Annotated in this window: 107 protein-coding genes, 1 pseudogene and 1 riboswitch (2 of these 109 running past the window's edge); of the genes and pseudogenes, 52 read left to right on the top strand and 56 right to left on the bottom strand. The window is 70.6% G+C overall.

Features of this window, described 5'->3' with window-relative positions; all coding sequences use genetic code 11:
• A protein-coding gene (locus OG709_RS07775; protein ID WP_329165368.1) for a WGR domain-containing protein crosses the window boundary here: on the bottom strand, positions 1-1,104 show its 5' portion. The gene continues 345 nt to the left of window position 1, outside the view; only the first 1,104 of its 1,449 coding nucleotides appear in the window; its start codon is at positions 1,102-1,104; its stop codon lies off the left edge, out of view.
• Positions 1,105-1,243: 139 nt separating this feature from the next.
• Here OG709_RS07775 and OG709_RS07770 point away from each other — a divergent pair, with 139 nt between their 5' ends.
• Both OG709_RS07770 and OG709_RS07765 read left to right on the top strand, forming a co-directional pair.
• Positions 1,244-2,026: a class I SAM-dependent methyltransferase gene (locus OG709_RS07770; protein WP_266643672.1), complete on the top strand. Its 783-nt coding sequence runs from the start codon at positions 1,244-1,246 to the stop codon at positions 2,024-2,026.
• Positions 2,013-2,375, top strand: a complete 363-nt coding sequence (locus OG709_RS07765; RefSeq protein ID WP_250303819.1) for a cupin domain-containing protein — start codon at positions 2,013-2,015, stop codon at positions 2,373-2,375. The genes OG709_RS07770 and OG709_RS07765 overlap by 14 nt, the downstream gene beginning before the upstream one ends.
• On the opposite strand, the gene OG709_RS07760 is transcribed toward OG709_RS07765, so the two are convergent.
• Both OG709_RS07760 and OG709_RS07755 read right to left on the bottom strand, forming a co-directional pair.
• Positions 2,365-3,672, bottom strand: a complete 1,308-nt coding sequence (locus OG709_RS07760) for an MFS transporter (protein WP_250303820.1) — start codon at positions 3,670-3,672, stop codon at positions 2,365-2,367. The two genes, OG709_RS07765 and OG709_RS07760, sit on opposite strands and share 11 nt — an antisense overlap.
• A 159-nt stretch (positions 3,673-3,831) precedes the next feature.
• Positions 3,832-4,377, bottom strand: coding sequence for a methylated-DNA--[protein]-cysteine S-methyltransferase (locus OG709_RS07755; RefSeq protein ID WP_266643675.1), 546 nt, complete (start codon positions 4,375-4,377; stop codon positions 3,832-3,834).
• An 84-nt stretch (positions 4,378-4,461) separates the two neighbouring features.
• Here OG709_RS07755 and uvrB point away from each other — a divergent pair, with 84 nt between their 5' ends.
• The 4 genes from uvrB to OG709_RS07735 all read left to right on the top strand — a co-directional run bounded on the left by uvrB (position 4,462) and on the right by OG709_RS07735 (position 10,613).
• On the top strand, positions 4,462-6,585 hold the full coding sequence (uvrB, locus tag OG709_RS07750; RefSeq protein ID WP_250303822.1) for an excinuclease ABC subunit UvrB: 2,124 nt from the start codon (positions 4,462-4,464) through the stop codon (positions 6,583-6,585).
• Positions 6,586-6,729: 144 nt separating this feature from the next.
• Positions 6,730-7,296: a TerD family protein gene (locus OG709_RS07745; RefSeq protein ID WP_250303881.1), complete on the top strand. Its 567-nt coding sequence runs from the start codon at positions 6,730-6,732 to the stop codon at positions 7,294-7,296.
• Positions 7,297-7,576: 280 nt separating this feature from the next.
• The gene (locus OG709_RS07740) at positions 7,577-9,397 is read left to right on the top strand and encodes a TerD family protein (protein ID WP_266645104.1); all 1,821 of its coding nucleotides are present in this window, start codon (positions 7,577-7,579) and stop codon (positions 9,395-9,397) included.
• Positions 9,398-9,623: 226 nt separating this feature from the next.
• Complete coding sequence (locus OG709_RS07735) at positions 9,624-10,613, top strand: TerC/Alx family metal homeostasis membrane protein (RefSeq protein WP_250303823.1); 990 nt, start codon at positions 9,624-9,626, stop codon at positions 10,611-10,613.
• A gap of 115 nt (positions 10,614-10,728) precedes the next feature.
• Here the strand turns inward: OG709_RS07735 and OG709_RS07730 are convergent, their stop codons facing one another.
• The gene (locus OG709_RS07730) at positions 10,729-11,385 is read right to left on the bottom strand and encodes an MBL fold metallo-hydrolase (RefSeq protein WP_326695095.1); all 657 of its coding nucleotides are present in this window, start codon (positions 11,383-11,385) and stop codon (positions 10,729-10,731) included.
• A gap of 10 nt (positions 11,386-11,395) precedes the next feature.
• Positions 11,396-12,016: a maleylpyruvate isomerase family mycothiol-dependent enzyme gene (locus OG709_RS07725; RefSeq protein ID WP_266643678.1), complete on the bottom strand. Its 621-nt coding sequence runs from the start codon at positions 12,014-12,016 to the stop codon at positions 11,396-11,398.
• A 188-nt stretch (positions 12,017-12,204) separates the two neighbouring features.
• On the opposite strand from OG709_RS07725, the gene uvrA reads away from it, so the two are divergent.
• Both uvrA and OG709_RS07715 read left to right on the top strand, forming a co-directional pair.
• Complete coding sequence (gene uvrA, locus OG709_RS07720) at positions 12,205-15,219, top strand: excinuclease ABC subunit UvrA (protein ID WP_250303826.1); 3,015 nt, start codon at positions 12,205-12,207, stop codon at positions 15,217-15,219.
• Entirely contained in the window at positions 15,216-16,058 is an 843-nt protein-coding gene (locus OG709_RS07715; RefSeq protein WP_250303827.1) for an alpha/beta fold hydrolase, read from the top strand. The genes uvrA and OG709_RS07715 overlap by 4 nt, the downstream gene beginning before the upstream one ends.
• 128 nt (positions 16,059-16,186) lie before the next feature.
• On the opposite strand, the gene OG709_RS07710 is transcribed toward OG709_RS07715, so the two are convergent.
• Positions 16,187-17,104: a carbohydrate kinase family protein gene (locus OG709_RS07710; RefSeq protein ID WP_250303828.1), complete on the bottom strand. Its 918-nt coding sequence runs from the start codon at positions 17,102-17,104 to the stop codon at positions 16,187-16,189.
• Positions 17,105-17,216: 112 nt separating this feature from the next.
• On the opposite strand from OG709_RS07710, the gene OG709_RS07705 reads away from it, so the two are divergent.
• From OG709_RS07705 to pgi, 12 genes are all read left to right on the top strand, one after another.
• On the top strand, positions 17,217-17,639 hold the full coding sequence (locus tag OG709_RS07705) for a Rieske (2Fe-2S) protein (RefSeq protein ID WP_250303829.1): 423 nt from the start codon (positions 17,217-17,219) through the stop codon (positions 17,637-17,639).
• Positions 17,640-17,692: 53 nt separating this feature from the next.
• Complete coding sequence (gene uvrC / locus OG709_RS07700; RefSeq protein ID WP_266643681.1) at positions 17,693-19,672, top strand: excinuclease ABC subunit UvrC; 1,980 nt, start codon at positions 17,693-17,695, stop codon at positions 19,670-19,672.
• A complete protein-coding gene (gene rapZ, locus OG709_RS07695; protein WP_250303831.1) occupies positions 19,665-20,603 on the top strand; it encodes an RNase adapter RapZ in 939 nt (312 codons plus the stop codon). Before uvrC ends, rapZ begins: the two co-directional genes overlap by 8 nt.
• On the top strand, positions 20,600-21,628 hold the full coding sequence (locus OG709_RS07690) for a gluconeogenesis factor YvcK family protein (RefSeq protein WP_250303832.1): 1,029 nt from the start codon (positions 20,600-20,602) through the stop codon (positions 21,626-21,628). The genes rapZ and OG709_RS07690 overlap by 4 nt, the downstream gene beginning before the upstream one ends.
• The gene (gene whiA / locus OG709_RS07685; protein WP_250303833.1) at positions 21,619-22,608 is read left to right on the top strand and encodes a DNA-binding protein WhiA; all 990 of its coding nucleotides are present in this window, start codon (positions 21,619-21,621) and stop codon (positions 22,606-22,608) included. The genes OG709_RS07690 and whiA overlap by 10 nt, the downstream gene beginning before the upstream one ends.
• A gap of 257 nt (positions 22,609-22,865) precedes the next feature.
• Positions 22,866-23,870, top strand: coding sequence for a type I glyceraldehyde-3-phosphate dehydrogenase (gene gap / locus OG709_RS07680; RefSeq protein ID WP_250303834.1), 1,005 nt, complete (start codon positions 22,866-22,868; stop codon positions 23,868-23,870).
• 107 nt (positions 23,871-23,977) lie between these two features.
• The gene (locus tag OG709_RS07675; protein ID WP_329165355.1) at positions 23,978-25,189 is read left to right on the top strand and encodes a phosphoglycerate kinase; all 1,212 of its coding nucleotides are present in this window, start codon (positions 23,978-23,980) and stop codon (positions 25,187-25,189) included.
• A gap of 7 nt (positions 25,190-25,196) precedes the next feature.
• The gene (gene tpiA, locus OG709_RS07670; protein ID WP_250303836.1) at positions 25,197-25,982 is read left to right on the top strand and encodes a triose-phosphate isomerase; all 786 of its coding nucleotides are present in this window, start codon (positions 25,197-25,199) and stop codon (positions 25,980-25,982) included.
• Positions 25,983-26,093: 111 nt separating this feature from the next.
• Complete coding sequence (gene secG, locus OG709_RS07665; protein WP_250303883.1) at positions 26,094-26,324, top strand: preprotein translocase subunit SecG; 231 nt, start codon at positions 26,094-26,096, stop codon at positions 26,322-26,324.
• A 119-nt stretch (positions 26,325-26,443) separates the two neighbouring features.
• Positions 26,444-26,779 (top strand): RNA polymerase-binding protein RbpA, encoded by a 336-nt coding sequence (locus OG709_RS07660; protein ID WP_266643683.1) that lies wholly within the window; start codon positions 26,444-26,446, stop codon positions 26,777-26,779.
• A gap of 142 nt (positions 26,780-26,921) precedes the next feature.
• Entirely contained in the window at positions 26,922-28,130 is a 1,209-nt protein-coding gene (locus OG709_RS07655) for an MFS transporter (RefSeq protein ID WP_329165351.1), read from the top strand.
• A 57-nt stretch (positions 28,131-28,187) separates the two neighbouring features.
• Complete coding sequence (gene pgi / locus OG709_RS07650; RefSeq protein WP_329169070.1) at positions 28,188-29,864, top strand: glucose-6-phosphate isomerase; 1,677 nt, start codon at positions 28,188-28,190, stop codon at positions 29,862-29,864.
• Positions 29,865-29,933: 69 nt separating this feature from the next.
• On the opposite strand, the gene pgl is transcribed toward pgi, so the two are convergent.
• The 5 genes from pgl to tkt are packed head-to-tail and all read right to left on the bottom strand — an operon-like array spanning position 29,934 to position 36,510.
• Complete coding sequence (pgl, locus tag OG709_RS07645; RefSeq protein ID WP_326695101.1) at positions 29,934-30,716, bottom strand: 6-phosphogluconolactonase; 783 nt, start codon at positions 30,714-30,716, stop codon at positions 29,934-29,936.
• Positions 30,713-31,744, bottom strand: coding sequence for a glucose-6-phosphate dehydrogenase assembly protein OpcA (gene opcA, locus OG709_RS07640; protein WP_250303839.1), 1,032 nt, complete (start codon positions 31,742-31,744; stop codon positions 30,713-30,715). The genes pgl and opcA overlap by 4 nt, the downstream gene beginning before the upstream one ends.
• Positions 31,741-33,264, bottom strand: a complete 1,524-nt coding sequence (zwf, locus tag OG709_RS07635; protein WP_250303840.1) for a glucose-6-phosphate dehydrogenase — start codon at positions 33,262-33,264, stop codon at positions 31,741-31,743. Before zwf ends, opcA begins: the two co-directional genes overlap by 4 nt.
• 4 nt (positions 33,265-33,268) lie before the next feature.
• On the bottom strand, positions 33,269-34,387 hold the full coding sequence (gene tal, locus OG709_RS07630; RefSeq protein ID WP_250303841.1) for a transaldolase: 1,119 nt from the start codon (positions 34,385-34,387) through the stop codon (positions 33,269-33,271).
• Positions 34,388-34,422: 35 nt separating this feature from the next.
• Positions 34,423-36,510: a transketolase gene (tkt, locus tag OG709_RS07625; protein ID WP_250303842.1), complete on the bottom strand. Its 2,088-nt coding sequence runs from the start codon at positions 36,508-36,510 to the stop codon at positions 34,423-34,425.
• Between the two features lie 329 nt (positions 36,511-36,839).
• On the opposite strand from tkt, the gene OG709_RS07620 reads away from it, so the two are divergent.
• The 3 genes from OG709_RS07620 (at position 36,840) to OG709_RS07610 (ending at position 39,415) form a co-directional block, all read left to right on the top strand.
• A complete protein-coding gene (locus tag OG709_RS07620; RefSeq protein ID WP_250303843.1) occupies positions 36,840-37,787 on the top strand; it encodes a heme o synthase in 948 nt (315 codons plus the stop codon).
• A gap of 87 nt (positions 37,788-37,874) precedes the next feature.
• Entirely contained in the window at positions 37,875-38,228 is a 354-nt protein-coding gene (locus OG709_RS07615; protein WP_266643689.1) for a hypothetical protein, read from the top strand.
• A gap of 80 nt (positions 38,229-38,308) precedes the next feature.
• A complete protein-coding gene (locus OG709_RS07610; RefSeq protein ID WP_250303845.1) occupies positions 38,309-39,415 on the top strand; it encodes an amidohydrolase family protein in 1,107 nt (368 codons plus the stop codon).
• Here OG709_RS07610 and OG709_RS07605 read toward each other — a convergent pair.
• The 3 genes from OG709_RS07605 to OG709_RS07595 all read right to left on the bottom strand — a co-directional run bounded on the left by OG709_RS07605 (position 39,412) and on the right by OG709_RS07595 (position 42,266).
• Entirely contained in the window at positions 39,412-40,413 is a 1,002-nt protein-coding gene (locus OG709_RS07605) for a COX15/CtaA family protein (protein WP_329165346.1), read from the bottom strand. The genes OG709_RS07610 and OG709_RS07605 overlap by 4 nt on opposite strands.
• Positions 40,414-40,512: 99 nt before the next feature.
• Positions 40,513-41,343, bottom strand: coding sequence for an ABC transporter permease (locus tag OG709_RS07600; protein ID WP_250303847.1), 831 nt, complete (start codon positions 41,341-41,343; stop codon positions 40,513-40,515).
• A complete protein-coding gene (locus OG709_RS07595; RefSeq protein ID WP_250303848.1) occupies positions 41,340-42,266 on the bottom strand; it encodes an ABC transporter ATP-binding protein in 927 nt (308 codons plus the stop codon). Before OG709_RS07595 ends, OG709_RS07600 begins: the two co-directional genes overlap by 4 nt.
• 150 nt (positions 42,267-42,416) lie before the next feature.
• On the opposite strand from OG709_RS07595, the gene OG709_RS07590 reads away from it, so the two are divergent.
• The 9 genes from OG709_RS07590 (at position 42,417) to OG709_RS07550 (ending at position 50,568) form a co-directional block, all read left to right on the top strand.
• Complete coding sequence (locus OG709_RS07590) at positions 42,417-43,142, top strand: helix-turn-helix transcriptional regulator (RefSeq protein WP_250303849.1); 726 nt, start codon at positions 42,417-42,419, stop codon at positions 43,140-43,142.
• Positions 43,139-44,560, top strand: coding sequence for a Fe-S cluster assembly protein SufB (gene sufB / locus OG709_RS07585; protein WP_329165342.1), 1,422 nt, complete (start codon positions 43,139-43,141; stop codon positions 44,558-44,560). The genes OG709_RS07590 and sufB overlap by 4 nt, the downstream gene beginning before the upstream one ends.
• A 67-nt stretch (positions 44,561-44,627) precedes the next feature.
• Complete coding sequence (sufD, locus tag OG709_RS07580) at positions 44,628-45,845, top strand: Fe-S cluster assembly protein SufD (protein ID WP_250303851.1); 1,218 nt, start codon at positions 44,628-44,630, stop codon at positions 45,843-45,845.
• Positions 45,845-46,162, top strand: a complete 318-nt coding sequence (locus OG709_RS07575; RefSeq protein WP_266643697.1) for a bifunctional 3-phenylpropionate/cinnamic acid dioxygenase ferredoxin subunit — start codon at positions 45,845-45,847, stop codon at positions 46,160-46,162. Before sufD ends, OG709_RS07575 begins: the two co-directional genes overlap by 1 nt.
• A 7-nt stretch (positions 46,163-46,169) precedes the next feature.
• The gene (sufC, locus tag OG709_RS07570; RefSeq protein ID WP_250303853.1) at positions 46,170-46,934 is read left to right on the top strand and encodes a Fe-S cluster assembly ATPase SufC; all 765 of its coding nucleotides are present in this window, start codon (positions 46,170-46,172) and stop codon (positions 46,932-46,934) included.
• Positions 46,931-48,187 (top strand): cysteine desulfurase, encoded by a 1,257-nt coding sequence (locus OG709_RS07565; RefSeq protein ID WP_250303854.1) that lies wholly within the window; start codon positions 46,931-46,933, stop codon positions 48,185-48,187. The genes sufC and OG709_RS07565 overlap by 4 nt, the downstream gene beginning before the upstream one ends.
• A 42-nt stretch (positions 48,188-48,229) precedes the next feature.
• A complete protein-coding gene (gene sufU, locus OG709_RS07560; RefSeq protein ID WP_250303855.1) occupies positions 48,230-48,685 on the top strand; it encodes a Fe-S cluster assembly sulfur transfer protein SufU in 456 nt (151 codons plus the stop codon).
• Complete coding sequence (locus OG709_RS07555; protein WP_250303856.1) at positions 48,682-49,020, top strand: metal-sulfur cluster assembly factor; 339 nt, start codon at positions 48,682-48,684, stop codon at positions 49,018-49,020. The genes sufU and OG709_RS07555 overlap by 4 nt, the downstream gene beginning before the upstream one ends.
• A gap of 147 nt (positions 49,021-49,167) precedes the next feature.
• On the top strand, positions 49,168-50,568 hold the full coding sequence (locus tag OG709_RS07550; protein WP_250303857.1) for a DUF3616 domain-containing protein: 1,401 nt from the start codon (positions 49,168-49,170) through the stop codon (positions 50,566-50,568).
• Here the strand turns inward: OG709_RS07550 and OG709_RS07545 are convergent.
• A complete protein-coding gene (locus tag OG709_RS07545) occupies positions 50,552-51,649 on the bottom strand; it encodes a DUF7847 domain-containing protein (RefSeq protein ID WP_329165337.1) in 1,098 nt (365 codons plus the stop codon). The two genes, OG709_RS07550 and OG709_RS07545, sit on opposite strands and share 17 nt — an antisense overlap.
• Before the next feature lie 88 nt (positions 51,650-51,737).
• Between OG709_RS07545 and OG709_RS07540 the strand changes: the two genes are divergently transcribed.
• Positions 51,738-52,058 carry a DMT family transporter gene (locus tag OG709_RS07540; RefSeq protein ID WP_266643699.1) on the top strand — a complete coding sequence of 107 codons (321 nt, stop codon included), beginning with the start codon at positions 51,738-51,740 and terminating at the stop codon, positions 52,056-52,058.
• On the top strand, positions 52,058-52,603 hold the full coding sequence (locus tag OG709_RS07535; RefSeq protein WP_326695102.1) for a TetR/AcrR family transcriptional regulator: 546 nt from the start codon (positions 52,058-52,060) through the stop codon (positions 52,601-52,603). The genes OG709_RS07540 and OG709_RS07535 overlap by 1 nt, the downstream gene beginning before the upstream one ends.
• On the opposite strand, the gene OG709_RS07530 is transcribed toward OG709_RS07535, so the two are convergent.
• On the bottom strand, positions 52,593-53,465 hold the full coding sequence (locus OG709_RS07530; protein ID WP_250303861.1) for a winged helix-turn-helix transcriptional regulator: 873 nt from the start codon (positions 53,463-53,465) through the stop codon (positions 52,593-52,595). The genes OG709_RS07535 and OG709_RS07530 overlap by 11 nt on opposite strands.
• Before the next feature lie 146 nt (positions 53,466-53,611).
• Here OG709_RS07530 and dapD point away from each other — a divergent pair, with 146 nt between their 5' ends.
• Complete coding sequence (gene dapD / locus OG709_RS07525; protein ID WP_266643700.1) at positions 53,612-54,610, top strand: 2,3,4,5-tetrahydropyridine-2,6-dicarboxylate N-succinyltransferase; 999 nt, start codon at positions 53,612-53,614, stop codon at positions 54,608-54,610.
• Between the two features lie 6 nt (positions 54,611-54,616).
• Here dapD and OG709_RS07520 read toward each other — a convergent pair whose 3' ends face one another.
• The 3 genes and pseudogenes from OG709_RS07520 to OG709_RS07510 form a co-directional block, all read right to left on the bottom strand.
• A complete protein-coding gene (locus tag OG709_RS07520; RefSeq protein WP_326695646.1) occupies positions 54,617-55,456 on the bottom strand; it encodes a 4-hydroxy-tetrahydrodipicolinate synthase family protein in 840 nt (279 codons plus the stop codon).
• 146 nt (positions 55,457-55,602) lie between these two features.
• Positions 55,603-55,692 (bottom strand): annotated as a pseudogene (locus tag OG709_RS07515) (4-hydroxy-tetrahydrodipicolinate synthase); the annotation flags it as partial.
• Between the two features lie 97 nt (positions 55,693-55,789).
• Positions 55,790-56,221 carry a COG4315 family predicted lipoprotein gene (locus OG709_RS07510; protein ID WP_250303863.1) on the bottom strand — a complete coding sequence of 144 codons (432 nt, stop codon included), beginning with the start codon at positions 56,219-56,221 and terminating at the stop codon, positions 55,790-55,792.
• Here OG709_RS07510 and OG709_RS07505 point away from each other — a divergent pair.
• Complete coding sequence (locus OG709_RS07505; protein WP_250303864.1) at positions 56,214-56,414, top strand: hypothetical protein; 201 nt, start codon at positions 56,214-56,216, stop codon at positions 56,412-56,414. The genes OG709_RS07510 and OG709_RS07505 overlap by 8 nt on opposite strands.
• Positions 56,415-56,552: 138 nt before the next feature.
• On the opposite strand, the gene lepB is transcribed toward OG709_RS07505, so the two are convergent.
• A complete protein-coding gene (lepB, locus tag OG709_RS07500) occupies positions 56,553-57,407 on the bottom strand; it encodes a signal peptidase I (protein WP_329165334.1) in 855 nt (284 codons plus the stop codon).
• Between the two features lie 192 nt (positions 57,408-57,599).
• Positions 57,600-59,444, bottom strand: a complete 1,845-nt coding sequence (locus OG709_RS07495) for an endonuclease/exonuclease/phosphatase family protein (RefSeq protein ID WP_329165332.1) — start codon at positions 59,442-59,444, stop codon at positions 57,600-57,602.
• Positions 59,445-59,689: 245 nt separating this feature from the next.
• Between OG709_RS07495 and OG709_RS07490 the strand changes: the two genes are divergently transcribed.
• Positions 59,690-61,162, top strand: coding sequence for a hypothetical protein (locus tag OG709_RS07490; protein WP_329165330.1), 1,473 nt, complete (start codon positions 59,690-59,692; stop codon positions 61,160-61,162).
• Between the two features lie 372 nt (positions 61,163-61,534).
• A complete protein-coding gene (locus tag OG709_RS07485) occupies positions 61,535-61,765 on the top strand; it encodes a CarD family transcriptional regulator (RefSeq protein ID WP_164267523.1) in 231 nt (76 codons plus the stop codon).
• 16 nt (positions 61,766-61,781) lie between these two features.
• On the opposite strand, the gene OG709_RS07480 is transcribed toward OG709_RS07485, so the two are convergent.
• Positions 61,782-62,060 carry a hypothetical protein gene (locus OG709_RS07480; protein WP_308409502.1) on the bottom strand — a complete coding sequence of 93 codons (279 nt, stop codon included), beginning with the start codon at positions 62,058-62,060 and terminating at the stop codon, positions 61,782-61,784.
• A 178-nt stretch (positions 62,061-62,238) separates the two neighbouring features.
• Here OG709_RS07480 and OG709_RS07475 point away from each other — a divergent pair, with 178 nt between their 5' ends.
• Both OG709_RS07475 and OG709_RS07470 read left to right on the top strand, forming a co-directional pair.
• Positions 62,239-62,820 (top strand): TetR/AcrR family transcriptional regulator, encoded by a 582-nt coding sequence (locus OG709_RS07475; RefSeq protein WP_329165328.1) that lies wholly within the window; start codon positions 62,239-62,241, stop codon positions 62,818-62,820.
• Positions 62,817-63,029 (top strand): DUF6011 domain-containing protein, encoded by a 213-nt coding sequence (locus OG709_RS07470; protein WP_250303890.1) that lies wholly within the window; start codon positions 62,817-62,819, stop codon positions 63,027-63,029. The genes OG709_RS07475 and OG709_RS07470 overlap by 4 nt, the downstream gene beginning before the upstream one ends.
• A gap of 43 nt (positions 63,030-63,072) precedes the next feature.
• Here the strand turns inward: OG709_RS07470 and OG709_RS07465 are convergent, their stop codons facing one another.
• Together OG709_RS07465 and OG709_RS07460 are read right to left on the bottom strand one after the other, a co-directional pair.
• Positions 63,073-63,228 (bottom strand): hypothetical protein, encoded by a 156-nt coding sequence (locus tag OG709_RS07465; protein WP_250303891.1) that lies wholly within the window; start codon positions 63,226-63,228, stop codon positions 63,073-63,075.
• Positions 63,229-63,415: 187 nt separating this feature from the next.
• Entirely contained in the window at positions 63,416-64,045 is a 630-nt protein-coding gene (locus OG709_RS07460) for a winged helix-turn-helix transcriptional regulator (RefSeq protein ID WP_329165325.1), read from the bottom strand.
• Positions 64,046-64,133: 88 nt separating this feature from the next.
• On the opposite strand from OG709_RS07460, the gene OG709_RS07455 reads away from it, so the two are divergent.
• On the top strand, positions 64,134-65,345 hold the full coding sequence (locus OG709_RS07455) for a pyridoxal phosphate-dependent aminotransferase (protein ID WP_250303893.1): 1,212 nt from the start codon (positions 64,134-64,136) through the stop codon (positions 65,343-65,345).
• 67 nt (positions 65,346-65,412) lie between these two features.
• Here OG709_RS07455 and OG709_RS07450 read toward each other — a convergent pair whose 3' ends face one another.
• The 7 genes from OG709_RS07450 to OG709_RS07420 all read right to left on the bottom strand — a co-directional run bounded on the left by OG709_RS07450 (position 65,413) and on the right by OG709_RS07420 (position 72,696).
• Positions 65,413-66,645 (bottom strand): TerD family protein, encoded by a 1,233-nt coding sequence (locus tag OG709_RS07450; RefSeq protein ID WP_329165321.1) that lies wholly within the window; start codon positions 66,643-66,645, stop codon positions 65,413-65,415.
• Positions 66,646-66,701: 56 nt separating this feature from the next.
• Positions 66,702-67,700, bottom strand: a complete 999-nt coding sequence (locus OG709_RS07445; protein WP_250303895.1) for a zinc-dependent alcohol dehydrogenase family protein — start codon at positions 67,698-67,700, stop codon at positions 66,702-66,704.
• Positions 67,697-68,554, bottom strand: coding sequence for a carbohydrate ABC transporter permease (locus tag OG709_RS07440; protein WP_250303896.1), 858 nt, complete (start codon positions 68,552-68,554; stop codon positions 67,697-67,699). Before OG709_RS07440 ends, OG709_RS07445 begins: the two co-directional genes overlap by 4 nt.
• Positions 68,551-69,486: a carbohydrate ABC transporter permease gene (locus tag OG709_RS07435; protein WP_250303897.1), complete on the bottom strand. Its 936-nt coding sequence runs from the start codon at positions 69,484-69,486 to the stop codon at positions 68,551-68,553. The genes OG709_RS07440 and OG709_RS07435 overlap by 4 nt, the downstream gene beginning before the upstream one ends.
• Entirely contained in the window at positions 69,483-70,865 is a 1,383-nt protein-coding gene (locus tag OG709_RS07430) for an ABC transporter substrate-binding protein (RefSeq protein WP_329165320.1), read from the bottom strand. Before OG709_RS07430 ends, OG709_RS07435 begins: the two co-directional genes overlap by 4 nt.
• Positions 70,866-70,887: 22 nt before the next feature.
• Positions 70,888-71,649 (bottom strand): DeoR/GlpR family DNA-binding transcription regulator, encoded by a 762-nt coding sequence (locus OG709_RS07425; protein ID WP_250303899.1) that lies wholly within the window; start codon positions 71,647-71,649, stop codon positions 70,888-70,890.
• 222 nt (positions 71,650-71,871) lie between these two features.
• The gene (locus tag OG709_RS07420; protein ID WP_250303900.1) at positions 71,872-72,696 is read right to left on the bottom strand and encodes an NAD-dependent epimerase/dehydratase family protein; all 825 of its coding nucleotides are present in this window, start codon (positions 72,694-72,696) and stop codon (positions 71,872-71,874) included.
• A gap of 253 nt (positions 72,697-72,949) precedes the next feature.
• Here OG709_RS07420 and OG709_RS07415 point away from each other — a divergent pair, with 253 nt between their 5' ends.
• Positions 72,950-73,918: a 5-dehydro-4-deoxyglucarate dehydratase gene (locus OG709_RS07415; RefSeq protein ID WP_250303901.1), complete on the top strand. Its 969-nt coding sequence runs from the start codon at positions 72,950-72,952 to the stop codon at positions 73,916-73,918.
• The gene (locus OG709_RS07410) at positions 73,915-75,078 is read left to right on the top strand and encodes a hypothetical protein (protein WP_266643715.1); all 1,164 of its coding nucleotides are present in this window, start codon (positions 73,915-73,917) and stop codon (positions 75,076-75,078) included. Before OG709_RS07415 ends, OG709_RS07410 begins: the two co-directional genes overlap by 4 nt.
• On the opposite strand, the gene OG709_RS07405 is transcribed toward OG709_RS07410, so the two are convergent.
• Positions 75,050-76,258 (bottom strand): MFS transporter, encoded by a 1,209-nt coding sequence (locus OG709_RS07405; protein ID WP_326695108.1) that lies wholly within the window; start codon positions 76,256-76,258, stop codon positions 75,050-75,052. The two genes, OG709_RS07410 and OG709_RS07405, sit on opposite strands and share 29 nt — an antisense overlap.
• A gap of 209 nt (positions 76,259-76,467) precedes the next feature.
• Positions 76,468-77,274, bottom strand: a complete 807-nt coding sequence (locus tag OG709_RS07400) for a GNAT family N-acetyltransferase (RefSeq protein ID WP_250303904.1) — start codon at positions 77,272-77,274, stop codon at positions 76,468-76,470.
• A 181-nt stretch (positions 77,275-77,455) separates the two neighbouring features.
• On the opposite strand from OG709_RS07400, the gene OG709_RS07395 reads away from it, so the two are divergent.
• A complete protein-coding gene (locus OG709_RS07395) occupies positions 77,456-78,244 on the top strand; it encodes an HAD family acid phosphatase (protein ID WP_266643720.1) in 789 nt (262 codons plus the stop codon).
• Positions 78,245-78,265: 21 nt separating this feature from the next.
• Here OG709_RS07395 and OG709_RS07390 read toward each other — a convergent pair whose 3' ends face one another.
• From OG709_RS07390 to OG709_RS07375, 4 genes are all read right to left on the bottom strand, one after another.
• Positions 78,266-78,706 carry a hypothetical protein gene (locus OG709_RS07390; protein WP_250303906.1) on the bottom strand — a complete coding sequence of 147 codons (441 nt, stop codon included), beginning with the start codon at positions 78,704-78,706 and terminating at the stop codon, positions 78,266-78,268.
• A gap of 202 nt (positions 78,707-78,908) precedes the next feature.
• Positions 78,909-80,360 (bottom strand): peptidoglycan D,D-transpeptidase FtsI family protein, encoded by a 1,452-nt coding sequence (locus OG709_RS07385; RefSeq protein WP_329165316.1) that lies wholly within the window; start codon positions 80,358-80,360, stop codon positions 78,909-78,911.
• A gap of 158 nt (positions 80,361-80,518) precedes the next feature.
• Positions 80,519-80,989: a GNAT family N-acetyltransferase gene (locus OG709_RS07380; RefSeq protein ID WP_329165314.1), complete on the bottom strand. Its 471-nt coding sequence runs from the start codon at positions 80,987-80,989 to the stop codon at positions 80,519-80,521.
• Positions 80,989-81,762, bottom strand: a complete 774-nt coding sequence (locus tag OG709_RS07375) for an IclR family transcriptional regulator (protein WP_250303909.1) — start codon at positions 81,760-81,762, stop codon at positions 80,989-80,991. Before OG709_RS07375 ends, OG709_RS07380 begins: the two co-directional genes overlap by 1 nt.
• 143 nt (positions 81,763-81,905) lie before the next feature.
• On the opposite strand from OG709_RS07375, the gene OG709_RS07370 reads away from it, so the two are divergent.
• From OG709_RS07370 to OG709_RS07350, 5 genes are all read left to right on the top strand, one after another.
• Entirely contained in the window at positions 81,906-83,432 is a 1,527-nt protein-coding gene (locus tag OG709_RS07370; RefSeq protein ID WP_250303910.1) for an aldehyde dehydrogenase (NADP(+)), read from the top strand.
• Entirely contained in the window at positions 83,429-84,028 is a 600-nt protein-coding gene (locus OG709_RS07365) for a DUF1349 domain-containing protein (RefSeq protein WP_329165310.1), read from the top strand. The genes OG709_RS07370 and OG709_RS07365 overlap by 4 nt, the downstream gene beginning before the upstream one ends.
• Positions 84,029-84,081: 53 nt before the next feature.
• Positions 84,082-84,600 carry a GNAT family N-acetyltransferase gene (locus tag OG709_RS07360; RefSeq protein WP_250303912.1) on the top strand — a complete coding sequence of 173 codons (519 nt, stop codon included), beginning with the start codon at positions 84,082-84,084 and terminating at the stop codon, positions 84,598-84,600.
• A gap of 50 nt (positions 84,601-84,650) precedes the next feature.
• On the top strand, positions 84,651-85,373 hold the full coding sequence (locus OG709_RS07355; RefSeq protein WP_266645109.1) for a DsbA family oxidoreductase: 723 nt from the start codon (positions 84,651-84,653) through the stop codon (positions 85,371-85,373).
• A 288-nt stretch (positions 85,374-85,661) separates the two neighbouring features.
• Positions 85,662-86,714: an aminotransferase class V-fold PLP-dependent enzyme gene (locus tag OG709_RS07350; protein ID WP_329165308.1), complete on the top strand. Its 1,053-nt coding sequence runs from the start codon at positions 85,662-85,664 to the stop codon at positions 86,712-86,714.
• 127 nt (positions 86,715-86,841) lie between these two features.
• Here OG709_RS07350 and thpD read toward each other — a convergent pair whose 3' ends face one another.
• The 5 genes from thpD to OG709_RS07325 all read right to left on the bottom strand — a co-directional run bounded on the left by thpD (position 86,842) and on the right by OG709_RS07325 (position 91,519).
• Entirely contained in the window at positions 86,842-87,744 is a 903-nt protein-coding gene (gene thpD, locus OG709_RS07345) for an ectoine hydroxylase (protein WP_250303914.1), read from the bottom strand.
• A gap of 5 nt (positions 87,745-87,749) precedes the next feature.
• On the bottom strand, positions 87,750-88,148 hold the full coding sequence (locus OG709_RS07340; RefSeq protein ID WP_250303915.1) for an ectoine synthase: 399 nt from the start codon (positions 88,146-88,148) through the stop codon (positions 87,750-87,752).
• Between the two features lie 38 nt (positions 88,149-88,186).
• Positions 88,187-89,455, bottom strand: coding sequence for a diaminobutyrate--2-oxoglutarate transaminase (gene ectB, locus OG709_RS07335; protein ID WP_250303916.1), 1,269 nt, complete (start codon positions 89,453-89,455; stop codon positions 88,187-88,189).
• A 29-nt stretch (positions 89,456-89,484) separates the two neighbouring features.
• Positions 89,485-90,015, bottom strand: coding sequence for a diaminobutyrate acetyltransferase (gene ectA / locus OG709_RS07330; RefSeq protein WP_250303917.1), 531 nt, complete (start codon positions 90,013-90,015; stop codon positions 89,485-89,487).
• A 397-nt stretch (positions 90,016-90,412) separates the two neighbouring features.
• Positions 90,413-91,519 (bottom strand): pyridoxal-phosphate-dependent aminotransferase family protein, encoded by a 1,107-nt coding sequence (locus OG709_RS07325; protein ID WP_250303918.1) that lies wholly within the window; start codon positions 91,517-91,519, stop codon positions 90,413-90,415.
• Between the two features lie 143 nt (positions 91,520-91,662).
• Here OG709_RS07325 and OG709_RS07320 point away from each other — a divergent pair, with 143 nt between their 5' ends.
• A complete protein-coding gene (locus OG709_RS07320) occupies positions 91,663-92,748 on the top strand; it encodes an amidohydrolase family protein (RefSeq protein WP_250303919.1) in 1,086 nt (361 codons plus the stop codon).
• Positions 92,749-93,079: 331 nt separating this feature from the next.
• Entirely contained in the window at positions 93,080-94,036 is a 957-nt protein-coding gene (locus OG709_RS07315; RefSeq protein ID WP_374211340.1) for an SCO1860 family LAETG-anchored protein, read from the top strand.
• 90 nt (positions 94,037-94,126) lie between these two features.
• On the opposite strand, the gene cobC is transcribed toward OG709_RS07315, so the two are convergent.
• The 6 genes from cobC to cobM are packed head-to-tail and all read right to left on the bottom strand — an operon-like array spanning position 94,127 to position 100,447.
• Positions 94,127-95,197 (bottom strand): Rv2231c family pyridoxal phosphate-dependent protein CobC, encoded by a 1,071-nt coding sequence (gene cobC / locus OG709_RS07310; protein ID WP_308409503.1) that lies wholly within the window; start codon positions 95,195-95,197, stop codon positions 94,127-94,129.
• A complete protein-coding gene (locus tag OG709_RS07305) occupies positions 95,181-96,083 on the bottom strand; it encodes a sirohydrochlorin chelatase (RefSeq protein WP_250303922.1) in 903 nt (300 codons plus the stop codon). Before OG709_RS07305 ends, cobC begins: the two co-directional genes overlap by 17 nt.
• Positions 96,080-96,652: a precorrin-8X methylmutase gene (locus tag OG709_RS07300; protein WP_250303923.1), complete on the bottom strand. Its 573-nt coding sequence runs from the start codon at positions 96,650-96,652 to the stop codon at positions 96,080-96,082. The genes OG709_RS07305 and OG709_RS07300 overlap by 4 nt, the downstream gene beginning before the upstream one ends.
• On the bottom strand, positions 96,649-98,376 hold the full coding sequence (gene cobJ, locus OG709_RS07295) for a precorrin-3B C(17)-methyltransferase (RefSeq protein WP_329165303.1): 1,728 nt from the start codon (positions 98,374-98,376) through the stop codon (positions 96,649-96,651). Before cobJ ends, OG709_RS07300 begins: the two co-directional genes overlap by 4 nt.
• A complete protein-coding gene (gene cbiE, locus OG709_RS07290) occupies positions 98,373-99,632 on the bottom strand; it encodes a precorrin-6y C5,15-methyltransferase (decarboxylating) subunit CbiE (RefSeq protein ID WP_326695111.1) in 1,260 nt (419 codons plus the stop codon). The genes cobJ and cbiE overlap by 4 nt, the downstream gene beginning before the upstream one ends.
• A complete protein-coding gene (gene cobM, locus OG709_RS07285; RefSeq protein WP_250303926.1) occupies positions 99,629-100,447 on the bottom strand; it encodes a precorrin-4 C(11)-methyltransferase in 819 nt (272 codons plus the stop codon). Before cobM ends, cbiE begins: the two co-directional genes overlap by 4 nt.
• An 82-nt stretch (positions 100,448-100,529) precedes the next feature.
• Between cobM and OG709_RS07280 the strand changes: the two genes are divergently transcribed.
• A complete protein-coding gene (locus OG709_RS07280; RefSeq protein ID WP_250303928.1) occupies positions 100,530-101,252 on the top strand; it encodes a ZIP family metal transporter in 723 nt (240 codons plus the stop codon).
• A 14-nt stretch (positions 101,253-101,266) separates the two neighbouring features.
• Here the strand turns inward: OG709_RS07280 and cobI are convergent, their stop codons facing one another.
• From cobI to OG709_RS07240, 8 genes are all read right to left on the bottom strand, one after another.
• On the bottom strand, positions 101,267-101,992 hold the full coding sequence (cobI, locus tag OG709_RS07275) for a precorrin-2 C(20)-methyltransferase (protein WP_250303930.1): 726 nt from the start codon (positions 101,990-101,992) through the stop codon (positions 101,267-101,269).
• On the bottom strand, positions 101,989-103,356 hold the full coding sequence (locus tag OG709_RS07270; RefSeq protein ID WP_266643735.1) for a cobyrinate a,c-diamide synthase: 1,368 nt from the start codon (positions 103,354-103,356) through the stop codon (positions 101,989-101,991). The genes cobI and OG709_RS07270 overlap by 4 nt, the downstream gene beginning before the upstream one ends.
• Positions 103,350-103,946 (bottom strand): cob(I)yrinic acid a,c-diamide adenosyltransferase, encoded by a 597-nt coding sequence (gene cobO / locus OG709_RS07265; protein ID WP_250303934.1) that lies wholly within the window; start codon positions 103,944-103,946, stop codon positions 103,350-103,352. Before cobO ends, OG709_RS07270 begins: the two co-directional genes overlap by 7 nt.
• The gene (locus tag OG709_RS07260) at positions 103,946-105,988 is read right to left on the bottom strand and encodes a putative cobaltochelatase (protein ID WP_329165297.1); all 2,043 of its coding nucleotides are present in this window, start codon (positions 105,986-105,988) and stop codon (positions 103,946-103,948) included. Before OG709_RS07260 ends, cobO begins: the two co-directional genes overlap by 1 nt.
• A 130-nt stretch (positions 105,989-106,118) precedes the next feature.
• The gene (gene cobN, locus OG709_RS07255) at positions 106,119-109,811 is read right to left on the bottom strand and encodes a cobaltochelatase subunit CobN (RefSeq protein ID WP_329165295.1); all 3,693 of its coding nucleotides are present in this window, start codon (positions 109,809-109,811) and stop codon (positions 106,119-106,121) included.
• On the bottom strand, positions 109,808-111,343 hold the full coding sequence (locus OG709_RS07250) for a cobyric acid synthase (RefSeq protein WP_329165293.1): 1,536 nt from the start codon (positions 111,341-111,343) through the stop codon (positions 109,808-109,810). Before OG709_RS07250 ends, cobN begins: the two co-directional genes overlap by 4 nt.
• Positions 111,340-112,269: a cobalamin biosynthesis protein gene (locus tag OG709_RS07245; protein WP_329165292.1), complete on the bottom strand. Its 930-nt coding sequence runs from the start codon at positions 112,267-112,269 to the stop codon at positions 111,340-111,342. The genes OG709_RS07250 and OG709_RS07245 overlap by 4 nt, the downstream gene beginning before the upstream one ends.
• Positions 112,270-112,385: 116 nt before the next feature.
• Positions 112,386-112,524: riboswitch (cobalamin riboswitch) on the bottom strand.
• A gap of 140 nt (positions 112,525-112,664) precedes the next feature.
• Positions 112,665-112,810, bottom strand: partial view of a hypothetical protein gene (locus tag OG709_RS07240; RefSeq protein ID WP_250303945.1) — the 3' portion only. 85 nt of this gene lie beyond the right edge of the window; 146 of the gene's 231 nt are visible here — the last part of the coding sequence; its start codon lies beyond the right edge, outside the window; it ends in the stop codon at positions 112,665-112,667.

The following is a 112,810-nucleotide window of genomic DNA, read 5'->3' as shown; positions in this document are numbered from 1 at the left end:
CAGCGAGCCGTCCGTGGTGACGATGTACAGCTTCTCGGCGTGGTACTGCATGGAGAGCGCCGAGCCGCCGCCCGTCCCCAGCTTCCACAGCCGGGTGCCGTCCGCGGCGAAGCAGTAGACCGAGGAGGCGAGGTCGCCCGCGAAGACGTACTCGCCGTCGGCGGAGGTCGCGCAGGAGTAGACCGCCGCGTCGCACCGGTACCGCGCCTCGCTCCGGCCGGTCGCCTTGGACAGCCGCTCGACGACCTGCCGGCCCGTTCCCGCGTACACCGCGGTCTCCTCCTGCCAGCCGAAGAGCACGCCGCCGGAGGTGTCCGTGTGCCACAACTCGCCGCTGCCGTCCGCGGCGTACGCCGTCACACCGCGCGTGTGCCCGTGATAGACCGCGCTGTCGTCGGCTCGCACCATCCAGGCGTTGCTGCCGTTGGAGCGGCGGGACCACTGGAACTCGTCCTCGTGGTCGATGACCGTGAGACCGCCACTGCGGTCGGACACGTTCAGCACGCCCTCGTGGATGTCCAGCCAGAAGATGTCCACGTCGTCCGCGATTTCGTACGCGGCGAAGGGCACCTTCGACGACAGGTCGTACACCTTGCCGTCGTCACACCCCGCGTAGATCCAGAAGTCGTCCGCGACCAGGCACTTGACGCCGTCCGGCAGCGAGAAGCGGGCCAGCACCTCGCCGTCGTGGCCCAGCGTGTAGACATCGCCGTGCTGGTTTCCGACCCAGCAGTGGTCCTCGTCGATATGGATCCCGAACGCCGAGGTGCCGGTACGGAACCGCCAGAGCACCGGGGCCGTCGCCCGCGCCGTGGAAGGAGCCGAGGTCACCTGACGGCGGGTCACGGACCGGGGTGCGCGCCCGCCCCGTACCGCCGGTGCGTATCCCTTGCGCACCTTCTCACCCAGCTTCTTCGCCGCGGCGGCCTTCGCCTTCTCGACCGTCGGGAAGGTCGAGACCTGGCGCTGCCCGTCGGCGCCGATGCGCCCGTACCGCACGGCTACCACCGTGCCGGTGACGGTCACTTCGTAGAATTTGTGTGCCCCGCCGCCCTCCTGGGACAGCTCCAGATACGTCGTCTTCCCCACCTGCGCAGCAGCCATGGCACACCCCTCCCCAGGGACCAGCCGGTGCGGCTGATCTTCAGTGATTCCACGCTAGACGCCACCACTGACAATCGGCCGCGTCGGCCGTCGCCGTAGCTGCTCGCCGTCGCAGCAGGGGCCGCGCTAGCGTGCGGGGGTGGACCCCACACAGCTCTTCTACGATCAACTCGCCGCCGATTACGACCTGATCTACGCCGACTGGGACGCCGCCGTGACCCGGCAGGGCGACGCGCTCGACGCGCTGATCTCCGAGGCGCGCGGGCCGGGCCGCCACGACGTACTCGACTGCGCCTGTGGCATCGGCACGCAGGCGCTGGGCCTGGCGGCGCGCGGACACCGGGTCACCGGCAGCGATCTCAGCCCGGTCGCGGCGGCGCGGGCCCAGCGTGAAGCCCGTGCGCGTGGACTCCGGTTCACGGCCGGCGCCGCGGACATGCGCGCGCTGCCGTTCGCGGACCGTTCCTTCGATGTCGTCGTCTGCGCCGACAACTCCCTGCCGCACCTGCTCACTTCCGTCGACGTACGGGCCGCGCTCGACGAGATGCGCAGAGTGCTGCGGCCCGGCGGGCTGCTTCTGCTGTCCACACGTCCGTACGACCAACTGCGCCGCGAGCGGCCCGGTTCCACTCCGCCCCAGGTGAGGGAGCGGCCCGAGGGGCGGACCATCACCTTCCAGCTGTGGCACTGGCACCGGGACGGCGAGCGCTACGACCTGGAGCACTTCCAACTGCTGCCGGAGGAGGGCCCGACCTGGGTGACGCGGACGCGCCGGGCCACTTACTGGGCGCTCACCCAGCGGGAGACCGCCGGTTTCGCGGCGCGGGCGGGGTTCGTGGAGACCAGATGGCATGCTCCTGAGGACACCGGATTTTTCCAGCCGGTCATGGTCGCTAAAGTTTCGCGCTATGACAACAATTGATCAGACTTCCGCTTCTTTTGCCGTGCACATCCCGGATGCCGAACTGGAGCCGGAGCCCCTGGACCCGGCGCAGATCGTCTCCGGGAATCCCGAGGTCACGGGCAAGGTGCTCTGGGAATCGGCGGACGGCACCCAACTGCGCGGGATCTGGCAGATCACCCCCGGTGTGGTGACCGACACCGAGGCCAATGAACTCTTCGTGGTGGTCAGCGGGCGGGCGAGCGTCGCGGTCGAGGGCGGGCAGACCCTGGAGATCGGCCCCGGCGACGCCTGCGTGCTGCGCGAGGGCGACCGTACGACCTGGACCGTCCACGAGACGCTGCGCAAGGCGTACCACATCAGCCTCTGACGGTGGCCGCGGTGGCGCGGCGGCGGACCGTCAGCAGGACGAGCCCGGCCAGCGGCAGCAGCAGGCAGGCGCCGGCGGCATTCAGCCAGCCGTAGCTCGCCCGCGAGACGATCAGCCCCGCCGCCACGCCACCCACCCCCGCCGCTGTGTTCATGGTCAGGTCGGAGAGGCCCTGCACGGCGGCGCGGGCGGGTTGTGGCACGGAATCGGTGAGCAGCGTCGAACCGGACACCAGCCCCGCCGACCAGCCGAGGCCGAGCACGAAGAGTCCGGCGGCCGTCTGTCCGTGACTGCTGCCCGCGGTCCCGGCCAGCAGCGCGGCGAACGCCAGGAGTCCGGCCGCCAGACCGATCACCGCGAGGCGGCCGATGCGGTCCGAGAGCCACCCCATCACCGGGGAGAACGCGTACATCCCCGCGATGTGACCGGAGATGACCAGCCCGATCAGCTGGATGCCGGCGCCGTGGTGGCTGAGCGCGACCGGGGTCATCGACATGATCGACACCATCGTGGTGTGCGACACCGCGACGGTCACCAGCGCCAGTCGCGCCCGCGGCGACGCGGCCACCGCTGCGACGCCGGCCCGCAGCGAACGGCCCTCGGGGGACCGGTCCGAGGCCGGGGCCAGGGCGCGCGCCGTCAGCAGCGGATCGGGCCGCAGCAGTACGGCGACGAGCGCCCCCGACACCAGGAACACCCCGGCCGACCAGGCGAACGGGCCCGCCGCCGCGGGAATGCCCAGGCCCGTCACACTGCGACCGGCGGGGGCGGCGATGTTCGGCCCGAGAACGGCACCGATCGTGGTGGCCCACACGACGGTGGAGATGGCCCGGCCGCGGCGTTCCGGTTCCGCCAGGTCGGCGGCGGCGAAGCGGGCCTGCAGATTGGCGGAGGAGGCGGCACCGAAACCGGCCATGCCCACCAGCAGGAGCGGGAAGTTGGAGAGGACGGCGGCCAGCACGACGACAGCCGCACCGACCGCACCGATCAGATACGCGAGAACCAGCCCGGGGCGGCGTCCGCGGGCGGTCATCAGGGCTGCCAGCGGCACGGAGAGCAGAGCGGTGCCGATCACGGTCGCCGTCGGAGCGAGCCCGGACAGGGCCTCGGTACCACTGACCTGCTTGGCCAGTACGGCGGCGAGCGCGACACCGGTCGCGACGCCGAGCCCGCCGAGTATCTGGCTCGCGATGAGCACGGCATTGACCCGGCGGCGCAGGGCGGGCAGGTCGGCGGGGTGGGCGAGCGGGCCCGGTATACCGGCCGTGCCGTCGGCCTCGTTGTCGACGGCGGTCATCGGGCGCCTCCAGTGGTAGTCACCGCCGCAGTGTGACACCCCTTACGCACAGGCGAAAGGTGCTCTTGGACAGCCCACCACCAGGGGCTTCGAGGCAGGGCTCCCACCAGGGTGCCGGGGCTCCCGCCGGCGGGCCCGCAGAGGTCGGAACCACCGGAATCAGAAGAGGGGTTGTGGGAGCACGCCCTCAAGGGCCAGCAGCCGGCGCTTCGTCTCCAGCCCTCCGCCGAATCCGCCCAGCCCTCCATCACTCTCCACGACACGGTGGCAGGGCACGACGACCGGCAGTGGATTCGACCCCATCGCCACGCCGACCGCCTGCGCCGCCCCCGGTTGGCCCACCCGGTGCGCGAGGTCGCCGTACCCGACGACCGAGCCGTACGGCACTCCGGTCGCCAGCTCACGCAGCACCTGCCGGTTGAACCCGGAGGTCAGCGTCCAGTCCAGCGGCAGGTCGAATTCCTGCAGATCACCCGCGAAATAGGCCGCCAGCTGACGCACGGGTCCGGCCAGCCGTACCGAATCCGGCGCCTCGACCGGTGCGGTCCCGCATCGCGCGGCAAGCTGCTCAAGGGCTCTCTTCCGCACCGCTGCGTCGGCATGGAAGACGACGCTCAGCAGGCCCCTCCCGGTCGCAGCGAGCAGCAGTGGCCCGATGTCGCTGCCGACTGCGGTCCACTCGATGATCTGCCGGTCGCTGTTCACGCCTCCACCGTACGGCGGCCCACCGACAGTGCCGCCGGGCGGCGGTCGGCCGCGGTTGTCAGTGGTGGGTCGTACGGTGGTTGCATGCGGCCCGTTTCCAAGATCGAACGCACGGTGGCGCCTTTCGAGGTCGTCAGTCCCTACCAGCCCAGCGGCGACCAGCCGACGGCCATCGCAGAGCTGGAAAAGCGCATTCGTGCAGGTGAGAAGGATGTTGTCCTGCTCGGCGCGACCGGTACCGGCAAGTCGGCGACCACTGCCTGGATGATCGAGAAGCTCCAGCGCCCCACTCTGGTGATGGCGCCGAACAAGACGCTCGCCGCCCAGCTGGCCAACGAATTCCGTGAGCTGCTCCCCAACAACGCCGTCGAGTACTTCGTCTCGTACTACGACTACTACCAGCCCGAGGCGTACGTCCCGCAGTCCGATACGTACATCGAGAAGGACTCCTCGATCAACGAGGAGGTCGAGCGGCTGCGCCACTCCGCGACGAACTCGCTGCTGACCCGGCGCGATGTGATCGTGGTCGCCTCGGTCTCCTGCATCTACGGCCTCGGTACGCCCCAGGAGTACGTCGACCGGATGGTGTCGCTCAAGGTGGGCGACGAGCTGGACCGCGACGAGCTGCTGCGCCGCTTCGTCGACATCCAGTACACGCGCAACGACGTGGCCTTCACCCGCGGCACCTTCCGTGTGCGCGGCGACACCATCGAGATCTTCCCGGTGTACGAGGAGCTCGCGGTCCGGATCGAGATGTTTGGCGACGAGATCGAGGCGCTCTCCACGCTGCACCCGCTCACCGGCGAGATCATCAGCGAGGACGAATCCCTCTACATCTTCCCGGCCACCCACTACGTGGCGGGCCCGGAACGCATGGAGAAGGCGGTCAACGGCATCGAGAAGGAGCTGGAGGGGCGGCTCGCGGAGCTGGACAGACAGGGCAAGATGCTGGAGTCCCAGCGGCTGCGCATGCGCACCACCTATGACCTGGAGATGCTGCGCCAGATCGGCAGCTGCTCCGGCGTCGAGAACTACTCGATGCACTTCGACGGCCGTGAGCCCGGAACCGCGCCCAACACGCTCATCGACTACTTCCCCGAGGACTTCCTGCTCGTTCTCGACGAATCGCATGTCACCGTTCCGCAGATCGGCGCGATGTACGAGGGCGACGCCTCCCGCAAGCGCACACTCGTCGACCACGGCTTCCGGCTTCCGTCCGCGATGGACAACAGACCGCTGAAGTGGGAGGAATTCCAGCAGCGGATCGGCCAGACCGTCTACCTGTCCGCCACCCCGGGGAAGTACGAACTCTCGCGGGGCGACGGCTTCGTGGAGCAGATCATCCGCCCCACCGGACTCGTCGACCCCGAGGTCGTCGTCAAGCCCACCGAGGGCCAGATCGACGACCTCGTGCACGAGATCCGTATGCGCACGGAGAAGGACGAGCGCGTCTTGGTGACCACGCTCACCAAGAAGATGGCCGAGGACCTCACCGACTACTTCCTCGACCTGGGCATCCAGGTCCGCTATCTGCACAGCGATGTCGACACGCTGCGCCGTATCGAGCTGCTGCGCGAGCTGCGGGCCGGTGAGTACGACGTACTGGTCGGCATCAACCTTCTGCGTGAAGGACTCGACCTCCCCGAGGTGTCGCTGGTCGCCATCCTCGACGCGGACAAGGAGGGCTTCCTGCGGTCGGGGACCTCACTGATCCAGACGATCGGCCGGGCGGCGCGCAACGTCTCCGGGCAGGTCCACATGTACGCGGACCGGATCACTCCGGCGATGGAGAAGGCCATCGAGGAGACCAACCGGCGCAGGGAGAAGCAGGTCGCGTACAACAAGGAGCGCGGTCTCGACCCGCAGCCCCTGCGTAAGAAGATCAACGACATCGTCGCGACGATCGCGCGCGAGGAGGTCGACACCGAGGAACTGCTCGGCACCGGCTACCGCCAGACGAAGGACGGGAAGCAGGCGAAGGCTCCGGTGCCCGCGCTGGGCGGCGGAGCGGGCAAGGGCGCCAAGGGCGCGAGGACGGTTCCCACCGATCGTCCCGCGGCCGAACTCGCGGGGATCATCGAGGAGATGACCGAGCGGATGCGGGCCGCGGCGGCGGATCTGCAGTTCGAGGTGGCCGCCCGGCTCCGTGACGAAGTCGGCGAGCTGAAGAAGGAGTTGCGCCAGATGAAGGAGGGAGGGCTGGCCTGACCTGGTTGTTGCAAGAACGACACAAAAACGCCCCGGCCCTCCTGCGGTGTCGGCGCCACTGCGTAGGGTGCGGGGAAAACGTGGGGAAACAGGAAGAAGGGACAGCGCGTGACGGCCAATTTTGCCAAGGGCCCTGGCGTCAACCTGACCAAGGGGCAGGCCATCAGCCTGCAGAAGAACAACGGGGGCACCCTGACCGCGGTGCGGATGGGACTCGGCTGGCAGGCGGCACCGCGCCGCGGGCTGTTCGGTTCACGCACCCGTGAGATCGACCTCGATGCCTCGGCGGTGCTGTTCGCCGACAAGCAGCCGGTGGACGTCGTGTTCTTCCGTCATCTCGTCAGCGACGACGGCTCGGTGAAGCACACCGGGGACAATCTGGTCGGCGGCGCCGGACAGGGCGGCGACGACGAGGCGATCCTCGTCGATCTCTCGCGGGTCCCGGTGCACATCGACCAGATCGTCTTCACGGTGAACTCCTTCACCGGCCAGACGTTCCAGGAGGTGCAGAACGCCTTCTGCCGCATCGTCGACGAGGCCAACGGTGACGAACTCGCCCGGTACACGCTCGACGGCGGCGGCCAGTTCACCGCCCAGATCATGGCGAAGGTGCACCGCGCGGGCGCGGGCTGGCAGATGACGGCCATCGGCGCCCCCGCCAACGGCCGCACGTTCCAGGACCTGATGCCGACGATCCTGCCGCACCTGTAACCGGGACGTCCATCACGTACTACGAGCAGCTCCCGGGGGCGCGTTGCCGCCGGGAGCTGCCTCGCATCCGCAGGGCAACCGCGTCCGGCGTCCGAGCGGCGGCCGAGCCCTGGCTGAGCAGCTGCGAAGTGACGTCCGTGCGACGACCTGTACAGCGCGATCAGTAGTACAGCGCGACCAGTAGTACAGCGCGACCAGTAGTGCAGCGCGACCAGTAGTGCAGCGCGGCATCAGCAGTGCAGAGCGACCAGAAATGCAGAGCGACGAGGAGACACACGCGATGACGGCCGAGCTGGTGCGGGGGCAGAACCACCCCCTGCCCGGGACCCGACTGGAGATCCGGGTCTCCACCGGAAAGCCGGTCGTGGCCGGTGCCACGCTCGGCGACGAGCAGGGAAAGGTCCGTGGCGCGGAGTGGGTCGCCCACCCCGGGGCGCCGCAGCTGCCCGGCCTCGAAGTCTCCGGACAGGCGGCGAGCGACCATCGGCTCGCCGTCGACCTGGAGGCGCTGCCGGACACCGTGCACCGCGTGAACGTCCTGCTCGCGCTGCCCGACGGCGTCGGGGGCCCTGCCTCGTTCGCCGCCGTCGCCGCACCTTTCGTCGCGGTCACCGGTCCCGACGGCGCGGAGATCGCCACCTACACCGTCACCGGTCTCGACGCCGAGTCAGCGGTTGTTGCCCTGGAGCTCTACCGCAGACACGGTGCCTGGAAGGTCCGTGCCGTCGGCCAGGGATACGCGGGCGGCCTCGCCGAAATGCTCAGCGACCAGGGGCTGTTGCAGGCCCATGAGCTCGCCGGTGTCATCCAGGCCGCGGTCGTGGGCGGTGCGGCCCGCGCGGTGGCGGTGCCGCCGCCCCGGACGGCCGGGGCCGGAACCGGACCCAGCGGCCCCGTCGACTACGTGCATCCGCGCCGTCGGAGCGCCGCACCTCCGCCTCCTCCCGCTTCCCCGCCCGGACAACCGGCCACGCCTGTCGCGGGAGATGCCACCGGCTGGTCCATGGAGGAGCGCCTGTACAACCAGGTCTGGGGCATGTTCGAGGACCTGGCGCGCACCACCGCCGCGTACCGCAGTGCGGTCGGCTTCGCCGAGTCCCGCATGGAGCAGGAGGTCGACCGGGCCCTCTCGGATCCGCGCGGCCGTATCGGCCCCGCCGGGGCCGACGCCCGTCGGCAGGCGCAGGAGAAGCGTGACGGGCTGACAGCCCAGGCGCGTGAGGTGCTCGACCGTGACCTCGCCCAGCTCATCGCGGAATCGCAGGTCGTGGAGCCCGCTCTGCCCCCGGCCTTCGCCCGCTGGGACAACCCCGTCTGGCACGGGTACCGCGTTCCGATGGAGATCCCGATGGCGCTGCGCGTCGGAGATCTGCACCTTCCGGAACGGCCCGAGCTGCGCATCCCGATGCTGGTACGGCTGCCACTGGAGCGCGGTCTGTGGATCGACAGCGCTCGCACCACATCCGACCCGGCCGTGGAGTGGGACGCGGGCCGGCTGCGTACACGTGCCATGGACACCGCGGTGGCGCTGGCCGCGCGGCTGCTGGCGGTCTACCCCGCCGGTGAGTTCGCGGTGCACGTCATCGACCCGGCGGGTTCGGCTGCCGGATCGCTTGCCCCGCTGGTCGGTTCAGGAGTGCTCGACCCGGCGCCGGTGGCGGGTGCGCGGACGGTGGCCGATGTACTGGGGCGGCTCGTCCAGCGGGTGGATCTGGTGCAGATGGCCGTGCGCGGCGGCGCGGCCGACTCTCTTCCGCCGGACCTGGACACCGCGGAACAACTGCTGATCGTCAACGACTTCCCGCACGGATTCGACGACCGTGCGCTCACGCATCTGCGCTATCTCGCCGACGAGGGGCCGTCCGTCGGCGTCCATCTGCTGATGGTCGCCGACCGGGAGGACGCGAGCCGGTACGGTCCGGTGCTCGATCCGCTGTGGCGTTCGCTTCTGCGTATAACGCCCGTGCCCGACGACCACCTTGCCGACCCGTGGGTCGGTCACGCCTGGACGTATGAGCCGTCACTCCCGCCGCCGGGCAGCCGGGTGCTGGATCACGTCCTCGGTCACGTGGCCGAGGCCCGTCGAGGCCTGCCGGACTGACCTGCTGTTTTGAATTGATCTTTACCGATCTCTTTACCTTCTCTTGGTATTGCCTGTACTGTTCTTGGTGCGGAGGGGAGTACTCCCCAAGTGCGACGTACCCGTCAATACGGACCCGTCCGGGACCCGGGGCGTCGACCCGGAAGCCGGTGTTCCGGCTCGGGTGGAAGAGACCTCCGGCAGCGACGACGCTGATCAAGTAGCCGTAGCAATCGCCGGAGGCGTAGTGGACGTTTCTCTGACCCTGTGGGTGCTGACCATTCTTGGTCTGGGCGCCCTGATCGCAGTCGATTTCTTCATCGGGCGCAAGCCCCACGATGTGTCGATCAAGGAAGCCGGTATCTGGACCGTGGTCTGGATCGCCCTGGCCGCGCTCTTCGGTCTGGGCCTGCTGCTCTTCGGGGGCGGCCAGGCGTCGGGTGAGTTCTTCGCGGGCTTCATCACCGAGAAGTCGCTCAGCGTGGACAACCTCTTCGTCTTCATCCTGATCATGGCGAAGTTCGCGGTGCCCTCCCCGCTCCAGCAACGGGTACTGCTGATCGGCGTACTGATAGCCCTCGTCCTGCGTGCGATCTTCATCGCGGCCGGCGCGGCGATCATCGCCAGCTTCTCGTGGATCTTCTTCCTGTTCGGCGCGTTCCTCATCTACACCGCCTGGAAGCTCGTCAAGGAAGCGCGCTCCGACGAGGAGGACGAGGAGTTCGAGGAGAACCGGCTTCTCAAGTCCATCGAGCAGCGCTTCGGCGTCGCTGACCGCTACCACGGCACCAAGCTCTTCATTCAGAAGAACGGCAAGCGGATCATGACCCCGCTCATGGTGGTCATGCTCGCCATCGGCACGACCGATGTGCTGTTCGCGATGGACTCGATCCCCGCGATCTTCGGCCTCACCCAGGACCCGTACATCGTCTTCACGGCCAACGCCTTCGCGCTCATGGGGCTGCGGCAGCTGTACTTCCTGATAGGCGGCCTGCTCAAGAAGCTGGTCCACCTCAGCTACGGGCTGTCGGTGATCCTCGGCTTCATCGGCGTCAAGCTGCTGCTGCACGCGCTGCACGAGTCCGGGGTGCACGTTCCCGAGATCTCCATCCCGGTCTCGCTGGGGGTGATCTGCGGCGTGCTGATCGTCACCACTGTCACCAGCCTTCTCGCCAACAAGAAGCAGGCGGCAGCGGAGGCGGCGGAGGCAGCGAAGAAGGACAGCGTGGACGTCTGACGGCCCAGCGGCCCGCGCTGTCCCCGGCGGGCGGGAAGCAGCGGGCGGAAAGCAGGGGGCGGCGCGGGTTCGCGGCTGGGATCGGGGGATCACCAGCCGCGAGCGCGGCGGGGGATCACCAGCCGCGCTCGCGCCACTCCCCGAGGTGCGGACGCTCGTCACCCAGTGTGGTGTCGTGGCCGTGGCCCGGGTAGACCCAGCTCTCGTCGGGGAGCTCGTCGAAAAGCTTCGTCTCGACATCGTGCAGGAGGCTCGCGAAGGCCGCGGGATCCTCCCAGGTGTTCCCGACCCCGCCGGGGAACAGGCAGTCGCCGGTGAAGACGTGCGGATGGCCGTGCGGGTCGTCGTACACGAGTGCGATGGAACCCGGGGTGTGGCCGATCAGCCGGCGGGCGGTCAGTGCGACCCGCCCCACCCGGATCGTGTCACCGTCCTCCACGAGGACATCGGTGGTGACGGGGATGCCCTCGGCGTCGTACCGCCCCGCATAGGTGCGGGCGCCGGTCGCCGCGACCACGGCTTCCAGGGACTGCCAGTGGTCGCCGTGGCGGTGGGTGGTGACGACGGACGCGATGGAGTCCTCGCCGATCAGCTGCATCAGTGTCGCGGTGTCGTTGGCCGCGTCGATCAGCAGCTGTTCGCCGCTCTCCCGGCAGCGCAGCAGGTACGCGTTGTTGTTCATCGGCCCCACTGCGACCTTGGAGATCATCAGAGCTGTCAGCTCGTGCACGTCCGCGCCGCCGCCGACCTTCACCACTCCGCTGTACGTCATGCTGCCGAGTCTAGAGCGAGGGGAGCACAGGCAGCGTTGCGCCGGGGGCGGTCAGTCCCGCGCCGTCCCTGCGGCCCGAGAGCCAGCCGAGCAGTGCGGTGGCGGGACCGGTGACCTCCGCCACGGCGGGGTCCGAGGAGAAGCGCTGCTGGAGGAAATCGATCTCCCGTGCGGTGAATTCCGCCGACAGGTCCTCCAGCTCGTAGCCGATGCCCAGATCGACGTGGTGCAGCTCGATCTCCACCCGCCGGCGGAAGGGGATCCGGGCGGCCGTGTCGGTGACGCCGTTGCGCAGGGTGACGGTCCGTGACCAGTCGGCGGGGAGCGCCGCCCGTTCCCGGAGTCGGGCCGCGCTGGCGCGTACGTCTTCCAACTGCTCGGAGAGCGGGCGCGGTGCGTCCCGCTCGATGTCGGCATCGCGCACCTCGGCCGTCTCGTACATCGGACGGCCCTCGAAGACATTGCACAGCGCATCGGCGTTGCGGGCGAGATGGGCGAGTACGTGCCCGCGCGACCAGCCGGGAAGCCGTGACGGTTCGTGGACCGCCGCGTTGTCCAGTCCGGCGGCCGAGGCCAGGAGCTGTTCGGTCGCTTCATCCACAGACGCCAGGTCCCGCTCGTGATCGATCATGTGCCTGACGATAGGCCTCTCCACTCCTTCGGGTGAAGCTCTTTACCGATGGCCGTAAATCGAATGCACGTGCTATAGGCTCGTGAGAGACATCCAACAAGCCATCTTCAGACATCGCTGAGGCGCCCCCCATACCCTGGGGAGGGGGCTCCGCCCCTGCTTCTTCTCTCAGAAAGGTGCGGACCGGCGTGGCCGACCGTCTCATCGTTCGTGGCGCTCGCGAGCACAACCTCAAGAACGTCTCGATCGACCTCCCTCGCGACTCCCTGATCGTCTTCACCGGGCTCTCCGGATCGGGTAAGTCCTCTCTCGCGTTCGACACGATCTTCGCCGAGGGGCAGCGGCGCTACGTCGAGTCGCTCTCCTCGTACGCCCGGCAGTTCCTCGGTCAGATGGACAAGCCCGATGTGGACTTCATCGAAGGTCTTTCCCCGGCTGTCTCCATCGACCAGAAGTCGACCTCGCGCAACCCGCGCTCGACGGTCGGCACCATCACAGAGGTCTACGACTACCTGCGTCTCCTCTTCGCGCGCATCGGCAAGCCGCACTGTCCCCAGTGCGGCCGGCCCATTTCGCGGCAGTCCCCGCAGGCCATCGTCGACAAGGTCCTCGCCCTGCCCGAGGGCAGCCGGTTCCAGGTGCTCTCGCCGCTCGTGCGGGAACGCAAGGGAGAGTTCGTCGATCTCTTCTCCGATCTGCAGACCAAGGGGTACAGCCGTGCCCGGGTGGACGGCGAGACGATCCAGCTCTCCGAGCCGCCCAAGCTGAAGAAGCAGGAGAAGCACACCATCGAGGTGGTCATCGACCGCCTCACGGTGAAGGACAGTGCCAAGCGCCGTCTCACGGACTCGGTGGAGACCGCGCTCGGCCTCGCCGGGGGCATGGTCATCCTCGACTTCGTCGATCTGCCCGCCGACGACCCCGAGCGCGAGCGGATGTACTCCGAGCACCTCTACTGCGCGTACGACGACCTGTCCTTCGAAGAGCTGGAGCCGCGCTCCTTCTCGTTCAACTCGCCCTTCGGCGCCTGCCCCGACTGCACCGGCATCGGTACGCGGATGGAGGTCGACCCCGAGCTGATCATCCCCGACGAGGACAAGTCGCTCGACGAGGGCGCGATCTCCCCGTGGTCGCTCGGTCACACCAAGGAGTACTTCGCACGGCTCGTCGGCGCGCTCGCCGAAGAGCTGGGATTCCGTACGGACATCCCCTGGGCGGGACTCCCGCAGCGTGCCAAGAAGGCCCTGCTCCACGGACACAAGACCCAGATCGAGGTCCGCTACCGCAACCGCTACGGGCGCGAGCGCGCCTATACGACCTCCTTCGAGGGGGTCGTGCCGTTCGTCAAGCGACGGCACTCGGAGGCCGAGAGCGACTCCAGCCGGGAGCGCTTCGAGGGCTATATGCGCGAAGTGCCGTGCCCCACCTGTGAAGGCACCCGCCTCAAGCCGATCGTTCTCGCCGTCACGGTGATGGAGAAGTCCATCGCCGAGGTCGCCGCGATGTCGATCAGCGAGTGTGCCGAGTTCCTGGGCCGGATGAAGCTCAACGCCCGCGACAAGAAGATCGCCGAGCGGGTCCTCAAGGAGGTCAACGAACGCCTGAAGTTCCTGGTCGACGTCGGCCTCGACTACCTCTCGCTGAATCGTGCCGCCGGGACCCTCTCGGGCGGCGAGGCGCAGCGCATCAGGCTGGCCACCCAGATCGGCTCCGGCCTGGTCGGCGTGCTGTACGTGCTGGACGAGCCGTCCATCGGTCTGCACCAGCGGGACAACCACCGCCTCATCGAGACGCTGGTCCGGCTGCGGGACATGGGGAACACCCTCATCGTCGTCGAGCACGACGAGGACACCATCAAGGTGGCCGACTGGGTGGTGGACATCGGCCCCGGCGCGGGTGAGCACGGCGGCAAGGTGGTCCACTCCGGATCGCTGAAGGACCTGCTGACCAACAAGGAGTCGCTGACCGGCCAGTACCTGGCGGGCAAGCGGGCCATCCCGATCCCGGACCTGCGCCGGCCGGTGGACCCGGGGCGCCGGCTGACGGTGCACGGCGCCCGGGAGAACAACCTGCAGGACATCGACGTGTCGTTCCCGCTGGGCGTGCTGACCGCGGTCACCGGAGTCTCGGGATCCGGTAAGTCGACACTCGTCAACGACATCCTCTACACGCATCTCGCGCGCGAGCTCAACGGCGCGCGTACGGTCCCGGGCCGGCACACCCGCGTCGACGGCGACGACCTGGTCGACAAGGTCGTGCACGTCGACCAGTCGCCCATCGGACGCACCCCGCGTTCCAACCCGGCGACCTACACCGGGGTCTTCGACCACGTCCGTCGGCTCTTCGCCGAGACGATGGAGGCCAAGGTCCGCGGTTACCTGCCGGGACGCTTCTCCTTCAACGTCAAGGGCGGTCGCTGCGAGAACTGCTCGGGTGACGGCACGATCAAGATCGAGATGAACTTCCTGCCGGATGTGTACGTCCCCTGCGAGGTCTGCCACGGGGCGCGGTACAACCGGGAGACCCTGGAGGTCCACTACAAGGGCAAGTCCATCGCCGAGGTCCTGGACATGCCGATCGAGGAGGGCCTGGACTTCTTCGAGGCGGTCCCGACGATCGCACGCCATCTGCGCACGCTCAACGAGGTCGGCCTCGGGTACGTCAGGCTCGGCCAGTCCGCGCCCACCCTGTCGGGAGGCGAGGCGCAGCGGGTGAAGCTGGCGAGCGAGCTCCAGAAGCGCTCCACCGGACGCACGGTGTACGTGCTGGACGAGCCGACGACCGGGCTCCACTTCGAGGACATCAGCAAGCTCATCCATGTGCTGTCCGGCCTGGTGGACAAGGGCAACTCGGTGATCGTCATCGAGCACAACCTCGATGTCGTCAAGACGGCGGACTGGGTCATCGACATGGGCCCCGAGGGCGGCAACGGCGGTGGCCTCGTCATCGCCGAGGGCACTCCGGAGCAGGTCGCCGGGGTCCCGGCCAGTCACACCGGGAAGTTCCTCCGGGACATCCTGGACGCGGACCGGATCAGCGACGCGGCCCTGTCCGGGACGAAGGCGCCGGTCAAGAAGACGGCCGCGAGGAAGACGGCAGCGGCGAAGACGGCCGGGGCCGGGGCCGGGAAGACGGTTGCCAGGAGCACCCCGGCGAAGACCGCCGCGAAGAAGACGACGCGTACGCGCCGCGCTTCGTCGTGACCGCGGAGGCTGTACGGACCGACGACGGCGCACGGCTCTGGGCCGTGCGCCGTGGCGCGGGCCCGCCCGTGGTGCTCTGCCACGGCGGTCCCGGCCTGTGGGACACCCTGGACGAGGTGGCCGAGTTGCTGCCCGATTACGCCGTACACCGCTGGGACCAGCGCGGCTGCGGCCGTTCGGAGCCGTCCGACGGTCCGTACACGGTGGCCCGTTCGGTCCAGGATCTCGACGACGTACGGCGCCACTTCGGGCTGGCCCGGATGGCGCTGCTCGGTCACTCCTGGGGTGCCCAACTGGCCCTGAGCTATGCGCTGGAACACCCCGGCCGGGTCAGCGGGTTGGTCTATGTGTCCGGCACCGGCATCGACCCGGAAGCGGGCTGGCACCCGGAGTTCGTCCACGGCCTCCACCGAGGTCTGGGAGAGGACCTGGAGCGCTGGCGCACGCTGACCGGCCGGGACAGAGCCGTACTCCAGTGGTCGGTGGAATTCCAGGACCGGGACCGTGCCCGGGAGCTGGCCGAGACCATGGCCACCCCTTGGTACGGCGTCAACGAGACGGCCAACGACACCATCAACGCCGAGAACCGGCAGAGCTGGGGCACCCCGGCACTGCGCGTGCGGTGCGCGGAGCTGGACGTCCCGGTGCTGATCGTGGACGGCGACCGTGACATCCGGCCCCGCTCGGCGGTCGACTCCCTGGAGCGGGCCCTGCCACGGGTGGAGCGGGTCACCCTGCGGGGCGCCGGGCACCTGCCCTGGGCCGAGGAGCCTGCCGGATTCGGCTTCGCGGTCACCGCCTTTCTCCGAAGGCACGGACCCGCGACGGCCGGTCCCTGACCGCCGGACGCCACGGCCCCCCGGTGGTTACGGTCCGTACCTCTGCACGCCTCCAGCGGTTACGGCCCGCACCCCGCACCCCGCACCGCGACGGCGGCTGCGCCCGGCCCCGCGTACGTGTACGGCCGCTACCCCAGCTCCCTCGCATACGGCGGCTGCGCCCCGGCACGGGAGCAGGTCAGCGCGGCTGCTCGGGCGGCGAAGCCCAGTACCTGCGCCCAGTCGTCGCCGGAGAGCGCGGCGATCGCCCGCGCCGACAGGGCGTCCCGCTCGGCGAGGCCGTGCAGCAGCGCCGCGTTGACCGTGTCACCCGCGCCGATCGTGTCCACCACGTCGACGGCCACGCCGGGCACGCGGTAGGAGCCACCGGCCCTGGTCCGTACGGTCAGACCGTCACCACCGTGCGTGATGACCACGGCCTGCGGGCCGGCGGCCAGCCACTCCTGCGGGCCGCCGCCGAGCCACTCCGCGTCCTCCTCCGACAGCTTCAGCAGCGTCACATCCGGCAGCCAGCCCCTGAACCGCTTCCGATAGCCGTCCGCATCCGGGATCAGCCCGCTCCGGATGTTCGGGTCGAGCAGGGTGAACACCCCGCGTGCCGACTCCCGCCGCAGCAGCGCCTCGTACGCACTCGCACCTGGTTCGAGGACCAGCGAACACGTGCCGAGTGACAGCGCCCTTACTCCGGAGGGGAGTTGCACCGGCAGTGTGAAGAGCCGGTCCGCGCTGCCTTCCGCGTAGAAACCGAATCCGGCGGAACCGTCCGCCCCCACCGTCGCCACCGCGAGCGTCGTCGGCTCGGGGCCGCGCTGAACGAGCGAGAGCTCCACCCCGGCCGTCCGCAGCCCGTCGAGCAGCGCCTCGCCGAAGTGGTCCGTGGAGACCCGCGAACAGAAACCCACCCGGGCACCCAGCCGCCCGAGCGCGATCGCGGTGTTGTACGGCCCGCCGCCCAGCCGGGGCAGCAGTGCGGGCAGCGGTTCACCGGGCGCGGCGGCGTTCTGCGGCACCAGGTCGATCAGGGACTCTCCGGCGACGGTGATCACAGATCCCGAACGTAGCCGAAGATTCCTGGACCGTAAACGCCGCCGGAAGGGGCGGAGATCTCCACCGGTATCGTCGGTTCCGTCACCGATGCCTTGAACAGTGGAGCCTCCCATGTCCGGTCTGCCCCCCGCCCGCCGTACCGTCCTCATGGGAGCCGCCCTCGCAGGCGCCGCAGGGCTCGGACTCACGGCCTGCTCGGGGGGAAGCAGCACGTCGACGGGGCCGGACAAGCCCGTCGACCTCGGCGCCGCGGACGCGGTCCCGGTGGGCGGGGTCAAGTACTACAAGGACCAGTTCCTGATCGTGAGCCGCCCGAGCACCGACGAGTACAAGGCGCTCTGGTCGCGGTGCACGCACCAGAACTGCCCCCTGCAGAAGATCGAGGGAACGGTGGGCATCTGCCCCTGCCACGGGAGCCGTTTCGACGCCATGACGGGGAAGGTGCTCCAGGGCCCCGCCAGCCGCCCGCTCAACGACGTCCCGGTGAAGGTGGTCGGTGGCAAGCTGATCGCGGGCCCCGACAAGAAGGCCTGACCCCGGCCCGCTACGACCTCGCACTGTCAGTCCCCGCCAGTAGGGTGGGAGACATGGCAGACCCCTCCAGCTACCGCCCCAAGCCGGGACAGATCCCCGACTCGCCGGGGGTCTACAAATTCCGCGACGAGCACCGCCGGGTGATCTACGTCGGGAAGGCGAAGAGCCTGCGCCCGCGCCTCTCCTCGTACTTCCAGGACCTGGCCAACCTCCACCCGCGCACCCGCACGATGGTCACGACGGCCGCTTCCGTGGAGTGGACCGTCGTCGCCACCGAGGTCGAGGCGCTCCAGCTCGAATACTCCTGGATCAAGGAGTTCGACCCCCGCTTCAACGTCAAGTACCGGGACGACAAGAGCTATCCGTCCCTCGCGGTCACCCTCAACGAGGAATTTCCGCGGGTGCAGGTGATGCGCGGCCCCAAGAAGAAGGGCGTGCGCTACTTCGGTCCGTACGGCCACGCCTGGGCCATCCGCGAGACCGTCGACCTGATGCTCCGGGTCTTTCCGGTACGCACCTGCTCGGCCGGGGTGTTCAAGCGCTCGGCCCAGATCGGCCGCCCGTGTCTCCTCGGCTACATCGGCAAGTGCTCGGCGCCCTGCGTCGGCCGCGTCACCCCCGAGGAACACCGCGAACTGGCCGAGGAATTCTGCGACTTCATGGCGGGCCGCACCGGCACGTACATCCGCCGTATCGAGCAGGAGATGCGGGAAGCGGCGGAGGAGATGGAGTACGAGAGGGCGGCCCGGCTCCGCGACGACATCGAGGCGCTCAAGCGCGCCCTGGAGAAGAACGCGGTCGTCTTCAACGACGCCACCGACGCCGATCTGATCGCCGTCGCCGAGGACGAGCTGGAGGCCGCCGTCCAGATCTTCCACGTCCGGGGCGGCCGGGTCCGCGGACAGCGCGGCTGGGTGACCGACAAGGTCGAGGCCGTGGACACAGCGGGCCTCGTCGAGCACGCGCTCCAGCAGCTGTACGGGGAGGAGCAGGGCGACGCCGTACCCAAGGAGGTGCTGGTCCCCGCCCTTCCCGAGGAGCCCGAGGCCGTCACCCAGTGGCTCGCCGACCGCCGAGGTTCGCACGTCTCCCTGCGGGTCCCGCAGCGCGGTGACAAGAAGGACCTGATGGCGACGGTCGCGCGCAACGCCCAGCAGGCGCTGGTGCTGCACAAGACGAAGCGTGCGTCCGACCTCACCACTCGCTCCCGGGCCCTGGAGGAGATCGCGGAGGCGCTCGGTCTCGACAGCGCGCCCCTGCGCATCGAGTGCTACGACATCTCCCATCTCCAGGGGGACGACGTGGTGGCGTCGATGGTCGTCTTCGAGGACGGTCTGGCGCGGAAGAGCGAGTACCGCCGCTTCCAGATCAAGAGCTTCGAGGGGCAGGACGATGTCCGCTCGATGCACGAAGTGATCGCCCGCCGCTTCAAGCGCTACCTCCAGGAGAAGGAGCGGACGGGGGAGTGGACCGAGGAACAGACGGCCGAGGCCCCCGAGGACGACGGCCGCCCCAAGCGTTTCGCCTACCCGCCCCAGCTGGTGGTGGTCGATGGCGGACAGCCCCAGGTGGCCGCGGCCAAGCGCGCGCTCGACGAGCTCGGCATCGATGACGTCGCCGTCTGCGGCCTGGCCAAGCGCCTCGAAGAGGTCTGGCTCCCCGATGACGACGACCCGGTGGTCCTGCCGCGTTCCAGCGAAGGGCTCTACCTCCTCCAGCGGGTGCGTGACGAGGCCCACCGCTTCGCCATCACCTACCAGCGCGTCAAGCGGGCCAAGCGCTTCACATCCGGCCCGCTGGACTCCGTGGCCGGTCTGGGTGAGACCAGGAAACAAGCCCTGATCAAGCACTTCGGCTCCGTCAAGAAGCTGAAACAAGCCACAATTGATCAGATCTGCGAGGTGCCCGGTATAGGCCGCAGAACGGCCGAGGCGGTGGCCGCGGCGCTCGCGGAGGCGGCTCCGGCCGCACCCGCCGTGAACACGGCAACAGGAGAGATCATGGAAGACGACGGGGGCAGCACGCATGAGTGAAGAGCAGGAACGGGACGGAGCAGACGTGGGCACGGGCAGCACGGGCACACCGGCCGAGGCCACCGAGGCGGCCATCCCGGAGCTGGTGATCATCTCCGGGATGTCGGGCGCCGGGCGCTCCACCGCGGCCAAATGTCTGGAGGACCTCGGCTGGTTCGTCGTCGACAACCTGCCGCCCGCGCTGATCCCCACCATGGTGGAGCTCGGCGCCCGCTCGCAGGGCAACGTGGCGCGGATCGCCGTCGTCGTCGACGTCCGGGGCCGCCGCTTCTTCGACAACCTCCGCCAGTCGCTCGCCGACCTGGCGGACAAGCAGGTCACCCGGCGGATCGTCTTCCTGGAGTCGTCCGACGACGCCCTGGTGCGCCGCTTCGAATCGGTCCGCAGACCGCACCCTCTCCAGGGCGACGGCCGCATCACCGACGGCATCGCAGCCGAGCGTGACCTGCTGCGCGAGCTGCGTGGCGACGCCGACCTGGTGATCGACACCTCCAGCCTCAACGTCCATGAGCTGCGCGCCAAGATGGACGCCCAGTTCGCGGGCGACGAGGAACCGGAACTGCGTGCGACGGTGATGTCGTTCGGGTACAAGTACGGACTGCCCGTCGACGCCGACCTCGTCGTCGACTGCCGCTTCCTGCCGAACCCGCACTGGGTCCCCGAGCTGCGCCCCTTCACCGGCCTCAACGAGGAGGTCTCCGCCTATGTCTTCAACCAGCCGGGTGCCAAGGAGTTCCTCAACCAGTACAGCGAGCTGCTCCAGATCATCGCCACCGGCTACCGCCGTGAGGGCAAGCGGTACGTGACCATCGCGGTCGGCTGCACCGGCGGCAAGCACCGCTCGGTGGCGATGTCCGAGAAGCTCGCCGCCCGGCTGGCGTCGGAAGGGATCGAGACGGTGCTCGTCCACCGCGACATGGGGCGCGAGTGACGAGCCGCGCGACCCCGAAGCTGCGGCGCGTACGTCTGGTCCCCGGCCGGATCCGGCGTGGCACCCAGCCCAAGGTCGTCGCCCTGGGCGGCGGGATGGGACTGTCCGCCTCGCTCGCCGCGCTGCGCCGGATCACCGGGGACCTGACCGCCGTGGTGACCGTCGCCGACGACGGCGGCTCCAGCGGACGGCTCCGTGAGGAGCTGGGCGTACTGCCGCCCGGTGATCTGCGCAAGGCGCTCGCGGCGCTCTGCGGGGACGACGACTGGGGGCAGACCTGGTCCCGGGTCATCCAGCACCGCTTCCAGTCCAAGGGCGACCTGCACGAGCACGCGGTCGGCAATCTGCTGATCGTGGCCCTGTGGGAGCAGCTGGGTGACCATGTGCAGGCCCTCGACCTGGTCGGCAAGCTGCTGGGCGCGCACGGCAGGGTGCTGCCGATGTCCGCCGTACCGCTGGAGCTCCAGGCGCTCGTACGCGGCCACGACCCGGACCGCCCCGACGAGATCGGCACGGTCCGTGGCCAGGCGACGGTCGCGCTCACCCCGGGCGAGGTGCAGTCGGTGCACCTCGTCCCGAACGACCCGCCGGCGGTGCCGGAGGCCGTCGCCGCGGTCCTCGACGCGGACTGGGTGGTGCTCGGTCCCGGCTCCTGGTTCTCCTCGGTGATTCCGCATCTCCTGGTGCCCGAATTGCTGGACGCGCTCATCGAGACGAAGGCCCGCAAAGTGCTTTCGCTCAATCTCGCGCCGCAACCCGGTGAAACCGATGGCTTCTCACCGCAGCGTCATTTGGAGGTTTTGGCCCGACACGCCCCTAAACTCGCCCTGGACGTGGTGCTGGCCGACGAGGCCGCCGTGCCCGACCGCTCAAGTCTCGCCGAAGCCGCCCAAGGGCTCGGTGCGGCGGTCGAGCTGGCGCCCGTGGCCTCGCCCGACGGCTCCCCGACACATGACCGGGAGCTGCTGGCCGCCGCGTACGACCGTATTTTTCGGATGCATGGAAGGATCGGCCCATGGCGATGACGGCAGCGGTGAAGGACGAAATTTCCCGGCTCCCCGTCACCCGGACCTGCTGCAGGAAGGCGGAGGTTTCGGCGATTCTTCGGTTCGCCGGCGGGCTGCACCTGGTGAGCGGGCGGATTGTGATCGAGGCGGAGCTGGACACCGCGATGGCGGCGCGCCGGCTCAAGCGGGACGTCCTGGAGATCTTCGGACACAACTCCGAACTGATCGTGATGGCACCCGGCGGTCTGCGCAGAGGCAGCCGCTACGTCGTACGGGTCGTGGCAGGCGGCGACCAGCTGGCACGCCAGACAGGCCTGGTGGACGGCCGGGGCCGTCCCATCCGCGGACTGCCCCCGCAGGTGGTCTCGGGGGCCACCTGTGACGCCGAGGCGGCCTGGCGGGGTGCTTTCCTGGCGCACGGCTCGCTCACCGAGCCCGGCCGTTCCTCCTCGCTGGAGGTGACCTGCCCGGGGCCCGAGGCGGCCCTGGCGCTGGTGGGCGCGGCCCGCAGGCTCCAGATCGCGTCCAAGGCCCGCGAGGTGCGGGGCGTGGACCGGGTCGTCGTCCGGGACGGGGACGCGATCGGCGCGCTGCTGACCCGGCTCGGCGCCCACGAGTCCGTACTGGCCTGGGAGGAGCGGCGGATGCGCCGCGAGGTCCGCGCCACCGCCAACCGCCTCGCCAACTTCGACGACGCCAACCTGCGCCGCTCGGCGCGGGCCGCGGTCGCCGCCGGGGCCCGGGTGGGGCGCGCGCTGGAGATCCTCGCCGACGAGGTCCCCGAGCATCTCGCGGCGGCAGGGCGGCTGCGGATGGAGCACAAGCAGGCGTCGCTGGAGGAGCTGGGCGCGCTCGCCGATCCGCCGCTGACCAAGGACGCGGTGGCCGGGCGGATCCGCAGGCTGCTGGCGATGGCGGACAAGCGGGCACAGGATCTGGGAATTCCCGGCACGGAGTCGACCCTCTCCGAAGAGATGGACGACAGCCTCGTCGGCTGAATCCGCTGAATTCACCCGGCCTTCCCGCAACGGCCAACTGATCGGTGCCGGTGCCCATATGGGTACCGGCACCGTCGTATGAGCCACGACGTTTTTACTGGTCGGTACAGGTGCCGGGGTCAGGTCCGGAATCCCTTACGGTGCCGTTCGATATGACCCTGAGGCCTTTCGAGAGGTAGGGTCGGAAGCGGTCGGGGACATCCCATACATCTCGCCGTGGCGTCGAAACCCGGCGTACCAACGAGGAGATCGAGTTCGTGACGATCCGCGTAGGCATCAACGGCTTTGGCCGCATCGGTCGTAACTACTTCCGCGCGCTGCTGGAGCAGGGTGCAGACATCGAGATCGTGGCTGTCAACGACCTGGGTGACACTGCGACCACCGCGCATCTGCTGAAGTACGACACGATTCTGGGCCGTCTCAAGGCCGAGGTCTCGCACACCGCAGACACCATCACCGTTGACGGCCACACCATCAAGGTGCTGTCCGAGCGCAACCCGGCCGACATCCCCTGGGGTGAGCTGGGAGTCGACATCGTCATCGAGTCGACCGGTTTCTTCACCAAGAAGGCCGATGCCGAGAAGCACATTGCGGGCGGCGCCAAGAAGGTCCTCATCTCGGCTCCGGCCAAGGGCGAGGACATCACCATTGTGATGGGCGTCAACCAGGACAAGTACGACGCGGCAAAGCACAACGTCATCTCCAACGCCTCCTGCACCACCAACTGCGTGGCGCCGATGGCCAAGGTTCTCCTGGAGAACTTCGGCATCGTCAAGGGCATGATGACGACGGTCCACGCGTACACCAACGACCAGCGCATCCTTGACTACCCGCACTCGGACCTGCGCCGCGCCCGCGCCGCCGCCGAGAACATCATTCCGACCACCACGGGTGCCGCCAAGGCCACCGCGCTGGTCATCCCGGAGCTCGAGGGCAAGCTCGACGGCATCGCGATGCGCGTCCCGGTCCCGACCGGCTCCGTGACCGACCTGGTCATCGAGCTGGAGCGCGAGGTCACCAAGGACGAGGTGAACGCCGCGTTCCAGAAGGCCTCCGAGGGCCAGCTCAAGGGCCTCCTCGACTACACCGAGGACCCGATCGTCTCCTCGGACATCGTCAACTGGCCGGCGTCCTGCACCTTCGACTCCTCCCTGACCATGGTCCAGGGCAAGAGCGTGAAGGTCATCGGCTGGTACGACAACGAGTGGGGCTACTCCAACCGTCTGGTCGACCTCACGGTCTTCGTCGGCAACCAGCTCTGATCACGGGCCGGTAGGCACCTCGATGTGAGCACGGGGCTCGGACTGCGCAACGACGCGCGGTCCGGGCCCCGTCGCCTGTCCAGATCTTCCAAGGAGTCCAGGAACTCATGAAGACCATCGACGAACTTCTCGCCGAAGGGGTCGCGGGCAAGCGGGTATTCGTCCGCGCCGACCTCAATGTGCCGCTCTCCGGCACCACCATCACCGACGACGGCCGCATCCGCGCCGTCCTGCCGACGGTGTCCAAGCTCGCCGAGGCGGGCGCACGTGTCGTCGTCGCCTCCCACCTGGGCCGCCCGAAGGGTGCCCCGGACCCGGCGTTCTCGCTCGCACCCGTCGCCGCGCGCCTCGGTGAACTCCTCGGCACCGACGTCGCGTTCGCGACCGACACCGTCGGCGAGTCCGCCCGCGCCACGGTCGCCGCTCTCGCCGACGGCCAGATCGCCGTCATCGAGAACCTCCGCTTCAACGCCGGTGAGACCTCCAAGGACGACGCCGAGCGCGGCGCCTTCGCCGACCAGCTCGCCGGCCTCGCCGATCTCTACGTCGGCGACGGCTTCGGCGCGGTGCACCGCAAGCACGCCTCGGTCTTCGACCTCCCGGCGCGCCTGCCGCACGCCGCCGGCTACCTCATCGCCACCGAGGTCGGCGTCCTCAAGAAGCTGACCTCCGACGTCCAGCGCCCGTACGCGGTGGTCCTCGGCGGTGCCAAGGTCTCCGACAAGCTCGGCGTCATCGACCACCTCCTGGAGCGGGCCGACCGCATCCTCATCGGCGGCGGCATGGCGTACACCTTCCTCAAGGCCCAGGGCCACGAGGTCGGCAGCTCGCTGCTCCAGGAAGACCAGATCCCGGTGGTGCTGGAGTACCTGCAGCGCGCGAAGGAGAAGGGCGTGGAGTTCGTGCTCCCCGTCGACGTCGTGGTCTCCGCGCAGTTCCCGGACCTCAAGGCCAAGGCGCCGACCCACCCCCAGACGGTCCCCGCGGACGCCATCCCGGCCGGACAGATGGGGCTGGACAACGGCCCCGAGACCGACAAGCTGTACGCATCGAAGCTCGCCGACGCGGCCACCGTCTTCTGGAACGGCCCGATGGGCGTCTTCGAGCACCCCGACTACGCGGACGGCACCCGGGCCGTCGCGCAGGCACTCCTCGACAGCCCCGCCTTCACCGTCGTCGGCGGTGGCGACTCGGCCGCCGCGGTCCGCATCCTGGGCTTCGACGAGAACAAATTCGGACATATCTCGACCGGTGGCGGCGCGAGCCTCGAATACCTCGAAGGCAAGACGCTTCCCGGCCTCGCCGCACTGGAGAACTGACACCCTCATGACGAATCAGAGCACCCGCACCCCGCTGATGGCGGGCAACTGGAAGATGAACCTCAACCACCTCGAGGCCATCGCGCACGTCCAGAAGCTGTCCTTCGCGCTCACGGACAAGGACTACGACGCGGTCGAGGTGGCGGTCCTGCCGCCCTTCGTCGACCTGCGGTCCGTCCAGACCCTGGTCGACGGGGACAAGCTCAAGATCAAGTACGGCGCCCAGGACATCTCGGCGCACGACTCCGGCGCGTACACCGGCGAGATCTCGGGCCCGATGCTGGCCAAGCTGAAGTGCAGCTACGTGGCCGTCGGCCACAGCGAGCGCCGTCAGTACCACGAGGAGAGCGACGAGCTCTGCAACGCCAAGGTCAAGGCCGCGTTCAAGTACGGCATCACCCCGATCCTGTGCGTCGGTGAGGGCCTGGACATCCGCAAGGCCGGACAGCAGGTCGAGTACACGCTGAAGCAGCTCGACGGCGGGCTCAAGGACATCCCGGCCGACGAGGCCGAGTCGATCGTGATCGCGTACGAGCCGGTCTGGGCGATCGGCACCGGCGAGGTCGCCACCCCCGAGGACGCCCAGGAGGTCTGCGGCGCGATCCGCGGGCGGCTGGCCGAGCTGTACTCGCAGGAGCTGGCCGACAAGGTCCGCATCCAGTACGGCGGCTCCGTCAAGTCCGGGAACGTCGCCGCGATCATGGCGCAGCCCGATGTGGACGGTGCGCTGATCGGTGGCGCGGCGCTCGACGCCGACGAGTTCGTCAAGATCGTCCGGTTCCGCGACCAGTGAGTATGCGGTAGCGCGGATCCGTCGTACCCTTGCGGGGCCGAGACGGCTGGCAGCAGCCGTCCGGCCCCGTCGTCCGTTTAGAGTTCCGAGGAAGTTGGTCCAGCCGTGATTCTGGGGTTCTCGATCGCCCTGATCGTCTTCAGCCTGCTGCTGATGCTGCTGGTGCTGATGCACAAGGGGAAGGGCGGCGGCCTCTCCGACATGTTCGGTGGTGGCATGCAGTCGTCCGTCGGCGGCTCCTCGGTCGCCGAGCGCAACCTCGACCGCATCACCGTGGTGCTCGGCCTGCTGTGGTTCGTGTGCATCGTCGTGCTCGGTCTGCTGATGAAGCTGAAGAACTGACCGTCCGCTTCCGTGCCCCCGCGTTCCGGTGCGGGGGTGTAACTCCAATCACTGGACGCGCGTTGGGCCTTACGTAGACTGGGGCATCTTCGAGCACCATCACGCAGGGAGTTACGACCGTGGCAAGTGGCAACGCGATCCGGGGAAGCCGGGTCGGAGCGGGGCCGATGGGGGAGGCCGAGCGGGGCGAGTCCGCGCCGCGCCTCCGCATCTCCTTCTGGTGCTCGAACGGGCACGAGACGCAGCCGAGCTTCGCCCACGACGCACAGGTTCCGGAGACTTGGGACTGCCCGCGCTGTGGGTTCCCCGCCGGTCAGGACAGCGAGAATCCGCCGGACCCGCCGCGCACCGAGCCGTACAAGACGCACCTCGCGTACGTACGGGAGCGGCGCAGCGACGAGGACGGCGAGGCGATTCTCGCCGAGGCCCTGGCGAAACTGCGGGGCGAGATCTAACCGTATGAATTCCGGCCGGACCCTCTCGGGGTGTCCGGCCGGACCGCGTTGCCGGACCGCACGGTCGGACCGCGTTGTCAGTGGTGCCGTCTACGGTCTTCACCATGGAACGTCAACCGGTGGACCCGGCAGGGAAGTTGTGATGGCCGACGCAGCCGCGCAGGTATGCGCTCCGGCCTGGCGTGGCGGGTTCGGCCGTCTCTGGACGGCGGCCGTCGTCTCGAAGTTCGGGGACTCGCTGCGTACGGCGGCGATGCCGCTGCTCGCCGCGTCGCTGACCCGGGATCCGGTGCTGGTGTCCCTGGTGACGGCCTGCGGATATCTGCCGTGGCTGCTGTTCGGGCTGCTGGGTGGCGCGGTCGCCGACCGGGTGGACCAGCGGCGGGCGATGTGGGGCGTCGATGTGGTGCGGGGCGTGCTGATGGCCGCCTTCGCGGTGACGGTCGCGCTGGGGCACGCGTCGATGGCCCTGTTGATCGCCCTGGCCTTCGCGCTCACCACACTCCAGACGCTCTTCGACAACGCGGCGACCGCCCTGCTGCCCCAACTCGTCCCGCCTGAGGCGCTGGGCAGTGCCAACGCGCGGCTGATGACCGGTCAGCAGATCGTCGGCGGTTTCCTGGCCGCGCCCCTGGTGCCGGCGCTCCTGGTGGCCGGGGCGGCGGCGCCGTACGGTGCGGACGCCGTCAGCTACGTCCTCGCGGCGGGTCTGGTCGCCTCGCTGCGGACGGCCGCGCCCGACCGGCCGCCCAGGGCCACGGGCCGCACCCTGCGGAGCGACATCGCCGAAGGCATACGGGTGCTGTGGCGCGACGGGATGCTGAGAGCGCTGTGCATCGCCACCATGCTGTGCAACATCGGCATGGGCGCGCTGATCGCCACTCTGGTCCTGGACGTCACCGGATGGCTCGGCGCCGGGCACAGCGGCTATGCGGCGGCCCTCACCGCGGTCGGGGCGGGCAGTCTGGCGGGCGGGCTGCTGTCCCGCCGGGTGTCCCTGCGCGTCGGGCGCGTCCGGAGCGTCTTCCTGGCCGGAAGCGTCCAGACCGGCTGTCTGGTCGCCGTCGGGAGCGTCCGGGAGCTCTGGGTGACGGTCGCCGCGCTGGCCCTGTTCGGGGCGTGCGGAATGCTGTGGAACGTCAACCAGGTCACGCTGATGCAGCAGCGCAGCCCGGAAGCCATGGTGGGCAGGATCAGCGCCGCCTTCCGTACGCTGTCGACCGGCGGAGCCCCTCTGGGTGCGCTGCTGGGCGGTGCGGTGGCCGCCGCGTGGGGGCTGAACACCCCGGCACTTCTCGCAGCGGCGCTCTTCGCGGCTGCCGTAGCGTCACTCGCACGTCAGATCAATTAGGTTGGATGTGCAGCGGGGCATGTACGCAGGTACGAGAAGAATGGACCGATGTCCGAGATGAACGCAGAAGGCCGTACCAGGCTCAACCAGATGCCCGAGTGGACCGCACTGGGCAAGCACCGGGAGCAGCTGGGCGACACGCGTCTGCGGGAGCTGTTCGACAGGGATCCGGCGCGAGGGACCGCATACACCCTCCGGGCGGGCGATCTGTATCTCGACTACTCCAAGCACTTGGTGACCGACGAGACACTCGGCCTGCTCCGTGAGCTGGCCGCTGCCGCCGGGGTCGCCGAGCTGCGCGACGCGATGTTCCGCGGCGAGAAGATCAACACCACCGAGGACCGCGCGGTGCTGCACACCGCGCTCCGCGCTCCGCGCGACGCGGTCGTCGAGGTGGACGGGGAGAACGTCGTGCCGGCCGTGCACGCCGTGCTCGACAAGATGGCCGCCTTCGCCGACAGGGTCAGGTCGGGCGAGTGGACCGGTCACACCGGCAAGCGCATCAGGACCGTCGTCAACATCGGCATCGGCGGTTCGGACCTCGGCCCCGCGATGGCGTACGAGGCGCTGCGCTCGTTCACCGACCGCGAGCTGCAGGTCCGCTTCGTCTCCAACGTCGACGGTGCCGATCTGCACGAGGCCGTAAGGGACTTGGACCCGGCGGAGACGCTGTTCGTCATCGCGTCCAAGACCTTCACCACCATTGAGACCATCACCAACGCGACGTCCGCGCGCAACTGGCTGCTGACGAATCTGCGGGCCGGTGAGGACGCGGTGGCGAAGCACTTCGTGGCCCTGTCGACGAACGCGGAGAAGGTCGCGGACTTCGGCATCGACACGGCCAACATGTTCGAGTTCTGGGACTGGGTCGGCGGACGGTACTCGTACGACTCGGCCATCGGCCTCTCGCTGATGATCGCGATCGGCCCCGACCGCTTCCGGCAGATGCTGGACGGATTCCACCAGGTCGACGAGCACTTCCGCACCGCCCCGCCCGAGGAGAACATCCCGCTCCTGCTCGGCCTGCTGGGCGTCTGGTACGGCGCGTTCTTCGACGCGCAGTCGCACGCGGTCCTGCCGTACTCGCACTACCTCTCCAAGTTCACCGCCTACCTCCAGCAGTTGGACATGGAGTCCAACGGCAAGTCCGTGGACCGCCAGGGCAATCCGGTCGACTGGCAGACCGGACCGGTGGTCTGGGGCACGCCGGGCACCAACGGCCAGCACGCGTACTACCAGTTGCTGCACCAGGGCACCAAGGTCGTCCCGGCGGACTTCATCGGCTTCGCCAGGCCCGTCGACGACCTGACGTCCGGGCTGGAGGCCCAGCACGACCTGCTCATGGCGAACTTCTTCGCCCAGACCCAGGCCCTCGCCTTCGGCAAGACGCCCGACGAGGTACGGGCGGAAGGCGTTGCCGAGGAGCTCGTCCCGCACAAGACGTTCCGGGGCAACCACCCGACGACGACGATCCTCGCGGACACGCTCACCCCGTCCGTGCTGGGCCAGCTGATCGCGCTCTACGAGCACAAGGTGTTCGTCCAGGGCGCCATCTGGAACATCGACTCCTTCGACCAGTGGGGCGTCGAGCTCGGCAAGGTCCTCGCCAAGAAGATCGAGCCGCTCCTCACCGAAAGCGGAAGCGGAAGCGGAAGCGAGGCCGGAGCCGACGAGCAGCTGGACAGCTCCACCGCCGCGCTGATCTCCACGTACCGCACCCTGCGCGGTCGTTGACCTGCCGCTTGGCAAAAGAGACCGGCCCGCACCCCCTCAAGGGTGCGGGCCGGTCCCATGTACGCGGTGCTAGGCCGTGGCCGGTGAGTAGAGCTGCGGCGGCAGCTGGGAAGCCGCTGCCGAGTCGAGCAGCCACAGTGTCCTGCTGAGGCCGTACGCGCCCGCGGCCGGGGCCTGGATCTCCCCGGTCCCGGACAGTGCGAGGGCCGCGGCCCCGGCCTTGTCCTCGCCCGCGGCGAGCAGCCACACCTCGTGTGCCGCCCGGATGGCGGGCAGCGTCAGCGAGATGCGGGTGGGCGGGGGCTTGGGTGCGCCGTGCACACCGACGACCGTGCGCACGGACTCCCGTACGGCCGGGAGTTCGGGGAAGAGCGAGGCCACGTGCGCGTCCGGGCCCACCCCGAGCATCAGCACGTCGAACGCCGGAACCCCGCCGTGGTCCCCGGGACCGGCGGCAGTGGCCAGCTCCGCGGCGTACGCCGCGGCGGCGGCCTCCACGTCGCTGCCGTGCGGACCGTCCGAAGCGGCCATGGCGTGCACCCGCGCGGGGTCCACACCCACCGAGTCGAGCAGCGCCGCTCGGGCCTGGGTGATGTTCCGTTCCGGGTCGCCCTCCGGGAGGAAACGCTCGTCGCCCCACCACAGGTCGATCCGCGACCAGTCGACGGCGTCCCGGGCGGGCGCCTCGGCGAGGGCCGCGAGCAGCCCGTTGCCGTTGCGCCCACCGGTGAGCACCACCGAGGCGGAGCCGCGGGCGGCCTGGGCGTCCACGATCTTGGTGATCAGCCGGGCCGCCGCGGCCTGCGCCATCAGCTCCTTGTCGCGGTGGACGACGAGCTGCGGAGCACTCACTTCGACGCCGCCTTCTTGGCCGGCGCCTTCTTCGACGCAGGAGCGGCCTTCGGAGCATCGTCCACGGCGGGCGCGCTCCCGGACGCGGCGCTCTTCGGCGCGGGCTCGGCAAGCCGGTCCACGCCGAACTTCAGCGCCGCCGCATAGGTGTCGTCCGGGTCCAGCCTGCGCAGCTCCTCCGCGAGCAGCTCCGAGGTCTCCCGGCGCTTCAGCGCCACCGCGCGGTCCGGCTGGCCCGCCATGCAGAGGGTGGCCAGCGAGCCGTCCGGGCGGTCCAGCACGATCTCGCCGTGGTCCGTCTGCATCCGTACGGCGGTGAGGCCGGGGCCGGCCGACACGGAGCGGATCACCGGCACGTCGAGACGGTCGGCGAGCCACATCGCGAGCAGCTCACAGCTCGGGTTGAACTCCTCACCCTCCACCTCGACCCCGGTCACCCGGCTCGGCACCTGGTCGAGCGCCGCGGCGAGCATCGAGCGCCAGGGGGTGATGCGCGACCAGGCCAGGTCCGTGTCGCCCGGGGTGTAGGCGGCGGCGCGGGCGGACAGCTCGTTGATGGGCTGCTCGGCCGCGTACGAGTCGGTGACCCGGCGCTGGGCCAGCGCGCCGAGCGGGTCCTTGGCCGGGTCGAGCGGCGCGTTCACCGGCCACCAGACCACCACGGGTGCATCCGGCAGCAGCAGCGGCAGGACCACCGACTGGGCGTGGTGCAGCACCTCGCCGTACATCCGCAGGACGACCGTCTCGCCGGTGCCCGCGTCCGCACCGACCCTGATCTCGGCGTCGAGCCGGGCCGTGGCCCGGTCACGGGGCGAGCGGGAGGCGCGTTTGACGACGACCAGCATGCGCGAGGGGTGCTCGCGCGACGCTTCGTTGGCCGCCTTCAGCGCGTCGTAGGCGTTCTCCTCGTCGGTGACGATGACGAGGGTCAGCACCATGCCGACGGCGGGGGTGCCGACCGCGCGACGCCCCTCCACCAGTGCCTTGTTGACCTTGCTGGCCGTGGTTTCCGTCAGATCGATTTTCATGGGCGACGCCAGCTCCGTCCTTCGCGTGCGAGCATTTCGTCCGCCTCGGCCGGTCCCCAGGTGCCCGACTCGTACTGTGCGGGCTTGCCGTGGGTGTCCCAGTACTCCTCGATCGGGTCGAGGATCCGCCAGGACAGCTCGACCTCCTCCAGGCGCGGGAAGAGGTTCGAGTCGCCGAGCAGCACATCGAGGATGAGCCGCTCGTACGCCTCAGGGCTGGACTCCGTGAAGGACTCGCCGTACGCGAAGTCCATCGACACGTCGCGGATCTCCATCGAGGTGCCGGGCACCTTGGACCCGAACCGCATCGTGATGCCCTCGTCGGGCTGCACCCGGATGACGATCGCGTTCTGGCCCAGCTCCTCCGTCGCCGTGTGGTCGAAGGGGGAGTGCGGCGCGCGCTGGAAGACGACCGCGATCTCGGTGACGCGACGGCCCAGCCGCTTGCCGGTACGCAGGTAGAAGGGGACGCCCGCCCAGCGGCGGTTGTCGATCTCCAGCCGCACCGCGGCGTAGGTGTCGGTCGTCGACCTGGGGTCGATGCCGTCTTCCTGGAGGTAGCCGACGGCCTGCTCGCCGCCCTGCCAGCCCGCGGCGTACTGACCGCGTACGGTCTCCTTGCCGAGGTCCTTGGGCAGCCTGACGGCACCGAGGACCTTGGTCTTCTCGGCCACCAGCGCCTGGGCGTCGAAGGAGGCGGGCTCCTCCATCGCGGTCAGCGCGAGCAGCTGGAGCAGGTGGTTCTGGATGACGTCACGGGCCGCGCCGATGCCGTCGTAGTACCCGGCCCGGCCGCCGATGCCGATGTCCTCGGCCATGGTGATCTGGACGTGGTCGACATAGGACCGGTTCCAGATGGGTTCGAAGAGGGTGTTGGCGAAGCGGAGCGCCAGGATGTTCTGGACGGTCTCCTTGCCGAGGTAGTGGTCGATCCGGAAGACCTCGTGCGGCGGGAAGACCTCGTGCACGACCTTGTTGAGCTCCTGGGCGCTCTTCAGGTCGTGGCCGAACGGCTTCTCGATGACCGCGCGGCGCCAGGATCCGTCCCGCTGGTCGGCCAGCCCGTGCTTCTTGAGCTGCTGGACGACCTTGGGGAAGAACTTCGGCGGCACGGACAGGTAGAAGGCGAAGTTGCCTCCGGTGCCCTGCTGCTTGTCGAGCTCCTCGATGGTCGACTTGAGCGTGGCGAACGCGGTGTCGTCGTCGAAGTCGCCCTGGACGAAGCGCATGCCCTGGATCAGCTGCTGCCAGACCTCCTCGCGGAAGGGCGTGCGCGCGTGTTCCTTGACCGAGTCGTGGACGACCTGGGCGAAGTCCTCGTCCTCCCAGTCGCGGCGCGCGAAGCCGATGAGCGAGAAGCCCGGCGGCAGCAGGCCGCGATTGGCCAGGTCGTAGACGGCGGGCATCAGCTTTTTACGGGACAAATCACCCGTGACGCCAAAAATGACCAGGCCCGACGGCCCCGCGATACGCGGGAGCCGTCGGTCCGCAGCGTCACGCAGCGGGTTGCTGCTTGACAAGGTTTCAGCCCTCCGAAGGGGCGAGGCGTGCGAGCTCTGCCTCAGTGGACTTGAGCAGGTCGATCCAGGAGGCCTCGAACTTCTCGACGCCCTCGTCCTCCAGGACCTGTACGACATCGTCGTACGAGATCCCGAGCTTCTCCACCGCACCGAGGTCGGCGCGAGCCTGCTCGTAGGTGCCGGAGACGGTGTTGCCGGTGACCTCGCCGTGGTCGGCGGTCGCGTCGAGCGTCGCCTCCGGCATGGTGTTCACCGTGTTGGGCGCGACCAGGTCCACGACGTACATCGTGTCCCGGTACGACGGGTCCTTGACACCGGTCGAGGCCCACAGCGGACGCTGCTTGTTGGCCTGCGCCTTGTCGAGCGCGGTCCAGCGGTCGGAGGAGAAGACCTCCTCGTACGCCTCGTACGCGAGACGCGCGTTGGCGACGGCGGCCTTGCCCTTGAGTGCCTTGGCCTCGTCGGTGCCCAGGGCGTCCAGCCGCTTGTCGATCTCGGTGTCCACCCGGGACACGAAGAAGGAGGCGACCGAGTGGATCTTCGAGAGGTCCAGGCCCGCGGCCTTGGCCTTCTCCAGACCCGCCAGGTAGGCGTCCATGACCGCGCGGTAGCGCTCCAGCGAGAAGATCAGCGTGACGTTGACGCTGATGCCCCGGCCGATGGTCTCGGTGATGGCGGGCAGGCCCGCCTTCGTCGCCGGGATCTTGATGAGCGTGTTCGGGCGGTCCACCAGCCAGGCGAGCTGCTTGGCCTCGGCGATGGTGGCCGTGGTGTGGTGCGCGAGACGCGGGTCGACCTCGATGGAGACCCGGCCGTCCTGGCCCTGCGTGGCGTCGAAGACCGGGCGCAGGATGTCGGCCGCGTCCCGGACGTCCGCCGTCGTGATCATGCGGATGGCTTCCTCGACGGTGACCTTGCGGGCCGCGAGGTCCGTGAGCTGCTGGTCGTAACCGTCGCCCTGGGAGATCGCCTTCTGGAAGATCGACGGGTTGGTGGTGACACCCACCACGTGCTGCTGGTCGATCAGCTCGGCGAGGTTGCCGGACGTGATGCGCTTGCGCGAAAGGTCGTCGAGCCAGATCGCGACGCCTGCGTCGGAGAGGCGCTTGAGTGCGTCTGTCATGAGAGTTGCATCTCCTACTTGTCTGTATAGAAGCGTCAGCGTGCGGCGGCTTCGAGAGATTCCCGGGCAGCGGCGGCCACGGCCTCGGCGGTGAAGCCGAACTCGCGGAACAGGACCTTGGCGTCGGCGGACGCACCGAAGTGCTCCAGCGACACGATCCGTCCCGCGTCACCCACGAAGCGGTGCCAGGTCAGACCGATACCGGCCTCGACCGCCACCCGCGCCTTGACGGCCGGCGGCAGCACCGAGTCGCGGTAGGCCTGGTCCTGCTCCTCGAACCACTCGACCGAGGGCATCGAGACCACCCGGGTCGGGATCCCCGCGGCCTGGAGCTGCTCGCGCGCCTGCACGGCCAGGTGGACCTCGGAGCCGGTGCCGATCAGCACGACCCGGGCGTCGCCGCCCTCGGCGTCGAGGAGGACGTAACCGCCCTTGGCCGCGTCCTCGTTCGCCTCGTACGTCGGCACACCCTGACGGGTCAGCGCCAGGCCGTGCGGGGCGCCCTTGCCGAACTCCTTGGTGTGGCGCTGGAGGATCTCGCGCCAGGCGATCACGGTCTCGTTGGCGTCCGCGGGGCGGACGACGTTCAGACCGGGGATGGCACGCAGCGAGGCCAGGTGCTCCACCGGCTGGTGCGTCGGGCCGTCCTCGCCGAGACCGATCGAGTCGTGCGTCCATACGTAGGTGACCGGCAGGTGCATCAGAGCGGAGAGCCGGACCGCGTTACGCATGTAGTCGGAGAACACCAGGAAGGTGCCGCCGTAGATACGGGTGTGGCCGTGCAGCGCGATGCCGTTCATGGCCGCGGCCATGGAGTGCTCGCGGATGCCGAAGTGGACCGTGCGGCCGTACGGGTCGGCGCCCGGCAGCGGGTTGCCCGCCGGCAGGAACGACGACGTCTTGTCGATGGTGGTGTTGTTCGAGCCCGCGAGGTCGGCGGAGCCGCCCCACAGCTCGGGAACGATCCCGCCCAGTGCCTGGAGCACCTTGCCGGAAGCGGCGCGCGTGGCGACCGGCTGACCGGCCTCGAACGCGGGGAGGTGGTCCGTCCAGCCCGCGGGCAGCTCGCCCGCGCTGATCCGGTCGAACTCCGCGGCACGCTCCGGGTTGGCGGTGCGCCAGGCGGCGAGGGTCTTCTCCCACTCGCCCTTGGCCTCACGGCCGCGGTCGAGCGCCGCGCGGGTGTGCGCCACGACCTCGTCGGACACCTCGAAGGACTTCTCCGGGTCGAACCCGAGGACCTTCTTGGTCGCGGCGACCTCTTCGTCGCCGAGCGCCGAGCCGTGCGCGGCCTCGGTGTTCTGGGCGTGCGGGGCGGGCCAGGCGATGATCGAGCGCATCGCGATGAACGAAGGGCGCCCGGTCTCGGCCTTGGCCGCCTCGATCGCCGCGTACAGGGCCGCCGGGTCGAGGTCGCCGTTCGCCTGGGGCGCGACGCGCTGGACGTGCCAGCCGTACGCCTCGTACCGCGCGCAGGTGTCCTCCGAGACCGCGGTCTCGGTGTCACCCTCGATGGAGATGTGGTTGTCGTCCCACAGCAGGACGAGGTTGCCGAGCTTCTGGTGGCCCGCGAGCGAGGACGCCTCCGCGGAGATGCCCTCCTGGAGGCAGCCGTCGCCGGCGATCGCGTAGACGAAGTGGTCGAACGGGGAGGTGCCGGGGGCCGCCTCCGGGTCGAAGAGACCGCGCTCGTAGCGGGCGGCCATGGCCATGCCCACCGCGTTGGCGACACCCTGGCCCAGCGGGCCGGTGGTGGTCTCGACACCGGCGGTGTGCCCGTACTCCGGGTGCCCCGGGGTCTTCGAGCCCCAGGTGCGGAACGCCTTGAGGTCGTCCAGCTCCAGGCCGAACCCGGCCAGGTAGAGCTGGGTGTACAGGGTCAGCGACGAGTGGCCCGCGGAGAGGACGAACCGGTCACGGCCGGCCCACTCGGGGTCGGCGGGGTCGTGGCGCATCACCTTCTGGAAGAGGGTGTACGCGGCCGGGGCCAGGCTCATGGCCGTACCGGGATGGCCGTTGCCGACCTTCTGTACGGCGTCCGCGGCCAGAACGCGGGCGGTGTCGACGGCCCGCTGGTCCGTTTCGGTCCACTCGAAATCAGTGGTGGTCGGCTTGGTGCTCACCCTGGGTCAGGGCTCCTCTCCAGATATGTGTTTCCCGGTGACGGTCGATGTGTCCGGGCGTTGTCGAGCCTACCCCTGTGGCAACGCCCGTCTTTTCGAGTTCCCCGCGGCGGAAGACAGACACTTCCCAGGGTGCGGTCGGGCGCGTCGGTTCGCCCGTCGGAAGACGGTTCTCCCCATGCATCCCGGGTGCGGGCAACGGCCTCAACACGACCCCACCCCCGGGGAGGGCGACGTAGGGGCAGCGTTTAGAGTGGCGTGGTACGCGCAAGTCTTTACCGCGCCTTCACGGCCGGAACTTGCTGGGAAATTCTCTGTCAGGGGTGTACGTGACGGCCGTCGAGTCCCGACCCGCAGGGGTCGTCCTGACTCCCAGCCCGGGGGCCCGTCGGCCATTCGGGGCCCGTGTCAAGGCTTTTGTGGCGCTGACCAAGCCGCGGATCATCGAACTGCTGCTGATCACCACCGTTCCGGTGATGTTCCTGGCGAAGCAGGGCGTCCCCAATCTGTGGCTCGTTCTGGTGACCTGCGTGGGCGGATATCTGTCCGCCGGCGGCGCCAACGCGTTCAACATGTACATCGACCGCGACATCGACGCCGTGATGGACCGCACGTCGCAGCGCCCGCTGATCACCGGAATGGTGTCCCCGCGCGAGTGCCTGGTCTTCGCCTTCACGCTCGCCGTGTTCTCCACGCTGTGGTTCGGCCTGCTCGTCAACTGGCTGTCGGCGGCGCTCTCGCTGGGCGCACTCCTCTTCTACGTCGTCATCTACACGATGATCCTCAAGCGCCGTACCTCGCAGAACATCGTCTGGGGCGGCATCGCGGGCTGCATGCCGGTGCTCATCGGCTGGTCGTCCGTCACCGACTCGATGTCGTGGGCCCCGGTCATCCTCTTCCTCGTCATGTTCTTCTGGACGCCGCCGCACTACTGGCCGCTGTCCATGAAGGTCAAGGACGACTACGCGCGCGCCGGTGTCCCGATGCTGCCCGTCATCGCGACCAACCAGGTCGTGGCCCGGCAGATCGTGATCTACAGCTGGGTGATGGTCGCCGTCTCGCTGCTGCTGACCCCGCTCGGTTACACCGGCTGGCTCTACACCGTGGTGGCCGTGCTCGCGGGCGGCTTCTGGCTCCGGGAGGCGCACGCGCTGCGGTCGCGGGCCAACAACGGCGTCACGGGCGTCAAGCTCAAGGAGATGCGGCTGTTCCACTGGTCCATCACCTATGTGTCGCTGCTCTTCGTGGCCGTCGCGGTGGACCCCTTCCTGCGCTAGCTGTCCGCGTCGGGGCCGGCGCGTCAGTGGCCCACACCACGTCACCCGACCGTCGCCCCCGCTCCTACTCGCGAGTAGTGTGCGGCCATGGCAGAGACTCAGGTTGACGAGAACGCTGACGAGAAGCACGACGCCAGGGCCGAGCGCAGGACGGCCAGGCTCGCCAAGCAGATCCAGGCCTTCGGCCGGGCGCACGGCGGCGCCGAGGCGCAGCTCGCGTACATCGGACGGCGCGGGGCCCGCATCGTGCTGGTGGGCGAGGACGGCGACTGGGGTGACCTGATGGCCCCGTCGTACGCCATGGCGCAGAGCGCCGCCGAGAAGGCCGGGGTCACCGTCCACGAATCCTTCGACGGGGAGTTCGCGGCCAAGGTCCGCACCGGCCCGTACGAGTGGAAGCGGATGGCGGGCATCCAGCTCGGTGGCTCGGGCAACAGCTGAGGGCACCGGCTGAGGGCAACACCTGAGGGTGCCTTCTCCCGTTAGGACTGAAGGAGAACAGTCCGAAGCGGAGGCCCCGGATGATCGAGACACCTTCCCTGGTGGACCAGTACTGCCACGGAGTGCTCCGGACGGAACTCGGCCTCGGCACCTTCGAGGCGTACCTCGGCAGGACTCCGGGGCCGCCCGCCCCCGGCACCACCTTCTTCGACACCCAGACCGGCTTCGCCGTACGGCGCTGGTGTCCGCCGCTGCTCGACCTCGAACCGCACTGCCCGCCCGCCCGCTACCTGGCCCGCCGCCGGGAACTCGGCGTGCTGGAGGTGGGGAGACGGCTGCTGCGCGGCAGCGGGATCACCACCTTTCTGGTGGACACCGGGCTGCCGGGTGACCTCATGAGGCCGCAGGAGATGGCGGCGGCGGGCGCGGCCGAGGCCCACGAGACCGTCCGTCTGGAACTGCTCGCCGAGCAGGTCGCCGACACCTCTGGCACCGTCGAGTCCTTCCTCGCCAATCTGGCCGAGGCCGTGCACGGAGCGGCCGGTTCCGCGGTCGCCTTCACCGCGGTCGCTCCGCTGGAGCAGGGAATCGCACCGGCAGCCGACCCGCCAGGACCCGGTGAGGTCCGCGGTGCCGCCGGGCGCTGGCTGGCGGGCCGCCAGGTCGGGGGCAGGCTCACCGATCCGGTGCTCCGGCGCCACCTCCTGTGGAACGCGGTCGCCACCGGGCGCCCGCTCCAGCTGCACATCGGCGTGAGCGACCCGCTGCTGCTCGGTGACTTCATCGCTGCGGCGACAGGCCTCGGCACGGATCTGGTGCTGCTGCACGGCTATCCGTACCACCGGCAGGTCGCCCATCTGGCGAGCGTCCACCCGCATGTGTACGCCGACCTCGGCCCGGCCCTCGCCCACACGGGGGTGCGGGCCGCCGCCGTGCTCGCGGAGATCCTTGAGCTCGCGCCCTTCGGGAAGCTGCTGTTCTCCACCGGCGCCCGGGGGCTGCCCGAGCTGTACGTGGTGGGCGCGCGGCTGTTCCACGACGCCCTGGAGCAGGCGCTGGGCGGCTGGGTGGCCGACGGGGCCTGGTCGCGTACGGACGCGTTACGTGTGGCCGGGATGATCGCGGCGGGCAACGCCCGCCGCGTCTACGGCCTGGAGGGGCGGGACCCCGCCCCATCGACCGGTTAGACGCCGGCGAGTGCCGCGTCCTCGGGCTGGGCGGGGATCCCGGTCCCGGTGGTGTGCGGGCGCTCGCGCAGCGACAGCAGGACGCGCATCACGCCGATCCACACCAGTGTGGCGCCGAACATGTGGATCCCGACCAGGATCTCGGGGGTGTGGGTGAAGTACTGGACATAACCGATCACGCCCTGCGCCATCAGCACCAGGAAGAGGTCACGGGCCCGGTGGAGCGGCCCGACCGGTGCGTCCACCGCCTTCAGTACGAACCAGAGCGCCACGGTGAGCGCCACCACGACCCAGGCCAGATCCGCGTGCAGCTGGGCGATCATCGACCAGTCGACGGGGATGCGCTCCACCTCGCTGGAGTCGCCCGCGTGCCGGCCCGCACCGGAGACGACCGTACCGACCGCGATCAGCAGACCCGCCGCGACGGTGAGCAGCCAGGTCAGCTGGGCGACCGCCTTGCCCACGAGGGGGCGCGGGGCGCCGTCACCCTCGCGGGTGCGCTGCCAGGTCAGTACGGCGACCGTGATCAGCCCGGTGGAGAGCAGGAAGTGGGCGGCCACCGTGTACGGGTTGAGGCCGACCAGCACCACGACGCCGCCGAGCACCGCATTGCCCATGACCACCCAGAACTGGGCCCAGCCGAGCCGCGTCACCGGACGCCGCCACGGCTTCGCCGAGCGGGCCGCGATGATCGCCCAGCCGACCGCCGCGCACAGTACGTACGTCAGCATCCGGTTGGAGAACTCGATGGCGCCGTGGAGGCCCATCTCGCTGGTCGCGGTGAGGCTCTGGTCGGTGCACTTGGGCCAGGTCGGGCAGCCGAGCCCGGACCCGGTGAGCCGCACGGCGCCGCCGGTCACGACGATCACCACCGCCATCACCAGGGCCGACATGGCGGCCCGCTGGACGGTCCGGGGCGCCGGAGTCCAGCGTTCGGCGATGAAGGCGAGCGGGTTGCGCACGGCGCCAGCGGCTTCGGCGCGAGTCAATTTCGGCACGGGGACATCGTAGGCCGGGCGCTTGTGCGTACTTTCACGAGGGGGGCTTTCACCCACTCCGGGCTGCTTCGGCCGGACTGTTCCCAGCCGGGGACCGGACTATTCCCAGCGGAAGAACCGGGCAGCCGCGCCCAGCCCGAGCACCGCCCACACCACGAGGATCCCCAGGTCGCCCCAGGGCATCGAGGCCCCGTGCTGGAGCACGTCGCGCAGTCCGTCCGAGAGCGCCGAGATCGGCAGCAGTTCCAGTACGGACCTGACGCCGCCGGGGAACTTGTCCATCGGAACGATGACCCCGCCCCCGACGAGCAGCAGCAGGAAGACCAGATTGGCGGCGGCCAGGGTGGCCTCCGCCTTGAGGGTCCCGGCCATCAGGAGCCCCAGGCCGGAGAAGGCGGCCGTACCGAGGACGAGCAGCAGCAGGACGGCGAACGGGTTGCCGTGCGGCGACCAGCCGAGCGCGAGAGCGATCACCGTCAGCAGGACGATCTGCAGGACCTCGGTGACCAGGACGGACAGCGTCTTGGCGGTCATCAGCGCCCAGCGCGGCAGCGGGGACGCGCCGAGCCGCTTGAGCACCCCGTACCTGCGCTCGAAGCCGGTCGCGATGGCCTGTCCGGTGAAGGCCGTGGACATCACGGCGAGCGCGAGGATCCCGGGGGCCAGGAAGTCGACGGACCTGCCCGCGCCGCCCGCGGTGTCCGTGGGTACGGCGACGATGTCGACCGCGGAGAAGAGGACGAGCAGCAGCGACGGGATGATCACGGTGAGGAGCAGCTGCTCGCCGTTGCGCAGCAGCATCTTCGTCTCGAAGACCGTCTGCGCCGCGATCATGCGGGGGAGCGGCGCCGCCCCCGGCCGGGGGGCGTACGTCGACGTGGTTCCGTCCCGGCGTGGGGATCGCGGGGATGCAGCCGTACCGGCGCTCATGCGCGCAGCTCCTTGCCGGTCAGTTCCAGGAAGACGTCTTCGAGTGTGTGGCGCTCGACGGAGATCCGGTCCGGCATCACGCCGTTCTGGGCGCACCAGGAGGTGACGGTGGCCAGCAGCTGCGGGTCGACGGTGCCGGTGATCCGGTAGTGGCCCGAGGCCGGTTCGGCGGCCTGGGTGCCGTCCGGGAGAGCCTTGAGCAGCGAGCCCAGGTCGAGCCCCGGCCGTCCGCTGAAGCGCAGGCTGTTCTCCGCGCCGCCGCGGCACAGGGCGTCGGGGGAGTCGTGGGCGACGGCCCGGCCGGCGTCGATGATCACGACGTCGTCGGCGAGCTCCTCGGCCTCGTCCATGAAGTGGGTGGTGAGCACGGTGGTCACGCCGTCGGCGCGCAGCTCCCGTACGAGATCCCAGGTGGACCTGCGGGCCTGCGGGTCCAGGCCCGCGGTCGGCTCGTCGAGGAAGACCAGCTCGGGGCGGCCGACCACGGCCATCGCCAGGGCGAGCCGCTGCTGCTGGCCGCCGGAGAGTCTGCGGTACGTCGTACGGCCGCAGTCCGTCAGCCCGAGCCGCTCGATCAGGGTGTCCACGTCCAGCGGGTGGGCGTGCAGCCGGGCCGTGTGGTGGAGCATCTCGGCGGCGTGGGCGCCGGGGTAGACACCACCCGACTGGAGCATCACACCGATCCGCGGGCGGAGCCGCGCGGCGTCGGCCACCGGGTCGAGGCCGAGGACCCGCACGGTGCCGGCGTCGGCGCGGCGGTATCCCTCGCAGGTCTCGACGGTGGTGGTCTTGCCTGCGCCGTTCGGCCCGAGGACCGCGGTGACGGTGCCGGTGCCGACCGTGAGGTCCAGGCCGTCCACCGCGGTCCTGGCGCCGTACCGCTTGACGAGGCCGCGGACCTCAACGGCGGGATCTGTGCTCATACGGGGGAGTCTACGAACCGCCCGGGGGGACGCCGGGCCCGGGGCAGGGCGTCCCGGAGCCCGTTTAGGTGACCCTAAGTGATGGAAGCCACCGAGGGCGTTCGCGATCTCTGCTTGTCGCGAGCCGGTGAATTACGCAACAATGGCGTTGTGAAATACGTTGGCGAGGCTCCGCAGGAGGAACTCGCGACCGGTGAGCGGTCCACCCGCAACCGCGTCGCGCGCTCCATCCTGGACCACGGCCCGTCCACCGTGACCGAGCTCGCCGGGCGCCTCGGGCTCACCCCCGCCGCCGTCCGCCGCCATCTCGACGCCCTGGTCACCGACGAGGTGATCGTCCCCCGCGAGCAGCGGGTGTACGGCGCGCGGACCCGCGGCCGTCCGGCCAAGGTCTTCGCGCTCACCGACTGCGGCCGGGACGCCTTCGAGCAGTCCTACGACAAGCTCGCCGGGGACGCCCTGCGCTGGATCGCCCGGCACTCGGGCGACGAGGCCGTCATGGATTTCGCCCGTGACCGGCTCACCACGCAGGCCGAGACGTACCGCGAAGCCATCGAGGCCGCCGCACCCGAGAGCCGCGCCGAGGCCTTGGCCAAGGCGTTGACCGCCGACGGGTACGCTGCTACGGCGCGAAACGCGCCGGTCGGTGAGCAGCTCTGCCAGCACCACTGCCCGGTGGCCCACGTCGCCGAACAGTTCCCGCAGCTCTGCGAGGCGGAGACCGAGGTCTTCTCCCGTCTGCTCGGGACCCATGTGCAGCGTCTGGCCACCATCGCCCACGGCGACGGGGTGTGTACGACGTTCATCCCCAAGACCGCCCATCAGATCACCACCGATTCAGCATCCGCCAGTACGGCCGGGAGGAACCCCGCATGACTCTCCCCATGGAGACTGCCCACCCCGAACTCGAGGGCCTGGGTACGTACGAATTCGGCTGGGCCGACCCCGACGTGGCAGGTGCCGCGGCCAAGCGTGGCCTGTCCGAAGCCGTCGTCCGCGACATCTCGGCCAAGAAGAACGAGCCGGAGTGGATGCTGAAGCTGCGTCTCAAGGGCTTCAAGCTCTTCGGCAAGAAGCCGATGCCGAGCTGGGGCTCCGACCTGTCGGGCATCGACTTCGACAACATCAAGTACTTCGTGCGGTCCACCGAGAAGCAGGCCGAGTCCTGGGAGGACCTGCCGGAGGACATCAAGAACACGTACGACAAGCTCGGCATCCCGGAGGCGGAGAAGCAGCGTCTCGTCGCGGGTGTCGCCGCCCAGTACGAGTCCGAGGTCGTCTACCACCAGATCAACGAGGAGCTGGAGGCGCAGGGTGTCATCTTCATGGACACCGACACCGCGCTGAAGGAGCACCCGGAGCTCTTCCAGGAGTACTTCGGCACGGTCATCCCGGTCGGTGACAACAAGTTCGCGTCGCTGAACTCGGCCGTCTGGTCCGGTGGTTCCTTCATCTACGTGCCGAAGGGTGTGCACGTCGAGATCCCGCTCCAGGCCTACTTCCGTATCAACACGGAGAACATGGGCCAGTTCGAGCGGACGCTGATCATCGTCGACGAGGACGCCTACGTCCACTACGTCGAGGGCTGCACCGCCCCGATCTACTCCTCCGACTCGCTGCACAGCGCCGTCGTGGAGATCATCGTGAAGAAGGGCGGCCGGTGCCGCTACACGACGATCCAGAACTGGTCGAACAACGTCTACAACCTGGTCACCAAGCGGGCCGTGGCGTACGAGGGCGCGACCATGGAGTGGGTCGACGGCAACATCGGCTCCAAGGTCACCATGAAGTACCCGGCCGTCTACCTGATGGGTGAGCACGCCAAGGGCGAGACCCTGTCGATCGCCTTCGCGGGCGAGGGCCAGCACCAGGACGCCGGCGCCAAGATGGTGCACATGGCACCGAACACCTCCTCCAACATCGTCTCCAAGTCGGTGGCGCGAGGCGGCGGCCGCACCTCCTACCGCGGTCTGATCGAGATCGGCGAGGGCGCCGAGGGCTCCAAGTCCAACGTCCTGTGCGACGCGCTGCTCGTCGACACGATCTCCCGCTCGGACACCTACCCCTACGTGGACGTCCGCGAGGACGACGTGTCCATGGGCCACGAGGCAACCGTCTCCAAGGTCTCCGACGACCAGCTCTTCTACCTGATGAGCCGCGGTATGACGGAGTTCGAGGCGATGGCGATGATCGTGCGCGGCTTCGTCGAGCCGATCGCCAAGGAGCTCCCCATGGAGTACGCCCTGGAGCTCAACCGGCTGATCGAGCTGCAGATGGAGGGATCGGTCGGCTAGCCGCCACCCTCCCCGCTCCCTCGCCCGACCCAGACGTATTCATCAGAAAGCGAGCACGACGACAGCCATGGCTGAGGCTCAGAATTCCCCCACTCTCGGCTCCGCCCGAGCGGGGGGACCCCCTCCGGCAGGTTCCACCACTGCCGGGTCCATCGCGGTGGCTGCCGAGTCCACCGTCGCCACCCGCATGAGCGCGCCCCCGTCCTTCGACGTGGCGGACTTCCCGGTCCCCCGCGGTCGCGAGGAGGAGTGGCGGTTCACCCCGCTGGAACGCCTCAAGGGCCTGCACGACGGCACCGCCGTCGCGTCCGGCAGCGGCGTCCAGATCGAGGTGTCCGCCCCCGAGGGCGTGACCGTCGAGACCGTCGGCCGTGACGACGCGCGCATCGGCAGGGCCGGTACGCCCGTGGACCGGGTCGCCGCCCAGGCGTTCTCCTCCTTCGAGAAGGCGTCCGTCGTCTCGGTGCCCAAGGAAGCCGTGCTCAGCGAGCCGATCCGGATCGCCGTGCGCGGTCTGGGCGGCACCGCCTACGGCCACCAGGTCATCGAGCTCGGCGCCTTCGCCGAGGCCGTCGTGGTCATCGACCACACCGGTGACGCGCAGCTCGCGGCCAATGTCGACTACATCCTGGGCGACGGGGCGAAGCTGACCGTCGTCTCCGTCCAGGACTGGGAGCCCGAGGCCGTCCACGTGGCGCAGCACAACGCGCTGGTGGGCAGGGACGCCTCGTTCAAGTCGGTCGTGGTCACCTTCGGCGGCGACCTCGTACGGCTCCACCCCCGCGTGCAGTACGCGGGCCCCGGCGGCGAGGCCGAGCTCTTCGGCCTGTACTTCACCGACCAGGGACAGCACCAGGAGCACCGCCTCCTCGTCGACCACAATGCCCCCAACTGCAGGTCGAACGTGGCCTACAAGGGCGCGCTGCAGGGCCAGGACGCGCACGCCGTATGGATCGGCGACGTCCTGATCCGGGCCGCCGCCGAGGGCACCGACTCGTACGAGCTCAACCGCAACCTCGTCCTCACGGACGGCGCACGGGTCGACTCGGTGCCGAACCTGGAGATCGAGACCGGTGAGATCGCCGGTGCGGGACACGCGTCGGCGACCGGCCGCTTCGACGACTCGCAGCTCTTCTACCTGCAGTCCCGTGGCATTCCGGAGGGCGAGGCCCGCCGCCTGGTCGTCCGGGGCTTCTTCGCCGAGCTGGTCCAGCAGATCGGCCTCCCGGATGTCGAGGAGCGGCTGCTCGCCAAGATCGACGCAGAGCTGGAGGCTTCGGTCTGATGGCCTTCGTCCGAGTCTGTGGGCTGAGCGAGCTGGAGGAGGACACCCCGAAGCGGGTGGAAATCGACTCCACGCCGGTCTCGGTCGTCCGTACCGAGGGGGAGGTGTTCGCCATCAACGACATCTGCTCGCACGCGAACGTCTCGCTCTCCGAGGGCGAGGTCGAGGACTGCACCATCGAGTGCTGGCTGCACGGTTCCAGCTTCGACCTCCGTACCGGCAAGCCGTCCGGCCTTCCCGCGACGCGCCCCGTCCCCGTTTACCCCGTAAAGATCGAAGGGGACGATGTGCTCGTCTCCGTATCCCAGGAGTCCTGAGTCACCCATGGCAACGCTTGAAATCCGCGACCTGCACGTCTCCGTCGAAACCGAGAACGGTACGAAGGAGATCCTCAAGGGCGTCGACCTGACCGTGAAGCAGGGCGAGACCCACGCCATCATGGGCCCCAACGGCTCCGGCAAGTCGACGCTGGCGTACTCCCTCGCGGGGCACCCCAAGTACACGATCACCAGCGGCACCGTCACCCTCGACGGCGAGGACGTCCTGGAGATGACCGTCGACGAGCGCGCCCGCGCCGGCGTCTTCCTCGCCATGCAGTACCCGGTCGAGGTCCCCGGCGTCTCGGTCTCCAACTTCCTCCGCACGTCGGCCACCGCCATCCGTGGCGAGGCGCCCAAGCTGCGTACCTGGGTGAAGGAGGTCAAGACGGCCATGGAGACCCTCCAGATGGACCCGGCCTTCGCCGAGCGCAACGTCAACGAGGGCTTCTCCGGCGGTGAGAAGAAGCGCCACGAGATCCTTCAGCTGGAGCTGCTCAAGCCGAAGATCGCGATCCTCGACGAGACCGACTCCGGCCTGGACGTCGACGCGCTGCGCCAGGTCTCCGACGGCGTCAACCGCGTCCGCGAGGGCGGCGAGGTCGGCACCCTGCTGATCACGCACTACACGCGCATCCTGCGCTACATCAAGCCCGACTTCGTGCACGTCTTCGCGAACGGCCGGATCGCCGAGTCCGGTGGCCCCGAGCTCGCCGACAAGCTGGAGAACGAGGGCTACGAGGCCTACACGAAGGGTGGCGCAGCCGCGTGACACAGCTGCCGGGCCTGCTCGACACCGAGGCGATCCGCAAGGACTTCCCCCTGCTGGATCGTCTGGTCCACGACGGGAAGAAGATCGTTTACCTGGACAACGCGGCGACCTCGCAGAAGCCGCGTCAGGTGCTCGATGCGCTGAACGAGTACTACGAACAGCACAACGCCAACGTCCACCGTGGCGTGCACGTGCTCGCCGAGGAGGCCACGGCGCTGTACGAAGGTGCCCGCGACAAGGTCGCCGCCTTCATCAACGCACCGAGCCGCGACGAGGTGATCTTCACCAAGAACGCCTCGGAGTCGCTCAACCTCGTCGCCAACATGCTCGGTTGGGCCGATGAGCCCTACCGCGTCGACCACGAGACCGAGATCGTCATCACGGAGATGGAGCACCACTCCAACATCGTGCCGTGGCAGCTGCTCTCGCAGCGCACCGGCGCGAAGCTGAAGTGGTTCGGCCTCACCGACGACGGCCGGCTCGACCTGTCCGACATCGAAGAGATCATCACCGAGAAGACGAAGATCGTCTCCTTCACGCTGGTCTCCAACCTGATGGGCACGGTCAACCCGGTCGAGGCGATCATCCGGCGGGCCCAGCAGGTCGGCGCGCTGGTCTGCATCGACGCCTCGCAGGCCGCGCCGCACATGGTGCTCGACGTCCAGGCGCTGCAGGCCGACTTCGTGGCCTTCACCGGCCACAAGATGGTCGGCCCGACCGGCATCGGTGTCCTCTGGGGCCGCCAGGAGCTCCTGGAGGACCTCCCGCCGTTCCTCGGTGGCGGCGAGATGATCGAGACCGTGTCGATGCACTCGTCGACCTACGCCCCCGCGCCGCACAAGTTCGAGGCGGGTACCCCCCCGATCGCCCAGGCCGTCGGCCTCGGTGCGGCCGTGGACTACCTCTCCGCGATCGGCATGGACAAGATCGCCGCTCATGAGCACGCGCTCACCGAGTACGCGATGAAGCGCCTCGGCGAGGTCCCCGACCTGCGGTTCATCGGCCCCTCCAGCTCGCTGGACCGGGGCGCGACGATCTCCTTCACGCTCGGCGACATCCACCCGCACGACGTGGGCCAGGTCCTCGACGAGGAAGGCATCGCGGTCCGGGTCGGCCACCACTGCGCGCGGCCGGTCTGCCTCCGGTACGGAATTCCTGCGACCACGCGAGCGTCGTTCTATCTGTACTCCACGCCTGCCGAGGTCGACGCCCTGGTGGACGGCCTGGAACATGTACGGAACTTCTTCGGCTAGCCACCGGCTAGACAGACGAGCACATCGGGTAGGGACTGGATCGTGAAGCTGGATTCGATGTACCAGGAAGTGATCCTGGACCACTACAAGCACCCGCACGGGCGCGGTCTTCGTGACGGCGACGCCGAGGTGCACCATGTCAACCCGACGTGCGGCGACGAGATCACGCTGCGCGTGAAGTACGACGGCGACCGCATCACGGACGTGTCGTACGAGGGGCAGGGCTGCTCCATCAGCCAGGCCAGTGCCTCGGTGATGAACGAGCTGCTGGTCGGCAAGGAACTGGCCGACGCGCAGAAGATCCAGGCGACCTTCCTGGAACTGATGCAGTCCAGGGGCCAGATCGAGCCGGACGACGCGATGGAGGAGGTGCTGGAGGACGCGGTCGCGTTCGCCGGCGTCTCGAAGTACCCGGCGCGCGTCAAGTGCGCGCTGCTGAGTTGGATGGCGTGGAAGGACGCGACGGCGCAGGCGCTGTCCGAAGGGAAGACCGCATGAGCGAGAACGAGACCGCCACGATCAAGCCGGCCTCCGAGGAGGAGGTCCGTGAGGCGCTGTACGACGTCGTCGACCCCGAGCTGGGGATCGACGTCGTCAACCTCGGGCTGATCTACGGCATTCACATCGACGACGCGAACATCGCGACGCTCGACATGACGCTGACGTCCGCGGCCTGCCCGCTGACCGACGTCATCGAGGACCAGGCGAAGTCGGCGACCGAAGGCATTGTCAACGAGCTGAAGATCAACTGGGTCTGGATGCCGCCGTGGGGCCCGGACAAGATCACGGACGACGGCCGCGAGCAGCTGCGCGCCCTCGGCTTCAACGTCTGACCTCCGCTCGTCCCCGATACGGCCCCGGTGCACCCGCACCGGGGCCGTATTGCGGTGTTCGCCTGCCGTACGTAGCGTGTCCGCTCGTAGTTGGCGGGGAGACCGGAGCCTTCTCGTCGACACACCCCCCACGACGAGAGGGACCCCGTGCTGTCCTCTGCTTTTCCGTCCCGCCGCAGGACCGTAGCCGCAGTCGCCGCCGCGAGCGGACTCTTCTCCCTGGCCCTCGGAGGCCTCAACGCCCCGGCGCACGCCGCGAGTTACGGCACGCCGACGCTCTCCTTGTCGGCCGGATACCTCTCCGGCGCCGTCGGTGCGACCGGCGACCCCACGGTCACGGTCACCGTCGCCCAGAGCGGCGCGGACGCCTCGGCGCTCACCGTGGCGGCCTCGGCCAGCTCCAAGTCCTCCGTCGCCGGTACGGGTGATGTCGCCGTCACCGGCACCGGCGGCACCCGGCGGGTCACGGTCACCGCCCACGGTCAGGGCTACACCGATCTCACCCTCAAGGTCACCGGTCTCGGTGGCAAGACCGCCACCAGGACCCTGCACTACGCGGCGTCCGCGGCCGTGCAACACAGCGCGGACACCCGCTACTTCACCGGTTCCTCCGACGCCTCGGCCGCCGTGTCCGTCGGCGACGGCTATCTGGTGGTGGCCGACGACGAGTCCAACACCCTCCGGCTGTACGACGGTTCGGTCTCCGGCGCGCCCGTGAAGAGCTGGGACGTCAGCGGCGCGCTCGGCGCCGACAAGGAGATCGACATGGAGGCCGCGGCCCGGGTCGGCGACACCATCTACTGGACCGGTTCGCTGGGCAACAACAAGGACGGGAAGTACAAGCCCGACCGCAACCGGATCTTCACCACCCGGGTGACCGGATCCGGCGCCGCGACGGAGCTCAAGGTGGCCGGCTCGTACCCGAAGCTCCGTGACGACCTGGTCGCCTGGGACCGGAAGAACGGCGACCGTCTGGGCTTCGCCGCCGGTACGGAGGAGGGCCAGGTCCCCAAGCAGATCGACGGATTCAACATCGAGGGACTGGAGTTCGCCCCCGGCTCGACCACCACCGCCTACCTCGGCTTCCGGGCGCCGCTGGTCCCGCCGAAGAGCGGCGGCAAGGCGCTGATCGTGCCGGTCACCGACATGGACGAGGTCGTCACCGGCAAGAAGGCCACCTTCGGCGAGCCGATCGAACTGGACCTCGGCGGTCTCTCCGTCCGGGACATCAGGAAGAACGCGGCCGACCAGTACCTGATCGTGGCCGGGTCCTGGGCGGCCGACGACAACGAGGATCCGTACGTCCTCTACTCGTGGGACGGCGTCGCCGGCCATGCCCCGGTGAAGCGGGTCGACCTGCCGACCAGCGACCCGGGCGGCTGGGAGGCCGTGGTGGACGTACCCGATCTGTCCGCAGCGGGGGCCAGGGCCCAGCTGATCACCGACGACGGGTCGGCCGATCTCTACGGGGACGGGACGGCGGCGAAGGACCTCACCCACGACGAGTGGAAGAAGTCCCGCGCCACCTGGTTCAGCCTGAACCCGTGACGTCCGCGGCTGCTGCCTCGACGAGCGCCGGCGCCAGGTTCTCCTTACGGATCCGGCGGTCGACGTAGAGCAGCCCGGTCACCAGCTGCGGGAAGGTCGTCGAGAAGATCTGGCTGAGGGACTGGCCCACCAGTACGAGCGCCGTGTAGCCCAGGAAACTGGAGAACAGCTGCGCGTCGCTCGGGGAGTGGTGGGCGCCCAGATCCACGCTCAACGAGCTGAACATGCCTGCGATGTTGAAGGGGAGCTGGATGAAGTAGGCCAGCGCGGCCCCGATCACTCCGGCCAGCAGCGTGATGCCGAAGGTCCGCCACCAGGCGCCGCGCACCAGCCGGGCCGACCGGCGCAGTGCGCCGACCGGCCCCTGGCGTTCGAGCACCACGGCCGCCGGGGCCAGACCGAACAGCACCCCCAGCCAGATCACCAGCGGAAGCAGCGCCACCCCGCCGAGGACACCCACCGTGATGGCCAGGGGTGTGTTGTGCTGACTGGCCGCCGCGAAAACCAGGCCGACGGCCACCCCGGCCACCAGCAGCACGGGGACGAGGACGGCCAGTCCGCTGAGCAGCAGCGCGCCGATCACCGAGGGGACCCGGGACCAGGCCCGGCGCCAGACGGCCCGGTAGGTCGTCGGCCGGCCCAGTACCGCTTCCTGGAGGACGGTCCCGCACGTCGCGTACATCATGCCCGTGCAGACCATCTGCAGCAGCAGGGCGACCAGGACGACGGCGCCGAAGGTGATCACCAGCGGCCCGGCGTCGCCCCAGTCGATGTCGGACGACCTCGATGTGTCGAAGACGGTGTGGATGCGGTCCGAGAGCGCGGCGTAGCCGATCGCCAGGGCCGCTCCCACCAGGACCGCCAGGCCTCCGTACAGGGTCGCCGCTATCCCGAGCAGCGGCTTCCAGTAGCGGCCCACAGTGGAGACCGCCCCGCTCAGGACATCGCTGACCTGCAACGGCTGCAGCGGTATCACCCCGGGTTTGGGTGCCTGCGGGGGTATCCAGCCGTAGCCCCACCCTGGAGGTCCCCCGTGGGGGGCGCCGCCGTACGCCCCGCCCTGCCCCGAATTCTGTGCCACCGCTCACTCCGTCGTCGTCTGTCATGTGCCGGATTTTTCGTACCGGACGGCACACCGTAGCCCGTCCTTGATGTGTACGGTCGTACACATGCCATACGTACTGCTCGCCGCGGCCATCGCCGCGGAAGTCGGCGGGACCACCGCCATGAAATACAGCGACGGATTCAGCAAGCTGTGGCCGTCGTTGGGGACGGCCGCCGGGTACCTGCTGGCCTTCGTCCTGCTCGCGCAGGTGCTCAAGTCGATGTCGGTGGGGACCGCCTACGCGATCTGGGCGGGCACCGGTACCGCCGCCATCGCCGCCATCGGCATGCTCTTCATGGGGGAGACGATGAGCGCCGCGAAGCTCGGCGGCATCGTTCTGGTCATCGCCGGCGTCGTCCTGCTCAATCTCGGCGGGTCCCACTGATGGCCCGGCGTTACGATCCGGACCGCCGGGGGCGCATCATCGACGCGGCGATCCTGGTGGTGGGCGAGCAGGGCATCGCGGGGCTCAGTCACCGTTCCGTCGCGGTGGAGGCCGATGTGCCGCTGGGCTCGACGACGTACCACTTCGCCACCCTCGACGACCTGCTGGTCGCCGCCCTGCGTCAGGTCAACGGCGAACCGCAGACCGCGGTCGAGGGCTGGGCCCGCGCGCTGGACGAGCCGGGAGACCCGCTCGCCGACCGGCTCACCGGACTTCTGGGGCGGCTCGTCGCGGGGGACCGCAGCCGGGTACGGCTGGAGTACGAGCTGTATCTCGCGGCGCTGCGGCGGGAGGCGTTGCGGCCGGTCGCCGCCGAGTGGCTGGACCAGCTGGTGGAGGTCGTCCGGGGCCATGTCGACGGCGACGCCGCGACCGCCCGCGCCCTGGTGGCCCTGATCGACGGCCTGCTGATTCAACTCCTGCTGACGGAAAGGGAGTTCGACGCCGCGGAAGTGCGGGCCGCACTCGCCCGGGTCATCGGCTGACCGCCGCCAGCGCGGCCCGGACGCTCGCCTCGATGTCCGTGATCGGGTACAGCGCCTCGCGGATCGTGCGGTCCCGGTCCACCACCAGGGTCAGCCGCTTCAGTCTGCTGACCCCGGCCGCCCGGAACGTCGGCAGCCGCAGCGCCGCCGTCAGCGCCAGATCGGCGTCCGACAGCAGCGGGAAGCGCAGCCCTTCCTTCTCGGCGAACGCCCGCTGCTCGTCCGGACGCTGCGCGGAGACCCCGTGCACGCTCGCCCCGGCAGCGGTGAACTCCGCCAGCTGGTCGCGGTACGTGCAGGACTCCAGGGTGCAGCCGGACGCCCCCGGGATCCCGGCCCAACCGGGCGGATAGGCATCGCGCCGCGCGTACGCGCTCGGGAAGCAGTACAGGACCGTGTACGGGGTGCCGGAGGCGACCGGATCGTGCGGGGCGCCGTCGGACCCGGTGAGCAGCAGCTCCGGAACGCGGGTCCCGACGAGCGCGCGCACCCGTTCGGCTTCCTTCGACAGCTCGTCCGTGGTGGCCATCGTCTCTCCTTCCCCGAGGACCCATGCGTCCCCCCAGTCCTGCAGTGCGACCAGCACCGGGAGCAGGCCCCGGCCCCGGGCGGTGAGCCGGTACTCGTACCGGGGCGGGCGGTCCTGGTACGGCTCGCGGGCGAGCACGCCCGCGTCCACCAGCAGCCGCAGTCGCTCCGTGAGTACCTTGCGGGACATCCCGAGCTCCCGCTGGAGCGCGTCGAAACGGTGCACCCCGCGTGCGGTGTCCCGCACGATCAGCAGGGTCCACCAGTCGCCCACCACGTCCAGGGCCTGCGCGATCGCACAGTTGGCGTCGTCCAGCCGGGTGCGCTGGGGCATGGCTCGCTCCGTTCCGGTCTCCGTCGACCGTCATCGCCGTGGGAACACATGCTGACACAGGTGAGTTCCCAAACGGAACTCGAAGGGTGCGGCCGGTCGCTGAGACCGGTTGGCCCGTGCGCCGCCCGGCCGGTTAGGTTTCGGTCATGACCGACACGCTTTCGCAGAGTTCCCCCCGTTCCACCGGCGCCGTCGCCGCCGGACTGGCCACGATCACCGCCGACGGCACCGTTCTCGACACCTGGTTCCCCGCGCCCGAACTCACCGCCGAACCCGGCCCCGCGGGCACCGAGCGGCTCTCGGCCGAGCGCGCCGCGGAACTGCTGGGCGAGGCCGCTCCGAAGGCGATCGGGCCCGACGCCCGCCGCGGTGTCGAGGTCGTCGCCGTCCGTACGGTCATCGCCTCGCTCGACGACAAGCCGCTGGACGCGCACGACACCTACCTCCGTCTCCACCTGCTCTCGCACCGCCTGGTGCAGCCGCACGGCCAGAGCCTGGACGGCATCTTCGGGCACCTCGCCAACGTCGCCTGGACCTCGCTCGGCCCGGTCGCGGTCGACGACATCGAGAAGGTACGGCTGAACGCCCGCGCCGAGGGCCTGCACCTCGCGGTGACGAGCATCGACAAGTTCCCGCGGATGACGGACTACGTGGCACCCAAGGGTGTACGCATCGCCGACGCCGACCGGGTCCGCCTCGGCGCGCACCTCGCCGAGGGCACCACCGTCATGCACGAGGGCTTCGTCAACTTCAACGCGGGCACCCTCGGCACCTCCATGGTCGAGGGCCGGATCTCCGCGGGCGTCGTCGTCGGCAACGGCTCCGACATCGGCGGCGGCGCCTCCACCATGGGCACGCTCTCCGGCGGCGGCAACGTCCGCATCACCATCGGCGAGCGCTGCCTGGTCGGCGCGGAGGCGGGCGTCGGCATCGCGCTGGGCGACGAGTGCGTCGTCGAGGCCGGGCTCTACGTCACCGCGGGCACCCGGGTGACCATGCCCGACGGTCAGGTCGTCAAGGCCCGCGAGCTGTCCGGCGCCTCCCACATCCTCTTCCGCCGCAACTCGGTCACCGGCACCGTGGAGGCCCGTCCGAACAACGCGGTCTGGGGCGGCCTCAACGAGGTCCTGCACAGCCACAACTGACCGGTCTCACCGGGACCCGACCGGCAGGGCCCAGGCGTCGAGGAGTTCCCCGTACGCCGCGCGCAGCCCGTCGACCGCCTCGCGGCCGGCGGGCTGCAGTGGTTCACGGACCGGCCCGGCAGGCAGCCCGACGGCGTCGAGCAGCGCCTTCGCGGTCACCGTGCCCGGCAGCCCGGAGCTCATCATCAGTTCGACCAGCGGGAGGACGAGCCGGTTCAGCCGCGCGGCCTCCACCGGGTCGGGGAGGTCGTACGCGTCGAGGACCGCCCGCAGCCGCCGCGGGGCCACGTTCGCGACCGTACTCACATAACCCGCGCTGCCCACCGCGTACAGCGGGAGATTCAGCTCCTCGCAGCCGGAGTAGTAGGCCAGCCCGGTGCGGGAGATGACCTTCGTGGAGCCGAGCAGGTCGTACGCGCAGTCCTTCACCGCGACGATCCGGGGGTGCTCCGCCAGGCGCAGCAGCGTGTCCGTGCCGATCCGGGTGCCGGTGCGGCCGGGGATGTCGTAGAGCATCACGGGCAGCCCGGTGGCGTCCGTGACCGCGCGGAAGTGCGCCTCGACCGCTTCCTGCGGCGGGCGGCTGTAGTACGGCGTCACCACCAGCAGGCCGTCGGCCCCCGCGCTCTCGGCTGCCCGTGCGAGTGCGGCCGTGTGCCGGGTGGACGCGCTGCCCACCCCCGCCACGATGTGCGCCCGGCCGCCGACGGCCTCGGCCACGGCCCGCACCAGCGCGGTCTTCTCGGTGTCGGTGGTCGTCGGGGACTCGCCGGTCGTGCCACTGAGGACGAGACCGTCGCAGCCCGCGCCGACCAGTTGGTTTGCCAGGCCTCTCGTTTGGGTCAGGCCGGGTCAGGGAGCGGGGTGTGGTGCGTGCGGTCGCAAGGCGGAGGATTGAGGTATGGCGGAGCCATGGTGATTGACGACAACGCGGCGAGCGTGCGTGCCACACCCCGCGAGCCCGGCCTGACCCAAACGAGAGGCCCGAGGCCTTGCGCGCCCTCCAGGTCCAGCTCACCGGCCGTGGTGAACGGCGTGATCATTGCGCAGAGGGCGCGCCCGAAGGGCCGTGGTGGTGTCATGCGGGCAGTCTCCGCCCGAAGGAGAATGAAGGTCTACTTAGTTCTTCTCCGGGTGAAGCAGAAGCAGGGCTGAACAGTGGTGCAGGGATCAGCCGGATCAGTAGCCGGCGCTGCTGCTGGCCTTCGGCGAACCGCTCATCGAAGGGGAGCTGCTCATGGACGGCGAGCTGCTGGCCTTCGCCATGGTGGTGACCACCTTGCCCGCGGAGTCGATGACGTACCACTTCGCGCCGAACTGGGTGAGGCCCTGGCCGTTCATCTCGCCCGCCTTGTGGTCACCCGCGAACAGGTAGAGCGGGTGGTTCTTGTAGCTGACCTGCTTGGCGCCGTTGCTCCGGGTGGTCGTGGTGATCAGCTTGCTGTCCACCCCGCTGCCCAGCTTCGGCGTGCCCGTGACGAGCAGCGGCGGCCACGCCTTGGCGCAGGCGCCCGAGCAGGTCGACTTGCCGTTCTTGTCCGCCTCGAAGATGTACAGGGTCCGGTCCTGGCCGGTGACCAGGATCTTGCCGAGCGAGGTGGTCTTGGTCATCACCGTCCGCATGTTCGCCGAGCTGGGGCTGCTCGACGCGCTGGCGCTGTTCGACGCCATCGCGGTGCTCGACGGCGAGGAGCCACTGCCGCTCGCCTCCGACTTGGCTCCGCTGGAGCACCCGCTGACCGCCGCAGCGAGCAGGCCGGCCACCACTACGGTGGCGGCTGTGGTGGTGCTTTTCCTCATCTGAGGCTCCTCCGGTTCGGCCGCCCTTCGGCAGCGCCCATGGCCTGCCCGAAACAGGGCCGCCGGATCCACTGGACAGCGGGACCCGGCGGCTGGCCACTCGGCAGAGCCGTCCGGCGTACAAGGCCGGAGGAGGAGACGGCTACGGTGCGACCGGCGGACTTGCCTCCGGGCGCCGCCGCCTGCGCCACAGCACCAGCGGTACCGCGCCCATCAGGCCCAGTGCGCCGGGCGCCGCGGCAGCCGCCGTGTTGATGCCCGACTGGCCGAAGGTGGAGGGGACCGGCAGGTCATTCAGACGGGTGATCGGCCAGGCGACCACCACCGCGCGTCCCACCACGTCCTTCACCGGTACGGCGCCGCCGCCCGGCTTGTCCTGGTGGTAGCGGGAGTCCGCCGAGAACTGCCGGTGGTCGCCCATCACCCAGATGTGGTCCTTGGGCACCTTGATCTTGAACTGGCCGGGTCCGTCGGTGCTGCACGCGGTGTTCCCGGGGAAGACGTACGGCTCCTTGAGGGCCTTGCCGTTCACCTTGACGGGACCGGTGCCCTTGCACTCCACGGTGTCGCCGCCGACCCCGATGACCCGCTTGATCAGGTCCTTCTCGTTGGCGGACGGCATCAGCCCGATGTAGCCGAGCCCCTTCTGGACCGCGTTGGGCTCGGTGACCGGTTCACCGGCCAGCCAGCCGTCCGGGTCATGGAAGACGACGACCTCACCGCGCTGGGGCTTCGCGCCGAACCACGGGGTCAGCTTGTCGACCAGGACCCGGTCTCCCGTCTGGAGGGTGTTCTGCATCGAGTCCGACGGGATGGAGAACGCCTGCATCAGGAAGGTCTTGATCACCAGAGCGAGCACCAGCGCGATGACGACGAGCAGGGGCAGCTCCTTCCAGAAGGAACGCTGCTTGCTCTTCCTGCCCGGATCCGGCGCTTCCGGCGCCTCCGACGCATCGCTCTCTTGACCTGACTCCGTGCCGACCGTCACATCCCCCACCCTCACTGCATTCGGGAGCTGGATAATTCCACCCAGATCTTCGCACGCGCTCCGGGAATCGCCATCCACGCCTTTATCCCGAGCAGACTTGAGGCTCGGGGCGGAGTGCGGAACGCCGCACTCCGCCCCGAGCCCGGTCGTGTCCGGCCTGCCTACGGGCCTACGCGCCCACGGGCCTGCCGGGCCACGGACCTACGGGCGGAAGCGGATCACGCTCGGGTCGTGGTCGCTGTTCTGGTCCGCGAACTCCGCGTTGATGTGGACGATGTCCAGGTTGTAGTCCTTGACCGCCGGGCTCACCAGGATCTGGTCGAGTATCTGCGAGTTGCCCTGGTAGACGTACGAGTAGCGCTCGTTCTTCGGCAGTGAGTACGCCGTCGCCGACAGGACCTTGCCGTCGGTGAGGATCTTCGCGGTGTCGGAGAACTCGAAGTCGTTCAGGTCGCCGAGCACGACGACCTCCGCGTTCTTCTGGACCGAACGGATCTTCTTCACAAAGGAGTTCACGGCCTTGGCCTGCTCGTGGCGGGCCGTCTCGGAGCTGCGCGTGGGCGGCTGGTACTGGGAGTCCAGCGCCTGGTCGCCGCCCTTCGACCCGAAGTGGTTCGCGACCAGGAAGACCTGCTTGCCACGGAAGGTGAACTCCCCGGCGAGCGGCTTGCGGCTGTTGTTCCAGGCCGGGTCGGCCGGGTCGATGCGGCCGGGGGAGTACGTCAGTGCCGGCTTGCCGCTCTTCGACACGACATCGGTCGCGTTGGTCGCGGTGCCGCCCGCGCGGTCGGTGAAGCCGACCCGGTCCGGGTTGTAGAGGAAGCCCTGACGGATGTTGCCGCCGGGCTCACCGCCGTCGGCGAGGTCCACCGGGTCGATGGAGCGCCATGCGTACCGGGGGCCGCCCGCCGCGACGATCGCGTCGATGAACTTGCCGACGGTCACATCGGCGGCGACCACACCGTCGTTCTTGGCGCCGTCGTTGTCCTGGACCTCCTCGATCGCCACGATGTCGGGCGACGCCAGGTGGTCGACGATGCCGGCCGCGAGCTTGTCGAACTTGCTCTGCGGGTCCGTCGGGTCCAGGTTCTCCACGTTGTACGTGGCGACCGCCAGCTCGTCCTTCTTCTGCTTGCGCGTGACCTCGGGCTCGGTGCGGCCCGCCTTGACGGTGCCCAGTTGGCGGGCGGCGACCGTGTACGTGCCCGCGTACTGGTTGTAGTCCAGCGGACCCTCGGTCGTCCCGGTCAGCGAGTCCCCGACGTTCGCCACCGGGAAGGCCCCGGCGGCGGCCGGGGCCAGCGACTGGATCATCAGACGCCCGGTGTTCTGCGAGGTGTACGAGTTGTAGAGGGTGCCGCCGCGCGGAGTGGGGCGCTCGTTCGGCTTCACGGTGACCCACAGCTCGTGGTACGCGTCGGTGGCGCCGGTCACGCGCGAGGTGCCGATGCGGACGTTCATGCCCTCCAGCGACTCGTAGAGGTCGAGGGCGTACTTCTTCGGCCGCAGGGTCAGGCCGTTGATGCTGCCGCCGGCCGCCTTGTCACCGGCCGGGGCGAAGGCGCCGGGGACCGAGCGGGAGTCGATCACCACGGCCGCCGGTACCGCGTTGCCGCGCGAGACGACGGTCACGGTCGGCTTGCCGAGCTCGGTGACCGACTGGTTCCCGGAGGAGGCTCCGCCGGGAACGTACTCGTCGACCGTGGCGGAGACCGTCACCGCGTCGCCCACGGCGACGGTCGGCGCGGAACTGGTGAAGACGAAGACGCCCTCGCTGGTCGCGGGGTCGGCGTCGGGGTGCGGGTCCTGGAACCAGAAGCCCTTGGAGCCGGACGTACGGACACCCGTCACGATGCCGGGCACATCGGCCACCGCCTGCCCGGCCAGCGGGGAGACGCGGGTGGTGCCCTGGATGTCGTGGATCCGGACCCCGGCGGCGTCGGCCGACGCGGAGGTGGTGACGAGCAGACCGGCGGCGAGAGCGGCCGTGACCACGGCCGCCACGGCCGTCGATCTGTTGACGGAGAACGAGGGAACAGCAGGCATGACGGAACTCCGGGGGTGAGGGTCGAACGGAGGCGCAGAGCGAGGTTCTACGCGCGTCAATCTCTTGCGTGCGCAGGGGAGTTGTCAAGGGTCGGCAGGTGGACGAAACCTGACGAGTACATGAACCGGGCTGCATGGGTCGAAATGCGTCTACGCTGGGGCGCGCCCGAACCGAATGCAGTAACCGAATGCCCGAAGACCGTGCCCGCAGCGCCGGTCGGCCTCAGTCCCGAGGAGAACCACCGATGTCCGGAGACCGCCCCACCCTGCCGCCGGTGCGGCTGAACTCCGACGCGGAGCTCGCCCGTGACGCGCTGGCGTCCCCGCTCTTCGCGCGCGCCGTCCGGCTCGCCCGCTGGGCCGGACCTGCCACCCGCGTCGGCGCCGGCGGCGAGCTCGTCGACGAGCAACTGCCCGCGGCTGCCAGGGAGCTCGGCCTGGAGGCGGACGACGACGGCGCAGCCTGGGCGAGCGAGGCCTGGCGCCTGGCCGTCGACACCGGCCTTGTCGAGATCGAGGACCCCGAGGAGGCAGAGGGGGAGGAGGACGGTGAGGGAACCGCCGCTCCCGGCGAGAACCTGGAACTGATCACTTCCGGGAGCCCCCAGGAGATCCTCGCGCTCTGGCTGGACGGTCTGGAGACCGTGCACGCCGACGCGATCGCCCCGCAGTTCGACGACTTCGCCGATCTGGTGGGCGAGGACGGCGAGATCGACTTCGACAAACTGGAGTGGGATCCGGAGGAGGAGGCCGACTTCCTCGACGGTGTCCTGGGGAACCTCTATCTGCTCACCGTGGCGGAGAGCGGCCCGGCGGACGCCCCCGTGCCGCTGCCGGCGCTCGCCGCCTCGATGATCGTTCCCGATGACATGGGCGAGCCGACGGACGGTGTGCTGGAGCAGGTGTCCGAGGCGATGATGCGCCTCGACGACCAGTTCCGGCTGCTGGAGCCGATCGGGCTCGTCGAGTACCAGCCGGTCGACGAAGCGCTGATGGCGGAGGAGCCCGAGGATCCGGCGGAACCGGAGGCCGTGGACCCCGCGCTCGACGAGGAGGACGTCTCCCGGTACGGAATGGTCCGGCTCACCCCGCTCGGTCTGTACGGGATCCGTGCCCGGATGCTGGATGCCGGTGTCGACGCGCCCGCGGTCGGGGAACTGGCGGACAAGGACGCGGGCGCGCTGCTCGACGCCGTCGGGCACTTCCCGGAGACGGCGGCCCGTGCCGAGACCGTCCTGTGGCTGAACGGCCGCGAACCGGCCACCGCGGCACGGGAGTTGCTGGTCGCGGCGCGGGGCGTCGACCAGGGTGCGCCGCTGCGGCGGCTGCACTGTCAGCAGGCGCTCTCGCTGGTGGCCGACGAGGCCGCGGAGCACGAGGTGCGTGCGGTGCTCGACGACGCGGAACTGGGCGGGCTGGCCCGGGTCTGGCTCGCGGAGCGCGGCTCGGTGGACGTGCCGGCGCCGCCGGAGTCGATGATCTTCTGGCTGGCGATCGACACGCTCGCCGCACAGCTGGACGCGGACGGTGAGGTCGAGGAGCTACAGGGGCTCGTCGAGGGACTGACCGGGCAGCACAGCGGGTTCTTCGATGCCGCCTGGCGGGTGGACCACCCGGCGACGGCCGAGGTGCTGGAGGCGATGGGCAGGCTGCACCCGGACAAGAAGGCGGCGAAGGACGCCCGCAAGGCGGCCTTCAAGGCGCGGTCGCGGGCCTGAGAGCCGCGGGAGCCGTCCCGCCGGTGGCGCGGGACGGCTCCATGACGTGTCATGGCAGGGGAGGGCCGTCGGTGAGGACCGGGCGGCCGTCGTGGGGACGTCGGGAATCCCACGGGCCGAATGCCATGGGCTCCATCCCACGAGCCCGGTCCCGCGGGCCGAATCCACGGGCCCGGTCCCACGGGCCGAATCCCATGGGGCGTACGCCTTCCGCGCCGTACGCGGATATCCGGACACCCGCCGTCCCGTTCGCGATCAACGGCTCCCGGTGCCGCCGGAACCGTTGGTCCTGCCGCCGTGATCCGGTGTCCGGAGGCCGGCCGGCGGGACAGACATGGCGTGAGAGGGGCTCGCGGGCGCATACTGAGAGCAATGACTAAGTCAGCCGGATCCCGGCGCCACCTGCCCTCCAGTCCCTTCAACCGCCCGGCCCAAGCTGCCGCACCGATCGAGATCTTCGACGTGGGAGACCGGGTTTCGCATGATCAGTTCGGGCTCGGAAGAGTCATCGGAATCGAGGGCGACAACGACGCAGTGCTCATCGACTTCTCCGGGCGTCAGGGGAGGATTCTCAGCCCTTACGCCAAGCTGACCAAGCTCTGAGCCCCGCGAGGACCGGTCAGTTACGGGCCGGGCGCCTGCCCTTGATCATGAGGGCGGCGACCGGGACCGTACACACAGTGATCAATGCTCCCGCGAGGAAGGCGCTGGTCGCGCCCTCGGCGAGCACGGTGTGAGGTGACCCGGTGGCATGCCGGGTCGCCGTTCCGTACACCGTCACCAGGACGGACAGCCCGCGTGTGCCGCCGCTCAGCCACCGCAGGGTCCGGAGCAGTCCGGCGGCCGACCCTGCCTCGCGTGGCTGGATTCCGGTGAGGGTCGTCGCGTTCAGCGGCATGAGGCCCAGACCTACCCCGAGTCCCCGCAGCAACATCGGCCCCAGTAGCCCGGCGGCGTACCCTCCGGCCGGGCTCGGCCGGGACAGCCGGCACTCACTGCCCGCGGACAAGCAGGGGATTCCTCCGTTCGACGCTCGGTACGATGCGGGGGACGTCCCGGTTCGCGAGGAGCAGCTGATGCCGAAGCCGATGCGGGCCGATGCGCGCCGCAATTACGAACGCCTTCTGAAGGAGGCGGCCCGCGCTTTCGCGGAGCGGGGAGCCGATGCGTCCCTGGACGACATCGCGAAGCGTGCGGGGGTCGGATCGGGCACGCTCTACCGGCATTTCCCCACCCGGCAGGACCTGCTCGAAGGGGTCTATGTCGAGAGCATCGACGAACTCGCCGACCAGGCCGTCGAGTTCGGCGCGTCGGCGAGGGCGCCGGGTGACGCGCTGGCCGACTGGCTGCAGAAGCTGGCCGAGCAGATGATTCATCTCCGCGGTCTCAAGGTGCTGTTGGGTGCGGCGATGACCGACGGCACCTCACCGGTGATCTCGGACTGCGGTGGCCGCCTCAAGGAGACTGCGGGCGACCTCCTCGCCGCGGCGCAGCGGGCCGGCGCGGTGCGCGCGGATCTGAGGACCACGGAGATGCTGCGGCTCACGCATGCGGTGGCCACGGCGACGGAACTCGGTACGGGAGAGCCGGGTGAGGTCCGCCGCTATCTGGCGCTGATGACGGAGGGGATCAACGCGGGACCGCGTGACGTGGCATGAGCGAGGAAGAGCCGGAGCCGCTGCCCGAAACCGTGCAGGAGGGCCGCCGCCCGGTGCTCTGCCGGATGTGCGGCAGGGCGCTGACGGGCCGCGCCTCGCGGCGCACCGGACTGGGCCCGGCCTGTGACGCGAAACTGCATCCCGCGCGGCCGGAGATCCGGTCCCGCCGCCACGAGGTGGACCAGGACCCGCTGCCCGGCGTCGAGTGAGCCGGGCAGGGATCCGGGGAGCGCTCGGGGATTCCCGCCCCGCTCAGGCCGCGGGCTCGATCCCGCCCTGTATGGCGGCGGCCCACTCCACGAGCAGGATCTCGTAGTCCTCCGACGGCCACTCGCCGTCCGCCGGCTGGGCGTCGACGAGCCTGCGGATGGCGTCGTTGGCCTCGGAGGCGGAAGAAGTGGTGGGCATGCGAACAAGGCTACGGCCTGCCACTGACAGTGAACCCTCATTTGCGCGTGGTGTCGGTCACGTGTTCCGCGAAGGGGCGTGGTATCGGTCACGTGTGCCGGGTGTCACGTCGCCTGCCAGGGCTAACACCTCTCTGTGGAGACCGAGTTCGAGCCTGTGGGGTTGCCTGCGGGCGGTGCGATCCAGCTCACTCCGGGCCGGTTCCGAGCGGCGGTCGCACGGGCTGGAGCATGTCCAGCCGGACGCGTCCGTCGCGTACCGCGTCGGTCAGCGAGAGCCCGCCCCCGCTGATCGCGATGCAGGTGTCGGCGTCGAGGGTGAGCCGGGCGTCGGGGCGGTCGGCGGGGCCGTCGCCGTAGAGGGGTTCGCCGCCGTCGGTGCGCACATGGAACACCCCTTCGTCCAGGTGGACTTCGACCACTCCGGCGCCCAGGCCGTCCAGGTGCCGCACCAGCGGGACGGCGAACCAGTGCGCCCGCAGCGCGTCGGTCGGCCGCCGTTCGGTCAGCGCGGGGGTGCCCCAGTCGGCCAGTGCGGTGAGCACCGGCAGCAACTCGCGCCCCCGTGCGGTGAGTTCGTACACGGTCGCGGCGCCGGGCGGCGGCAGTCGGCGGCGGGTCGCCAGCTCCTCGCGCTCCATGTCCTTCAGCCGTGAGGCGAGTACGTCCGTACTGACGCCCGGCAGATCGGCGTGGAGGTCGGTGTAGCGGCGGGGGCCCGCCAGGAGTTCGCGGACGATCAGCAGGGTCCACCGGTCCCCGACGGCGTCGAGAGCACGGGCGGCGGCGCAGTACTGGTCGTAACTTCGGCGTGGCATGCGACGCAGTCTAGACAAGAAGTTGGACTTTCCAAGCTGTGACTTGGTAAAACCAAGTGAAGCAAGTGAGACCTGGGAGGGTCACGGCATGGAGTTCCGCCAGTCGAACAAATTGAGTGAGGTCTGCTACGAGATCCGGGGCCCGGTGATCGAACACGCCAACGCGCTGGAGGAGGCAGGCCACAGCGTGCTGCGCCTGAACACCGGTAACCCCGCGCTCTTCGGCTTCGAGGCGCCGGAGGGGATCGTCCAGGACATGATCAGGATGCTGCCCCAGGCCCACGGGTACACCGACTCCAGGGGGATCCTCTCCGCCCGCCGCGCCGTCGCCCAGCGCTACCAGGCGCTCGGGCTCGCCGAGGTCTCCGTCGACGACATCTTCCTCGGCAACGGGGTCTCCGAACTCATCTCGATGGCGGTCCAGGCGCTGCTGGAGGACGGGGACGAAGTCCTCATCCCCGCACCCGACTTCCCGCTCTGGACGGCCGTCACCACGCTGGCCGGCGGCAAGGCCGTGCACTACATGTGCGACGAGTCCGCGGACTGGTACCCGGACCTCGACGACATGGCGTCGAAGATCACCGACCGCACGAAGGCCCTGGTGATCATCAACCCCAACAACCCCACCGGGGCGGTCTATCCGCGGGAGATCATCGAGGGCATGCTCGATCTCGCCCGCCGCCACGGGCTGATGGTCTTCGCCGACGAGATCTACGACCAGATCGTCTACGACGACGCCGTCCACCACAGCGCGGCGGCCCTCGCGCCCGATCTGGTCGTCCTGACCTTCAGCGGTCTGTCGAAGTCCTACCGCGTCGCGGGCTTCCGCTCCGGCTGGCTGGTCGTCACCGGGCCGAAGCAGCACGCGAAGAGCTACCTGGAGGGGCTGACGATGCTCGCCTCCATGCGGCTGTGCCCCAACGCTCCCGCGCAGTACGCCATTCAGGCCGCGCTGGGCGGCCGTCAGTCCATCCGTGACCTGACGGTCCCGGGGGGCAGGCTGTACGAACAGCGCGACACGGCGTGGGAGAAGCTCAACGAGATCCCGGGCGTGTCCTGTGTGAAGCCGAAGGGCGCGCTGTACGCGTTCCCGCGCCTCGACCCGAAGGTCCACAAGATCCACGACGACGAGAAGTTCGTACTGGACCTGCTGCTCCGGGAGAAGATCCAGGTCGTCCAGGGCACCGGCTTCAACTGGCCGCGCCCCGACCACTTCCGGATCCTGACCCTCCCGTACGCCGACGACCTCGACGCGGCGATCAGCCGCATCGGCCGCTTCCTGAACGGGTACCGGCAGTGATCCCGTGCGGCGCGGAAGCGGGGGCCGGAGCGGCGCGGCCCCGGCCTCCGCGGCGCTCCGCCCGGTCCTACAGTGCCTGAGCTGCCGGTTTGACCATCCCGCGGACCGTGCGGGACTTCACGAAGTCGCCCACCGCGGTCATCTCCCACTCCCCGGAGAACTGCCTGATCAGCTTGGCCATCAGCACGCCCGTCTGCGGCTCGGTGCCGGTCAGGTCGAAGCGGACCAGTTCCTCGTCGGTCTGCGCGTCGATCAGGCGGCAGTAGGCCTTGGCCACCTCGGTGAACTTCTGGCCGGTGAAGGAGTTGACCGTGAAGAACAAGGCCGTCGCCTCGGCGGGGATCTTGCCGAGGTCGACCACGATCACCTCGTCGTCGCCCGCGCCCTCGCCCGTGAGGTTGTCGCCGGAGTGCTTGACCGCGCCGTCGAGGATCGAGAGCTTGCCGAAGTAGCAGCTGTCCAGGTGGTTGCGCTGCGGACCGAAGGCCATGACCGAGGCGTCGAGGTCGATGTCCTTGCCACGGAACGCGGGCTCCCAGCCGAGGCCCATCTTGACCTTCGACAGGAGCGGCTTGCCGGCCTTGACCAGCGACACCGTCTGGTTCTTCTGGAGACTGACCCGGCCCTTGTCGAGGTTGATCCGGCCGGTGGCCGCGGGTGCGGCCGGAGGCGGCGCGGGGGCGGCCACCGGGGCCGCGGCGATCCTCGGGTCCACCGGCGGGACCGGCGGTGCAGGCGGTGCGGGCGGCATCTGCGGTGCGGGCGGAGCAGCCACCGCCGGGGCGGGGGCTGCCTCGGGCTCCTCGACCGATACGCCGAAGTCCGTGGCGATGCCCGCCAGCCCGTCCGCATACCCCTGTCCGACCGCGCGCACCTTCCACGCGCCGTTGCGCAGGTAGATCTCCACGATGACCAGAGCGGTCTCCGTGCCCAGCCGGGGCGGGGTGAAGGAGGCCAGCGTGCTGCCGTCGTCCGCCCCGCGGACGGTGGCCGTGGGCTCGATGCCCTGGAAGGTCTGGCCCGCCGCGTCGGGGCTCGCGGTGACGATGATCTTCTCGATGCCCGCGGGAACGGCGTCCGTGTCCACCACGATCGCGTCCGGCGCCGAGCCACCGCCCGAGCGGTGGCTCACCCCCGGGCCGGACGGCTGGTTGTAGAAGATGAAGTCGTCGTCGGAGCGGACCTTGCCGTCGGCGGTGAGCAGCAGGCCCGACACGTCGAGCCGCACCGGAGCGGTCACGTCCACCGCGATACGGGAGGCCGTGAGCGGGATGTTCGAGCCAGGGGTCATTGCGGTCATGTCCGGAGGAACGAGCGACGGGGCTTTACAGTTCCTTGAACCTTTTTCGCTACCGGTCAGCGTCCGGGCAGTACGACGATCTTCCGGCCCAGTCCCGCCCTGAACCGGTCCAGCGCCGCCGGGTAGCTCGCCAGCGGCAGCCGGTCGCTGATGAAGACCTCCGGGTCCAGCACCCCCGCGGCGAACAGCTCGGCCGCCCGCTCGTAACTGTGCAGCACCGCCATCGAACCGGTGATGGTGATCTCCTGGTTGTAGATCCGGTACGGGTCGATGGTGGCCCGTGCCGCGTAGTCGGCGACGCCGAACTGCAGATACGTACCGGCCTTCGCCACCCGCCCCAGACCGTCCTGGATCGCCGCGGCGTTCCCCGTGGCATCGATGACGACGTCCCAGCCCTGCGGTGCCCGGTCCAGTTCGTCCGCGCCCCCGGCCGCCGCCGAGCAGCCCAGCTTCCGGGCGGTGGTGAGCCGCTCCGCGTTGATGTCGACGATGTCCACGCTCGCCGCACCCGTCCGCTTGGCCAGCTCCAGCATCATCAGCCCCATGGTCCCCGAGCCGTAGATCAGCACATGGGAGCCGAGCCTGCTGTTCAGTACGTCGTAGCCGCGCACCGCGCAGGACAGCGGTTCGACGAGCGCCGCGTCCTCGGTACGCACATGGTCGGGCAGCCTGACGCAGTTGGCTGCGGGCGCCACCGCGTACTCGGCCGCGCCGCCCGCCGTGGTCACCCCGATCGCCGCCCACTTCTCGCACATGTTGTTGTGGCCGAGACGGCAGTAGCGGCACTCGAAGCAGTACAGGGAAGGGTCGACGGCCACCCGGTCACCGGCCGCCGGCGACGTGACCTCGGCGCCGACGGCCACGACCGTGCCGGCGAACTCGTGGCCGGGCACCACCGGCAGCGTGGGCGCGAACTCGCCCTGCAGGATGTGCAGATCGGTACCGCACAGCCCGCAGGCGGCCACCTCCACCACCACGTCGCGCGGTCCCGGAGTGGGGTCCGGCACCTCCCCGTACCCGACCTTGCCGACGGATTCGATGATGGCGGCCTTCATTTCACGGCTCCCAGTGAGAGGCCCTGGACCAGCTTGTCCTGGGCGGCGAACCCCGCGGCGAGCACCGGCAGGGAGACGACGAGCGACGCGGCGCACACCTTCGCCAGGAACAGTCCCTGGCTGGTGATGAACCCGGTCAGGAACACGGGCGCGGTCTGGGCGACCACACCGGTGAGCACCCGGGCGAAGAGCAGTTCGTTCCAGCTGAAGATGAAGCAGATCAGCGCGGTGGCCGCGATACCGGGCGCGGAGATCGGGGCGACGATCCGGGTGAGGATCACCGGCAGCCGGGCACCGTCGACCCGTGCGGCCTCGATGACGGCGACCGGTACCTCCGCGAGGAAGGACTGCATCATCCACACCGCGATCGGCAGATTCATCGAGGTGTAGAGGATGACCAGCATCCAGATGTTGTCGAGCATCCCGGTGTTCTTCGCGAACAGGTAGATCGGCAGCAGACCGGCCACCACCGGCAGCATCTTCGTGGAGAGGAAGAAGAACAGCACGTCCGTCCACTTCTTCACCGGCCGGATGGACAGCGCGTACGCCGCGGGCATCGCGAGCAGCAGCACGCACAGCGTCGAAACCACCGATGCCACGGCCGAGTTGGTCAGTGCGGGCCAGGGGGTCGCGCCGCCGCCCGCGCCGAAGAAGTCGCGGTAGCCGTCGAGGGTGAGGGAGGCGGCGAGCGACGGTGGGTTGGTGGCCGCGTCCGCCTCGGAGTGGAAGGAGGTCAGCGCCATCCAGGCGACCGGGAGGAAGAAGAGGATCCCGGCCAGCCAGGCCAGCAGCCCCAGCGCGGCGCCTCCGGTGCGGGCGGCGCCCTTCGGCCCTGTGGAGTGCGGGGACTTCATGCTCGGGATGCCTCCTCGTTGAAGAGGGACGAGACCACGCGGAGCGCGAAGGTCGCGACGATGATCGTGCCGATGACGACCAGCACACCGGCGGCGGACGCGAGTCCGTTCTCGTGTGCCTGGTAGAAGGCCTGGTAGACGGTGTAGGGCAGGTTCGCGGTGCCCAGCCCGCCCGAGGTGATCGTGAAGACGGCGTCGAAGTTCTGCACGATGTAGATCGAGCCGAGCAGTGCGCCCAGTTCGAGGTACCGCCGCAGGTGGGGCAGTGTCAGATGACGGAAGATCTGCCAGCTGCCCGCCCCGTCGATCCGGGCCGCCTCGATCAGCTCCGGGGAGCGGCTCTGCAGTCCGGCCAGCAGGATCAGCATCATGAACGGCGTCCACTGCCAGACCAGCGCCGCCTCGACCGCGAGCAGTGGGGTGCGGGAGATCCAGTCGGGCTGGGGTGCTCCACCGCCGCCCACCCAGTGCAGCAGCCCGTTGAAGAGCCCGTACTCCGGGTTGTAGAGCACGTGCTTCCACAGCAGCGCCGCCGCCACCGGGACCAGCAGGAACGGTGTGATCAGCAGCGTACGGACCAGGCCCCGGCCCTTGAAGCTGCGGTCCAGCAGCAGCGCCAGGACGAGCCCGAGCACCAGGCTGACGAGCACCACCGCCGCCGTCAGCAGCACCGTGGTGAGGACCGACCTGCGCAGATCCGGGTCGGTGAGCACATCGGAGTAGTTGGCGAAGCCGGTGAAGTGTCTGGCCTCGGGGTAGAGGGCGTTCCAGTTGAAGAAGGAGATCACCACCGTGGCCACGAAGGGCAGTTGGGTGACCACGACCATGAAGATCAGCGCCGGGAGCAGCGGGGCGCGGGTGGCCCAGGCGCGGAGCCGGCCGCCGGACGGGGGTAACAGGCGGGGCGCGGGGGGAGCGGCTGTCGCGGTCATCGTCCCTCGTACTCCTTCGCGATCTTCGCGGCCAGCCGCTGGGACGCGGCGAGGGCCGAACCGACGGACCGGCGTCCGGCGATGGCCGCACTGATCTCCTGGGAGACCTTGGTGCCGAGATCGGTGAACTCCGGGATCCCCACGAACTGGATGCCGGGCGCGGGCCTCGGCTGCACCCCCGGGTCGTTCGGCCTGGCGCTCCGGATGGCGGCGAGGGTGACGTCCCCGAAGGCGGCGGACGCCTTGCGGTAGGCGGGGTCGGCATAGGTCGACGCGCGCTTCCCGGCCGGGGCGTCGGACCAGCCGCTCTCCTTGCCGACCAGTTCCTCGTACCCCTTGCCGGAGGCCCAGGAGATGAACTTCCAGGCGTTGTCGGGGTGGTGGGCCGTCTTCTGGATGCCCCAGGCCCAGGTGTAGAGCCAGCCGGAACTGTCCGTCTTCTCGACCGGCGCGGGCACGTATCCGATCTTGCCCTTGACCGGGGACGACGCCGACTCCAGCGAACCGGCGGCCGATGTCGCGTCGTACCACATCGCGGTCCTGGACTGGGTGAGGTCGTTGAGGCACTCCGCGAACCCGGACTGCGCCGCCCCCGACTCACCGTGCTCGCGCACCAGCCGGACATAGAACTCGACGGCCTGCTCGAACGCGGGGGAGTCGAGGCGCGCCTTCCAGTCCTTGTCGAACCAGGTGCCGCCGAAGGTGTTGACGACCGTGGTCAGCGGGGCGATCAGTTCGCCCCAGCCGGGCAGTCCGCGCAGGCAGATGCCCTTCATCCCCGGCTGCGCCCCGTCGGCCCGCGCCGCCAGATCGGCGACCTGGGTCCAGGTGGGGTGGGGCGGCATGGTCAGCCCCTTCTTCGCGAAGACGTCCTTGCGGTACATGAGGAAGGAGGACTCGCCGTAGAAGGGTTCGCCGTAGAGCTTCTTGTCGTCGCCGGTGAGGGACTGGCGCAGCGCGGGGAGGATGTCCTGCTGGTCGAACGTCCGGTCCGCGGACGCGTACGGTCCCAGGTCGTGCAGCCACCCGTTCCTCGCGTAGATCGGGATCTCGTAGTTGCTCAGGGTCGCGACGTCGTACTGGCCGGCCTGGTTGGCGAAGTCCTGGCTGATCTTGTCGCGTACGTCGTTCTCGGGCAGGACCGTGAAGTTGACCCGGATGCCGGTCTCGCGGGTGAAGTGCGTGGCGGTGAGCTTCTGCAACTCGGTCATCTGCGGGTTGTTGACCATCAGTACGTTGATGGCGCCGTTGGCGCCGTTGGCGCCGGACCCGGCTCCTCCCGCGCCGGTCCAGCAACCGGGGACCAGGCTGATGAGCAGCGTCCCCGCGGCGGCCCGCGCGAGCAGCGTGCGTGACCTCCGTCGGCTCTGGCTTCGCATGGATTGCTCCTCGGGTGGATCGTCAGACGCGGATGACCTGCGGCCCCAGCAGGGAGTAGCGATGGGCCTCCGACGTGGGCAGCAGCGTGCTCGTGACGATGGCCTCGAAGTCGGTGATCTCGGCGAACCGGCAGAAGCCGGCGGCGCCGAACTTGGTGTGGTTCCCGACGAACACCCGGCGTCTGGCGGCCCTGACCGCCTGTGCCTTGACCTCGCCGACCGCCGGGTCGGGTGTCGTCAGGCCGTGTTCGCGGGAGATTCCGTTGGCGCCGATGAAGGCCAGATCGATGACGAATCCGGCCAGCATCCGGGTCGCCCAGTGGTCGACGGTGGCCAGGGTGCCCGACCGCAGCCGTCCGCCGAGCAGCAGCACGGTCGTCTGCTCGGCGTGCGCCAGCGCACCCGCCGTGACCAGGGACGCGGTGACCACCGTCAGCGGGCGGTCGTGCGGCAGCGCCTCGGCGATCAGCTGCGGGGTGAATCCCTCGTCGATGAAGACCGTTTCGGCGTCGCCGAGCAGCTGGGCCGCCGCGGTGGCGATCCGCCGTTTCTCCGGTACGTGCATCGTCGTGCGGAAGTCGAGCGTGGTCTCGAACCCCGCGCTCTCCACGGGGTAGGCGCCGCCGTGCGTGCGCCGGACCAGGCCGTGGTTCTCCAGGGCGTGCAGATCACGGCGGATGGTCTCCTTGGCGACCCGCAGCCGCACGGACAGTTCGGTGACATCGACCGACCCCGACTGCCGGGCGGCCAGGACGATCTCCCGCTGCCGCTGCTCCGCACTCATGACCACAGGACCTCCTCGGCGCTCTCGCTGGCTGTGAGGAGAGTTGTACAGCCGCCCGGCTGACGTGAATAGGGCAGGAACGGGCTCGATGGTGCCCGTTCCTGCCCGTTTCGGCGTCCGGTGCGCGGGCCCGACCTGGGTGGTCGGGCCCGTCCGGGCATGGCAGAGGCCCGCCCGGGTGCCGGGCGGGCCCGTTTGCTGCCCGGATCCGGACGAAGGTGGTCAGTGCGGCCAGATCGGCGGGTCGGTGAGGAACGGGCCGCCGAGGTGGCAGTGCGCCGGGTTCTCCGGGTCCAGCTCGCCCTGCTCGGCGATGAGCTTCGCCGCGTACGGCTCGGAGTCGTCCCGCGGTTCGTACCCGAGGGCCCGCGCCGACGAGAGGTCCCACCAGATACGGGTGTTGGCGGAGGAGCCGTAGACCACCGAGTGTCCGACCTCCCCGGCCGTCAGCGCGGCGTGGAAGAGCCGGGCGCCGTCGTCCGGGCTCATCCAGACCGAGAGCATGCGTACCGAGGTCGGCTCCGCGAAGCAGGAGCCGATCCGTACGGAGACGGTTTCCTGGCCGAACTTGTCCCAGTACAGCTGGGCCAGGTCCTCGCCGAAGCACTTGGAGAGCCCGTAGTAGGTGTCGGGCCTGCGCGGGGTGTCGATCGGGATCAACGCGCCGGGATCGAGGGGCACTTCGCCCTCGGGGCTCGGCGTCCAGCCCACCGCGTGATTGGAGGAGGCGAAGACGATCCGTCCGACGCCCTCGGCGCGGGCCGCCTCGTAGAGGTTGTAGGTGCCCTCGATGTTGGCCCGGAGGATCTTGTCGAAGGAGGCTTCCAGGGAGATCCCGGCGAGATGGATGATCGCGTCGACGCCCCGCACGGCCTCGCGCAGCGCTTCCTTGTCGGCCAGGTCCGCGGTGATCGCCGTCGGCTCACCCTCGACCGGGACGGCATCGAAGAGGCGCAGCTCATAGCCGTACGCGGGCAGCAGGCCCCGCATCAGGGTGCCGAGGCCTCCGGCGGCTCCGGTGAGCAGGATGGTGCGGGGAGCGGGCATGAGCGGGTCTCTCCTCGATGGATCGGCTGAGTCCATGGACGGCATTCACATGCATGGACAAACTAAGGAGCCCCGCCGAGCCTCGTCAAGTGTGGCGTGGAGCGCCGGATTCCGCGCCTGTCTTGCTGTTTCCTGTCTCGACCGCCCTGTTTCCCGTCTTGACCGCCCCGGCCCCGCTGGCTTAGCGTAGCAATGTTCAGAAATATAGACACTGATCAGAACTGTGCACGACTGGATGACCCAGGGAGCGCCCGTGTCCTCAGCCCCGCTCGCCGGCCGACTTGACGGTCTGCTGTTCTTCCCCGTGACCGCCTACGGGGAAGACGGCGCCGTCGATCTCGATGCCTTCCGCGCGCATGTGCGCAGCGGTATCGACGCCGGCGCGGCCGCGGTCTTCGCCTGCTGCGGCACGGGCGAGTTCCACGCCCTCGGCCCGGAGGAGTTCGGCGCCGTCGTCGCCGCCGCTGTCGAGGCCGCGGCGGGCCGGGTGCCCGTGATCGCCGGGGCCGGATACGGGACGGCCCTCGCGGTCCGGTTCGCGAAGATCGCCGAGGAGGCCGGTGCGGACGGACTGCTCGCCATGCCGCCCTACCTGGTGCTCGCCGGCCAGGAAGGACTGCTGCGGCACTACTCGGCGCTCGCCGCGGCCACTTCGCTCGACATCATCGTCTACCAGCGCGACAACGCGGTGTTCACCCCCGAGACCGTCGTGGCCCTCGCACAGGTCGACGGAATCATCGGCCTCAAGGACGGGCACGGCGACCTCGACCTGATGCAGCGCATCATCAGCGCGGTACGCAGCGATCTCCCCGGCCGGGACTTCCTCTACTTCAACGGCCTGCCCACCGCCGAACTCACCGCCCTCGCCTACCGGGCCATCGGTGTGACGCTCTACTCGTCGGCCGTCTTCTGCTTCGCCCCCGACATCGCGCTCACCTTCTACCGCGCGCTGCGCGGCGGCGACGACGCCACCGCCAACCGGTTGCTGGACGCCTTCTACCGGCCGCTCGTCGAACTGCGCAACCAGGGCCGCGGATACGCCGTCTCCCTGATCAAGGCAGGGGTGCGGCTCGGCGGTCTGGACGTCGGCGAGGTCCGCCCGCCGCTCGGTGAACCCACCGCCGAGCACCTGGAGCAGCTGACCGCGATCGTCGCACGGGGCCGCGCCGTGGTGGCGGACGTGGCGGGCCGGGCCGCTGCCGGAACGGAGGACGCCGCGTGAAGACCTCCGTCTTCGTCTACCCCTGGGACATCGTCGGCGACCCGGACGCCGCCGACCGGATCGCCGGTCTCGGCGTCCAGCAGGTCACCCTCGCCTCCGCCTACCACTCGACGCGCGCCCTGACCCCGCGCCACCCGGACCACCGCATCGTGACGGCCGCCCACGCGTCCGTCCTCTACCCGGCCGCGGAGGAAGTCTGGGCCGGGCGGGCGCTGCGCCCGTACGCCGCCGGGGACTGGGCCCCCACCGCGGACCCGTACGGAGAGGCCGCCGCCGCGCTGGCCGGTGCCGGTCTGGAGGTGCACACCTGGGTGGTCCTCGCCCACAACTCCCGCCTGGGCACCGAGAATCCGGACATCGCGGTGGTCAACGCGTACGGCGACCGCTACTCCTGGGCCCCCTGCATCGCCCAGCCCGCCACCCGCGACTACCTCGTCACCCTGGCCGCCGAGGCCGCGGTGCGCCCCGGCGCGCGCGGCACCGAACTGGAGTCGCTCGGCTGGTACGGGCTCTCCCACCTGCACGCGCACGACAAGATCGCGGGGGTGGAACTCGGCGACGCCGGCCAGTACCTGATGTCGCTCTGCTTCTGCCCGGCCTGCGCCGACGGCTACCGCGGACTCGGCGTCGACGCCGAGGAGCTGAGGACAGCGGTCCGCCGCGCGCTGGAGCCGGTCTGGGCCACCGGCTCCTCGGCGGCCGGGCGGCCCGCGATCGAGAAGCTGCTCGGCGCCGATCTCGCCGCCGCCACTCTCGACTGGCGTACGCGCACCGCCCGCACGCTCCAGGAGCGGACCGTCGCCGCCGTACGCGCCGCCGCCGCTCCCGGCTTCCAGGTGCTGCTGCACGCCGATCCGGTCGCCCACCACTGCGGGGCGAACGTGGGCGTCGACCCCGAACACATCCTGGGCATCGCCGACGGGGTGGTGGTGCCCTGCACCGCCGGCCCCACGCTGCTCGCCCCGTTCGCCGTGCACCGTACGGAGCGGACGGTGCTGGCGGCCAACCTCACCGTGGTCTCCGGCATGGGTGGCAACCCGGCCGCGCTGGCCGAGGACGCCGCCCGCGCCGCCGGGCTCGGCGCGAACGAACTGCGGCTCTACCACGCCGGGTTGGCCTCCGAAACGGATCTCACACGCGTACGGGCCGCGCTGTCCTGACCCCCGTACGGGCCAGCGCGAGGGCCACCGCGAGACCGCTGACGGAGGCCACCGCCAGCAGTACGCGGACGTCCACCACGGCGACCAGCCCCGCGCCGAGTGCGAGGGCCACCGCGTTCGGAACGAACATCAGGCTGTTGGCGGTGGCCGCCGTACGCCCCAGTACGGCGGCCGGGGTCTCGCTCTGCACCGCGGTCAGCGCCGCGACCAGGACGCACGGCAGCCCGAAACCGACCGCCGCACTGCTCACCAGGGCCACCGTGTCGTACGGCAGTGCGCGCGCCCCGACCGCCGCCGCGAACACGGCGATCCCGGCGGCGGCGAAGACGCGGGGCGGGAGCCGGCGCATCAGCGGACCCGACAGAACGCCGATGGCGATGGAGCCGACCCCCTGCACCGAGTACAGCAGCCCGGCGTAGCCGGGGGAGTGGCCCAGCAGCCGGTCGACGACCGCGTAGATCATCGAGCCGTTGAGCCCGGCGACCAGCATCGTCGCCGAACCCGCGAGGACCAGCGGACGCAGCGTGGGGGAGCCGCGCAGGAAGCGGGCGCCCTCGATCGTGTCCCGCAGCCAGTGCGCGCCGGCGGGGCGCACCGGCTCGGCCTCCCGTACCCGGATCAGTGTGAAGATCACGGCCGCGAGGGCGAAGGTGACCGCGTCGAGCAGCGCCACGGCGGCTCCGCCGAACTGCACGAAGAGCCCGGCGCCCACCAGGGGCGAGACCAGTTTCATGCCCTCGGTGACGGTCATCCGCAGTCCGTTGAAGTCGCCGAGGAGATCCTTGTCGACGGCGGCGGCGACCAGCGCGGACTCGGCCGCGCCGCCCACCACGGTGTGCACGCCGTAGATCACCAGCACGGTGAAGAGGATCCAGATCCGGCCCGGCGAGTCCAGTGCGAGAAGCACCGGCATCAGCGCCGCCATCCCGAGATTCGTCACCACCAGCAGCGGCTTGCGGCGCACCCGGTCGGCGACCGTACCGATCAACGGCCCCACCAGGGACGGCGCCCACATGGCGAAGACGGCCAGCGCGGCGAGACTGTCCGACCCGGTCAGGGCCTTGACCCAGATGCCGGAGGCCAGCCACATGGCACTCGTGCCGAAGGCGTCGACGACCGCACCTGCCAGGTAGAGCCCCGCGTTACGGTCCCGCAGGACGCGTCCTATTGACCATTTCACCAGGTCAGCGTGGCAGCTGAGGGGGGTGCCCGAGATCGGGCGGCTGCCTTAGACCGACCGGCAATTGGGGGGCGGCGTCGCGGGGTCCGGCACGCACGCTCGCCGCGTTGTCGTCAATCACCATGGCTCCGCCATGCCTCAATCCTCCGCCTTGCGACCGCACGCACCGGACCCCGCTCCTTCACCCACCCCCCAATTGCCGGTCGGTCTTAGCCATGCACCCGGAAACGCCTTACGGCGAGGGGGGAGATGTACGGAGTCGTGGTCGTGAGGGCGGCGAAGCCGAGGCGCTGGAGGATCGGGCGGCTGTCGTCGGACGCGTCGACCTGGAGGAAGCGGTAGCCGCGTCCGGCCGCGAGCCGGGCGCGGTGCGCGACCAGGGCCCGGTAGATGCCCCGGCCGCGCCAGGCCGGGTCGGTGCCGCCGCCCCAGAGGCTCGCGAAGTCGGTGCCCGGATGGAATTCGACCCGGGCCGCGCAGACCGGTACGTCACCGGCCGTCGCCACCACCGCGGCGACCGACTCCGGGGCGTCCGTCACCTGGGCCAGTACCTGGTGCATGATCCGTGAGCCGTCCGTGCCGAAGGCCGCCCGGTGGGCGCGCGCCATGAGTTCCACGCCCGCGGCGTCGGTCACCGGGCGCAGGACGACGCCCTCGGGCAGCCGCACCTCGGTCGGCAGGTCCTTGACGTCGGCGACCATCAGGGTCTCCGGGGGCTCGGGCGTGAACCCGGCCGCCCGGAGCCGGTCCGCGAGATCGGCGGGGCGGTCGTGGGCGTACAGCTTCCACTCGAACTCGCGCTCCAGCGCGCCGAAGTGGCGTACCTGCCCGGCGATGGCCGCGTCCACCGTGTCCTCGTCCAGGTCCGACCAGACGACTGCGTTCCAGTCGGCGGCGTCCGCACCGGTCCGGCGCACTACACCGCCGACCCGCTCGGTCCGGCCCCCGGGGCCGTCCGGTGGCGCGTCCTGTCGCATCTGCCGGTCGAAGGCGGCCAGTACCGCACGGAGATCCATCCGCCCACTTCAGCAGGGTCGCCCCGGCCCGGCAAACAGATTTCCCCGGCGACGGGACTCCCGGCAGCAGATTTCTCCGGCAACGGATGCGCAAAGAGTCTTGTGCAGCGGATGTGATGCGCGTAGACAACCAGTGACCTGCTGTTCGTCCGTCACACATCAGAACCGGAGTTACCCGCGCATGCCCTCCAGACTCACCAGGATTTCCGTGTGTACCGTCGCGCTCGCCGCCGCCGGGAGCGCCTTCTACGGCGTCGGCGCCGCCACCGCCGACAACTCGGTCCCGAGGACCGACAAGGAAATCCCGAACATCACCAAGGTCGAAGACAGCATCAACGCCTTCTACGGCGGCAAGGCCGACGCCTCGGGTGCCTACCAGGCGTCGCCCACCAGCAACTACGCCAAGCAGGTCAAGGGCATCGAGACCAAGGCGAAGCGGCAGATCGCCGATGCCGCCCGCCACACCGCGCACGGCCGCAAGCCCGCCATCGTGCTCGACGTGGACGACACGACCCTGCTGACCTACGACTACGAGAAGAAGAACGGCTTCGCCTACAACGCGAAGGCCTTCGACGACTACGTCCAGAGCGCCCAGTCGGTCGCCGTCTTCGGGATGCCGGACGTCGTCAACTACGCCGCGAAGAAGGGCGTCACGGTCTTCTTCCTGACCGGCCGCGCCGAGACCCAGCGCACCGCGTCGGCGGTGAACCTCACCAAGGCCGGGTACGGCGTACCGGTCGACAAGGCGCACTTCTACCTGCAGGACAAGACCTCCGCGCCGTCCTACCTGAGCTGCGCCTCGCCGACCTGGAGCTGCACCACGGTCCAGTTCAAGTCGGGCACCAGGAAGCACATCGAATCGCTCGGCTACACCATCGTGGCCAACTTCGGGGACCAGTACTCCGACCTCAGCGGCGGGTTCGCCGACAAGACGTACAAGCTCCCGAACCCGATGTACTTCCTGCCCTGACGCAGCACACCGGTCCCGGCGTCAGCCTGTCGGCGCCGGGACCGGCCGCGCCGCGCCCGCCTTCTCGTACCGCAGCGCCAGCCCCGTCACGACCGCGCCGGTCCCTTCCCACAGGCCCACGCCCAGGAAGCCGGCCGGGGCGCGGCCGGTGACGACCGCGGTGGTGAAGACCGCGAAGGTCAGCAGCCGGAACGGGACCGTCCAGCGGAAGAACGCCTTCCAGTCGGCGAGCGCGGCCAGCACGTAGTACACGCCCATGTTGACCGCCGCCATCGACGAGGCCGTGATGAAGGTCCGGGTGTAGTCCGAGCCGGGGCGGCGGGACACCGGTACGGAGTGGAAGCCCAGCATCTTCAACAGCGCGTCGGGCGAGACCAGTCCGGCCACGCCGAGTACCGCGGCGAGCACGCCGAAGACCGCCATGGTCCAGCCGGACGGGGAACGGGGCAGTCGTATGGCCATGGCGGCACCCTATGCGTGACGCCCGCGCGGTGATCACCGAACGGAAACTTCCGCTGTGATCAACGACCGGCAGTTGCCGCGGTGATCGCCGACCGGCCACTGCCGCGCGGTGATCACGGACCGGCCACTGCCGCCGTGATCACCGAGCAGCCAGTTCTCCGGCAGTTACCGAGCAGCCACTTCTCCAGCGGTCACCGCGCGGCTACCTCTTCAGCGCCGCCGCCATCATCTTCTGTGCGACCGGCGCCGCCAGACCGTTGCCGCTGATCTCGGCGCGCGTCGCGTTCGAATCCTCGACGAGCACCGCCACCGCCACCTCCTTGCCGGTCGCCTTGTCCTTCGCGTACGACGTGAACCAGGCGTACGGGGCCTGGCTGTTGTTCTCGCCGTGCTGCGCCGTGCCCGTCTTGCCGCCCACCTCGGCGCCGCCGACCTTGGCGTTGGAGCCCGTTCCGTCCTCGACGACGGTCACCATCGCGCTGCGCAACTGCGCGGCGGTGGACTGGGAGACGATCCGACGGGACGCCGGCTTACCGTACGACTGAAGGGTGTTGCCGTCCCCGTCCGTCACCTTCGAGACCATGTGCGGGGTGGTCAGCACCCCGCCGTTGGCCAGGGTCGACGACACCATCGCCATCTGGAGCGGCGTGGCGGTCACATCGAACTGGCCGATGCCGGTGAGCGCCGTCTGCGCCTGGTCCATGCCGGACGGGTAGATGCTCGGCCACGCCCGCACCGGCACGTCCTGCTTGGTGTCGTTGAAGCCGAACTTCTCCGCCATCGCCTTCAGCTTGGCCTGACCCAGATCGTCGGCCAGCTTCCCGAAGACGTTGTTGCAGGAGTACTGGAGCGCGGTGCGGAGCGTCGCGTTCTCACAGGGGGCCGACGCGCTCTCGTTCTTCAGATCCGTGGTCGTACCCGGCAGGCGGTACGGGTTCGGGCTGTCCGTCTTCTCGTCGACCGACGAGAACAGCCCGTTCTCCAGCGCCGCCGACGCGACCACCAGTTTGAAGGTGGAGCCGGGCGGCAGCGGCTGGCGCAGCGCCCGGTTGAGCATCGGCTGGCTCTTGTCGCCGGTCAGCTGCTTCCAGGCGGCGCCGTCCGTCGTCCCGCTGATCTTCGACGGGTCGTACGAGGGCGTGGAGACCATCCCGAGGATCTCGCCCGACTTCGGATCGATGGCGACGGCCGCGCCCTTCTTGTCGCCGAGCGCCCGGTACCCCGCCTTCTGCACCGCGGGATCGATCGTGGTCAGCACGTCACCGGGGGCCGTCTGCTTGCCGGTGAGCGCCTGCACCGGGTTCTTCAGCCGGTCGTCGGTGCCGTCGAGCACGCTGCTGTAGAGGCTTTCGAGCTGCGTCGACCCGTAGGCCTGCGAGCTGTATCCGGTGACGGCCGCATAGAGGTCGCCGTCGGTGTACGTGCGTTTGTAGGCGAGGTCATCGCTGTCCGTCCGCTTCGATCCGGTGACCGCGGAACCGCCCACGACGATGTCGCCGAGCGGCTGCGCGTACTGCGCGATCGTGGTCCGCCGGTTGTGCTTGTTGTCCGCGAGCGCCTGGGTCTCGAACGCCTGCAGCCAGGTCGCCCGCACCAGCAGCGCGAGGACGAGGAGCAGGCAGAAGACCGAGGTGCGCCTGATTGTCTTGTTCATCCCGTGTGGAGACGAACGGAGCCGGGTGTGCCGTTCCCGGGCCTCGATTTTTTCAGCCGGCTCTCATCTGCGGGGGCCGCCTCCGGTCCGCCCGGTCCGTCCCCACCGCCCGGTCCGTCCGGTCCGGGCGGCGGGGACGGGTCTCGTCCCGGCAGGTCTCATCCCGGCAGGGTGAACAGCAGCTCGTCGGTCTCCGCCCCGCGGGAGTGCGCGAAGTCCCGGTTCCGGCCGGTGACGACGAAACCGCACTTCTCCAGCACCCGGGCCGAGCCCGGGTTGTCGGCGGCGGCGCGGGCGTACAGGGGCCGCTCGGGGACCAGGGCGAGCAGCGCGCGCAGCGCGGCGGTCGCGAGGCCCCTGCCCCAGTGGGCCCGCCCGATCGTGTAGGTGACCGAGCGCTCGTCGGGCGGCCCGTACACCGCGGTGTGGCCGACGACCGCACCGTCGGCGAGCACGGTACGCAGGACGGCGTCCGAGGCGCGGATCCGCTTCCAGTGTGCGTCGAAGTACGCCCGGTCCGTGGGGTCCTCGCAGGTGAAGGCCGCCATATGGTTCGAGACGGGGTCGCTCATGTGCGCGAAGATCACCGGCAGGTCCGCGTCCTCGACCGCGCGCAGGACGATGTCCATCAGAGCCTCCGGGTGGCGAGGGTCAGCCGGTCGCGGGCGTCGAAGAGTGCGTCCTTGACCATCTGCTCGTGCGCCGGGGTGAGCCGGGCGACCGGTACCGAGCAGCTGATCGCGTCGCGCGCCGGGGTGCGGTACGGGATCGCGACGCCGAAGCAGCGCAGCCCCAGGGTGTTCTCCTCGCGGTCGACCGCGTACCCCTGCTCGCGGATGAGGTGCAGTTCCTCGATGAGCTTCTCGCGGTCGGTGATCGTGTGCTCGGTCAGCTGCGCCATGGTCTCCGGCAGCATCTTGCGGACCTGCTCGTCGCTGTGGGTGGCGAGCAGCGCCTTGCCCAGCGACGTCGAGTGGGCGGGCAGCCGACGGCCGACGCGGGTGAACGGGCGCAGATAGTGCTGCGACTGGCGGGTGGCGAGGTAGACGACGTTCGTGCCGTCGAGGCGGGCGAGGTGGATGGTCTCCGTGGTGTCGTCGGAGAGCCGGTCCAGGGTGGCGCGGGCCGCCGCTACGACCTCGTCGCCGTCGATGTACGACGTGCCGACGAGCAGGGCGCGTACGCCGATGCCGTACCGCGTGCCGGTCGCGTCGGTCTCCACCCAGCCCAGCTCCACCAGGGTGCGCAGCAGCATGTAGAGGCTGGATTTGGGGTAGCCGACCGCCTCCTGGACGGCCGCCAGGGAGTGCATGCCGGGCCGCCCGGCGAAGTACTCCAGCAACTCGACCGTCCGCACCGCGGACTTGACCTGCGCCCCACCTGCTGTCTCGGCAGTCGACATTCGACCCTGCCCCTCTTGTCAATGCTGAACGCGCGTTATTAGAGTTCCAGGAGAGTTCATGATCTGGAACTGTGTTCAGAATACCGAACAACTTTACCGAACAAGTCATGCTGTGCGGCAGTGGATCTGGAAGGACGTTCGCGGTGGCAGCAACACCAGTCTGGAGTGTCGACCCCCGAACCGGGAAGCAGCGCGAACAGGTCGCGCTGGAGGCCACGGCGGGTGAGGTGGACCAGGCGGTCCGCGCCGCCCACGCCGTGCGTGCGACGCTCGCCGACCGTAGGGTACGGGCCGCGCTGCTGCGCACCGCCGCCGACCTGCTCGACGAAGCGGCGCCGCAGGTCATCGAGGCGGCCGACGCGGAGAGCGCGCTCGGCCCCGGCCGGCTCACGGGCGAACTCGCCCGCACCACGGCCCAGTTCAGGGCCTTCGCCGACGTCATCGACGAAGGCTTCTTCCTCGACATCCGCATCGACCACCCGGACCCCGGCGCCATACCGCCCCGGCCCGACCTGCGCCGGTACAAGCTGCCGCTGGGAGTCGTCGCGGTCTACGCGGCGAGCAACTTCCCGCTGGCCTTCTCGGTACCCGGCGGGGACACCGCGAGCGCGCTCGCGGCCGGCTGCCCGGTCGTGGTCAAGGCCCACCCGGACCACCCCGCCACCTCCGAACTGTGCGTCGCCGTGCTGCACCGGGCCGCCGAGCAGGTCGGACTGCCCGCCGCGGTGATCTCCGTGGTGCACGGCTTCGACGCCGGTGTCGCGCTGGTCAAGCACCCGCTGGTCGCCGCCGCCGGCTTCACCGGCTCGGTACGGGGCGGCCGGGCCCTCTTCGACGCGGCAGCCGCCAGGCCCGTGCCGATCCCCTTCCACGGCGAGCTCGGCTCGCTCAACCCGGTCGTGGTGACCGAGGCCGCGGCTGCCGAGCGCGCCGAGGAGATCGGCGCCGGCCTCGCGGGCTCCGTCACCCAGGGCGTCGGCCAGTTCTGCGTGAAGCCCGGCTTCGTCCTCGTCCCCGGCGGAGCGGCCGGTGACACCCTCGTGAAGGCGCTGACCGACGCGGTCAGCGACAGCGAAGCCGGAGTCCTCCTCGACCACCGGATGCGCGACAACTTCCTCGCGGGGGTACGCGAACGGGCCGCGCTCACCGGGGTCGACGCACCGGTCACCCCCGGCGCGGGCAGCGACCACACCGTGAGCGCGGGCTTCCTGACGCTGCCCGCCGCGCTGCTCGCCGCGGACGGCGAGCACGACCTGCTCCTCGAAGAGTGCTTCGGCCCGGTGACGGTCGTCGCCCGCTACGAATCGGCCGACGAGATCGCCGCGGTGCTCTCCCGGCTCCCCGGCAACCTGACGGCGACCCTCCAGGTGTCCGCCGCCGAGGCCGCCGGCGAAGGCGGCGCCGCCGCGCTGCTCGCCGAACTCACCCCGCTCGCCGGGCGTGTCCTGGTCAACGGCTGGCCGACCGGCGTCGCGGTCGCCCCCGCACAGCACCACGGCGGCCCCTACCCGGCCTCCACCTCCACCTCCACCTCGGTCGGCGGCACCGCGATCGAGCGCTGGCTGCGCCCGGTCGTGTACCAGACGACGCCGGAGGCGCTGCTCCCGCCGGAACTGCGCGAGGCCAACCCGCTGGGCCTGCCGCGGCGCATCAACGGGCTGCCGGAATGAACCGGCTCCCGGAACTGCCCTTCCCGCTGAGCCCGTACGGCCCGCAGGCCCCCTGGTCGCACGGCTCAGGGGTGCTTTCGGTCCGTGCGGGAGCGCGCCAGGACCTGTTCGTACCACCGGCGGGCGACTCCCTGGATCCCGCGTCCGACGCGCCCCGGCTGCTCGGCACGCCGCCGCCGGGCGACTTCCAGCTGATCGCCAGAGTGGCGGTCGGTTTCGTCGGCGCGGGCGACGCGGGCGCCCTCTACCTGCACGTGGGCGACCGCGAGTGGGCCAAGCTCTGCCTCGAACTCTCCCCGGACACCCCCACGATCTGCTCGGTCGTGACCCGTGGGTACTCCGACGACGTCAACTCCTCGGTGGTGGAGGGCGACAGTGTCTGGCTGCGGATCAGCCGCACGGGCAGTGCGTTCGCCTTCCACGCGTCGCCGGACGGTGAGCGCTGGACGTTCGTCCGGGTCTTCGCGCTCGGTGACGCCGCAGCCGCCCGGATCGGCTTCCTGGCGCAGTCGCCGGAGGCCGACGGCTGCGCGGTGACCTTCGACTCCGTCGCGTACCGGGCGTACGCGCCCAAGGGGCTGCGCGACGGCAGCTGACGCGCGGGCGGCCGGGCTGCAACTGTGCCCCGGCCGCCCGCGTCCTTCCCCTCATGATCCGAATTGCTGGTCCCGAAGACATCGACACGATCGCCACCTTTCACGCTGCCGCCCGCGCGACGTACTACGAGGGGCACCTCCCGGTGGCCGAGTACGCGGGCCCCGACGTGCTGTCCCAGGTCCGCGAGGGCTGGGTCCGGGCCGTGGCGCGGCAGGACGGCGGTGTGCTCTGCGCGGAGGACGGGGGTGTCGTCTCCGGGGTCGCGGCCTTCCGCGTCATCGACGGGGCCATGACCCTCACCCAGTTCCATGTCGCTCCGGCGCGCTGGGGCAAGGGCATCGGCAGCGCCCTGCACACCGCGGTGGTGACCGCCTGGCAGCAGACCGGAGTGCCCGGGGCGCGGCTCACCGTGTTCGAGCACAATCTGCGCGCCCAGCGCTTCTACACCCGGCACGGCTGGCAGCAGGACGCCACCGTGCTCCGGGGACCCGGCGACGATCACATCACGATGCTGCTGACCGTCCCGGCCGCCGGGAGCGCCGGGGAATGCGCCGGTACCCCGCCACGTTGACCAGGTGCGCGGGGCCTCCCGCGCGTCACGATCCTGGAGAGATGAAGAACATGCGCGTCGAGATCTGGAGCGACATCGCCTGCCCCTGGTGCTACGTGGGCAAGGCGCGGTTCGAGAAGGCGCTGGCCGCCTTCCCGCACCGGGACCAGGTCGAGGTGGTGCACCGTTCCTTCGAGCTCGACCCGGGCCGCGCGAAGGGCGACGCCGCCCCCGTGATCGAGATGCTCGGCAAGAAGTACGGGCTCACCGCGGAGCAGGCACAGGAGGCCGAGAACAACATCGCCGCCAACGCCGGAGCCGAGGGGCTGGGCTACCGCACCGAGGGCCGTGACCACGGGAACACCTTCGACATGCACCGGCTGCTGCACTTCGCCAAGGAACAGGGCCGCCAGGACGAGCTGATCGGGCTGCTCTACCGGGCGAACTTCGCCGACGAGCAGTCCGTCTTCGGAAGCGACGAGCACCTGGTGGAGCTCGCCGCCGAAGCGGGCCTCGACGCCGGCGCGGCCCGCACGGTGCTGGCCGACCCCACCGCGTACGCCGACGCGGTACGGGACGACGAGCGCGAGGCGGCCGAACTGGGCGCGAACGGCGTGCCGTTCTTCGTACTCGACCGCGCCTTCGGCGTCTCCGGCGCCCAGCCCGCCGAGGTCTTCACCCAGGCGCTCGGCCAGGCCTGGGACGCCAAGCCCCGGCTGACGGCGGTCAGCGGGGACGGCGAGGTCTGCGGGCCGGACGGGTGCGACGTTCCGCAGGCCGGCGGCCAGGCATAGGGTCTTTCGTTTGGATCACCCCGCGAGCCCGGGGTGATCCAAACGAGAGGCTAAGGGCTGTCCCGTAATTCCTGGCGGGCGCACGACGACAGCTACGGCACCTCGCGGCGTTGTCGGAACGCCCGAATACATCCAGTATTCGGGCGCCCCTCCGCCTTGCGATGCACCGCATCTGACGCCGTGCGCTGATCCACCAGGAATTACGGGACAGCCCTTAGGCGTCCCTTCGCGGTACCCGGCGGCTCTTCGCGATGGACGGAGAGCCGCCGGGGCCGCAGAGTGGTGCCCATGGAGACCTCGGCAGAGACCTTGGCAGGCGTGGAATTCGCGCCTCGGACGACCTATCTGAACACCGCGAGCACCGGGCTGCTCCCGGCCCGTACCGTCGCCGCGATGCACGCGGCGGTGACGGCGGCCTCCGTGGGCAGCCCGCCCGACATGTTCGCCGATGTGGAGGCCTCCCGCGCCTCCTTCGCCCGGCTCGCCGGAGTCCCGGTGTCCCGGGTGGCGGCCGGGGCTTCCGTCGCCGTCTACGCGGGACTGATCGCCGCCTCGCTCCCCGAGGGGGCCGAAGTCCTGGTCGCCGAGGGGGAGTTCAGCTCGCTGGTGAACCCCTTCGTCGTACGGGGCGACCTCAAGGTGCGCAGTGTGCCGCTGGAGTCGCTGGCGGACGCGGTACGCCCGGAAACCGCGCTCGTCGCGGTCAGCGCCGTGCAGTCGGCCGACGGGCGGCTCGCCGATCTCGCCGCGGTCCGGGCCGCCGCCCGCGCCCACGGCGCCCGTACCCTCGTGGACGCCTCGCAGTCGGCGGGCTGGCTGCCGCTCACCGCCGCCGAGGACGACTACACGGTGGCCGTCGCCTTCAAATGGCTGACCTGCCCGCGCGGAGTCACCTTCCTGGTGGTCCCCGAGGACCTGGGTGGGCTGACCCCGGTCTTCGCGGGCTGGGTCGCGGGGGAGGAGCCCTGGGACAGCTGTTACGGGCCGGTGGCCGAACTCGCCCACTCCGCACGGCGGTTCGACGAGAGCCCGGCCCTGTTCTCGTACACCGGGGCGCGGCACTCCCTCGCGTTGATCGAGGAGATCGGCCCCGCCGTGATCGGGCGTCACGACGTCGCGCTCGCCGACCGGTTCCGGGCGGGCCTCGACCGCACGGGGCAGCAGTTCGTCGCCGCCCCCGGCTCGGCGATCGTCTCGGTGCCGGGGCTCGGCCACCGCCAGGAGGAGCTCGGCCGGGCGGGCGTCGCGCTCTCCGACCGCGCGGGCAATCTGCGCGCCGCCTTCCACCTCTACAACACGGCAGCCGACGTCGACCGGCTGCTGGACGTCCTCGCCGGCTGACCGCCGGGGCGCCCGGAGCGGTACGGGATCAGTGCTGCCGCGGCTGCACGGACCATCCCGCGCTCGGCGGCTGACGCAGGAGAGGGGGACGGCACCCGGTGCCGTCCCCCTCTTCATGCACGTCGGCTCACTTCACCGGCGTGAAGTCCCGTGCCCCGATGAACTCCGGGCGCCGGACAGGAGCCGCGAACGGCTCCACCGCCGCGTTCTCCACGCTGTTGAAGACGATGAAGACGTTGCTGCGCGCGTACGGCGTGATGTTGTCGCCCGAGCCGTGCATGCAGTTGCAGTCGAACCAGGTCGCCGAACCGGCCCGGCCCGTGAAGAGCCTGATGCCGTGGGCGTCCGCCATCCGCGTCAGTGCCGCGTCCGACGGGGTGCCCGCGTCCTGCATCTGGAGCGACTTCTTGTAGTTGTCCTTCGGCGTCGCGCCCGCGCACCCCAGGAAGTGCTGGTGCGAACCCGGCATGATCATCAAGCCGCCGTTGGTGTCGAAGTTCTCGGTCAGCGCGATCGAGACCGACACGGCCCGCATGTTGGCCAGACCGTCCTCGGCGTGCCAGGTCTCGAAGTCCGAGTGCCAGTAGAAGCCACTGGCGCCGAATCCCGGCTTGACGTTGATCCGGGACTGGTGGACGTAGACGTCCGAGCCGAGGATCTGCCGGGCCCGGCCCACCAGCCGTTCGTCCCGCACGAGCCGGGCGAAGACCTCGCTCAGCTTGTGCACCTCGAAGACCGACCGGACGTCCTGCGACTGCGGCTCGATGATGGACCGCTCGTCCGCGCGGACGTCCGGATCGGCGATCAGCCGGTCCAGTTCGGCGCGGTAGAGCGGCACTTCGTCGTCCCTGAGCAGCTGGTCGACGGTGAGGAACCCGTCCCGCTCGAAGCCCTGGAGCTCGGGCCCGGTGACCGGCCCCGCGGCTCCGGGCCGCGACCAGACCACCGGGTCCTGGCGGGGTGTGGTCACTTCACTCGTACCACGGGTCGGATAGAGATCCGCCCGGATATTGGTCAGTACGTCGGTCATGGCGGTCAGGCCTCCTCGGTCAGCAGCGGGTAGACGCCGTTCTCATCGTGGTCCTCCCGTCCGGTGACGGGCGGGTTGAACACGCAGACACAGTGGAAGTCGGTCCTCGGACGCAGGGTGTGCTTCTCGTGCCCGTTGAGCAGATACATGGTGCCGGGCTCGATCCAGTGGACCTCGCCGGTGTCGTCGTTGGTGAGCTCGGCCTCGCCCTTGGTGCAGAGCACGGCCTCGATGTGGTTCGCGTACCACATCGACGTCTCGGTCCCCGCATACAGGATGGTCTCGTGGAGCGAGAAGCCGACCTGCTCCTTGGCGAGCACGATGCGCTTGCTCTCCCAGGTCCCGGACTTGGACCTGATGTGCCGGTCGGTTCCCTCGACATCCTTGAACGATCGGACAATCACGGTGAGTTGAACCTTTCTGTGCTACGGGTGCTGTCGTGTCAGGCGGTCTCGCGGACGGAGCGGGCCAGCGTGCTCAGACCCTCGTCCAGTTCTTCGGCGGAGATGGTCAGCGGCGGCAGCAGCTTCACCACCTCGCTCTCGGGACCCGAGGTCTCCAGGAGCAGACCGAGCTCGAAGGCGCGGCGGCAGACGGCGGTCGCGCGCGCCTTCTCCTGGAACTCGATGCCCCAGACCAGCCCGCGTCCGCGGAAGCTCACCCCGGCTCTGTCGTTCTCCTCGACGAGGGCGAGCAGCGCGCGCTCGACCTGCTCGCCGCGGGCGAGGGTCTGCCGCTCCATCTGGCCGTCGGCCCAGTACGTGTCGAGTGTGGCGGTGGCGGTGACGAACGCCGGGTTGTTGCCGCGGAAGGTGCCGTTGTGCTCGCCCGGCTCCCACACGTCCAGCTCGCCCTTGAACAGGCAGAGCGACATGGGCAGCCCGTAGCCGCTGATGGACTTCGACAGCGTGACGATGTCCGGGGTGATCCCGGCCTCCTCGAAGGAGAAGAAGCTGCCGGTACGGCCGCAGCCCATCTGGATGTCGTCGACGATCAGCAGCATGTCCTGGCGGCGGCAGAGCTCCTGGAGCTCCCGCAGCCACTCGGCGCGGGCGACATTGATGCCGCCCTCGCCCTGGACGGTCTCGACGATCACTGCGGCGGGCTTGTTCAGACCGGAGCCCTGGTCGTCGAGCAGCCGCTCGAACCACAGGAAGTCCGGGACCTGGCCCTCGAAGTAGTTGTCGAACGGCATCGGCGTGCCGTGGACCAGCGGGATACCGGCGCCGGCCCGCTTGAAGGCGTTGCCGGTGACGGCGAGCGAGCCCAGCGACATGCCGTGGAAGGCGTTGGTGAACGAGACGACGGACTCGCGGCCCTTCACCTTGCGGGCCAGCTTCAGCGCCGACTCGACGGCGTTGGTGCCCGTCGGGCCGGGGAACATCACCTTGTACGGCAGGTCACGCGGGCGCAGGATCACGTTCTGGAAGGTCTCCAGGAACGCGCGTTTGGCCGTGGTGGCCATGTCCAGGCCGTGGGTGATGCCGTCGCGCTCGATGTAGTCGATCAGCGCGCGCTTCAGTACCGGGTTGTTGTGGCCGTAGTTGAGCGCTCCGGCACCGGCGAAGAAGTCGAGGTAGGTGTGGCCGTCCTCGTCGTGGAGGTAGCTGCCCTGCGCGTGGTCGAACACGGCGGGCCAGCTGCGGCAGTAACTGCGCACTTCCGACTCAAGGGTCTCGAAGACGCTGAGGGCAGGCGGGGTGATGGTCACAGCAGATCTCCTGGGATGAGGGATGTCAGTCAGGCCGAGACGGGGCTGATGCGGTACAGCACTTCCGGCTGGTGCGTCCCTTCGGGAAACAGTCCGCCGTCGAAGAGCACTTCACGTTCCAGGGATGCTCCGTGCCGCTCCGCGTACGAGCGGAAGAGCCGGTCGGAGGCGGAGTTGTCCGGGGCGACGGTGGTCTCTATCTCCCGGACCCGGCCGTCGGCGGTGACCTTGGCGGTCAACGCGTCCAGCATCAGTCCGGCGAGGCCGTGGCCACGGTGGGCCCGGTCGACGGCCACCTGCCAGACCACCAGGGCCTCGGGGCGGCTGGGACGCGCGTAGCCGGTGACGAAGCCGATGGGCTCGCCCGCGGAGTCGCGCGCCACCACGGAGGTCGCTGCGAAGTCACGACACCACAGCAGGTAGCTGTACGAGGAGTTGAGGTCGAGAACCTCGGAGTCGCGGGCAATACGCCAGATCGCGGCCCCGTCCTCCACTCGTGGAGTGTCTATCTCGTGGAATTCGCTACGGGCACGTACAAGGTCTTCTTGCGCGGCGGTCATGTCTGCAAAATTTACCCAGCAAATTCAAAAAATGCATTCGGGCGCAGGGTTGGCCAAATGCCCTGACCGGTGTTATCGCGCGGGCGCGGGTCTGGGCCGCTCCGGTCGCGAATATGGGTGATTTGTGGTGGAATAATTGGTCAAAGTGACCCCATTGTGGGGTCGGTCACATGTGTGTAACTGTCACGAGACGTGTCTGAATTACGCTAGTCGAACTTGTTGAAAATACAGTGTTTAGGGTCCCGGAAAGCGGGCAGAAGAAAACGGGAAGCTGTACTGATAAACGTTAGAATTACGTATTGTTCAATTCTCGGCCAATAGAATTCCGTTAAAGGCGCGCCCAAGCCACGCCCAAGCCGCGCCCCGGGCGTGACCCGGGGCACGGACCGGACGGGTCTCAGGCGCTCTGCCAGGCCGCGGAGACCGCGCTGCGGGCCGCCTCCAGATCGACGGTCGCCCCCGTGCCGCCCAGTGCGGCACCCAGTGCGGCGAGCGAGGAGTGCACCACTCCCTGGGTGGCGTCCGGGCCGTAGTGATTGATTCGGATCATCTCCTTCGCCAGCGCCCCGCCGCCCGCGATCAGCGGCAGCGTCGGATCGGCGGCCAGCGCCTTCGCGACCAGTTCCGAGGCGTCGACCCCGGCCGGCGTGCGCAGTGTGGTGGCGACCGGGGCCGCGTCCCGGGCCTCGTGGACGTACGGCGCGAGACCGCCGCCCAGGGCGAGCGCACCGGCCCGGGTGGCCGAGGCCGCCCGCGCGTGCCGGTCCATCACCGAGGCCGGGCCCTCCGACTCGATCCGCTCCAGGCACGCCTGCAGCGCCAGCATCTCCAGCTGCGCCGGAGCGTGCGGCAGCGCCTTGCGGCCACTGTCGATCCAGCGCTCCTTCCAGTCCAGGAGCGAGAGGTACGAGCGGCGCGGGGCCTGCGGGTTCTCCGCGAACCGCTGCCAGGCACGCCCGCTCACCGCCACCGCCGAGACCCCGGCGGGGCCGCCCATGCCCTTCTGGGCGCCGATCACGCAGAGATCCACGCCCCAGGCGTCGGGCAGCAGCGGCTCCGCCCCCACCGAGGCGACCGCGTCGAGCATGAAGAGCGCTCCGTGGGCCCTGACGACCTCACCGATCTCGGCGACCGGGTTGGTGTTGCCGGTCGCCGCCTCGGCGTGTACGAGCGAGACGAAGTCGATCTCCGGCCGGGCCGCGAGGGCTTCGCGCACCTGCTCCGCGGTGACCGCGCTGTGGAAGGGCACGGCCAGATCGACCACGGTCACCCCGCAGTCGCGCAGCCAGTTGCCGAAGGTCTGGCCGTACGGACCTGTGATCACGTTCAGCGCGGTCGAGCCGGGCCGGGCTCCGGAACGGATGCAGCCCTCCAGGGGGAGCAGCGCCTCGCCCTGCATGATCACGACATCCTGCCGGGTGTCGAGCAGCGCGCCGACCTGCCGCTCGATCGCCGCGAACCGGGCGGGGGTGAGCGGGGCGAGGTCCAGGAAAGGATGGGTCACGGTGGTGCTCTCTTCGCGAGTACGTTCGGGCTGCCGGTCCGATGGTACTGAGGGGGGTCCGGGCGGATACCGGGCCGGATCGGCGAGCGCGCCGGGTGGGAGGCGGGCGGCGGCGCCGACCGGCGTCGTCCTAGGCTCGGCGCATGAGCGATCACGCGGTGCTGCATGTGAAGGGGCGGGTGCTCGTCGGGCCGGAGGAGGTCCGGGACGAGTTGTGGGTGGTCGGCGGCCGGATCACGTATGTGCGCCCGGCCGCCGAAGCGGTCACCGTGGAGGGGTGGGTGCTGCCCGGTCTGGTCGACGCCCACTGCCACGTCGGGCTCGGCCCGCACGGCGCGGTCGACGAGGCGACCACCGAGAAGCAGGCGCTGACCGAGCGGGAGGCCGGGGCGCTGCTGCTGCGCGACGCGGGCTCGCCGTCCGACACCCACTGGATCGACGACCGCGACGACCTCCCGAAGATCATCCGCGCGGGCCGGCACATCGCGCGCACCCGTCGCTACATCCGGGGCTTCGCCCATGAGATCGAGCCGGGGGACCTGGTCGAGTACGTCGGCAGGGAGGCGCGCGCGGGCGACGGCTGGGTCAAACTCGTCGGGGACTGGATCGACCGGGAGACCGGTGACCTGTCGGCCTGTTGGCCGCGTGGCGAGGTGGAGGCGGCGATCGCGGAGGCGCACCGGCTCGGCGCCCGGGTCACCGCGCACTGCTTCGCCGAGGACTCGCTGCGGGATCTCGTGGAGGCCGGGATCGACTGTATCGAGCACGCCACCGGGCTGACCGAGGAGACGATCCCGCTGTTCGCCGAACGGGGCGTCGCGATCGTCCCGACACTGGTCAACATCGCCACCTTCCCGCAGCTCGCCGCGGGCGGCGACGCCAAGTACCCGCGCTGGTCGGCGCACATGAGGCGGCTGCACGAGCGCCGTTACGACACGGTGCGCGCCGCGTTCGACGCGGGCGTCCCGGTGTATGTCGGTACGGACGCGGGCGGCTCCCTGCCGCACGGTCTGGTCGCGGCGGAGGCGGCGGAGCTGGCGAAGGCGGGCCTTCCGGTGGCCGATGTGCTCTCCGCGGCGGCCTGGGGCGCGCGGGAGTGGCTGGGGCGGCCGGGGCTCGTCGAAGGGGCGCCCGCCGACCTCGTGGTGTACGGCGAGGATCCGCGCGAGGACGTGCGGGTGCTGGCGGCGCCGCGACGGGTGGTGCTCGACGGGCGGGTGCGCGCCTGAGGGCCGGGGCTCGAACGGTCAGGGCCCGGCGTCAGGTTGACCAGGGCGTGACGCGATGCGCGCGCCTCTCGTTGTACCGCTTCAGGCATGTGTCCCCGCACCGGCCGGTGCGTCACTCCGGGGTGTGACAGAAGGGGCAGACAGGAACGCCCGTGCCTCCAGATTCGAATACGAGCGCGGAAACGCCACTTTGGAGTGAACTCACGTCGGGTTGCTGCCCGTTCACCCTCAGTGCGTAAAGATTCCCCTGTCTCGGTCGCCGGCGCACTCACGAAGTCCCCGTGAGGTGCGCCCCCGGCGACGTCATGTCTCTTGTGGGGGTTCCACCGCCTTGAACAGCAATACCTTCCGTATGCCCGCACGCCGCACGGCCGCCGCCTTCGTCGTGGCCGCGCTGACCGCAGGATCCGCGGCGCTCCTCGCCGCGGCCCCGGCGCAGGCGACCACCGGCAGTGACGGAAAGGCGAGCGCTGTCGTGCTCCGTACCGGGCTCGACGTCTCGCTGCTCAACAAGACCGTCGACCTGCCGCTCGCGCTCTCGCTCAACGAGGTGCGGGCCCCGGCGACTGCCGAAAAGACCGCGCTGACCGCGAAGTTGGACGGAGTCGACCAGGGCCGCCCCTTCAGCCTGCTGCGCGCCGACGTCGCCACGGCCAGAGCCACCGCCGACAAGCACCGTGCCGAGGGGTACGCCAACATCGCCCGCGCGTCCGTCCATGTCCCCGGGCTGCCGCTGCTCTCGCTGATCGAGGTCGAGCAGGTCACGTCGAAGGCCGTCTGCGAGACGGGCAAGCGGCCGAAGGCCGAGTCGAACGTCCTCGGCCATGTGACGGTGCTCGGCAAGCGGATCACGCTCTCCGCCGGTGGCACGACCGAGGTCCATGTGCCCGCCGTCGGCGACGTGACCCTCGACCTCTCGAAGACCGCCACCACCTCCCGTACGGCCGCGGCCACCGCGCTGCGGCTGAAGGTGTCGGTGAACCCGCTGAAGCTGAACGTCGCAGACGTCCAGGGCGAGATCACTCTCGCGCAGGCGACCTGCACGTCGCCGAAGGCCGCACCGGCCCCGACCCCGCACCCCACCGGACACCGGGCCGAGCCCGTCCCCGGGGTGACGGCCCAGAACGCGGCCGACCCGAAGCCGGCGACCGAGCCGGCCAAGCAGAACCTCGCGGAGACCGGCGGCAGTTCCATGACGCCGTACATCGCGGGCGGCGCCGCGGTCCTGGTGCTGGCAGGCGGGGGCGCGCTCGTGATGGCGCGCGGACGCAGCCGTAACAAGGCCTGACACGGCCTACATGGCCTGACACGACCGGGCGGGGGCTGTACGGGACGCGTGGGGGATCCGGCCCGTACGGCCCCCGCCAGGGGGGTGCTGTCAGCCGACGGAGGTCAGCGCCTGGTCGAGCGCCTGGAGGAACCGGTTGGTGGTGGCCCGGTCGCGCACGGCCAGGCGCAGCCACCGGGGTCCGAGCCCCGGGAAGGTGTCACCCCGGCGAGCCGCGAAGCCGAGGCCGCGCAGCCGCTCCCGGACCTCGTCGGCCCGCTCCATCCGGACCAGCACGAAGGGGCCCTCGGCCGCCTCCACCGCCCGCACCTCGTCGAACTCCGCCAGCCCGGCCAGCAGATGAGCACGGTCCGCGGCGATCGCGTGCGCCGCGAGCGCGGCCTCGGCGAGCGCCGGGGCCGCGCTGCACGCCTCGGCGGCGGCGAGCGCCGGAGCCGAGACCGGCCACAACGGCTGGGCCCGTGCGAGCAGTTCGACGGTCTCCGGCTCGGCCAGCACGTAGCCGATCCGCAGCCCCGCCAGGCCCCAGGTCTTGGTGAGGCTGCGCAGCACGATCAGCCCCGGCACGTCCGTACGTCCCGCCAGCGACTCCCGTTCGTCGGGCACCGCGTCCATGAACGCCTCGTCCACCACCAGGGTCCGCCCGGGGGCGGCCAGCGAGGCGAGCGTCGCCGCCGGGTGCAGTACGGACGTGGGGTTGGTCGGATTTCCGGCCACCACCAGATCCGCGGCCTCCGGAACGGCCGCCGGATCGAGCCGGAAACCGTCCGCCTCGCGCAGCAGCACCCGCTCCACCCGGTGCCCGGCGGCGCGCAGCGCCGCCTCGGGTTCGGTGAACTGCGGGTGGACGACCACGGGTCTGGTCGCGGGCAGGGCGCGGGCGATCAGGACGAACGCCTCGGCGGCCCCCGCCGTCAGCAGGACCCGCTCCACCGGCAGCCCGTGCCGGGCGGCCACCGCCGCTCTGGCGGCCCGGCCGTCCGGGTAGGAGGCGAGGCCGGAGAGTGATCCGGCGATGTGTTCTCTGAGCCAGTCCGGGGGAGTGCCCGCCCTGACATTGACCGCGAGGTCGGTGAGGCCCCCGGGGCCCCCGGGACCGCAGTCCCGGACCTCGGCGTCCCCGTGGTGCCGCAGATCGTGTGCGTCAGTGTGTGTGCGCATGACTGCCATGGTGGTGATGGTCGTGCCCCTCGTCATCAGGGTGGAAGTGGGGCTGTTGTGGAAGTCCTACCTTGTCCTCGAATCCGGGCAGGGCGATCCGGTAGACGCAGGAGTCGCAGTTCATCCGCAGATCGCCTCCGACGGCCTCCCGGTACCGCTCCATGACCAGGTCCATCAGCTCCTCGGTGGGACCGATGACGGCCGCCGACCGCACCTCGGTGGCCGGGTGCGCGGCGTCCCACTCGCCGGTCTGCGCCAGCACCCGGTCCGGGAGTATCCCGGTGAAGAGGAAGTACGGCAGCACCACGACCTTCGCCGCCCCGAGCCGCACACAGCGGTCGAGACCCGAGGGCACGTCGGGCGCCGCGAGCGAGACGAAAGCGGTCTCCACCCCGGCGTACCCGCGTCCCTCCCACAGCAGCCGCGCCGCCTTGTGCACCTCGGCGTTGGCGTCCGGGTCGGTGGAGCCGCGGCCCACCAGCAGGACCGTCACGTCCGACCGTTCCCAGTCGCCGCGCGCCTCGTCGATGCGCCGCTCCAGCACCGACAGCAGACCGGGGTGCGGGCCCAGCGGGCGTCCGTAGGTGTACGAGATGCCGGGGTGGCGTTCCTTCTCGCGGGCGAGCGCGGCGGGGATGTCGCCCTTGGCGTGCCCGGCCGACACCAGCATCAGCGGGACGGCGGCGAAGCGCTTCACTCCTCGCTCGACGAGCTCCGTCACGGCGTCGCCGAGCGGCGGCGGCGACAGCTCGATGAACCCGCCGCCGACGACGAGTTCGGGGTGGCGCGCGCCCAGTTCCCTGACGAAGTCGCGGAAGGCATCGGCCCCCGCCTCGTCCCTGGTGCCGTGGCCGGCGATGAGCAGTGCGGGTGCGGGGGTGGTCACGCGATCTCCTTGTAGAGCAGGGCGTTGAGGGCGGCTGCCGCGACCGCGGACCCGCCCTTCTCGGAAACATTGCTGACGGCGGGCAGTCCACTGGCGCGCAGCGCGGCCTTGGACTCGGTGGCGCCGACGAAGCCGACGGGCAGACCGATCACGAGCGCCGGCGCCGCGTCGATGAGCAGCAGCTCTTCGAGTGCGGTGGGCGCGCAGCCGATCACCCAGATCGCCCCCGGGCCCACCTGTTCGTACGCGAGACGTACGGCGTGCGCGGAACGGGTCAGCCCCGGACCGGACACGGCCTCCTTCAGCCGGCACACGGTCTCGCGCTTCGTGATGCCCGCGGCGACCATCTGGACGTCGGCGACGACCGGGGCGCCCGCGTGCAGCGCGCGGTGGGCGGCAGCCAGGGACGCCTCGTCGCAGACCAGGTCGGTGGCGTACGCCAGGTCGGCCGCCGAGTGGATCACCCGCTCCACGACGGCCCGGGTGAACGGCCCGAGGTGCGAGGTGTCGAGGCGGGCCCGGAGCCTGCGGAACGACTCCTGTTCGATCGGATGGACGGACCGGGTCACCGTGCTGCCTCCGTCTGCCAGCGGTAACCCCGCGGGGTCACCATGCGGCCCGCGATCTCGCGCGCCGCGGTGTTGCCGACGACCACGACCGTCATCATGTCGACGGTCGCCGGGTCCAGTTCGGCCAGCGTCGTCAGCCTGCTGCTCCCGTCGGGGCGCGAGGCGTTCCGTACGACACCCACCGGCGTCGTCGGCGCGCGGTGCCCGGCGAGCACCGCCAGAGCCTTCGGGAGCTGCCAGTCGCGGCCCCTGCTGCGCGGGTTGTAGAAGGTGACGACGAGGTCGGCCTCGGCCGCCGCCCGCACCCGCCGCTCGATGACCTCCCACGGCGTGTGCAGGTCCGAGAGGCTGATCGAGACGTGGTCGTGCCCGAGCGGCGCGCCCAGGATCGCGGCGGCGGCGAGCGCCGCCGTGACCCCCGGCACCCCGACCACGTCGATGTCGTCGCTCGCCTCGGCCAGCGCGGGCGAGGCCATCGCGTACACCCCCGCGTCGCCGCTGCCGATCAGCGCGACGGCATGCCCGGAGCGCGCCTCGGCGACGGCCGTGCGGGCCCGCTCCTCCTCGGCGCCCAGCCCGGACTCCAGGACCCTGGTGCCCGGCCTGAGCAGATCGCGGATCTGGTCGACGTACTGGTCGAGCCCGACCAGCACCGAGGCCCGCCGCAGCTCGTCGCGGGCGCGTGGCGTCAGCAGGTCACGGGCGCCGGGACCGAGCCCGACGACGGCGAGCCGCCCGCGCGGCGCCCTGCGCGCCACCGCGCAGGTGGCCATCGCGGCCCGGCCCCCGGGCGCCGACTTCCGCTTCGGTACGAGCAGTTCGCCCCCACCGGCGAGCGCGGCGGCCTCGGCGACCGACGGCGTCCCGACGGCGGCCAGCGGCGCGCCCGACGGGTTGGGCACCTCGATCCCGGCGAGCACGTCCGCGGGGTGGGTACGGAGCGGCACACCCAGCCGCTCGGCCGCGCCGAGGATCCCGGGCTCGTCGGCCTTGGCGTCCACGGTCGCCAGCTCGGCGACGCTGAGCGGCGACAGACCGGCCTCCCGCAGGGTGTCCTCGATCAGCCCGAGCACCTCGCCGACGGACGCGCCCCTGGACGCACCGACGCCCACCACGAGCGAGGCGGGCCGCAACACCGCGTCGGCCGGGCCGAGTTCGACCGTCCGGTCGGTGACCAGGAGCGAGGCAGCGTCCGGGCCGTCGGTCGTCGCAGCCGACACGGTCGCGGCCGACACGTTCGACGGCAGCGCGGGCAGCGGCCACACCGCGTCCGCCCGCAGCGACACCGGCGAACCGTCCAGCACGGCGCGCGTCACCGCGGCCACCGCGCCCTCCACCGGGAGGCCCAGCGTGTCCAGCCCGGGTACGTCCGTGGCGTCCGTCGCCGTCGTCACCACCGGGGCGGCGCCCAGCACATCGGCGACCTCGGCCGCCAGCGCGTTCGCACCGCCCTCGTGCCCGCCCAGCAGGGACACCGCGAACCGCGAGCCCTCGTCGACGCAGACCACCCCGGGGTCGGTGGTCTTGTCCGCGAGCAGCGGGGCCACCAGACGGACGACAGCGCCCGTGGCGAGGAAGCACACCAGCTGCTCGCACTCGCCGAAGGCGCGCCGCACGGCCTCCCGCACCGGTCCCTGGTAGACCCGGGTGCGGCCGGGCCAGGCCGAGGCCAGCCGGTCACGCGCGACAGCGCCCGCCGCCGTGGCCGAGATGAGGCCGATCACTGAGTTGCTCCTTCGGTCGCCGATTCCGCGGGACGGTCGCCCCACAGCAGGAAGACGGGGTTGGTGGACGCCAGGCGGGTCACGTCGCCGGGCAGCGGCGCCAGCCGCGAGGAGTGCAGGAGTACGCCGTCGGGCGCGTACCCGGCGGCGGTCAGTGCCTCCCGCACGGCGGGCACCCGGTCCAGCGCGGCCAGCGCCACCACCACGGTGCGGCGCGCACGCCGGGCGCACGCCGTCACGACCGCGGGCAGATCACGGCCCCCGCCGCCGATGAACACACTGTCGGGGTCCGGGAGTCGGGACAGCACCGTCGGCGCGACCCCGTGCACCGCCCGCACGTCCACCTGGTGCAGGGCCGCGTTGGCCCGGATGCGCTCGATCCCGTCGAGGGTCTTCTCGACGGCGACCACCGCGGATCCCAGCCGCGCGCACTCCACGGCCACCGACCCCGACCCGGCCCCGATGTCCCACACCAGATCACCCGGGCGCGGACCCAGCCTGGCCAGCGCCAGCGCCCGCACCTCGAACTTGGTGATCATCGAGTCGCGGTGCACGAAGTCGCCCTCGTCCAGGGCCCAGCGGGCGGGCGCCGCCCGGCCACCGGACACCGTCAGCTGCCGGGGCGGGAGCGCCCGTGCCCGGTCCACGCAGAGCACCACGCTCACCGCGTCCGGCCAGTCCCTGGCGGCGGCCTCCTCGGGCGACAGCCACGCGACGGACTCGGCAGCCGGGTCACCGAGCGCGGAGGCCACCACGAGCGTGCGCGGGACGCCGGTCCGGGCCAGCGCGGCCCCGATCTCGGCGGGCCCGGCCCCCGGACCGGTCAGCACGGCCGTCTTCGGGTGCGCCAGACACACGTTCACCGCGGTCCGCAGCTCACGGCCGTGCGCGCTGACCACCACCGCGTCGTCCCAGGGCAGCCCGATCCGCGCGAAGGCGACCGCGACGGACGGGGCGCCAGGGCGCACATCAAGACATTTCGACCCGAAGCGCTCCGCCAGCACCCGCACGATCCCGAAGAAACCGGGGTCGCCGGAGGCCAGCACCACCACCCGGGCCGCGGGATCCGTACGGTGCTCCGCCACCTGGTCCAGCGCGGGCGCGAGCGGCCCCAGCACCACCGACTCCACCCCGGGCGGCAGCCCGGCCGCGGCCAGATGGCGCCGGGCGCCGACGACGAGCGTGGCACCGGCCAGCGCCTCCCCGGTGCCGGGGCCCGGGGGTGCGCCGGTGCCCGTACCGATCACGGTGATCACGGCGTGGCACCCTGCGCGCGGAGAGACCTGCGCGCCGCCGGATCGGCCTTGCGGAAGCCGTGGAAGTGCCCCGGGTGGTAGAGGTGCGAGCGGGTGCCCGACGCGGAGAGGGCCGGGCCCACCAGGAACAGCGTGTGCTTCCAGAGCTTGTGCTCCTTGACCGTGGCCTCCAGCGTCTCGATGGTGCAGCGCAGCACCAGCTCCTCCGGCCACGTCGCCTGGTAGGCGATGACGACCGGCGTCGACGTCGGATACCCGCCCTCCAGCAGCTCGGCGGTCAGCTGCCCGGAACGCGCCGCGGACAGGAAGACGGCCATCGTCGTGCCGTGCCGGGCGAACTCCCGCACCTCCTCGCCCGCGGGCATCGGCGTCTTGCCGCCGCCCAGCCGGGTGAGGATCACCGACTGCGCGACCTCCGGGATCGTCAGCTCGCGCTGTACCAGCGCGGCGACGGCGGAGAAGGCGGAGACCCCGGGCACGATCTCGACGTCGAGCCCCAGGGCCGTGCACCGGTCGAGCTGCTCCTGGGTGCCGCCCCACAGGGCCGGGTCGCCGGAGTGGATACGGGCGACCTTCAGACCGTCCCGCACCGCCCGCTCGTACACCGCGACGACGTCCTCCAGCGACATCGTCGCCGAGTCCAGGATCTCCGCGCCCGCGCGGGCGTGTTCCAGGACCTCGGCCTGCACCAGGCTCGCCGCCCAGATCACCACGTCGGCGTCGGCGATGGCCCGAGCGGCACGGAAGGTCAGCAGATCGGCGGCGCCGGGTCCGGCGCCGACGAAGGTCACCTTGCCGGGGGTGGCAGGGGCCATGGGATGGGGTCCTCTCGGATACGGGGTCACGGGATCACGCGTTGCCGCGCGGGATGGGGGTGCCATGGGCTAGCAAGGGCCCATGGCGGTCTTCGTTGCGTTCGGAGCGTTCCTGATGACGCTGGTCGGCGGCTGGACCGCGCAGCGCGTCACCGACCGGCGCCATCTCGTGCTGGGCCTGGCCGGTGGGCTGATGCTCGGCGTGGTCGGGCTCGACCTGCTGCCCGAGGCGCTGCACGCGGCGGGCGGGGAGATCTTCGGGGTGCCCGCGGCGCTGCTGCTGTTCGTCGCGGGGTTCCTCGTCGCCCACCTGGTGGAGCGGCTGCTCGCGGTGCGCCAGGCCGCGCACGGGGCGGGCGAGGAGCGGGTGCCCCAGGTGGGACTCACGGCCGCGTCGGCGATGGTCGGGCACAGCCTGATGGACGGCGTCGCCATCGGCGCGGCCTTCCAGGTGGGCGACGGCATGGGCGCGGCCGTGGCGATCGCCGTGGTCACCCACGACTTCGCCGACGGCTTCAACACGTACACCCTGACGAGCCTGTACGGGAACGCGCGCCGCAAGGCGGTCGCCATGCTCGTCGCGGACGCGCTGGCCCCCGTCGTGGGCGCCGCCTCCACCCTGCTGTTCACCCTTCCGGAGCAACCGCTCGGCTGCTATCTCGGCTTCTTCGGCGGCGTACTGCTCTATCTCGCCGCCGCCGAGATCCTCCCCGAGGCGCACCACGACCACCCGGCCCGCTCCACGCTGCTGTTCACCGTCGCGGGAGTGGCCTTCATCTGGCTGGTGGTGGGCGTCGCCGGCTGAGCCCGGACGGGGTGTCACAGCTTGCCGCCCCGCACACCGTCACGCCGGGCGGGCGCGATGAGGGTGGAGAGGTACGGCAGGGCGTCCCCGGCGCCGAGTTCGCTCGCGGGCCGGATCGATTCCCCGGGCAGCCCGAGCGCCGAACCCCACACCGCGTCCTCGGTCCGTCCGGACTCCCGCAGCGCGGTCGCCACCTCGGCGGCCAGCCGCCCGAACTTGTACGCCACGACCGTCCCCGGTCCCTCCAGCGCCTCCTTGAGCACAGCGGCCCCGGCGGTCACCGGGACCAGCGTCAGCGGCTCCGTGCCCTCGGTGAGGACGGCCCCGCTGCGCGCGGCCAGATCCTGCATGGCGGTGATCCCGGGCACCGTCTCGACGACCAGCCCCGGCACGGCGACGGTCTGCGCGAGGTAGGTGAACGTCGAGTACACATTGGGGTCGCCGATCGTCGCGAAGGCGACCGTCCCGTGCGCGGCGAGCAGCTCGGCGACCCGCTGCCCCGCGGCGTCCCAGGCGGCCTCGCGGCGCCCCCGGTCGGTGCGCTCGTTGAGCGCGAACACGACCCGTACGACCTTGTCCGCGCCGACGTAGTGCAGCACGGTGGCCTCGGCGCGGCCCCGCTCACCCGTGTCCATCACCGGAACGACGACGACATCGGCCTCCCGCAGGGCGCGGACTCCCTTGACGGTCACCAGTTCCGGATCGCCGGGTCCGACCCCGACCCCGATCAGCTTGCTCATTCCGTGCACCTCTCCGTGAATCTCCGGGCGATGGTGGGCTGCGCCGCCCAGTGCGTGTGCAGATAGCTCGCGTGCACACCCCGCTGTACGAACCCCTCGACGCGGCGCTCCGGCTGGTGCACACCCCAGGCGGGCGAAGCACCGGCGCCCGGCTCCAGCACCGTGCGGTGGAACTCGTGGCCGCGCAGCCGGGTCCCGGCCCGCGCGAGCGAACTGTCCGAGACGGCCACCGCGTCGCGGTAGCCGAGCGTGAGCTTCTCCGACATACGCGCCTCCGCGTCCAGCACCCCGCACATCGGCCGTCCGTCCAGAGAGCGCGCGAGGTACAGCAGCCCGGCGCACTCGGCGGCCACGGGCGCGCCGGAGCGCGCCAGCTCGGACACGGCCCTGCGGAGCGGCTCGTTGGCGGACAGCTCGGGGGCGTACACCTCGGGGAAGCCCCCGCCGATGACCAGCCCGCGGGTGCCCTCCGGGAGCCGCTCGTCGTGCAGCGGGTCGAAGGGGACGACCTCCGCGCCCGCCGCGGTGAGGAGCTCCGCGTGCTCGGCGTACGAGAACGTGAAGGCGGACCCACCGGCGACGGCGACCACCGGGCGGCCCCGGCCCACGGGCCCGGCCGACGCCCGCGGCTCCCCGAGGGCGCCCGCCGGGTCCCACGCGTCCGCGACCGGCGACGGCGCACTGCGCGCCAGCGCCAGCAGCGCCTCCAGGTCGCACCCCGCACGCACCTGCGCGGCCAGCGCGGCGACCGCGGCCACCGCGTCGGGCCGCCGCTCCGCGACCGGGACCAGCCCCAGGTGGCGGGACGGCGTCTCCACCTGCCCGGCGCGCCGCAGGGCACCGAGCACCGGTACCCCCGACTCGTCCAGCGCCTCCCGCAGCATCGCCTCGTGCCGCGCCGAGCCCACCTTGTTGAGAATCACCCCGCCGATGCGCACCTCCGGGTCCCAGGAGGCGAAGCCGTGCACCAGCGCGGCCACCGACCGCGACTGCGACGACGCGTCCACGACCAGCACCACCGGTGCCCGCAGCACCTTCGCGACCTGGGCCGTCGACGCCAGTTCACCCTGCCCGGCGGCGCCGTCGTACAGCCCCATCACGCCTTCGACCACGGCGAGATCGGCGCCCGCCGCGCCGTGCGCGAAGAGCGGCGCGATCAGCTCCGTACCGCAGAGGTACGCGTCGAGATTGCGGCCCGGACGCCCGGTGGCGAGCGCGTGGTACCCCGGGTCGATGTAGTCCGGCCCGGCCTTGTGCGGCGACACCACGAGCCCACGCTCCGCGAACGCGGCCATCAGCCCCGTGGCGACCGTGGTCTTGCCGCTGCCCGAAGCGGGCGCCGCGATGACGATTCTTGCTACCACTCGATGCCCCGCTGGCCCTTCTGCCCCGCGTCCATCGGATGCTTGACCTTGGACATGTCGGTGACCAGATCGGCGAACCCGACCAGTGCTTCGGGGGCGTTGCGCCCGGTGATCACGACGTGCTGGGTCCCCGGCCGGTCACGCAGCACGGAGACCACCTCGTCGGTGTCCACCCAGCCCCAGTGCATGGGGTACGCGAACTCGTCCAGCACGTACAGCTGGTACGTCTCCGCGGCCAGATCGCGCTTGACCTGCTCCCAGCCCTCCCGGGCCGCTTCCTCGCTGTCCTCGATGGACCGCTGGACCCAGGACCAGCCCTCGCCCATCTTGTGCCAGGCGACCGTCCCGCCCTCGCCGCTGGCACCGAGCACCCGCAGCGCGCGCTCCTCGCCGACCTTCCACTTCGCCGACTTCACGAACTGGAAGACCCCGATCGGCCAGCCCTGATTCCAGCCGCGCAGCGCGAGCCCGAAGGCCGCGGTCGACTTCCCCTTGCCCACACCCGTGTGCACCACGGTCAGCGGCCGGTTGCGCCGCTGCCGGGTGGTGAGCCCGTCGTCGGGCACCGTGGTCGGCTGTCCCTGCGGCATTACGCGGCCCTCCTCGAACTGGTCTGTACGTCCTTCACGAGCCCGGCGATGCTCTCGGCCCGCAACTCGTCCAACGTCACGGCGCTGCCGCCGAGATGACGTGCGAGATCCCCGGCGAGCCCCAGCCGTACCGGACCCGACTCGCAGTCCACGACGACGGACGCGATACCCGTCGCCTCGTGCAGCCGTGCGGCACGGGCGGCCAGCGCCACCGGCTCGGGTCCGCCGGTGGCGCGCCCGTCCGTGACGACCACCAGCAGCGGACGGCGCGAGGGATCCCGCATCCGCTCCACCCGCAGGACGTCATGGGCCTTGAGCAGCCCGGCGGCCACCGGGGTCCTGCCCCCGGTCGGCAGCGTCTCCAAGCGGGCCGCCGCCGCGTCCACGGACGACGTGGGCGGCAGCGCGACATCGGCCTCCTTGCCGCGGAAGGTCACCAGCCCCACCTTGTCCCGCCGCTGGTAGGCGTCGAGCAGCAGCGAGAGCACCGCGCCCTTCACCGCGCTCATCCGCTGCCGGGCGGCCATCGACCCGGAGGCGTCCACCACGAACAGCACGAGGTTCCCCTCCCGCCCCTCCCGCGTGGCCTGCCGCAGATCGTCCCGGCGCAGCACCAGCCCGCGACCGGACCGCCCGCGGGCCCGCTGGTGCGGCGCGGCGGCCTGCACCGTCGCCGCCAGGTGCAGCTTGGTGAGCGCCCCTTGAGGCCGCCGGGCCCCGGTCGTCCTGCCGTGCTCGGTCCGCGCCCGGGACCGGCGCCCGGCCGCGCCCTCGCCCAGTCCGGGCACGCTCAGCATCTTCGTACGGAACGGCTCGGCGGCGCCCACGGGCTGCTGCTCACCGCCACCGGAGGACTGCGCCCGTCCCGGTTCCTGCTCCCGGTCCTGCCCCTGTCCCTGTCCCTGCTCGGGCACGGACGGTGCGGACGTGTCGCCCGACTCGCCCTCCGGCTGCGGCGGCGTGCCGGGCCCGTCGCCCTGCGGGGGCCGGCCGCCGCCACCGGGGCCGTCCGGGTCCGGATCGCCGTCCTCGCCGCTGTTCTGCTCCAGCGTGTCGTCGAGCTTGTCCTCGTCCAGCCCCGGCGCGTCGAAGGGATTGCGCCGCCGCCGGTGGGGGAGCGCGAGCAGGGCGGCCTGCCGTACGTCCTCGGCCAGGACATCCGTCCGGCCCGCCCAGGCGGCCAGCGCGGTGGCCGTCCGCGCCATCACGATGTCCGCGCGCATCCCGTCGACCTCGAACGCCGCACAGGTGGCCGCGATCTGCCGCAACGCCCCGTCTCCGAGGCGTACTTCGGGCAGCAGCGCACGCGCGGCCGTGATCCGCGCCCGCAACGCGCCCTCCTCGTCGGCCCACCGGGCGGCGAACCCGGCCGGGTCGTCGTCGTACGCGAGCCGCCGTCGCACCACCTCGACCCGCAGATCGGTCTCACGGGAGGCCGCGACCTCCACGGTCAGCCCGAACCGGTCGAGCAACTGAGGCCGCAGTTCGCCCTCTTCGGGGTTCATCGTCCCGACGAGCAGGAACCGCGCGGCATGCCGTACGGACACTCCCTCGCGCTCGACGTACGAGGCGCCCATCGCAGCGGCGTCCAGCAGGAGGTCGACCAGGTGGTCGTGGAGGAGATTGACCTCGTCCACGTACAGGATCCCGCGGTGCGCGTCGGCGAGCAGCCCCGGCTCGAAGGCCTTCACGCCCTCGGCGAGCGCCCGCTCGATGTCGAGGGCGCCGACGAGCCGGTCCTCGGACGCGCCGACGGGCAGCTCCACGGTCCGCGCGGCTCGCGACACGCCGGGCCCGGTCTCGTGCGGGCCGTCCGGGCACGCCGGATCGGGCGACGCCGGGTCGCAGGAGAACCGGCACCCGGGGACGACGGACACCTCCGGCACGAGCGCGGCCAGCGCGCGCACGGCGGTGGACTTCGCGGTGCCCTTCTCGCCGCGCACCAGCACCCCGCCGACGGCGGGGGAGACGGCGTTGAGCAACAGTCCGAGCCGCAGATCGTCCTGTCCGACGATGGCGGTGAAGGGGTACGGCGTACTCACAAGACCTCCTTGACGAGGGAGCAACCAAGCCCCTCCGGCGATTGAGGAGCGGGGTCCGGGACGGAGCCCCGGTTCAGGGAAGGGGCGGGCCGGGAGAGAACGCCCGCCGCGGGCGCCACGCGACGCCCGCTCACTCGTCCCCCTCCAGATCGCCTTCGAGCTCCAGGTACGTCGCCCGCAGCCGCTCCAGCGTCCCGGCGTCCGGCTCCGCCCACAGCCCGCGCTCGGCCGCCTCCAGCAACCGCTCCGAAATCCCGCGCAGCGCCCAGGGGTTGGACTTCTGCATGAACTCCCGGTTCTCCGGGTCGAACACGTACTCGGCCGACAGCTTCTCGTACATCCAGTCGTCGACGACCCCCGCCGTGGCGTCGTACCCGAAGAGGTAGTCCACGGTCGCGGCCATCTCGAAGGCGCCCTTGTAGCCGTGCCGCCGCATGGCCGCCATCCAGCGCGGGTTCACCACCCGCGCGCGGAAGACCCGGTGCGTCTCCTCGCCGAGGGTCCGCGTCTTCACCTGGTCCGGCGTGGCGCTGTCGCCGACGTACGCCTCGGGGCTCTCGCCGGTCAGATGCCGGACCATGGCCACCATGCCGCCGTGGTACTGGAAGTAGTCGTCGGCGTCCATCAGGTCGTGCTCACGGGTGTCGACATTTTTCGCCGCCACCGCGATCCGCCGGAACGCCGTCTCCATGTCCCCGCGCGCCGCCCGCCCGTCGAGCCCGCGCCCGTACGCGTAACCGCCCCAGACCGCGTACACCTCGGCCAGGTCCGCGTCGGACCGCCAGTTGCGGGCGTCGATCAGCGGCAGCAGCCCCGCTCCGTACGCGCCCGGCTTCGAGCCGAAGATGCGGGCCGTGGCCCGCCGCCGGTCGCCGTGTTCGGCGGTGTCCTCGTCCGCGTGCGCCCGTACGTAGTTGGCCCCGGCCGGTTCGTCCAGCTCCGCCACCGCGCGTACCGCGTCGTCGATCAGCCCCACCACATGGGGGAACGCGTCCCGGAAGAACCCGGAGATCCGGACCGTGACATCGATCCGGGGCCGCCCCAGCTCCTCGGCGGGCACGATCTCGAACCCGGTCACCCGGCGCGACGCGTCGTCCCAGACCGGACGGCAGCCCAGCAGCGCCAGGATCTCGGCGATGTCGTCGCCCTGGGTGCGCATCGCCGACGTGCCCCAGACCGTCAGGCCCACCGACTTCGGGTAGTCGCCGGTGTCCTGGAGGTAGCGGGCGATCAGCGAGTCCGCCAGCGCCTGCCCGACGTCCCAGGACAGCCTGGACGGGATCGCCTTCGGGTCGACGGAGTAGAAGTTGCGGCCGGTCGGCAGCACGTTGACCAGACCGCGGGTCGGCGATCCGGACGGACCGGCCGGGACGAAGCCGCCGTTCAGGGCCAGCAGGATGTTGCCGATCTCGTCGGTCGTCCGCGCCAGCCGGGGCACCACCTCGTCGCAGGCGAACGCCAGCACGGCCACGGCCGACGGGAGTCCGGTGCCCAGCACCTCGCCCACCAGGGCCGGGACGGCCGCCGGGTCCCAGCCGCGCGCCTCCATGCCCTCGGCGAGCCGTCGGCACACCTGCTCCAGCAGGTCGATCGCGTCGGCCCCGGTCCTGGCCGGACCCTCCACCAGCGCGGTCAGCTCGGCGGGCACCTTCACCGCGGCGCCCGGCTCGCCCAGCAGCTCCTTCTCCGCCAGCCCGAAGTGCTCGGCGAGCGCCGCCCGCAGACCCGGCAGCGCGTGCGCCGTACCGCCCCAGACCTGTGACGCCCGCAGCACCGCCAGCACCAGATTGACCCGGGCCTCGGACTCGGGACCGCCACCCAGGATGTGCAGACCGTCGCGGATCTGCACATCCTTGATCTCGCAGAGATAGCCGTCGACATGCATCACGAACGAGTCGAAGTCGTCGTCGTCCGGCTGCTCGTCGAGATGCAGGTCGTGGTGGAGCTCGGCCGCCTTCACCAGCGTCCAGATCTGCGCCCGCACGGTCGGCGCCTTCGCCGGGTCGAGATCGCTGACCATCGCGTACTCGTCGAGCAGCTGCTCCAGCTTGGCCAGGTCCCCGTAGGTGTCGGCGCGCGCCATCGGCGGCACCAGATGGTCCACCACCGTCGCATGGCCCCGCCGCTTGGCCTGGGTGCCCTCGCCCGGGTCGTTGACGATGAACGGGTAGATCAGCGGCAGCTCGCCGAGCACCGCGTCGGGGCCGCACTCCGCGGAGAGCCCGAGGCCCTTGCCGGGCAGCCACTCCATGGTGCCGTGCTTGCCCATGTGGACGATCGCGTCCGCGCCGAAGCCGCTCTCCGAAGCGGCGGTCTCCAGCCAGCGGTACGCCGCCATGTAGTGGTGCGACGGCGGCATGTCCGGGTCGTGGTAGATCGCGATCGGGTTCTCGCCGAAGCCGCGCGGCGGCTGGATCATCACCACCACGTTGCCGAACTGCAGGGACGCCAGCACGATGTCGTCCCCGTCGACGTACAGCTCGCCCGGCGGCTCGCCCCAGTGCTCCAGCATGCTGTCGCGGATGCCGGGCTCCAGCTTGTCGAACCACCGCCGGTAGTCGGCGAGCGGCACCCGCGCGGGCGCCGCTGCCAGCTGCTCCTCGGTGAGCCATTCCACGTCGTGGCCACCGGCGTTGATGAGGCGGTGGATCAGCTCGTCGCCGTTGTCCGGATGACCGTCGACCGCGTACCCGGCGTCGCGCAGCGCGTCGAGCACCCGGATCGCCGAGGCGGGGGTGTCCAGGCCCACCGCGTTGCCGACCCGTGAGTGCTTCGTCGGGTACGCGGTGAAGACGACGGCGAGCTTCTTGTCCGGGTTCGGCTTGTGCTTCAACTGCGCGTGCCGTACGGCGATTCCGGCGACCCGCGCGGCCCGCTCGGGGTCGGCGACGTACACCGGCACATCGCCCTCGCCCTGCTCCTTGAAGGAGAACGGGACCGTGATCAGCCGGCCGTCGAACTCCGGGATCGCCACCTGCATCGCCGCGTCCATGGGGGAGACGGCGGCGTCCGACGCCTCCCAGACGGCGCGCGACGACGTCAGGCACAGCCCCTGGAGGACCGGCACGTTCAGATCGGCCAGCGCCCCGATGTCCCAGGCCTCGTCGTCCCCGCCCGCCGACGCGTCGGACGCACGGGTACCGCCTGCGGCGAGCACGGTCGCGACCAGCGCGTCGGCCCGGCCGAGCAACTCGTACAGCCCGGCGTCGGCGCTCCGCAGCGAACCGCAGTACACCGGGAGGGCGTTGGCGCCCCGCTCCTCGATCCGGTCGCACAGCACGTCCACGAAGGAGGTGTTGCCCGACAGCTCGTGCGCCCGGTAGAAGAGCACCCCGACGGACGGCCTGCCGTCCACCCACGCGCGGTCGCCGTGCAGCCCCCACTCCGGCATCTTCCGGGGTTCGGCGCTGCGCCTGGCCCGCTCCTCCCCGGCGCGGACGCTGGCCGCGGGCAGCACGTCCTCGGTCAGGAACGTGGCCAGCTCCGTGAGGTTCCCCGGCCCGCCCTCGACGAGGTACTGGAGCGCCTCGGCCACGGCGCCCGCGTGCAGGGTGGACTCGGCCATCAGCTCCGCGTCCGGCACGGACTCGCCGCCGAGCAGCACGGTGGGTATCCCCGAAGCGCGCAGCACATCGAGACCGTCCTCCCAGGCGCGTCTGCCGCCCAGCAGCCGTACGACGGCCACCGAGGCGCCGTCGATCAGCGCGGGCAGCTCGGTGGCGGCGTCGACCCGGGTCGGATTCCCGGTCCGGTACGGCGCGTCGGAGGCTCGGGCCGCCAGCAGGTCCGTATCGGCGGTGGACAGCAACAGCACGGTGCTCATGGCGCTCCAGGTGCGATGAAGGGAAGTCCTGACGGTGCGCCCGATTCGATGAGCGCGAGAAGCCGGTCGGTGTCCGCGTGTTCTTCGATGAGGTCGCCGAGCCGGTCGAGCTGCTCCTCCCGGAGCATGCCGAAGCTGGTGTCGGGCGCCGGGACGAAGCGGCGGCCCGCCGCGCTCGCGACCTCGCGCAGGAACGCGCGGCGGAAGCCGTCGCTCTCCAGCGAGCCGTGCCAGTGGGTGCCCCAGACGGAGCCGACCCGGCAGCCGTCCAGGAAGGGGACGCCGTCGGTCACGTCGGCGACGCCGTGATGGATCTCGTACCCCTCGACGCGCTCGCCGAGGGCCTCGCCGACGGGCCGCGCCAGGGTCTTCTCGGCGGCGAACCGTACGCGCACGGGCAGCAGCCCGAGCCCGTCCACCGACCCGGCGCGCGATTCGATCTCGTCCTCGATGTGCTCGCCGAGCAGCTGGAAACCGCCGCAGATGCCCAGCACGGGACGGCCTTCCGCCGCCCGCCGGGCCAGCGCCGCCGCGAGCCCGCGCTCGCGCAGCCACTCCAGCGCCCGCACGGTGCCACGGGTGCCCGGCACGATCACCAGGTCCGCGTCGACGAGCTCCTCGGCCCGGTCCACGAACCGCACGACGACCCCGGGCTCGGCGGCCAGCGCGTCGACATCGGTGAAGTTGGACATCAGCGGTACGGCGCACACGGCGACCCGCAGGACGTCCGGTCCGTACGGCTCGGCGACGGCCGACTCCCGTACGGCGCCCCGCATCGAGACGTGCAGCCCGTCCTCCTCGTCGATGCCGAGGCCGTGCGCGAACGGGAGCACCCCGTACGTACGCCGCCCGGTGAGCCCCTGCAGCATGTCGATGCCGGGGCGCAGGAGGGACACGTCGCCGCGGAACTTGTTGACGATGTACCCGGCTATCAGCTCCTGGTCCTCGGCGCTGAGCAGCGCGGTCGTGCCGAAGAAGGAGGCGAAGACGCCACCGCGGTCGATGTCGCCCACCACCACCACCGGGAACCGCGCGGCCCGCGCGATGCCCATGTTGACGATGTCCGTCCGGCGCAGATTGATCTCGGCAGGACTGCCGGCCCCCTCACAGATCACCGCGTCATACGTGCCCCGAAGTTGTGCCAGACAGTCCGTGACGGTGCCCAGCAGGGCTTCCCGCCCCCCGCCGTACGCGGATTTCCCGCCGGACGCGTCGCCGAAGAACCCGCGGGCGCTCATCTCGCCCACCGGTCTGCCCAGCAGCACGACCTGGCTCGACCGGTCGCTCCCCGGCTTGAGGAGCACCGGGTTCATCAGCGCGGTGGGTTCCACCCGCGCCGCCTGCGCCTGCATCGCCTGCGCCCGGCCGATCTCCGCGCCCTCGCGGGTGACGAACGAATTCAGCGACATGTTCTGCGCCTTGAAGGGCGCGACCTTCACCCCCCGGCGCACCAGCCACCGGCAGATCCCGGCCGTGACCACGCTCTTCCCGGCATCCGACGTGGTTCCGGCGACCAGCACTCCGCCACTCATCCGCGCACCTTCCTCACCAGGAGAGCCGTCGCGAGCGCCAGTACGGAGACCCGCCGGGACAGCCGTACCGCGCGCTCGATGTCGTCCACGCCGACGGGCCGGCCGCCGCCGTTGAGCACGGCCCGGTGCTCGACCCGGCCGCCGTACGAGAGGGTGCCACCGAGCCGTACGCCCAGCGCCCCCGCGAACGAGGCCTCCACCGGACCGGCGTTGGGGCTGGGGTGCTTCGCCGCGTCGGCGCGCCAGGCCCGCACGGCACCGCGCGGGTCCGGGCCGGCCAGCGTCGCGAGGACAGCGGTCAGCAGGGCTCCCGGCCGGCCCGCCACGTCGTCGAGCCGGGCCGAGGCCCAGCCGTACCGCAGATACCGGGGCGAGCGGTGGCCGACCATTGCGTCCAGTGTGTTCACCGCCCGGAACCCGGCCAGACCGGGCACCCCGGCCAGCGCCCCCCACACCAGCGCGCCCACCACGGCGTCGGAGGTGTTCTCGGCGACGGACTCGACGACCGCGCGGGCCATCTGCTGTCCGTCGAGCGCCTGCGGATCACGCCCGCACAGATGCGGCAGCCGCTCCCTGGCCGCTTCGAGTTCGCCCGAGGCCAGCGCGTCGCCGACCGCCCGCGCCTCCCGGCCCAGCGAGGTACCGCCGACGACGGCCCAGGTGGTGACGGCGGTCAGGGCGATGCCCGCGGCGGCCCGGCCGCGCACGGCACGCCGGGCCAGCAGGGCGGCGCCCACCACGCCTCCGGCGCACACCACGGTGTGCAGCGCCCCGCGTCCGCGGTGGTCGCGCCACAGCCGGCGCTCCACGGCAGCCGCGGCCCGTCCGAAGGCGGCCACCGGGTGTCCGCGCCGCGGATCGCCGACGATCAGGTCTGCTACGAGGCCGGTGGTGGCGCCGTACACGAATACACGCTCGGCACGCATCGGGTCAGCAGGCCGATACGCCTCGGAAAACCTTCGTACCGGTAGTACTCACAGCATCGGGCAGCAGGCAGCCGCGCATGGCGATATGTCCTCACTCAGGGTGTCCGCGCCCTGGTTCGACGTGATCGGCGGTGAGAGTTCCTGGCTCCCGGGGGGTGACCCCCGATGACAGTGGCGGGACCGCGCCGGATTCGCACCGGGCTTCCTCTTTTGCCGCCGTATTGGCTCCGGCAGTCCACCACGCCCCGCGAACACCCGTCAACTCCCCCTTGACCTGCAAGGAGGCAGTGTGCTGAGCCCCACACGAACCGCCCCCCGGCGGGCCGTGGAAGGCCGGTCGGAGGGCGGTTCGGGTGGAACGGGGAGTGGAGCCGGGGGACGGGGGTGCGGGGCGGTCAGGCGACGATCAGATAGATCCCGTACGCCACGGCCGCCGCGCAGAGAGCGAAGCAGGCGTACGCGCCGGTGCGCGCGGCGAGCGCCGGGCCCCGGCCGGTGGAGCCCGTCTCCTGCGCGGGCTTCCCGGCGAGGCCCACGATGC

Source organism: Streptomyces sp. NBC_01267 (assembly GCF_036241575.1).
Classification (GTDB): Bacteria; Actinomycetota; Actinomycetes; order Streptomycetales; family Streptomycetaceae; genus Streptomyces.
This window is presented reverse-complemented; position numbering and strand designations above follow the sequence as displayed.

What these genes read in the sequence shown, in the direction of transcription:
- OG709_RS07765 (WP_250303819.1), top strand. Translation starts at nt 2,013, where the DNA reads ATGACAACAATTGATCAGACTTCCGCTTCTTTTGCCGTGCACATCCCG.
- OG709_RS07760 (WP_250303820.1), bottom strand. Translation starts at nt 3,672, where the DNA reads ATGACCGCCGTCGACAACGAGGCCGACGGCACGGCCGGTATACCGGGC.
- uvrB (WP_250303822.1), top strand. Translation starts at nt 4,462, where the DNA reads ATGCGGCCCGTTTCCAAGATCGAACGCACGGTGGCGCCTTTCGAGGTC.
- OG709_RS07740 (WP_266645104.1), top strand. Translation starts at nt 7,577, where the DNA reads ATGACGGCCGAGCTGGTGCGGGGGCAGAACCACCCCCTGCCCGGGACC.
- OG709_RS07730 (WP_326695095.1), bottom strand. Translation starts at nt 11,385, where the DNA reads ATGACGTACAGCGGAGTGGTGAAGGTCGGCGGCGGCGCGGACGTGCAC.
- OG709_RS07725 (WP_266643678.1), bottom strand. Translation starts at nt 12,016, where the DNA reads ATGATCGATCACGAGCGGGACCTGGCGTCTGTGGATGAAGCGACCGAA.
- OG709_RS07705 (WP_250303829.1), top strand. Translation starts at nt 17,217, where the DNA reads ATGTCCGGTCTGCCCCCCGCCCGCCGTACCGTCCTCATGGGAGCCGCC.
- uvrC (WP_266643681.1), top strand. Translation starts at nt 17,693, where the DNA reads ATGGCAGACCCCTCCAGCTACCGCCCCAAGCCGGGACAGATCCCCGAC.
- rapZ (WP_250303831.1), top strand. Translation starts at nt 19,665, where the DNA reads ATGAGTGAAGAGCAGGAACGGGACGGAGCAGACGTGGGCACGGGCAGC.
- whiA (WP_250303833.1), top strand. Translation starts at nt 21,619, where the DNA reads ATGGCGATGACGGCAGCGGTGAAGGACGAAATTTCCCGGCTCCCCGTC.
- OG709_RS07675 (WP_329165355.1), top strand. Translation starts at nt 23,978, where the DNA reads ATGAAGACCATCGACGAACTTCTCGCCGAAGGGGTCGCGGGCAAGCGG.
- tpiA (WP_250303836.1), top strand. Translation starts at nt 25,197, where the DNA reads ATGACGAATCAGAGCACCCGCACCCCGCTGATGGCGGGCAACTGGAAG.
- OG709_RS07655 (WP_329165351.1), top strand. Translation starts at nt 26,922, where the DNA reads ATGGCCGACGCAGCCGCGCAGGTATGCGCTCCGGCCTGGCGTGGCGGG.
- pgi (WP_329169070.1), top strand. Translation starts at nt 28,188, where the DNA reads ATGAACGCAGAAGGCCGTACCAGGCTCAACCAGATGCCCGAGTGGACC.
- opcA (WP_250303839.1), bottom strand. Translation starts at nt 31,744, where the DNA reads ATGAAAATCGATCTGACGGAAACCACGGCCAGCAAGGTCAACAAGGCA.
- tal (WP_250303841.1), bottom strand. Translation starts at nt 34,387, where the DNA reads ATGACAGACGCACTCAAGCGCCTCTCCGACGCAGGCGTCGCGATCTGG.
- OG709_RS07615 (WP_266643689.1), top strand. Translation starts at nt 37,875, where the DNA reads ATGGCAGAGACTCAGGTTGACGAGAACGCTGACGAGAAGCACGACGCC.
- OG709_RS07610 (WP_250303845.1), top strand. Translation starts at nt 38,309, where the DNA reads ATGATCGAGACACCTTCCCTGGTGGACCAGTACTGCCACGGAGTGCTC.
- OG709_RS07600 (WP_250303847.1), bottom strand. Translation starts at nt 41,343, where the DNA reads ATGAGCGCCGGTACGGCTGCATCCCCGCGATCCCCACGCCGGGACGGA.
- OG709_RS07595 (WP_250303848.1), bottom strand. Translation starts at nt 42,266, where the DNA reads ATGAGCACAGATCCCGCCGTTGAGGTCCGCGGCCTCGTCAAGCGGTAC.
- sufB (WP_329165342.1), top strand. Translation starts at nt 43,139, where the DNA reads ATGACTCTCCCCATGGAGACTGCCCACCCCGAACTCGAGGGCCTGGGT.
- sufD (WP_250303851.1), top strand. Translation starts at nt 44,628, where the DNA reads ATGGCTGAGGCTCAGAATTCCCCCACTCTCGGCTCCGCCCGAGCGGGG.
- OG709_RS07575 (WP_266643697.1), top strand. Translation starts at nt 45,845, where the DNA reads ATGGCCTTCGTCCGAGTCTGTGGGCTGAGCGAGCTGGAGGAGGACACC.
- sufC (WP_250303853.1), top strand. Translation starts at nt 46,170, where the DNA reads ATGGCAACGCTTGAAATCCGCGACCTGCACGTCTCCGTCGAAACCGAG.
- OG709_RS07555 (WP_250303856.1), top strand. Translation starts at nt 48,682, where the DNA reads ATGAGCGAGAACGAGACCGCCACGATCAAGCCGGCCTCCGAGGAGGAG.
- OG709_RS07540 (WP_266643699.1), top strand. Translation starts at nt 51,738, where the DNA reads ATGCCATACGTACTGCTCGCCGCGGCCATCGCCGCGGAAGTCGGCGGG.
- OG709_RS07535 (WP_326695102.1), top strand. Translation starts at nt 52,058, where the DNA reads ATGGCCCGGCGTTACGATCCGGACCGCCGGGGGCGCATCATCGACGCG.
- OG709_RS07530 (WP_250303861.1), bottom strand. Translation starts at nt 53,465, where the DNA reads ATGCCCCAGCGCACCCGGCTGGACGACGCCAACTGTGCGATCGCGCAG.
- dapD (WP_266643700.1), top strand. Translation starts at nt 53,612, where the DNA reads ATGACCGACACGCTTTCGCAGAGTTCCCCCCGTTCCACCGGCGCCGTC.
- OG709_RS07510 (WP_250303863.1), bottom strand. Translation starts at nt 56,221, where the DNA reads ATGACCAAGACCACCTCGCTCGGCAAGATCCTGGTCACCGGCCAGGAC.
- OG709_RS07495 (WP_329165332.1), bottom strand. Translation starts at nt 59,444, where the DNA reads ATGCCTGCTGTTCCCTCGTTCTCCGTCAACAGATCGACGGCCGTGGCG.
- OG709_RS07490 (WP_329165330.1), top strand. Translation starts at nt 59,690, where the DNA reads ATGTCCGGAGACCGCCCCACCCTGCCGCCGGTGCGGCTGAACTCCGAC.
- OG709_RS07485 (WP_164267523.1), top strand. Translation starts at nt 61,535, where the DNA reads ATGACTAAGTCAGCCGGATCCCGGCGCCACCTGCCCTCCAGTCCCTTC.
- OG709_RS07480 (WP_308409502.1), bottom strand. Translation starts at nt 62,060, where the DNA reads ATGCCGCTGAACGCGACGACCCTCACCGGAATCCAGCCACGCGAGGCA.
- OG709_RS07475 (WP_329165328.1), top strand. Translation starts at nt 62,239, where the DNA reads ATGCCGAAGCCGATGCGGGCCGATGCGCGCCGCAATTACGAACGCCTT.
- OG709_RS07470 (WP_250303890.1), top strand. Translation starts at nt 62,817, where the DNA reads ATGAGCGAGGAAGAGCCGGAGCCGCTGCCCGAAACCGTGCAGGAGGGC.
- OG709_RS07465 (WP_250303891.1), bottom strand. Translation starts at nt 63,228, where the DNA reads ATGCCCACCACTTCTTCCGCCTCCGAGGCCAACGACGCCATCCGCAGG.
- OG709_RS07460 (WP_329165325.1), bottom strand. Translation starts at nt 64,045, where the DNA reads ATGCCACGCCGAAGTTACGACCAGTACTGCGCCGCCGCCCGTGCTCTC.
- OG709_RS07455 (WP_250303893.1), top strand. Translation starts at nt 64,134, where the DNA reads ATGGAGTTCCGCCAGTCGAACAAATTGAGTGAGGTCTGCTACGAGATC.
- OG709_RS07450 (WP_329165321.1), bottom strand. Translation starts at nt 66,645, where the DNA reads ATGACCGCAATGACCCCTGGCTCGAACATCCCGCTCACGGCCTCCCGT.
- OG709_RS07445 (WP_250303895.1), bottom strand. Translation starts at nt 67,700, where the DNA reads ATGAAGGCCGCCATCATCGAATCCGTCGGCAAGGTCGGGTACGGGGAG.
- OG709_RS07440 (WP_250303896.1), bottom strand. Translation starts at nt 68,554, where the DNA reads ATGAAGTCCCCGCACTCCACAGGGCCGAAGGGCGCCGCCCGCACCGGA.
- OG709_RS07435 (WP_250303897.1), bottom strand. Translation starts at nt 69,486, where the DNA reads ATGACCGCGACAGCCGCTCCCCCCGCGCCCCGCCTGTTACCCCCGTCC.
- OG709_RS07430 (WP_329165320.1), bottom strand. Translation starts at nt 70,865, where the DNA reads ATGCGAAGCCAGAGCCGACGGAGGTCACGCACGCTGCTCGCGCGGGCC.
- OG709_RS07425 (WP_250303899.1), bottom strand. Translation starts at nt 71,649, where the DNA reads ATGAGTGCGGAGCAGCGGCAGCGGGAGATCGTCCTGGCCGCCCGGCAG.
- OG709_RS07420 (WP_250303900.1), bottom strand. Translation starts at nt 72,696, where the DNA reads ATGCCCGCTCCCCGCACCATCCTGCTCACCGGAGCCGCCGGAGGCCTC.
- OG709_RS07400 (WP_250303904.1), bottom strand. Translation starts at nt 77,274, where the DNA reads ATGGATCTCCGTGCGGTACTGGCCGCCTTCGACCGGCAGATGCGACAG.
- OG709_RS07395 (WP_266643720.1), top strand. Translation starts at nt 77,456, where the DNA reads ATGCCCTCCAGACTCACCAGGATTTCCGTGTGTACCGTCGCGCTCGCC.
- OG709_RS07390 (WP_250303906.1), bottom strand. Translation starts at nt 78,706, where the DNA reads ATGGCCATACGACTGCCCCGTTCCCCGTCCGGCTGGACCATGGCGGTC.
- OG709_RS07385 (WP_329165316.1), bottom strand. Translation starts at nt 80,360, where the DNA reads ATGAACAAGACAATCAGGCGCACCTCGGTCTTCTGCCTGCTCCTCGTC.
- OG709_RS07380 (WP_329165314.1), bottom strand. Translation starts at nt 80,989, where the DNA reads ATGGACATCGTCCTGCGCGCGGTCGAGGACGCGGACCTGCCGGTGATC.
- OG709_RS07375 (WP_250303909.1), bottom strand. Translation starts at nt 81,762, where the DNA reads ATGTCGACTGCCGAGACAGCAGGTGGGGCGCAGGTCAAGTCCGCGGTG.
- OG709_RS07365 (WP_329165310.1), top strand. Translation starts at nt 83,429, where the DNA reads ATGAACCGGCTCCCGGAACTGCCCTTCCCGCTGAGCCCGTACGGCCCG.
- OG709_RS07360 (WP_250303912.1), top strand. Translation starts at nt 84,082, where the DNA reads ATGATCCGAATTGCTGGTCCCGAAGACATCGACACGATCGCCACCTTT.
- OG709_RS07355 (WP_266645109.1), top strand. Translation starts at nt 84,651, where the DNA reads ATGCGCGTCGAGATCTGGAGCGACATCGCCTGCCCCTGGTGCTACGTG.
- OG709_RS07350 (WP_329165308.1), top strand. Translation starts at nt 85,662, where the DNA reads ATGGAGACCTCGGCAGAGACCTTGGCAGGCGTGGAATTCGCGCCTCGG.
- thpD (WP_250303914.1), bottom strand. Translation starts at nt 87,744, where the DNA reads ATGACCGACGTACTGACCAATATCCGGGCGGATCTCTATCCGACCCGT.
- ectA (WP_250303917.1), bottom strand. Translation starts at nt 90,015, where the DNA reads ATGACCGCCGCGCAAGAAGACCTTGTACGTGCCCGTAGCGAATTCCAC.
- OG709_RS07320 (WP_250303919.1), top strand. Translation starts at nt 91,663, where the DNA reads ATGAGCGATCACGCGGTGCTGCATGTGAAGGGGCGGGTGCTCGTCGGG.
- cobC (WP_308409503.1), bottom strand. Translation starts at nt 95,197, where the DNA reads ATGCGCACACACACTGACGCACACGATCTGCGGCACCACGGGGACGCC.
- cobM (WP_250303926.1), bottom strand. Translation starts at nt 100,447, where the DNA reads ATGGCCCCTGCCACCCCCGGCAAGGTGACCTTCGTCGGCGCCGGACCC.
- OG709_RS07280 (WP_250303928.1), top strand. Translation starts at nt 100,530, where the DNA reads ATGGCGGTCTTCGTTGCGTTCGGAGCGTTCCTGATGACGCTGGTCGGC.
- cobI (WP_250303930.1), bottom strand. Translation starts at nt 101,992, where the DNA reads ATGAGCAAGCTGATCGGGGTCGGGGTCGGACCCGGCGATCCGGAACTG.
- cobO (WP_250303934.1), bottom strand. Translation starts at nt 103,946, where the DNA reads ATGCCGCAGGGACAGCCGACCACGGTGCCCGACGACGGGCTCACCACC.
- cobN (WP_329165295.1), bottom strand. Translation starts at nt 109,811, where the DNA reads ATGAGCACCGTGCTGTTGCTGTCCACCGCCGATACGGACCTGCTGGCG.
- OG709_RS07250 (WP_329165293.1), bottom strand. Translation starts at nt 111,343, where the DNA reads ATGAGTGGCGGAGTGCTGGTCGCCGGAACCACGTCGGATGCCGGGAAG.
- OG709_RS07245 (WP_329165292.1), bottom strand. Translation starts at nt 112,269, where the DNA reads ATGCGTGCCGAGCGTGTATTCGTGTACGGCGCCACCACCGGCCTCGTA.